Source organism: Agarivorans aestuarii, from assembly GCF_019670125.1.
Lineage (GTDB): Bacteria > Pseudomonadota > Gammaproteobacteria > Enterobacterales > Celerinatantimonadaceae > Agarivorans > Agarivorans aestuarii.
The window spans coordinates 1,781,571-1,896,913 of sequence record NZ_AP023033.1; the positions used below are offsets into that span (position 1 = coordinate 1,781,571).

The following is a 115,343-nucleotide window of genomic DNA, read 5'->3' on the forward strand; positions in this document are numbered from 1 at the left end:
TACGATGAAAATGAAGCCATAACGGTTTAAATAACGCTGATTAAGTTCGAGTAAAGCACTAAGAGTGGCTTGCTGAGCATGGTTGACTTGTGCTTGCTCTGCTTCGCTTAAATGCTTGGCTTGGTTGTATTTTTTTTGAAGGCTGGTTAAATCACCAATCATTGGATGACCCGCAAAAGCCTCCAGCCAATCGTTCTCTGTTAGCTGGCTAAAGGCTTGTTTCGCCATAGACATAAACTGCTCAACCGACTGAAAGGGGCGCAATGTTGCCATGGTGGTTTGCCATGTTTTGCTACTGCAAATACTGGCCATTTCGCTGACGAATTGACTGTGCGGCAGATTGTTTAGCTGCTTAAGATGTTTTTCGTCGTCATTCATTGAGCTGTTCTCCCGCAAGTTGTTTTCGCAGAGTATTGCTAGATTCCCATTGTTGTTTTTGCTGGTCCCTGTCACTGGTTTTAGCGTGTTTTTCTAGCAGCGTGATCAGCTGAGCGCTAATCGATACCGCGACTTGCATAGGTAATTTCCCACTTACATCGGCTAGGCCAATAGGGCAGGTGAGTTGATCACAGCGTGCCGGATCTTCAAGTTGTTCGGCTAAGCGATACTTAAATCGTTGGGCTTTAGTTTGAGAGCCAATCACGCCTACAAAGGCTAAATCTCCTCGGCGCAGCGCAGCTAAACTAAGCGCGAAATCTAAGCTATGGTCTTGGCTTAGAATGACAACATAAGAGTTGGCTTTTAGCTCTGCTACGCTATTTTCTGGCTGCGCGTGATAGTGGGTGTTTACACCAAATTGGCTAATTGAATCTAGCCATTGCTGGCGATTATCAATGACTTGCACTTGTACCGGCAGTTTTGCCAGTATTTCACATAAACAATGGCTTACATGTCCCGCCCCATAAATGGTGATAAGTGGCTGATCAACCAAGAAGTATTCGAACAATACTTGTACTGCGCCCCCACAACATTGGGCTAGATCCGCAGCTAAGGAAAAGCGTTCAATGTGATTAAACTTTGCTCCCTTTTCCAGTTGCTCGCGGGCATGCTTGATCACCGAAAACTCTAAATTTCCACCACCTAAGGTATCGAATTGCTGTTGCTGACTGATCACCATTTTAGCGCCTGTTGCTCGCGGTACAGAACCCGCTTCGGCCACAATGGTCGCAATACAAAATGGCTGCTGTTGCTGCTTAAGATAGCTGCAGGCATCCAACCAGTTATTAGGTAGAAAGCGAGATTGCCAATCACTCATCTTGCGTCTCCATAAACTCATATTGCTTTTGGCAAGCCATTAAAATGCGCTCGCTGGTGGCTGGAGAATCTAACTGCGCTGGCAGCTTATGTTGGCTGATTGACGTCACTGCATCGTAAATGGCACACCAAGCGCTAATGGCTAACATAAAGGGGGGCTCGCCCACTGCTTTAGAACGGTAGATGCTGTGCTCAGGGTTGGCTTGGTCGAACAAGGTAATGTTCATTTGTTCGGGGTAGTCGCCAATGGTGGGGATTTTGTAGTTTGCCGGGCTATTACTTAGTAACTTTCCTTTTTTGTCCCATACCAGTTCTTCGTTAGTAAGCCAGCCTAGGCCTTGAATAAAGGCGCCTTCTATTTGGCCAATGTCGATGGCCGGATTAAGGCTGGTGCCTACATCATGCAGAATGTCTACGCGGTCTACGCTCATTTCCCCAGTTAGCGTATCAATGCTCACTTCGCTTACGGAGGCACCCAATGCAAAGTAGAAAAATGGCCGCCCCTGAGCTTGTTCGCGGTCGTACCAAATTTTAGGTGTTTTGTAAAAGCCAGTCGCTGAGAGTGATACTCGCTGCATGTAAGCTTGTTGCACTAACTCCGCCCAGCTAATAGTTTGCTCGGCGAGTCTAACTTGGCCTTGGTTTATGGTGATTTGCTCTGCTTTAAGCTGGTAATGTTGCTGGGCAAATTCAAGCAGACGTTGTTTGATTTCTTTCGCCGCATTATGCGCAGCCATTCCGTTTAAATCACTGCCTGAAGAAGCCGCCGTGGGCGAGGTATTAGGCACTTTGTCGGTGCGGGTAGACGTAATAAGCACATAGCTAAATGGAATGCCCAAAGTTTGCGCCACAATCTGCTGAACCTTGGTATGCAGGCCTTGACCCATTTCGGTGCCGCCATGGTTTAGCTGAACACTGCCGTCGGTATACACATGCAGCAGCGCGCCTGCTTGGTTAAGGTGTTTGGCGGTAAATGAAATACCAAATTTTACAGGGCTTAAGGCAAGGCCTTTTTTGATTAGCGAATTAGAGTTGTTCCATTGATTTATTTGCTGACGGCGCGCGCGGTAGTCTGCGTTCACTTCTAATTGTTTTATTAAGTTAAGCTGGTCTTGATGTTGCTCTACTGGCATGCCGTAGTGGGTGGTGGCATATCCATCGCGATAGAGGTTTTTGTAACGCACATCTAAGGCATCTTGGCCGGTAGCAATTGCGATGTCTTGCATCGCCTGTTCAATTAACATCATGCCTTGCGGACCACCAAAGCCGCGGAAGGCAGTATGTGAAACGGTATCGGTTTTTAATCGATTACCTACGACTTCGGCTTCACCTAAGCTGTAGGCGTTGTCGCTATGAAACATCGCTCTATCCACAATCGCGTCGGATAAATCAGGCGAGTGGCCACACAAGCCGTTCACTTCTAACTTGGCACTTTCAATGATTCCCTCGGCGCTTAACCCTAGTTGGTATCGGTTGTAAAAAGGATGGCGCTTGCCGGTTAAGGCCATATCTATACTGCGTGGTAGACGTATTTTCACAGGTTTATTGCAATGCCAGGCTGCAAGGCTGGCTAAGCACGCCCATTGAGCGGCTTGGGTTTCTTTACCGCCAAAGCCGCCTCCCATGCGGCGCATGTCTACGGTAACTTGGTGAAACGCAATGCCTAATACTTCAGCTACTAGCTTTTGTACTTCGCTAGGGTGCTGTGAAGAGGTGTAAAGCATAATGCCGCCATCTTCGGTTGGCTGGGCGAGGCTTACTTGTCCTTCTAAATAAAAGTGTTCTTGCCCGCCAATATGTTGTTCACCACTTAGTTGCAGTTCACTTCGATCTAGCACGGCATCGGCTATTTGCTTACCCATGCAATGGCTTGGGCGCACCGTTGCATTGGGCTGGCTTAAATCGCTAATATCTTGCTTACTTAGCGCTAGCGTATCGGCGCTTTGGTATTGCACTAGCTCTTGATTAGCTTGGTCGGCAATTTGCCATGCGAGCTGGTGGCTATGGGCAAGAACTAGGGCTACAGGCTGCTGAAAGTAGCTAATCTCGTTCTCGCTTAACAGCGGGTCGCCTATAAATATCGGGCCAATATCTAGGTGTCCGGGGATATCCTGGCAGCGAATTACCGCAACTACATCGGGATGTTGTTGCAGCGAATCTAATTGCTGAGCAAGTACTTTACCTTTGGCTACTTGGCTAGTGATGACTGCAGCATGCAAGCAACCACTTGGCAGGTTATAGTCGTCGATGAACTGCGCTTCGCCAGCGACTTGTTTGGCTGCACTCTCATGGGGAATCGATTTACCCACTATTTGGCTTGGCGCAGTTTGCTCGAGGTGCTGAGTCGTTAATTTACGCATGGGCGGCTAACCTCGTGGGTAATTGTTGGCTATAGAGGTAGAAGCGTTTTAATAGATTCTGTACTAGCAATACCCTGTAAGCTGCGCTGGCTCGCACGTCATCAATGGGTTTTACATACTGCGGCACTAGGGCTTGTAGCTGCTTGAGTTTGTTGTTGTTGAAGACTTCACCCAACAAACAATTTTCAAGTTCAGTTAAGCGCACCGACTTAGCCGCCACGCCACCTGCTGAGATAACGCAGTGGCTTACTCTGCCTTGGTCATCACACTCCATGGCTACAGCCAATACCACGGTGGCGATGTCATCTTCATAACGTTTACTCACCTTGTAGATTTGATGTTTAAGTGTTGGAGACAAATCTGGCAGGTGAATGGCGCTAATCCATTGTTGCGGTTTTAAGCGCGTTTCGCGGTAGCCTGTGATGTAGTCTTCTGGTGCGTAAAGCTCGGTAGTGGCGCCATCATCTACTTCAATTTTGCCGTTTAGGCTAATTAGCAATGGAGCTATGTCACCAATGGGTGAGGCATTGCCTAAACTGCCACCAAGGGTAGCGCGGTGGCGAATGGTAATACTGCCCAAGCGAGCAAAGATTTCGTCGGTAGTGGGGTAGTGCTGCGCCATAAATGCGTGAACTTTATCTAAAGGCACTGCCGCCCCTATGCGCCAACCATTGTTGGTGCGCTCGATGCCTGTGAGCTCAGGAAGGGCGGTTAAGTCGATAATTTCATCAATGCGTTGATACTGTTGAGTAACTTCTAATGCTAAATCGGTACCGCCGCCTATCCATTTGGCGTGAGGGTGTTTTGCGCGAATGCTGGCTAACTCACTGCGACTAGTAGGTTGCCAGTAGTGGTCGCTTTCTAGCTTGTCACATTGCCCCATCCAGTATTGCACGGCGGACTCATTTTCTTGGATATGATCCTTGGCCGCTGGAGCTGTTGCTACTTGCTTAGCCGCTTCGATAAGTGGCCCATAGCCAGTGCAACGGCACAAGTTGCCAGCTAAAAATTCCTCGGGGTGTTCGGGTTTAGTTGTTTGACGAGATAAGGCATATAAAGACATTACAAAACCAGGCGTACAAAAACCGCATTGGCTGCCATGTTTATCTACTATGGCTTGTTGAACGGGATGTAGCTCTTGGCCTTGCTTTAGGTACTCAACGGTAATGATTTGTTTACCGTGCAAAGAATGCAGTGGCGTAATGCAGCTGTTAATTTGCTTGTAGCTTAGCTGCTGTTGATGATCTTGGCTCACCATTACTACTGTACATGCACCGCAATCACCGCTGGCGCAACCTTCTTTACTGCCCACTAGACCTTGTCGTTCGCGTAAAAAGCTAAGCAGCATGGTATCTGCCGCCTGTTGGCTTAAGGTGATAGCTTGGTCGTTAATCATAAGTTGTAACATGATTGCTCCGGAAATTGCGTGGTCATTAAGCTGACTATTTGGTCAGCTTTTTGGCCAAATTTTTTATTCTTGCTGATCGTTTCTATAAGCGTAAGTATCGGCAAAGCGCGATAATATCCATTCGCCAGCACTAATCTCGGGATACTGACTTTGTTCTCCAGGCGCTAAACAGCTCGCGAGAGTATTCACCGGAGTATCAAAGTCTGGCTCTACAAAAAATGGCATTGAAAAGCGAGTAGTTTGCTGTTTTGGACTAAGTACTCTGTGCGGCGTCGACTTGTATCGGCCGTTGGTCCAACGTTGCATTAAGTCGCCAATATTCACCACAAAACTATTCTCCACCGGTGGCGCATCTAACCACTGTTGATTGCGATCTTGTACCTGTAGTCCGCCGGTTTTATCCTGATACAACAAGGTAATGCAGCCATAGTCTGTGTGTGCGCCAGCGCCGTTATCATTTTGTTGCTGAGGCGGATAATGAATTAAGCGCAGCACACTAATCGGGCAGGTAAAATGCTTGCTAAAAAAGTCTTCGCTTTGGCCCAAGGCTAAAGCCATGGCCTTAAGTATTTTGAGGCCAACTTGTAAGGTGAGTTCGTAATGTTGCTGCAAAAGTTGGATGAAGCCGTCAAGATTTGGATACTGGTTCGGCCCATAAAGCTGAGGAAAACGGGCTACCTGTGGATGATAGGGGCTAAGGTCTAAAGCCATATCAAAGGTTTCTTTGCAGTCTTTAGGTCCGTTTGGGTCTAGCTGTTCAGCACTTACTTGTCCCCAACCGCGATGGTTGGCCGAGTGCTGAATATTGATCTTTTGTTTTTCTTGTTCACTAAGTGCAAAGAATTTAGCAGCCATGTCTTGCATTGCTGCAAATTGCTCAGCAGGAATGCCATGACCGGTCACATAAAAAAAGCCCTTGTCACGACAGGCAGAATCTATGGCTTGAATTGCTTCTTGCCAGTGCTGGCTATCGCTATGATCTAATGACGATATATCAATAATGGGTAGGGCTAAATTCATCTCATTCTCGCAGTAAAGGCCCAGCTTAGCTGGGCACTTATTTAGGACTTAGGGTCTAGGTTTATTTAGGAATCGTTGCGTCGATGCCTTCTACGTACCACATCACGCCAGCTAGCTCTTGGTCGTTAAGTGTTTTACCCGCTGGGATCACCTCTTTGCCGCTGTTATCTTTCATAGGGCCAGTAAAGGGATGAAATTCACCTGATTTAATCTTGGCTTCGGTTTCGCTAATGGCGGTTTTTACGTCGCCGGGTAAGGCTGGGTTAACTGAAACAATTTGTAGAATGTCTTCTGCAAAACCACCCCAGTAATCTTCTGGCTTCCACGAATCTGCTAATACTTCTTCTACGGTGCGAATGTAGTGGGGTGCCCATACATCACGAACCGAGAACATGTGGGCAGTAGGAGCAAATTGACTCATATCTGACGCTTGACCAATGCCCATTACGCCGCGCTTCTCGGCAGCAATAAGTGGGGCTGGGCTGTCGGTGTGTTGCAAAATAATGTCGACACCTTGGTCCATTAAGGCGTTGGCTGCGTCTGCTTCTTTACCTGGGTCGTACCACGTATTTACCCACACAATCTTAATTTGCACATCAGGGTTTACGCTTTTCGCGCCTAAGTACACCGAGTTAATATCGCGGATCACCTCCGGAATAGGGAACGAGGCAATGTAACCAATCACATTGGTTTTGGTCGTCATGCCAGCGGCTACGCCAGACACATAGCGGCCCTCGTAGGTACGCAATACATAAGTAGACACGTTTTTGCTGCGTTTGTAGCCGGTAGCGTGTTCAAAGGTAACTTTAGGAAAACGTTTAGCGGCTTTGATAGTTGGGTTCATAAAACCAAAGGATGTAGTGAAAATGACGTCGTGACCCGATTTAGCCAATTGGGTAATCACTCGCTCTGCATCGGCGCCCTCGGGAACATTCTCAACAAAGGTGGTACTTACTTTACCGCCAAAGTGCTGTTCCATTTCAATCCGGCCTTGGTCGTGCTCATAACTCCAACCGTGGTCACCCACTGGTCCTACATATACAAAGCCTACTTTTAGTGGCTCGTCGGCGGCCATGCTGGCTGGTGTTATCAAGGTGGTTACAGCAAAGGCTGCGGCACTTATCCATTTATTTAGTTTCATTAAGAACTCCGTTTCAATTGTTCGGTGTTTCGGGTTTTGATTAGTGGTAGCAAAAAGCTGGCCACTTGGTCATGTTTTTTGATTTAAGTCAAAGAACACAGTGAATACAAGTTTTGTTGTAAATAGATGTCTTAATTGTTAGCAGCCTTATGCTTATTTATGGCGTTTTTTGGTGCAACTTATCAACGCTGCGCACCAAAGCTAAGCGTGTGTAGTTAGCTTAGCCTATGAGTCTTAATGTAGATGTAAGGAATATGTGTATTGCATGTTACTTACTAAGTGGTGGTTAGCGGGCTTTGCCCAAGTTTTACTAGAGGAGGTGATGCTAGTTGGCAAGTTACTTGCGTTATTAAGCTGACCTAGTGGTCAAATATCTGGTTGCGATTTAGCTTAATAATAGGGAGCAAAGCATGAACGCTAATAAGGAAAAAGCGATACCAAAAGAGCTGTTGTACCACCTAGACGAGAGGCCTCCAGTAGCAGAAGCTTTTTTCGCTGGGCTACAACATGTATTGGCATGTTTTGTTGGTGTGATAACGCCAACTTTGATTATTGGCGGCGTATTAGGCTTAGGCTCGCACATTCCCTACCTGATTAGTATGGCGCTCATTGTATCTGGCGTTGGAACCTTCATTCAGGCCAAAAAATTGGGCCCTGTTGGCGCAGGCATGATTTGTGTGCAAGGTACCAGTTTCGCTTTCTTAGGCTCTATATTGGCGGCAGGCTTTATTGCTAAAAGCCAAGGGGGCGGTCCCGAAGAAATATTGTCGCTAATATTTGGTATTTGCTTTTTAGGCGCTTTTATTGAGATTTTCTTATCGCAAATGCTGGTTAAGATGAAGAAAATTATCACGCCATTGGTGACCGGAATAGTGATTACCATCATTGGTATTTCGCTGATAAAAGTAGGCATGACCGATTTGGCGGGGGGCTTTAAAGCTGCCGATTTTGGTAGCTTACAAAACCTAGGTTTAGGTTTCACTGTGTTGGCCATTATTATTGCTTTAAACCGTTCAGCAAATCCTTGGCTGCGCCTCTCATCAATTGTTATTGGCTTGCTCGCTGGTATGTTAATCGCGCTATTTATGGGGAAAGTAGACTTTTCTTCGCTAGGCTCGCAACCTTGGGTGAGTATTCCTGTTCCGTTTAAATATGGTTTTAGTTTTGATTGGGTAGCGTTTTTACCGGTTGCTCTAATTTACTTTATTACAGCAATTGAATCGGCTGGCGATATTACCGCTAACTGCGCTATTTCACAGCAAGACATTAAAGGCGATAGCTACCTAAAACGGGTGCGTGGCGGTGTGCTAGCCGACGGTGTTAACTCCTTAATTGCCGCTGTTTTTAACACTTTTCCAAACACCACCTTTAGCCAAAATAATGGAGTTATCCAATTAACCGGCGTAGCTAGTCGGTACATCGGTTATTACATTGCGTTAATACTAGTGGTGCTGGGATTGTTCCCTATTTTGGGCGCTGTTTTACAGCAAATTCCTAAACCAGTGTTAGGCGGAGCCACCTTGGTAATGTTTGGTACAGTGGCGGCAGCGGGAATTAAAATTATTGCTAGCGAAACACTTAATCGCCGCAAACTACTTATTATGGCAGTGTCTTTTGGAGTAGGTTTAGGCGTGACAATGGTACCCGACCTATTACAACACGCGCCTAAATTGGTTCAAAACATCTTTGGGTCAGCAGTTACTTCCGGTGGTTTAGTGGCTATCTTGCTTAGTTTGTTATTACCTGAGCAGCCATCTTCTGTTGCGGCTCAACTCAAACCGAGTACGCAACAATCATAGAATTAATGAGCCTTAGAGTTTACTTGTATAATTAACTTAGCTTTGGCAGAATGCGGGCAGGCGCTAAGGGGCGCCTGCCCGCCAAGAGGAACTCACCCTTAAGCACATGCTTAGTTACACATCATTACGACACTGTATGTCATTCTGAATATTGTTTTGCGGGGAACAACTTAAGTATTTAGGAGCATAGAGATGTTATCTGCCGTTGAAGAACTTAAAATTCGCAGTAAAATTTTGCTTAAACAGCGCCATACTGCCGATTCCCCATTAGCAAATTTAGCTAAAGACAAATCACCACAACTAAAACATGCCTTGTTGTATGTAGCGCGAGAAGCGGGCTTTAAAGACTGGCAACACGCCCAAAGTGTATTGTCGTGCCAGCAAAAGCAAACCTTGCAACAAGATAGTGGTAAATTTTGGTATTCGCCTGCTTGTATGGCCTTGCTTAACCATTGGTGTGCTAGCTACCACGAAGCCATGGCCTTGCAAGTTAAGCAGGGTGGGGTAATTCTTCCCTACAAAAGCCAATATGTGGTGGCCAATGCTAGCTATATAGAAGCCCTAGGTTTAGAACTCAAGGATCCGCTTTGGCAAGCGCTGGAATATAATTGGTGCGAAGGCTCGCCAGCCCTGCGTCAAGAGTTAGCATACAAGCGCTTGTTGGCAATGCAAACGCAGCGCTATAAAGCTTGTTAATAGCCAATTAGTTGCAGCGTTTGCCCGCACAAAGGCTTATTATTGATATTTTTAAGAATGGCGAGCTCAGCTCGCCGCTTTATTAAGGAAGCCTTATGTCTAAAAAGATCTATTGCATTGCCATGTTTAAACCTAAAGCTGGTAAGCAAAACGAGCTGTTTAAAGTATTGCAAGCGTTAGAGCCAAACACCTTGCGCGAAGATGGCTGTATTCAATACACGGTTACGCGCCAAATTGACAACCCTTTTGCTCAGGGCACTGGTTATCCCATCGCCTTTCAAGAGATTTGGGCGGATAAAGAAAGCTTTGAAGCGCACTGCCAACGTAAAGAAATTAGCGAGTTTTTTCAAACCCATTGTGTTGCAGAAACAGGCTTAGTAGAAGATTCAAATGTTTGTGTATACAGCGATGAAGCAGAAGATTTTGACGCGCCAGTATTTGCTTAGTTTTAAGTAGATAAGAGCGCCGATAGAGCGCTCTTATTGCTCAACGATAGGTTTCTTCATCAGCGAGAAGTGAAGCTATAAGTTAACTCGTGTTTGCACGTTTATGTGTTAGCTATAGAGTTAAAGCTTTCGCCTGCGGCGACGTCATTAAGCTTCAACGAGCAAAGCTTAGCTAAGCAAAAAGAAAACTCGCCCTGCATCTTCTTAGATCCTTCGTTGCGCATTCACAAAGGAGTTGAAGTAACTCGCTACGCTCAAACAGACTTCAACTCTGATCCCTTGTTCATTTGCACTACTCGGCGAAGATGATGGGATTGAAAAGCACAGTCTTGGGAGTCGAATGTAAGGAGTGGTTTTGCCCCATTGCATGTTACGGCACACTCAAAATTACTCTTAACAAACTTATGCACCCTTAGTATTTCTACTTATGTGGACAAAGCACTGTGCTTATATACATATAAACTGTGATTCCTTCTTTCCACAAAGGCTTGCATTCTTTCGTGCTGATGTTTTTGTTATTTTTCGAGCTAGGTGGCTGATATAGCTTAGGAAAGGTGATAACCTTGTTTTTATCAAATGTATGATAAGAGGAAAAATCCCTTGTTTAAACAAGGAATTTTTCCTCTTAATAAGCTGTTATAAATTTGGAGTTTTATATGACTGGTTTAAATACTATTTATAAAGAAAGAAGAAAATTCATTGTGATAGGTTTAACTGGACGTACAGGCTCAGGCTGCACAACATTATCAACTTTGTTGAATAAAAGTCTATTCTCTGAATTTAATCCCCCAAAGCCTAAATTAAGTGACTTTAAAAGCGATGAAGAAAGAAAATATAGAATTACGCATGATTACTTAAAACAACAATGGTGTAAGTTCCATCATATAAAAATGAGCGATGTAGTTTCAACTTTTTTATTGGACTTGACCTTTGAAAAATTTGACGATTTATATAAATCGATTCTACAAAATGAAGTGGGCAGAAATGACCAAGAATTAGATGATAGATTGAAGAAGTGTTATTTGGAGTATCATACAAAACGAAAATGTGCTCGTAAGCATGCAGAAAAAAATGAACATAACTTGTATGATGAGCCAACATTTGACTTCTATTTTAAATCACTGCCAGAGTTTTCGATTAAGTTAAATAAGTTGCTAAATAAAATTGAGGTGGGTTCATTTACAAGGTTGTATCAAACAGTTGGTAATAATATAAGAAAGTCGGGTTCTGCCGACTGTGATTCTTACGATAGTAGTAAGATATATTTGTTTTCCCAGCGAGTTAACAAGCTAATAAAAATTCTAAGGCACAAATCAAAAGAGACTGACGAGAATGTTTGCGTGGTTTTGGATGCTATAAGAAACCCGTATGAAGCATTTTTCTTTAGAGAAAGATATTCAGCATTTTATTTGATGTCAGTTTCTACTGAAAATGAAACTAGGGTTAATAGGCTCTTAGCACAACCTCGAATTTCAATTGATGATATAAATAAAATTGATGAACGAGAAAATCCTGACTCGTTAAAAGGTGAGGATAGATTCTGGTCATTAAATCTTCAGCGTTGTATTGAAATATCTGATATCCACTTATATAACCCTGATGAAAAAGGGAAATGTAAAAGTTTGAAATATCAATTGGTTAAGTATATTGCTCTCATCATGCACCCTGGAATTATTACACCCTCACAGGATGAAAGGTGTATGCAAATTGCATTTAATGCGAAATTAAACTCTGGTTGCTTATCAAGGCAAGTTGGCGCAGTTGTTACTGATTCTAACTATTCAATCAAATCAGTTGGGTGGAATAATGTTGCTCAAGGACAGACTCCGTGTAATTTAAGGAGAGTAGAGGACTTGTTGTCCAATGAAGATGATGATGCATTTAGTATCTATGAAAAAAGTGTTGATAAATTTAGAGATAGATTAGGAAGCATCTATTCATTCTCTGGTTGTTCAGCTAAAAAGTTCGATGGTAAGCCAGTGTCGTACTGTTTTAAGGATATAAAGAACTCAATAGATGGGGATAAAAATCAAGTTCATACGAGAGCACTGCATGCGGAAGAAAATGCATTTCTACAAATCTCAAAATACGGAGGTATGCCTGTAAATAATGGTAATTTATATACAACAGCAAGTCCTTGTGAGTTATGCGCCAAGAAAGCATATCAATTAAATATTAATACAGTTATTTTCATTGACCCGTACCCGGGAGTTGCTAATGACCATATCTTAAGTTGCGGTACTAGTACTCCTAACCTTAAATTATTTTCAGGCGCAATTGGTCGTGCATATCAACAATTATTTGAACCTATTATCCCCTATAAAGATGAGTTGGAAATTGGGATGGAGTTAGAAGTTCCAAACCAGAAGAAGTTACTTGTTAAGGAGAATAGTGAATATAAGTTGGAGAAAAAAGCTTTAGAGAAAAGAATAAAGGAATTGGAGCTGGAATTATCTAAGAAAAATTTATAACAAGGCATTTAAACGGAACAAAAACAGTGGGTTACGTTTCGCTTCGCTACACATTATAACCCACAGTTTTAGTCCGCTTAATGCGGCGTTAGGCAGAAAAACGAGTACAAAATGAAGAAAGCAGAACTTTTGAAAGAAACTCGTAAGAGACGCCGAAAAATGGCTAAGGTGCAAAACAGAAAGCGTTTTAAGACTAAATTTACGAATAAAACAGTAGGAACCGTGAGTCGAATATTAGAAGGGAAAAAATATGGTGTGGAGCATGCGTTGGATATGCATGCAAGCAGCTATATAATAATGCCTGCTGAAGCGATTTATGAGAAAGATCTGTTAAAAGAATATCAAAGTGTCATTGATACCTGCCACATATATATTATTGGCTACCTGCCAAAAATAGATTTTGTTGGTGCAGCACAGATTGGCAAAGATCTTGAACTGTCTTTTCTTATTGCAAATCAAAAGCGTGTTCTTCGGTTTGGCCCTATACCTGATGGTGTCACCTTTAAAGTGGATGATGGATACCATTTTATGGAGGACTCAAACGGTTCTCGGTTTTGGTGGGATGACGACAAGCTAATGCATATGCTAAATCAACAGCCACCAAATTTGCACTTTGAAGTTAAGTATGTCGGTCAGGCATATGGTCAAGACGGTTCGAGAAATGCCCTCGATAGGCTCATAAAACATGAAACGCTACAAAAAATCGCAGTCAAGGGAGTGCCTGAAGGCTACAAGTTGTCACTGCTTCTGTTGGAGGTTGAGCCTGATAACACGTTGATTACAGCTTTTACGCCAAATGCACAGTTGCAGGGAACTGAAGGTTCGCGAATTAAGTCAGGCTTAGAGAAACTTTATGGTACAACTGAGTCTGAGCGCATTTCGTTGTTCGAAGCTGCAATGATCAGATACTTTTCGCCAGAATATAATAAAGAATTTAAAAATAGTTTTCCTTCAACGAACCTTAAGATACTTCAAGACTGCTACGACAAAGACATATCTGCCGTATTCGCGGAAATTTGCATTGATGAAATCCCATTTATGCTTTTCTCGGATGCTGTAGAACCGAAGCAATACCATTTTTCTAAACACGATTTGCATCAAGAGCCTGATAGGAAGGTATTCTTCAGCGTATGAGCTGCCTAATAAACTGTTAGGCAGCACGAGTGCGATTAATTAAGCTAGAAATAAGAAGGAATTCAGATGGGTACATCGATAGAGCTTAGTGTAGGGAACGTTTCTCTGTCGTATTCCAAAAATCACATGGGCATAGATTATGGATTTATTTTTCAAGATGGTGACTTAACACGTCGAAAGTCGGAGTCAATAGACTACGAATATTATGAAGAAAATCCAGAATTAAAACATGAGCTCGAAGAGGCGGAGGAGACCTTTGCCAGGGCTCTATATCGAGTTATACCACGGCTAAACATACTTGGTTATACGCTTGATGCAGCACGTGCCGAATACAATTCGTTGATAGCAGAAGCGGAAGAGATCTCAAGCGAGATTGATGGAGCTGAATCAAAAAAGGAATATCTTACGTTTGAAGAGTTTTGCCATTTGGCATGTCGCTATTCTCTTACCAGCTTAACAAACGACTATATAGAATACGACACACCAGATCGAGATACTGTTTCTCAGGGTCGTCTTGCCGCTGATATTCAGTTGTTTGATCGAATTCCTTGGCCTGGAGGCTCAGATCTCTATTGGTCTGAAGCCAGTTATCTATCTTCGAGAGTTTGTATCCTTAGTGCTGAATCTATGCTTCAGGTATTTGCGCAAAATACAGAAAATTCTGATACTGAGGTTACTTGGGAGTTTGGCCCTATTGTTGATGCCGGGTGGGTTCAGCGAGAGGAATTTCGGGCTGGAGCGTTCCAAAAGCAAAAAGTTCTGATAGCAACCGAGGGAACATCAGACACACGCATTATACAGCGAGCACTACAGGTACTACGTCCGAATGTGACCGATTTTTTCAATTTTGTGGATGTAGATGAGCGTCATCCTTACTGGGGAACGGGCAATCTAGTAAAATTTGCAGAGGGGCTATTGCGAATAGAGGTTCTAAATCAGGTCTTGTTTGTTTTTGATAACGATGCAGAAGGCGTTGACGCTTTTCGCAAATTTGAAAAGTTGAATTCTCCTACCAATATGAGGGCAATGCTCCTGCCTGATCTTGATGAATTTAGGGAGTTTGTAACTCTCGGACCTGAAGGGGAGGGTACTTCTGATATCAATGGTAGAGCTGCTGCGATTGAGTGTTATCTTGATCTTCGCTTAGATCAATATCCTCCAGCACAGGTCACATGGAGTAATTTCAAAAAAGATATCGATGCATGGCATGGTGTTTTAGATTACAAAGAATCCTATTCAAAGCATTTTTACGAACAGTCCGACAACCAATTGCTTGATGGTACATATGATGTATCCAAGCTATTGAAATTGGTTGATACGCTAATCCAAGAAGCCGGATTTTTGACCCCGGTTATTTGAGGGGCGTCTTCATGTTGGACATTTTAGAGAACTTGAAAACTTTGCCTAACAAAGCGCTGCTGTCGGACAAATTTTCCGCTGCGCTCCAAATTTGCCGCAGAGCGCGGCGTTAGCCATCCATATTAGCAAGGAGGTATTTATGGATAATATTAAGTTGGCAGAGGCATATTATGAGTGTGCTAGAAATGAAATAATTCAAAGAATTAGGCTTCGAGACTATATACTTTTGGTTTTTCTAGGAGCTGTTAGTGCGATTTTTAGCTCGGTGTTTAGGTCATCTGCTGAAATAGAAATAGTGCTTGTAATTCCTTATTTAACTCTAGGAGCTGGTGTTTTAGTGTGCCAACACAACTCAAAAATTGGATCTTTGGCTGAGTACTGCTCTGTTGAACTGGAAAAGTTTTTCCATACGAATTTGGAAGGGAGTTTACCTCCACAATGGGATAACTCAAAATCCCTCAAGGAATATTCAAAGTACTCAATAACTCTTCGGTCTTGGGGGCACTTTATCATCTTACTAGCTCCTTGCGCTCCAGCATTAATGCTTACTGTCGAGCATGCTACGGGGAGTTTTCCATTGTGTGTTGTTTGGTGGGGGTGTTTAGTCTGTTGTGGATTTGTTGCATGGCTGAAGCGACATTCATTTCATGTCAGGAATGATATACATAGTAAAATATTTGCAGCCAACAATGGCTAACAATCTGTTTAAGAGGGATTCGCAACGCGTGGCATTTTCACTATGTGTTGGCTTTAGTGTTTAAGATGGCATGCGGCGGCTTTTGTATTGCGTTGCTCACCCCTTAACAGGGCGTTAGCTTTCTTTTGAGAATGTAGAATAATGGTTGGTTACAGATGGACTTGTCAGGCTTGTGAGTCTGGTAATGAGGCAAACTTGGATAAGTGTGCTTTTTGCGGCTGCCCAGCAAACGCAGGTAGTGAAGATATAGAAAAACACAATAACCCTGAGGGCTTTAAGAAAAAGAAAGCAAAAGAAGAGTATTCTCAGTCGTTGTTTATTTACTTTTTCATTCCATTTTTTGCTGCAATCCATGCTGTAAACGGGCGGTACGAAACCTTATTTCTTCTTTTGGGGGTAACTACTGCTGTTAGCTTTAAAAACATTAAATTACTTACTCATATTTGGCGTGATAATTGGGCAAGAACATGTCTAATCACAATATCCAGTTTATTCTTGGTATTAATACTGGTTAGGATATTTGTTATACCGGATAACAGCGACTTGGTGTGGTGGTCTGCTTTGTCTTATTTTCTGTTGGTACCGATCTCATTTTACTATTTTTTTAAAAGTAAGAATGGCAAAAGAGTTTTTAGTGAGTACTACTCGAAAGCTAACATGGTTGTAAACGCGGACAAATAACAGTTGGCTTTGTTCGTGCCTCACAAATTTTAGCTAACCATTATTAGCTGGTTGCAACCGCATTATGAGTAATAAATGAAGTTTACAATTTCTAAAGAATACATAGATAAAAGGCGACGTTCCCCCTTGTTCGTTGCTTGTATAATCGTTGTTATTACAACGAGTGCATATTTGTTGGGAGACTGGACATTCTCAGGTGTATTTACATTCACTATCCTAATGCTGGCTTTTACCGTTTTACCTAATTGGGTTGGGGCTAAGCGCCATATTGAAGGTGCTCGAAATCATTATATTGAAGTCTGCGACTCTTCAATATTGAGTTATGGTGAAGGATATAAGTCAGAAACTGAACTTGGCTTAGTAAATAGTATTGTACTGAACAAGAATAGGTCTGGAATAAAGTCGATTATCTTAAAAGCTGATAAAAGGCTTATTGCTAGATTAGAAAATTATGAAAATATTGATGAGTTAGCTAATTTAATTATGGAAACTATTCCTAATGCTAAAGTCACTGAAAAACGATGGATACACTCATAACAAACTAAGGTAGCGGATAAACCGCTGCCTTGGGCGTTAATACCGAGTATGCCTAGCTTAGGTTTACCCAAAAGATCACAGCTGAAGTTACTTTCCTAACACGTTTATGCCTAAAAACAAGCGGGCTCAGCTGTTAACTCTAGTTCCTTGGTATTCGCTGTATATCACTAATGACTCTTCTGGCAGGCACTGGCTAGCTGCTTGATTGAAAGCATTAATAAAGCCGGGATTTTCATTTAAGTAGGTGTTGCCAAAATAAACTGCGATGGGCTTGCTTACTACCACTTGGCGGTCGATATAGGCGCTGCGATTAGTTTTCTCGGTAAGTTTTAGCATCGCCGCCTCGTTAGCCAAAATGATGTCGGCTCGATCGCGTATTAATCCTTCTAGCAACATTTCTGGTTCAACGGGTCGATAGGCTACTTTCACGCCTTTTGCTTTTAGCCATTGCGCCATGTTTGATCCTAGGTAAGCCCCCACGCGTGCGTTCTTTAAGTATTCGTCATCAATCGGTTGGTTAATAACATCTGCTAAATAAAAATACGCCCAGTTTTGTTTGCCAATAAAGCGGCTGGCTGTAGCGTAACTGTCACGCTCAGCATTTTGGGAACCCGCATAAAAGCCATCTAATTGGCCTCGCTGGGTCATTGATTGGGCTCTCGCCCAAGGCAAAAAGTCGATGCTATATTCCACGCCCATGCTCTCTAATGCGCAAACCACCACATTATCGAAGGGGCCTGCGGGCTTTCCATCTTGTGGCCAGGTGTAAGGGGGACGATCTTGAGTGCCCAAGTGAATAGTTTGAAAAGCTAAACTGGGCAGGGATATAAAAACTAGGCTAAAGAGAAGGTTGCGTATCATGAGGAACCATTTGTATTAACTATTACCTCAAAAGCATAGTGCAGCTCGGTGAGCTTTTCATAAATTTTAAGCGGGTAGGAAGCGACTTAAATTTAAGTTCTTTAGACTGCTTTGTTATGGATATTAGCCACCAAGTTTCTCAGGGGTTAAAAAGCAAACGCCACTGTATTAGTGGCGTTTTAAAGGCGCTTAAGCTGCTTGAATTATTGGATGAGTGTTTCAATTAACTCAACAACTTGGCCAGACTTCTGGGCGTTTAGCGCATCGGGGTGGGGTGAGGCAAATTGGCCGATGTCGTTGTCAAAATATAGGCCAGCAGCATCATTAAATTCTTCCGACAAGCTGGCTCTTACGAGTATATCTGCACCAATGCTTAAATCGCCGCCAGCAATACCATAAGCGTCTTTCACCATTTTGCTGCCAAGTAGTGATTTAGGGTTAACCGATACGACGATTGGGCCACTGTCTTTGAGCGCTAAGCCCAATTCGCGAGACCACATGGTTAGTGCCAGCTTGCTTTGCGCATAAGCAGAGTTGTCACTAAGCTGGCGGTTACCTTTTAGCGCGTCTAAATCTACCGTGGCTTGGGCTGCAGACGATAGGTTCACAACACGGCCACTTTTACCCATTAAAGGTAGTAGCGCTTTGGTGAGCTTGTATGGGGCAAGGGTGTTTACTATAAAGCGTAAATCTTGCCCTTGAGCATTGCGCGGCTCGGGGATGTTAAATACTCCGGCATTGTTAATCACTACATCTAAACTGCTGTACTTGCTCGCTACTTGTTTGGCTAGCTCATCAACTTGCTCAAGCTTGGATAGGTCGGCTACAAAGGTATCTACTTGTGCAGCATTCACGCTTAGTTGATTTTTAACAGACTCAAGTTTGGCTGGGTTACGGCCATGAAGCAGCACCTTATGACCCTGCTCTAGTAATTGCTTGGCGGTAACTAAACCAATGCCGTCGGTTGCACCGGTAATTAGAATGGTTTTGCTCATGTGCTTGATACCTATCTTAAAATTGAAAGCCTAGAAGCGAATGCCTTAAGTTGCTTTGAATAGTAGATGTTGAATCCAGCTACTACAACGGCCGTTAGTGATAAACAGAATTTAGATTTTGTTAATAATCACTGACTTGAGCCTAGTGTTGAAGCGCTAGGTGAACATGAATAAAACTGTCTGACAAAGCCTGCAGCATGCTTAAGAATAGTAAAGCTTAGTCGCTTAGTTGTTTATGCATGATTAGGCTATCAACATAGCCAAGCTCGGGGTGAAGATAAGCTTTAGGAATAGTCCCAATAGTTGCAAAGCCAAGCTTGTGCCAAAGCGCAATAGCAACGGTGTTAGTGGCTACTACAGAGTTAAACTGCATGGCTTTAAAACCCAACTCTAAGGCAACATCTTGGGAATGTTCACACAACTTACGCGCAATGCCTTTGCCACGTGCCGCCTCGCTTACCATGTAGCCACAATTGCAAATATGTTTACTGGGGCCCATGGCATTGGGTTTGATGTAATAAGTCCCTAAAATTTGCTGGTTGTGTTCAAACACAAAGCTTTTGAGGGGCAACTCGCACCAAAGCTGATAGGCTTGTTGTTCGCTCATGTCTGGGTCAAAAGCGTAACTTTGCTGCGCCTGTATTACCGCCTTAAAGCTTGGCCAAAATGCACTAAAGTCGGCTTGGGTCATGGCTCTAATCACTGGCGCTATCCTTTTCACTTAATCAATTTTGCGTGTTATCTAGGCCTATTAGACCAAATATTGTTTGCTACTGGCAAAGGCAACAAAGCTGTCGCTCATGCTGAGTTCTAAATCGTGATGATCCCAGCTGTTTAACAATGCGTGGTAGCCTTCTTTTCCTGCCAAGGTGTAGGCAGAAGAAACGCCGCGATAAACCCGCTGGGGCTGCAACGCTTGCCAGCCTTCCTCTTCTTCAAGTTGTATTTGGCTAACGCGCTGCCCAAGAGGTTTGTGGGCTTGGTAGCTATAACGCAGTTTGTAAAAGTAGGGAAAGCTGCCATCTCCAGTACCCATTAAACCATTGTTAGTGGCATTGTTAATGGCACCTTCAATGGCCATGGCTAAATCTTCGCCCTTAATTAAATAACTCATTAAGGTTATTTCGAAGGGCAGTAAGCGTCCACAAATATCAGCCTTACTCAACGGGCCTGCTTTTAGCGATACGCGAACGCCGCCAGCATTGTGCATGGCAAAGTCGGTTGGATGCTTGGCAGCAGAGGCTTGGTAAAATCCTTGGCAAATCAGCGGCGCAATTTCACTGCCATTGGGTAGATCTTTATTAGGCATTCTACTATGGCGTAAAGGCTGGGTGAGCTTGGTCACTATTTGGCTTTTCATTTGTTCAACCGCTAGACGATATTGCTGATTGATGATCTTACTGATTTGCTGATCATCAGAGCACTTTAATAGCCCCGGTGCAGCAGCCAAGTAGTCGCTAATGAGACGGCGAGTTTCATTGCAAACTATCTGCCCGTTTTGTCTGGCTTGCCAGTTATCATCGATAAGAAACTGGGTCCCGCCTTCAAGCTCAATAACCTTGCCATTCTTATCAAAGTGTAAGCAGCTTAAACCTATGGATTCTGCATGTTTACCAGCTTGTAGTAACAAGCAGCCATTCTGCCATTGTCCGTTATTGCCGGTACTTGCTAGCCCCAAATGGCCAAACTCACCGGTTAATGTGTGTGAGTGGCCACCAACAATCACACTTATGCCAGTTACGGCTTTGGCTAAAGCAATGTCGCCGTCATAGCCCAAATGGCTAAGTATGACGATGTGATTTATACCCTGTTGCTTTAAGTGCTTAACCGTGGCTTGGGTGGTTTCGATGGCGTTCAAAAAATGGCAGTCGGCATCGGGGCAACCAATGTTGTGCATCTGGTCGTGGGTGATGCCTACTATGGCTAATTGCTGGTCGCCTAAGGGCTTAAGCAGATAGTTAGCAATAGCCAGCTCGTTGTTGTAGTAATACAGATTGTTATGGGGCGCTAAAGGTAAATGCTTTTGCTGATCTTCTTGGCTTAAATCCATGTTGCCGGCAAGACAGGGGAAGTTAACCTGATCAACAAATTTAGACACCGGAGCATTGCCAAGATCAAACTCATGATTGCCGATGGTCATAGCATCAACCGACATTAAATTGAGTAAGTGGGCGTTAGCTTCACCTTTAAATTGGCTGAAATACAAGCTGCCTTGAAAGCTATCGCCAGCGTGCAAAAATAAGCTTGCGCTGTTGTTTTCTTTTGCTAGCGCTTTGTGTTGCTGTACCGCAGTAGCTAATCGTGCATACCCGCCGCAGTATGCGTCTACTTGGTAAACCTCTTGGTTTATTGTCACTTCAAAATGAACCAAAGTAGGCTCAAAATGAGAGTGGGTATCGTTGATGTGAGCAAGGTACAGCGAATAAGTCATGACTACTCCAAACTAGCGGGCAAGCATAATACGTTAGTTTGCTGGCTAGCTTGAAGTATTTGCTTCAATAATTTGGCCTGCTTATTAATGACGGCGAGCGTCAAAGGGTTTCGCTAGGCTCATTGGGGCCGCTAATTTCTGGCGAATTGGGTTGGCACTAATCATAACCATTACCACAATAGTTGCCACGTAAGGCATCATCGCAAGCAAGTTAGGCGATATGGTAAAGCCTATGCCTTGCATCACTAAGTGCAAAATAGAGGCTGCTCCAAATAGGTAAGCGCCTACCATTAAATAACCTACACGCCATGAGGCAAACACCACTAACGATAGCGCAATCCAGCCGCGCCCGGCAGTCATGTTTTCCATCCACATTGGGGTATAAGAAAGCGACATATAAGCGCCAGCTAAACCGGCCATTGCGCCGCCAAAAAGCACCGCAATATAACGAACTTTTATTACCTTAATGCCAAGAGCATTAGCCGAATACGGGTTCTCGCCTACGGCGCGCAAGGTTAAACCTGCGCGGGTTTTATTCACAACCCACCAAGTAACAGCCACTAATACAAAGCTGCCATATACCAAAATGTCATGCTGAAATAGCAAGGCACCAAGCATTGGAATATCACTTAATAAAGGAATTGAAATTGCCTTAAAACCGTTAATGGTAGAGCCAACCAAACTGGCCCCTAAGAAGGCACTTAAACCGGTGCCAAAAATGGTTAGTGCTAAGCCAGTTGCCACTTGGTTAGTATTAAGGTTTAGCGAGAGTAGCCCAAATATGCCTGCCATTAACATACCTGCAATCACCGCTAGCAATAAACCTAAGGCTAAGTTGCCAGTAAAGTAGGCACCGGCAAAGCCTGCCATAGCGCCCATTAACATCATGCCTTCTTGGCCTAAGTTAAGTACGCCTGATTTTTCACATATTAGCTCGCCTAGCGCTACTAATAGCAAGGGTGTTCCGGTTTTAATTGCTGCTACCAATATTTGTTGCAGTAGTTCCATGTCCATTATGCAGCTCCTTGCTTAGCACTAGATGAAGAGGGTTGCGCTACGCCCGCGCTGGGCTGCCAGACTATTTTGTAATGAATGAGAAAGTCACAAGCGAGTAAGAAAAACAGCAGTACACCCTGGAATAAACCAGTGATGGCAGTGGGCATACCTAGTTCTATTTGGGCTAAATCGCTGCCCATGTATAAAGTACCCATGAAGAATGCGGCGAAAATAATGCCAAAGGGATTTAGCCTGCCAAGGTAGGCCACAATAATGGCGGCGTAACCATAGCCCGGAGACACTTGTGGGATGAGCTGACCAATTGGGCCAGTTACTTCTGCAACGCCAGCAAAACCTGCCAGTGCGCCTGCGCTTAGCATTACGCTCCACACAATAAACTTGCTGCTGTAACCTGCGTAACGCGCAGCGGGTTGGTCGGAGCCAAATACTCGCAGCTGAAACCCAGGTAAGGTGCGATACAAAATGATCCCTGAGCCAATAGCAAATACCACCGCCAAGAGAATACTAATGGAAGCGCGACCATCCTCCATTATGGTCGGCAGCAATACACTGTCGGCAAAAATGGCTGACTCTGGGAAACCAAATCCGTCTGGGTCAATTAAAGGACCATGCACGCCCCACAGCAGCAAATACAAGCCAATGTAGTTGAGCATGATAGTGGTAAGAATAAGGTTGGTATGAAATAGCTGATGCAGCAGAGTAGGGATGGCCGCCCAAAGCATGCCAGCTAATGCCCCTGCTGCGAGGGTGACAAATAACCACAGATAGCCACTTTGCTCATTGGCTTGCAGTGCAAAATAGCTGCCCACTAATGCGCCAACCAGCAATTGGCCTTCTGCACCAATATTCCAAATATTGGCTTTGTAGCACAAGGCTAAACCCGTAGCACAAAGCAGTAACGGAGTGGTTTTTACCATTAACTCGCCTAGGTTGTAGCTATCACTAAGCGGGTCGATGATAAACACTTTAAAGGCGGTGGCTGGGTTTATATCTAGAGCCCAAAACATCACACTAGACACCAACATTGTGAGAACAATAGCGATGAGTGGCGAGAGCCAAGACATTAACTTTGATGACTCTAAACGGGCTTGAGTTTTAAGCATACGCTTGGCCTCCTTGCTCGCTTTCATTGTGGACAAATCCACCTGCAATCCATTTGCCAATTTCTTCGATATTGGTTTGCTCGGTATGTACCGCCGCAGAAAGTTGCCCCTCATATAAGGCGGCAATGCGATCGGAGATCATAAACAGCTCATCGATATCCTCTGACACCACCAAAATAGCAGCACCTTTATCGCGAAGCTCAATCAGTTGGCGATGAATTGCGCTGGCTGCGCCAATGTCTACGCCCCAGGTGGGGTGAGCACAAATCAAAATTTCTGGATTTTGGTCTACTTCTCTACCAATAATAAACTTTTGTAGATTGCCGCCCGATAAGCTCTTAGCTTGGGCGTGGGCGTTATGACACTTAACGTCATTTCGATGAATAATGGTTTTGGCGAGCTCCACCACTTTGTGCGGTAAAATTAGCCCTTTGCTTACCAAACCTTTGCGCGCGCTGGTAAGCAAGGTATTGTCGGCCAAACTCATCTCTGGCACTGCGCCTTGGCCTAGGCGGTCGGTGGGTACATAACTCATACCTAGCAAGCGGCGCTCGCCAGCATGTAATTTACCCACTTTGCGTTTACCAATTAAAATGCTGTCGGCGGCAGCTCTAGTATCTTCGCCGCTAAGCGCTTCGAGTAAATCTTCTTGGCCATTACCAGCAACCCCGGCAATGCCCAAAATTTCACCGCGATGTAGACTTAAGTTCACCTTGTTTAGGCCTGTACCGAAGGGATTGGTGGGTGGCACGCTTAAATTACTCACTACCATTAACTCGTCTGAGCCAATGCGTTTTTGGTAGCGTTCCGATAGTTGGGTGTCGCTACCTACCATCATGCCAGCGATAGACTCTGGCGTTTCTTGTGAAGGAATACATTCTCCACTCACTTTACCGCCACGTAATATAACTGCGCGATCACACAGCTCGGTGACTTCTTTTAGTTTGTGGCTAATAAATAAAATACTGCAGCCCTGGCTTGCTAAGGTGCGTAATACTTTAAACAAACCGGCCACTTCCTGAGGAGTGAGTACCGAGGTGGGCTCATCTAAAATCAGTAGTTTTACGTCTTGTATTAAGCAGCGCAAAATCTCTAACCGTTGGCGTTCACCAATGCTTAGGTTATGTACGTAACGGTCGGGTTCAACCTTTAGCTCGTAGGCATTGCTTAGCTCAACGATCTTTGCTCGTAGCGCTGCGGCATCTTTAACTACACCAGCATCTAAGCTTAACGCTATGTTCTCTTGCACGGTGAGAGTTTCAAATACCGAGAAATGCTGAAATACCATGCCAATGCCCATGGCTCTGGCCATGTTAGGCGAGCGTATTAATTGCTCTTTCCCTTTCCATAATAGGCCGCCTTCATCGGGCTGAATAACTCCGTAGATCATTTTGACCAGGGTTGATTTCCCTGCGCCATTTTCACCTAGTAGCGCTAAGATTTCTCCTTCGGCTAAGTCTAGGCTTACTTTGTCGTTGGCAATTACGCCGGGGTAACGTTTTGTCACCCGCCACAACGACAACAAGCTTTGCTCTGGTTTCATTTTGCGTCCATTCATTTTTGCATTCTATCCGCTTGGCTGGTCTTATTGCATAAATCTGACCAACTGTTCAAGTTCAGTGCTGTAGCTAATAAGTTGCAATTGTTGGTTTTTTGTTGTGCTTTGATGGTGCGAAGTATGGCAAGTTTTGGCGCGTTATGGTGCGTTTATCGCTATTTTTAGTAAAGCAAACTTAGTGCTAGTGATTTATAAATTAATCATTAATAATACTTTGGTATAAAGTTTCGGCATTAAAGTTCAACAGGGAGAGTGGGTTAGCATGGCTAAAGCTACGGCAGGTCAAAGTGGCGCAATTAGAAAAAAGAATGAACGGCTTATTCTTAAAGCGGCAACCAATGAATTTGTGAAACACGGTTACCAAGGCACCTCCTTACAAGCCATTGCCGACAGAGCCGAGTTACCCAAGGCTAACATCCTGTATTACTTCAAATCCAAACAAGGGCTATACAAAATCTTGCTCGAAGATATTGTAGATATGTGGAACGATGCCTTTGAAAACACCACCGCTAACGATGACCCCGAGCAAGCAATTAGTGCTTATATTCGCTCTAAAATGCGTTACAGCCGTAGCCATCCTAAAAGTTCTCGGATCTTTGCTATGGAAATTATCCAAGGTGCTCCTAACCTAAAGGGCAACTTGCAATTTCCTGTTGTAGATTGGACTAAAAACAAGTGTAGCTTGATTCAAGCTTGGGTAGACCAAGGAAAAATTGCAGCTATAGAACCTTTATACCTGTTGTTTTTGATTTGGGGGGCTACTCAATTTTACGCCGACTTTGATACCGAAATTAGAATGATTAACGGTAAAACCTTAAATGCAGAAGAGTTTGCCAAAGCCGAACAAAACGTGATTGATATAGTTATTCGCGGGATTGGCTTAAAAAGCTAAAGCAAAAAGCTGAGTGCTTGGTCAGATTTTTGCTTATGCTTTAGCTACTATGCTAACAGGACAAGCTTTAAGTAATGTCGCCACTCTCTAATCAAGCTCTACAATCAAGCCAAACTCTTTGGATTAAAAATCCTTTAACCGTATTTAGCGGAGCTATCAGCGGCCCCGATGCCGAGCGTGATTTACGCGGTGGCATTGTGATTCAAGGAAGCCAAATTATTGAATGTATTGCAGCAGGGCAGCAGCCGGTTACGGCAGTAGACCAACAGCTCGACGCCAGTGATATGGTGTTGCTGCCTGGCTTAATTAATACCCATCACCACTTTTATCAAACCCTTACGCGCTGCTTGCCGGCTGCAATTAATCAGCCGTTATTTCCTTGGTTACAAACGCTTTACCCAGTATGGGCTGGCCTTACTGCTAAGCACATCGAGGTTGCTACAGAGATTGCTTGTTGGGAGCTAATGTTGAGCGGCGCGACAACGGTGGCCGATCATCACTATGTATTTAATCATGCCTTAAGCGAGGCGATAGATATTCAAGCCGAGGTAGTAGGGCGCTTGGGAGTGCGGGCAACCTTAACCCGCGGCAGTATGAGTTTGTCACAAAAAGACGGCGGCTTGCCGCCGGACTCAGTAGTGCAAACCGAGCAGCAAATTCTTGATGATAGCCTGCGTTTAATTAAGCGCTATCACAGTGCTGAAGAAGGCAGCATGCTTAACTTAGCGCTTGCGCCATGCTCACCTTTTTCGGTGACTGAATCGCTAATGTGCGACACCGCTACTTTAGCCAAAGAGCAAGGTGTACGACTGCATACTCACCTTGGTGAAACCATTGATGAAAACGACTTTTGTTTGAGAACGCTAGGCATGCGACCGGTAGATTATTTGGAGCATTGCGGGTGGCTAGGGCCACAAACGTGGTTAGCCCATGGCATTCATTTCGATCAAACTGAAATTCAACGTTTAGGTGCCGAACAAGTTGGAATAGCACATTGCCCAACCTCTAACATGGTATTGGCATCGGGCATTTGCCCTACCTTAGACTTAGCCAAAGCCGGTTGTAAGCTAGGCATGGCGGTAGATGGCTCAGCTTCTAACGACAGCTCTAACATGATTCAAGAGTTACGCCATTCATTAATGCAGCAGCGCTTGCGTTATCGCGCCGACCAAATCACTCACCACCAAGTGCTTAATTGGGCAACCCAAGGTAGTGCCGCGGTATTGGGGCGCGATGATATTGGCGTTTTAGCGCCAGGTAAGCAGGCAGACATTGGTTTGTATAAGCTTGATGGCCTTAATTTTTCGGGTGCTCACGACCCATTAGCCGCACTAATTTTATGTGGTGCAAGCCAAGTGAGCAAACTGATGGTAGCGGGTAAATGGATTATTGAAGACGCCGATGAAACCCGCGCCCAGCTAGAACAACTTAAATTGCAGCATCACCAATTAGCCATTCAATTGGTGAACTAAGGATAACTATGAGCAACAATAACTACCCTCGAGATCTAGTCGGCTACGGCCAAAACCCGCCTAAAGCCAACTGGCCAAACAAAGCCAAAGTTGCCCTGCAATTTGTGGTTAATTATGAAGAGGGGGGCGAAAACTGTGTATTACATGGTGATAGTCATTCCGAGAAGTTTTTATCGGAGATAGTTGGGGCAGAGGCGTACCCCGATCGCCATATGAGTATGGAATCCATATATGAGTATGGTAGCCGAGCGGGTTTTTGGCGCTTGCATCGTTTGTTTGTGAGCCAAGGGATTCCAGTAACCGTGTTTGCCGTTGCGATGGCTCTGCAGCGCAACCCGGAAGCGGTAAAAGCTATGTTAGATGCTAACTGGGAAATTGCCAGCCATGGTTTAAGGTGGATTCACTATCAAGATTTTAGCGAGCAGCAAGAGCGTGAACATATAGAGCAAGCCATAGAGATTCATCAACAAACTACTGGCACCAAACCTAAAGGCTGGTATACCGGCCGCACCAGCCCGCATACGTTAAAGTTAATTGCCGAGCGTGACGATATTCTCTATTGCGCTGATAGCTACGCCGATGATTTACCTTATTGGGATAACAACTACAGCAAACCCTTGTTAATGGTGCCCTATACCCTAGACACCAACGACATGCGCTTTGCTACCCCACAGGGCTTTAACAGCGGCGAGCAATTTTACCAATATTTAAAAGATTCTTTTGATGTGCTGTATTTTGAAGGAGAAACCACACCCAAAATGCTTAGCATTGGTTTGCACTGCCGCATAATAGGCCGCCCCGCAAGGTTTGCAGCCCTGCAGCGTTTTATTCAATATACCCAGCAATTTGAAGATGTGTGGTATGCCACCAGAGAGGAAATTGCAGAGCATTGGGTGAAGGAACAGGGCTGATAGTGAAGGTAAAGCTGATAACTGCTAGAAATAGTTATTAGCTTATTTTAACTAGATTAATGATTATGTTTGTAGCTTGTATACCGAGAAACGCTGATCGATTGAGTTTTCTTATTCGCTGTCTGCAACTATTTGAATAAACGCCGCTTTAAGCTCACTTTCAAAAAACTCTAAAGTCACCTTGCGGGCTACTTTCTCTAACTCATATACGGTTCTATTACCTACTTCTGAATTTCATCATGAACTTCATCAGTTAGTTCGATAAAGGATTCATAGGGTTTAACTGGACAAATAAGAATGTGCCCAAAGTTGATAGGGTCATGGTCAGCGAATGCTATTACGTTTTCAGATTCATGAATAATCACAGCCTCAACCTCACGGCGCACAATTCGTTCAACTAATGTCAACTGAGTTCCCTGATCTTTAGGCCTTGTTATACGCTTTCTTCTTTTTGAAAAACACCAAATAGATAAGTGCCAATACATCCGACTAAAAAAAGCATCCAACCAATATTTGTAGCACCTAATTCACCCAATGCATCAAAGCCGGTAAACATCTCAATTAGTAACGATAAAGATGAAGGTAAAGCTAAGACCATAAACCAAATGGCCTTTCCGCCTAGTTTTACGGCGCCCGCACAATAAGGGCACACTCGCACACTTCTAGAAAACTGATACCACTTTGGATCATTATGAATTGGTCTGCGGCCGAGTTGATTAAATGTAGGTTTTTCGCCACACCATGGGCATGTTTTCTTTAGCACGATGCTTCCTTTCCGTATAAAGAATTTGATAATGAGCAATTGCACTGTGTGCTAGGCTTCAGCACACCGAAATAGTCGCGCAATGTATTTATCCCTCTTGATTGATTTTTTAAGTACTACTGTTGTGCAGCAACAAAAAAACCTACATATAGCCAAATACAAAATCCTAAAGTATTTAGTGCCTTACCAAGCAATAAGTGCCGAAAGTACAACCCTACACAAAACAACATAGATGCTAAAAGCAACATTAAAGCATATGCAGTATCGAAAAGAACTCCAAATGGGCCTAACAACAATGAAAAAAACAGAAGGGCAAGGCTAGGCGAAGGCTCAATGATATAAAAACTAAAAATAGTAACGCTGGTTATATAAGCAAGCAGCCACTGTATAACTTGAGAGCGTAACAAATTGCTCAAATTCACAATCCCTGGTCTTTTAGACTACGTTTACTGCTTGTTTTCATGACACTCTCCATTTCATGCTGGATAGGTGTCAACCTTATTTGGGCGGTACACATAGGCATAAAAAAGCAGCACTTGGTGCTGCTTTACTGGTTAATTACTTTATTACTAACCGTCTAACAACTCGTGGTCTTTAGGTAGCTGGTTAGCTAGCCAAAGCACTAGCTTATGGCGCATTTCTGGGCCGGTGGTTTTATCTTTTGGAAGTGGCGTTAATCGTTTGTCTTCGGCTAACAACATGTATAAGGCTTCTACTTTGTCTTTCTCTGATATGCCTGGAGGAAACTTGGCAAAACCGCGTTGCAGTGCGTATACCTCACCAATTTGTAAGGCTTTTTTGAGTAACTGAGCTTCATGTTTATATTTTTTCACTAATCATCTCGCTGCGTAGCAATTTTTCTTCAACATACGGTAAAGCGTTGGCTATTAACAGTGTTTAGCTCACTAATTGTTAGTCATACCAAAAACAATAGTTCAGTTGCTTTAAAAATGGTCATTTAAGCGAGAAAGAAAGTAATTGTTGCGACCACCAATCAGCGTTTTTTCATCAATTCTTTTTCATCAGCTCAGCAAATCGAGTAGACGCAAAGTTAAGTCCGGCGCTGCCACCTCCCAAAAGACCTCCGGTAATGAGTACGTCGGCGATTCTTATTAGGTGGCCGTGTATGCCGCTTATATCTGTTAAGTTCAGCATTACATCACTAAGAATACTAAGCCCTAGTGATGCCAGCACGATGCCTGAGATAAACACAAAAAAGGTCACATCGCGGTTGCAGGTTGATTGATGCCTAGCCAGCGAAAACTCGTAGCTGTGTTTAATACACAATAGTGCGGCTCGATATTCATCGGCGGTATCTTCTGGTGGGATAAGCAAATCAACCATTTGTTTATCTAAGACTTTTTGGGCGACTTGGATTTCTCGCTCAAACACCATTTTTAGCACGTTTAGGTGTTGGCTTTCATCGGATAGGGTTTCTTTAATGCGGGATATTCTTAAGGTCCAATCGGCTACTTTTCGGTTTCGGTAATTACTCACAAACACTGCTGCAGCGCGCTCTACTGCAACCACAATAAATAGGTATTTTAGGAAAATGTCGCTGCCTTTATCTGATAGCTCGGGATTCACTATCAAAAAGTGAATGTCTTTGTAGCCCCAGTAGAACGCAGCTATCAGGCTGGTAACAAAGATGATAATTGCCACCACTACTTGCCAGGTGCCCGTGGATTTTTTGCTAGGGTGTGAGTTGGTATTAGCCATAAGCTTTAGTCCTGATTGTTCGAGCAATCGGTCATTTGCTATTAAGCACCCACCTTAAGCTGTGGGCTCTATCTATAGTTTAGTTGCTGCTTAGTGCTTTGTGGGGCGAATCGCCAAAGTAAGGCTGTGGCTAGTGGCAAGATGTATGGCCTAGAGTGACTAAAGGCGCTAGGTCCAATGACTAAGGCTGAGAGAAGTTAGTTAACTGTAGCAATAGTGTTCTGTTGCCGTTAAAATCCCGCGCAGTAAAAATAAGGCTGTTAGCCCAAGTAAAGTGAGTTTGAAACATGAGTAGAAAGATTGAATTACTTGCCCCTGGTGGTGATGTAGAAGCCATTAAAGCGGCGGTAATTGCCGGAGCCAATGCAGTGTATTGTGGTTTAGATACCTTTAATGCTCGCAACCGCGCTTCTAACCTTTCTTTTGATGATTTGAATGGCATTTTACGCTTGGCGCATAAGTATGACTGCGAGGTGTTTCTAACCCTTAACGTAGTGATTCTTGAGCAAGAAATTCCTGCCATGGTTAAGCTACTGAACAAGCTTGTGAATACCAGCTTAAACGGCATTATTGTGCAAGACTTGGGCATGTTTAACTTGGTTAAAAAGCATTTCCCAAGTTTAGATATTCATGCCTCTACTCAGCTTACTACCCATAACGAAGGGCAAGTGGAGTTTTTGGCTAAGCTTGGTGCTTCTCGGCTTAACTTGTCGCGCGAGCTTAATCTAACGGAAATTAAAACGCTAACGGCTTTAGCCCACAAGCACGATGTATTAACCGAAGTGTTTGTGCACGGCTCTTTGTGTATCGCCTTTTCTGGCCAGTGTTATTCAAGCTCGGTAAGTGTGGGTAACTCGGGTAACCGTGGCCGTTGCAGCCAAGCTTGTAGAGATGAATACGAGATTACCAATGCCGGCAATCGCTTCCCACTTAACCTAAAAGACAATTCTGCCTATTTTGATTTGCCAGAGCTGGTGGACGCGCAAGTTGACTCGCTAAAAATTGAAGGCCGTATTAAAGGTGCTCACTATGTTTACACGGTGGTAGATAGCTGGCGTAAACATATCGATAAGTTTGTTGAAACCGGAAAGCTATTGGCCGACGATTCAAACCTATACCGAGTATTTAACCGAGATTTCACCAACTCCTTTTTGAAGGGTAACCTTACCAAGGATATGTTTATTGATAACCCGCGCGACCACAGTGTGCAGCATGCGGTACAACAATATAACGCTATATCGGTGGTAGAAATTAAAGAAGCACGAAAAGGACTTCATGCAGAGCGCAACGAAATAGGTGAAGAGCTGGCCGAAAAAGTTAAGTATCTAAGCATTGCTAAGCAGCCTTTAAAGGTTCAGTTTTCTGGTGAGTTAAACCAACCCTTGCGTTTAATTCTCACTGTTGGTGATAACGATAAAGTGTATCAATTGGTGACTGAAGAGTTGCTTAGCCAAGCCGGTAAACAATCTTTAGACCAAGCACTGCTTGAGAAGCGTTTTAAAAATTTCGCTAACCGAGATTACGATTACGCTGAGTTTGATTGCTCAGGCTTAGCCGCTAACCTAAGTTTGCCGCTTAAGCAAATTAGTGAGCTGAAAAACCAAGCAATATTGGCTTTGAACAACTCTGTACCCCATGTGCCAGCGGTAGAGGTTCCAGCCTTAGCTAAACACCCTCGTAATACTGCTAAGCCAAGCATGTCGCTGCTCATTGCCGATGAGAAAGACTTACACCTGTGTGATTTAACCGAATCAGATGTGTACTTTAAACTGCCGGAGAGCTTTAAAACTGGCAACAACAAGTACATTGATATTTTCTTGCGTAATCCGCGTTTAATCCCATGGTTCCCAGCAGTGTTAATTGGCAAAGATTACCTAGAAGCTGTGCGCTTATTGGAAGAAGTGCGCCCAGCACGCATAGTGAGCAACAATACTGGTGTGGCCTTTAAGGCTTACCAAATGGGCATTGAGTGGATAGCGGGCCCATTCTTAAATACCACCAATTCACATGCTTTAGTGACCTTAAAAGAAGAGCTTAATTGTGCAGGAGCGTTCATTTCAAATGAAATCAATCGCATGCAAATTAGAAACATAACTAAGCCTGATAACTTCAAATTGCTCTACAGCATTTATCATCCTATTTTGATGATGACTAGCCGCCAGTGTTTCTTCCAGCAAACCGTAGGCTGTAATAAACCGGCGATTGAAGATGGCTGTATGCTTAAGTGTACTAAAGCCACCACCATCACTAATGTGAAAGGTGTGTCGTTTGCGGTAGACAAACAAAAGGGCGGTTACCCAAGCATTTACAACCACGAGCAGTTCTTGAACTTTGATATTGTGAATGATCTAGCAGGCCAGTTTGATGAGTTTTTTATCGACCTAACCAACATAGGCGCGGGCTCTAAAGCCGAGCTAGATAAAACCGTATTGGTGACGCAGTTTGAGGCATTTCTGCAAGGGGATGAGCAAGCGCAACAGCAGCTAAGCGACATGGTAACGGTGTCTACTAACGCCCAATACAGCCAAGGTTTGTAAGTTCATATTTAACACTGCTAGCGCCTTGTTAGCAGTGTTAACACTAAACTTGGTGAAGTATTCCAAAAGCAGCCAAAGGAGTGAATTGCCAAGATGACTGCATTACCTATCTTATATTCTCTGCAAAATTGCCCTTATGCGATGAGGGCAAGATTGGCGATTTTATTGGCAGAGCAAGCGGTGTATTTGCGGCCAATAGTGATGAAAAACAAACCAGAAGAAATGCTAGCCTTATCACCAAAAGGTACTGTGCCGGTATTAGTTTTAAGTGATTCAAATCATCCTGAATCAGCAAATAATCAAGTGATAGACGAGAGCTTAGATATTATGCTTTGGGCACTAAAGCGTAACGATCCGAAAGACTTGTTGTACTCAAAACAAGCGGGTGCCTTAGATGAAATGCTACAAGTTATTGAGCAAAATGATCGGCAATTTAAACCTGACTTAGAGCGATACAAAGACGCTAAGCGCTATCATCATGAAGATTTAGAAGCTTGTAGGTTGAAGTGTGAACCTTTTGCACAAAGCCTAGAGCAACGCTTAACTCAACATGCTTATTTAATGGGATCTACGCCTAGCCTACTAGATTATGCGTTGCTGCCATTTGTGCGACAGTTTTCTAAGGTTAATCGGCAGCTTTACCTAAATGGCCCATATACTCACTTGCAAGCGTGGTTAAACCAACATTTGCAAAGTCGTTTATTTTCCAAGGCCATGTTTAAGCACCCACTGTGGTTAGACACCCAGCAAAATGTCCTGTTTGGTAGCTAAGGGCTGTTTAATGCTCAAAAAATTCAGCAAAATCGAATAGGGCACTCATATTTCTTCTGTGGTTTACCCAGTAATTAGATGTTCATGTTGAAAATTTGCTATTGATCACGCGTTTTTGACCGAAACTGAGGCCTTAGGTTTTACCTTACTTCTTATTAATAATACAATACTATTAATATTTTTTAAGAATCCCCCTCTCCACTTTTATTGAATAAGAGAGTTAGTATGAGTAAGCAAAAATCTCTAGATGCCATTAGAAAGATGAAGTTAGAAAATGACACTTCAGCTGGCAACTTGGTAGACCTACTTCCTATTGAAGTACAAAAGCGTGATTTCGATTTATCTTTCTTAGATAACTTAAGCGAAGCGCGACCACGCCTTTTACTACAATCTGCTGACTTAGCGGAATTCCAAGCTAAAGTTAAAGCCGACCCTTCATTTTGCATGTACAACGACTTTATCAAGAACTCGACGGAGAAGTTCTTTGATACAGCGCCTTATGAAGAGCCACAAGCCTACCCAGAAGAAACCGTCGGTAAAGCGTCTCTTTGGCGTCCTTACTGGCGTCAAATGTACGTTGACTGCCAAATGGCCCTTAACGCAACCCGTAACCTTTCGATTGCCGGTATCGTAAGTGAAGAAGCCGATCTTATCGCAAAAGCGAAAGCCTGGACCTTAAAGCTAGCTACTTACGATCCTGAAGGTGTAACGTCTCGTGGATATAACGACGAAGCGGCATTCCGCGTAGTTGCAGCCATGGCTTGGGGTTACGATTGGCTAAACGCTCACTTCAGTGATGAAGAGCGTGAAATGGTGAAAGATGCCTTGATTGTTCGTTTAGACGAAATCATGCACCACCTTAAAGTGACCGTTGATCTACTTAACAACCCATTGAACAGCCACGGTGTTCGTTCAATTTCTTCGGCAATTATTCCTACCTGTATTGCGCTATACCACGATCACCCGAAAGCCGGTGAGTACATTGCTTATGCGCTAGAGTATTACGCAGTGCATTACCCACCATGGGGCGGTGAAGATGGCGGTTGGGCTGAAGGTCCAGATTACTGGAATACTCAAACAGCCTTCCTAGGCGAAGCATTTGATTTGCTAAAAGCTTACTGTGGCGTAGACATGTTTAATAAAACATTCTATGAAAACACCGGTGACTTCCCACTTTATTGCATGCCTGTTCACTCTAAGCGCGCGAGCTTCTGTGACCAGTCTTCAATTGGTGACTTCCCTGGTTTAAAACTGGCTTACAACATTAAGCACTACGCCGGGGTTAACCAAAAACCGGAGTACGTTTGGTACTACAACCAGCTTAAAGGCCGTGATACTGAAGCGCACACTAAATTCTACAACTTTGGTTGGTGGGACTTTGGTTACGACGATCTTCGCTTCAACATCCTTTGGGATGCGCCAGAAGAGCAAGCGCCATCGAACGAGCCATTACTGAAAGTATTTCCAATCACCGGTTGGGCTGCCTTCCACAACAAGATGTGTGAACGTGATGAGCACATTCACATGGTATATAAGTGTTCACCGTTTGGCTCTATTAGCCACTCACACGGTGACCAAAACGCTTTCACCTTGCATGCCTTTGGTGAAACATTGGCTTCTATTACCGGTTACTACGGTGGCTTTGGTGTAGATATGCACACCAAATGGCGTCGTCATACATTCTCTAAAAACTTGCCGCTATTTGGTGGTAAAGGGCAGTACGGCGAAAACAAAAACACCAAATTTGAAGGTCACCAAGACCGTTACTGTATTGAAGCGGGTGGTAACATCACTGATTACGATACTGAATCTGATGTTAAGTTTGTGGAAGGAGATGCGACGTCTTCATACAAATTCTTCACCCCAGAAATTGAGTCTTACAAGCGTAAAATTTGGTTTGTGAAAGGCAAAGTATTTGTTATGCAAGACAAAGCCAGCTTCACTGAAGAGAAAGACTTAACCTGGTTAATGCATACAACCTTTGCCACTGAAACAGCAGATAAGTCTTTTGTGATTCGTGGTGAAAACGCCAACTTAAGCGTTCAATTTATTAACGCTTCTGCAGACAATATCTTGTCGGTAAAAAACGTAGAAGGCTTTGGTGAGGTTGACCCTTACGAGTTCAAAGATCTTGAAGTGCATCGCCATGTTGAAACTGAGTTCAAAGCGGCAAAACAGCATAACGTTCTTACCTTGTTAGTGCCAAATAAAAACAATGGTGAAAGCGTCAATGTTTCTCATAACATCGTTGGTAATTCACTTGAGCTAACTGTAGACGGCGAAGTGGTTAGCATTGAGCTGTAATAGCTTAATGCATTTGCCCCGATAGCCTAGCTATCAAGCGCCTTAAAAAGCCATCCTCATTGAGAGGCTGGCTTTTTGCTTTTAAGGCTATTCAGAGCATTTTTGTACTGCTTACCGCTCAACTATAACTAGGTTGAATTGGTGGCGAAAAATAGCGCTGAGGGTTGTTTGACAATAATCTATCTATCTGAAACAAAAAAGCTCAAGCCAAGGCTTGAGCTTTTCTGCTGTAATTTTCGGCAAACTTAGCCGTTAGCTACTTTTTGAAGTTGCTCTTGGCTTGCTAGGTACTCTTCATAAGTGCCTTGGAAATCAACCACCTGTTGGTCTTTAATTTCAACTATTCGGGTGGCTAATGATGAAACAAACTCACGGTCGTGGCTGACAAAAATAAGCGTGCCGTCGTAAAGTTCTAAGGCGCTGTTTAAGGCTTCAATCGCTTCCATATCCAAGTGGTTGGTTGGCTCGTCCATCACTAATACATTGCGGTTTTGCAGCATTAACTTACCAAACAACAAACGGTTCTTTTCACCACCTGAACATACCTTGGCCTTTTTATTAAAGTCGTCGGCAGTAAACAGCAAACGGCCTAATAAACCACGCACCATTAAGTCATCGTGTTTGGCATTGCGCCATTGCGACATCCAATCAAACAAACTCAAGTCGTTATCAAAATCACTGGTGCTGTCTTGCGGGCAGTAACCAATTTCGGCATTTTCTGACCATTTTACCGTGCCGCTATTGGCTTGGAGTTGCTCGATTAAACAGCGTAAAAAGGTAGTTTTACCCGCGCCATTTTCACCAATTACTGCTAATTTTGCACCCGCCTCCAAAATTATGTTGCCTTGACTAAACAGTGGGCCGTCATCAAATCCGTGGCCTAAGTCTTCTGTTACTAGAGCTTGGCGGTGCAGCTTTTTGTCTTGCTGCAGGCTAATTGACGGGCTGCGGCGGCTAGAGGCTTTAACTTCATCAAGGGTGATTTTCTCCATGCGCTTAGCACGAGAGGTAGCTTGCTTAGCTTTAGAGGCGTTGGCCGAGAAGCGGTTTACAAAGGCTTGTAGCTCGTCGATCTCAGCGCTCTTTTTGGCATTTTCGGTATGCAGCTGCTCTCTAATCAACGACGAGGCTTCAATAAACTTCTCGTAGTTACCTGGGTAAATCCGCAGCTCGCCATAGTCGATATCAGCCATATGAGTACATACCGAGTTTAAAAAGTGGCGGTCGTGCGAGATGATAATCATGGTGCACTTACGCTGATTAAGCACGGTGCCTAACCACTCAATGGTATGAATATCCAAGTTGTTGGTTGGTTCGTCGAGTAGCAAAATGTCTGGGTTAGCAAATAGCGCTTGAGCTAACAGCACACGTAGCTTCCAACCGGGAGCGACTTGCGCCATTAAACCGTAATGGAACTCTTCCGCAATACCAGCCTCTAGTAAGATTTCGCCAGCACGACTTTCGGCGCTGTAGCCGTCCATTTCGGCAAACTCGGTTTCTAAGTTGGCCACTTTCATGCCATCTTCTTCAGACATCTCAGGTAGAGCATAAATGCGGTCACGCTCTTGTTTTACTTTCCAAAGCGCAGTATCACCCATGATTACCGTATCAACCACGGTATGCTCTTCAAAAGCAAACTGGTCTTGGCTTAGCGTACCTACAGTTTCACCCGGAGTGATAGATACGTTGCCTGAGCTTGGTGCTAACTCACCGCTAAGGATCTTCATAAAGGTTGATTTGCCGCAACCGTTAGCGCCAATTAAGCCGTAACGATTTCCGTTACCAAACTTAGCTGAAATGTTTTCGAACAAAGGCGTAGCGCCAAACTGCATGGTGATGTTTGCGGTAGAAATCAAAAGATAATCCTGAGGTGAGCAATGATGCTGTAAAGCAAGCACGCAAAGGTATGCGTATAAGGTGGCGGACTATAAAGAAAAGTGTGAGCTATGTCGAGTTAAGTTGTACGTTGTTTGAGCATTGTTTTGCGTTAGCTTCGCTAGTTTAAACCTAAAATGGAGGGGACATTGTTTAGAGTTTTGCTAGTCGGAACGAGTTTTTAGCAGGTAAATCAGCCTTAAGGCTGTTTTAAATAAGTGTGCCAGCTTTGATTAGTTTGCTGGTACTGTTGAATACAAAACTCTTGGCGCTCTACCAAGTAGCTGGTGTCAATCTCGTTTAGCAATTTTGGGTAGCGTTTAGGGTTAGAGCCATAGACTAAACACAGGGTTGAAAAATAGCGTTGTAAATCAAAACTGTGTTCATTTATATACTCACTTAACTCGTAAAAATTGGGCTTGTCTTCCGATTCAAAAGCAAACATGTCGGCGGCACTTATCGCCACTTCATCGCCCAGTTCAACGTAGTTGAGCAATACAATGGTGGCTAAATTGTCTGCCGCATCTTCCTCTTTGCCAAGGATTGGTATTTGCTGGTCGGTAATGTAAGCGTGGCCTAACTCATGTAGCAGGGTGTGCAATAGGGTGTCTATGGCCGCATCTTCTGCGCTTATGCCATAGCGTTTTTGGTAGTTGTTATTAGCGAAAAACTCTAGGGTCTCGGCAACAAAGGCATAAGGAATGTAAATGCCATGAGCGTTAGGGTCATATAGGGGGCCGTCATTAATGCCATATTCTAAAGTGACGGCTTGTCTAAAGTTGAACAGTTGTGCGACTAACTGGCTAAAGTGCTGGTTTACATTACTGCGTTTTATAAGCGCACGGCTTTCTTTATCGGCTTGGCTTACCGCTGGTTGCATTACTATTTGAATGTGTGTTGCGTGTTGGTTTGCTAATGTCGGATAAGCAATAAGCCCCAATAAAATGGCAAGTATCTTAATAAGCTTCAATAGCAGGCCTCTAGGTATTTAGCGACTGGTGCTTTTAGCTTAGCTGTTATTTGGCTTGCTAGCCTTAGCTCGTGATGGCCTTATGTGAAGTTAAGTAAACCCAGAAATGAGCCAGCAAATCTGGGTTTAAAATTGAAGCTTGGGTAAGGCTAAAGCTTACTCAGGTACCGCGTAAGTACTAATGTTCATAAACACCGCTTGTTCCCTAAGTGGCAAAAGCGCTTGGTAATTAGGGCTGTCGTACCAGCTTTGCAAATTGCTCATACTGGGAAACTTAATTACTCCCACAGCATCATGCTCATTTGCACCACTAAGGTTGCCAGAAAATTTCCCCTTTATTACCAGCTCACCGCCAAATTCGCCCAGTGTAGAGGCTGCTTGTTGGCCATATTGCGCAAATTTTTCTGGGTCTTTTACTTGGCTTGTTGCAACAAAAAATGCAGTCATGTCTCGGTCTTCCTTTTAGTTGGCTTGCATAAAATCAAGATGTAACAGGGCATGTTAACTGCGCCCAACAAGGTACAATACTTATTGTACATATGTGTACAATTTAGTTTCGAAAGTTGATTTTGTCCATAGGTGTACAAAAATAAATCACAACATAGTTGTTTCATCTGAAGAGCAAGCTTAGATGGCCAACTTCTGGAGCAGGGAATTAGGCAGCTAAGTACAATTATGCTAATTTGTACACATGTGAACATATTGAGCCGTATCAGAAGACCATGGGTAGAGCAGCGAAGTTTGATCGTTCAGCAGCAATAGAAGATTGCATGAATGAGTTTTGGTTACATGGCTACGAGGCCTGTTCGGTTAAAGCCTTATCCGAAAAACTTGGCATAACGCGTTCCAGTTTTTATAACGCATTTGGTAGTCGCCAAGCGCTGTTTTTAGAAACCCTAGATCTATACGCCACCATTACCCCTGATCAAGTTTTAAACCAGCCAGAGCAACATACTAGTGTACTCGCGCTAATTAACGCATTTTTCGCAGATGTATGCCGTTTTAGAGCTGGCGATCCCGAAGCGCGCGGATGTTTGGTGATTAACTCGATCTCTGAGTTAGTGGCTGTAGACGAAGAGTTGGGCGAAAACCTAAGCAATATGGTGCACGCTAACATCGCCCGCTTCGAGAATTTACTGCAATTAGCGGTGGCTAATAAGGAGCTTGAAGACTTGCAAATAAGAGAAACCGCCTTGGCCTTACAAAGCCTGTTAATGGGGGTGAGCGTATTGTCGAAAGTGCTCACTAGCGAAGCAGAATTATTGGCGATAGTTAATCAAACCTTAACTGGGCTTGGTTTATCTAAATAAGCGAGTCAGCTCAGTAATACAAGGAAGTGTTATGGATAATTTGTTTGCTAATTTACCCAAAGATACCAGCCTAGAACACTTTAAAGACTTATTAGTTGCCGATGGCGTAAGAGTGGAACGTATTGTTTCTTATGGGCAGTCTTCACCCGAGAGCGGTTGGTACGACCAAGCTGAAAACGAATGGGTAAGTTTATTAGAGGGCTCGGCAGTTATAGAGTTTGAAGATGGAGAAGTAATTGCCTTAGCTAAGGGGGATTGCTTAAACATTCCCGCTCATAAAAAGCACCGAGTGGCCGAAACTACTGCAAACACTGCAACTATTTGGCTGGCCATTTTTTACAGCTAGTAAGCTCTTACAAAAGCGATCTAACGCAATATTTGTGCATTGTGTTTAGCATAAAGTGACCTTATCAATATCAATTTCGCTTTGGAGTACCACTATGTTTAAGGTAACAAAAGTTGCTGATAACCGTTTAGATATTGAATTTGGCGGCAAATTAGATGCTGAGGAAATGAAGCTAGCTTTGGATGAGCTTAGTAGCAAAGCTCAGGGCATTGAAAAGGGCCAAATGCTGTATCGAATCGAAGATTTTGCATTACCTACATTAAGTGCCATGGCAGTTGAGTTTGCCCGCATTCCTGAGATGTTCAAGTTGATCCGCCAGTTTGAGCGAGCAGCTGTGCTGTGTGATAAACAATGGGTACAAACCATTAGCGAATTGGAAGGTAAGCTTATTCCTGGCTTAAGCATTAAAGCTTTTGATATGAATCAGCTTGAACAAGCCGAACAATGGCTTAACCACTAGCTCGCCTCTTACAAAACTCTGCTACTCAATATTCGCCTTAGCTGCTAGTGTCTAAGTATTACGCTCTGCAGCCAAAGGCACTCTTATGCAACGCTCATTTCTTAAGTTTTCTCGGCTTGTTCAAGCTGGTTTTTTGTCTGTAAGTCTAATCACTGCATCAGCTTTAGCTAATGACGTTACCATTGTGGCGGCAGAGTTTACCCAAGACGGACAACGCAGCTGGAAGGTTGACGTGTCGTTATTACACGGAGATACAGGTTGGGATCACTATGCCAATATGTGGCGAGTTGTGGATGTGAATGGCCTTGTGTTGGGAGAGCGCGAACTGTTGCATCCTCATGTTAACGAGCAGCCTTTTACCCGCAGCTTAAGCAATGTGCCTCACCCAGCAGTGGGCTCAATGGTTTATATTGAGGCGCGCGATAAAGTACATGGCTGGTCACCGCAGCGCTTTGAAGTGGACTTAAGCCAAGCGCAGCAAGGGCATTTACTGGTAGAAATGCCCAAGTAAGGGATTTTGCTCGGGGGCTTAGCTGGGGGCAACTGGCAGAGTTGTTAGCAAGTGGCTTTTAGGTCAGCTTGGTCTTTTGAGTATTTCAGCATTAGCTTTAACTTGCTGTAAATTAAAAAATAATGAATTTTACTGACTTTTCGCTCTGTTATTGGCGACGTTTGCTGCTTTGGCTTTATCTCAGAAAATGTGAATTTGAAATAATTTGTTACGAATTTGTATGTTAGTCTGTATTTGGAAAGGGAAGTTTCAGATAAAATATGCAAATTAAAACACTTATAAATTTAGGGGCCGACGGGCACTCTTTTGCGGCGCTTAGTCGCATTAAACTCACCAACATTATCGCCTTGATAACCACTGTTATCTCTGGCTTGTACTCTCTCAATTATTGGTTGCTGCTCGATAACACTGTTGTTGCTTCGATCAACTTTGGTTTTACTTTGGCTTATTTTGCTACTTTAGCATTTATGCTTAAGGGTCATATATCTGGCGCTAAAACGTGGTTTTTCTCGGTGTTAATGGTGCACCTGCTCATTTGCACCAATGTTTATGTGACCAATCAAAGTGGTTTTCACCTTTACTATTTCTTAGTACCAACTGGTGCATTTTTGCTGTTTGAGTTACATCAACGACGAGAGATGCTGGCATTAAGCACTGCCTCGGTAGGTTTGTTCCTTTACTGCGAGAACACGCTTAATTTAAACCCGCTCATAGAGCTAGATGCTGCCACCAATCACTTGCTTTATCAGTCGGTGGTGTTGGTGAATATGATTGAAGTGGTGTTTGTACTCACCATTTTTGCGCGACAAATTGAAACCAATGAAAAACAACTTACCTTACAAGCGTCGACTGATTCGCTAACCGGTTTGGCTAATCGCCATTGCTTCTTTGCTAAGGGTAACGAAATGCTCGAGCATGCCAACAAGTTGCACCAAACAATGAGCTTGGTCTTACTCGATTTTGATTATTTTAAAAGCATTAATGATCGTTATGGTCATGTGGTTGGTGACTTGTGCTTAGTTGAAATAAGCAAAGAAATTAATGCGATTTGTCGCGAGCAAGACTTGTTTGCCCGTATTGGTGGCGAGGAATTTGTTATCGCCATGCCTAAAACCAACTTAGAGCAAGCGCAACAAGTAGCCGAGCGAATGCGCGAGCGGGTCTCTAAACACATTATTCCAATCGTGGGTGAAGCTAATTTTACCTGCACCGCCAGCTTTGGAGTGGCAAGTAGTAATGATGTGAAGTTATTAAAGACCTTGCTGCAACAAGCAGACAAAGCCTTGTATATGGCTAAGGAACAGGGGCGAAATTGCGTTCAGCTGTATAGTGCTTAAGCATATCGTTATTGTTTGATTCGTCGTTTTAGACAAGCTAAATCCGCTTGTTTATAACGGTGATTTAACTTGCCTAGCCTCTGGGCATGTTTACCTGCTGTTCTTTACTTAATACCTGAATCATAAGCTGTTAGTTGACCTTAAAGGTGCTGGTTAATTAGTTTAGTTTCGTCATGTTTTAATTGTCATCACTCGAACCGGAAAGCACTTTTATTTGTGCTTTTTTGTTCACTATTCGCCAAGGAATGGGCAATTAATAACGAGAGAATGACTATGAAAAAATCGATGATTGCTTTAACCATTGCTGCGGTAACGTTTGGCGCTGTACAAACTGCTAATGCATGTTCTCGCATTACCTTAGATACTCCACACGGCGTTTCGCAAGTACGTACGTTAGATTGGGGTGTACAGCTTGGAACGGTTGCTATTCTTCATCCAGTAGGCACAGAAGTAACAACTAAAGATGTACCTTCTTATAAAACTGCCGCAACTTGGACAGTAAAGTACCCAACGCTCGCTTTAGAAGAGCGTGAAGTATTTGTTGATACAGTAGGAGAGGCTATTAATGCCGCAGGCTTATCAGCGTCAACCTTGTATTTATATGACTCGGCAGAGTTTATTAAAGACTATAAAGATAACGGCGCACCGGCGGTAAACTGGGGTGATGCTGCAAGCTTTATGGCTGAAAACTTCGCTACAGTAGAAGAAGCTGTGAAAGCGTTTGAAGCCAAGCAATTCCAGTTTGCTTGGGTAGATGGTATTCATGGCGATCAGCATGGTTTACATATTTCGGTTCAAGACAAAAGCGGCGATATTGCGTTATTTGAGCTAAATAAAGGCGGGGAAATGCGGGTACACCGCGGTAGTGTGAATGATCAAATGCGGGTAATGGCTAATGCGCCACTTCAGCAATATCATGAAGCAAACGCACAAGCTGCAGGCGATATGAGCCTTACTGAAACTGGCCATAAAATTGGTTCTAGCATTTCATCGGCAGATCGTATGCTGCGTGGTTTGTACCATTCAGCAAACGTTGAATTTAAGCAAGATGCAAACTGGGCACAAACCGAAGGTAAGCTGCAGTCTACCTTTGACGCAGGCAACCTAGTACCCCAAGACATTATTGATCCCGCTAACGGCGAAACTTACGCTACTTGGATTCAATATACTTACAACTTTGACAATGGCTCATTCAAAATGCGTAATTTAGATACCTACGCAGAAATTCGCATCGATTTAGCAGAAGCCTTTAGCGCAAAAGAGGTTTCGTGTGCAAACTTGGTTGAGCAAGCAGAAACGCAATCTACAGCTGTATTTGGTAGCTGTGGTTAGCGATTAACCCGAACAATGAAGGCGGCTTTTAGTCGCCTTTTTTGTTGGCCGTGTCCAGAGTCCAGTATCCAGTGGAGAAACTTAAAGCATATGCGATTTTTTATGAAACGAATGTTGGAATGAAAGTAGACAGTTAATACAACACCGCTTAGGACAATGATGACTTAGGGTAAGCGTGATAATCTACTAGGGTCTGTTGATCTTTGCTGATGGTTTTTGCAGCAATTTCAACACCAAAGATCAACAGACCCTAATCATTAGCTTGAAAATAAGAGTTCGCATATGCAAGCCAAACATGAATGGAGAAAAAAGGAGAAGAGTTTCTATCTCCCGAAAAACAAACCAGAAACCCTTACCGTTCCTGAGTTTTCCTTTATAAGTATTCAAGGTGAGGGGAGCCCTGCAAGCAGTGCTTTTACCAAAAAGGTAGAGGCCTTATATGCGCTCGCTTACACCATTAAAATGATGCCTAAAAAAATGGATAAGCCACCGCAAGGTTATTTTGATTTTACCGTTTATCCTTTAGAAGGTGTTTGGGATATTAACGAAAAAGCAAAAGCCAACTTCGATGGCACCATTAATAAAGATGAGCTGGTATATCGTTTAATGATCCGCCAGCCAGACTTTGTCGACCAGGCGTTTTACCGTGATATGCTTGAGCTAGCAAAACAGAAAAAAGCTAACCCCTTTTTTGAAGAACTTAGTTTTGAGCAAATAGAAGAAGGGAAAACGGTACAAATGCTTCATGTAGGCCCGTTCGATAATGAGCCGCAAAGCTTTGAAAAGATGGAAGCCTTTGCCGTCGCCGAAGGCCTTGCGCGACTATCTAAAGTTCATCGAGAAATTTACCTGTCAGATCCTCGAAAAGTAACACCAGACAAGCTTAAAACCGTACTCAGGTTCCAAGTAAAATAACCAGCAACAAACAATAGATTTACCCCTGTTTGAAGCAGCTAAAATTTGAGCATAGTTTGCCAAACTATGTTTTACTTTTATTGGTGTAAATAGCCTTTTCTGCTTAGGGCTTTGTACAAGCTCCATGCTAATCTGAGAGCTTTCGCGCACAAAGCAAAACACTAATGGAGTAGTAGCAATGTTAGGTATTAACGAGTTCTGGCTATTTGTCGTTTCGGGTATTTTGCTGAATTTGATCCCAGGGCCAGACTCTTTGTATGTAATGGCGCGCAGTGCTAGCCAAGGTTTTAAAGCTGGCTCGGTGGCCGCGTTAGGCATTGGTGCGGGTACCTTTGTACATATAGCTGCGGCGGCGTTTGGTCTTTCTGCTATTTTAGCAAGTTCGGCTGCGGCTTTTGCCGTGATAAAAGTTATTGGCTGTATCTATTTGTTGTATATGGGCTTTTCGATGGCTCTTACAAAAAACACCCCCAATGCTATCTTGCACTTAAGCAACAATAAGGGCGCTGGAGCCAGCTATTCCAAAATATTTAGCCAGGGCTTTCTTACCAATAGCTTAAACCCTAAAGTGGCGTTGTTTTTTTTAGCATTTGTTCCCCAGTTTATCGACGTAGCCGAGCCAAACAAAGCCTTAGCATTTGTGGTGTTGGGTTTGGTGTTTAATCTTAACGCTATGATTTGGGGGCATATTTTAGCTTGGTTAAGTGCTTCTATTTCTCATCGCGTACAGGCAAGTGACAAAATTAAGTGTTGGTTAAATCGTGGTTTAGGCGGCTTATTTACTGCCTTTGGTATTCGCTTAGCTTTTTCTGAACTGAGCTAAAGACCGGTTACTTTCATCAAGGATTATGATGCAGCGTTCTAAGAAACAACTTCTGTTAATGATGGCCTTTTTAATGCCGTTTAGCTTTTCTATTTGGATGGTATTGCTCAACAATTTTGCCATTGAAGTCGCCCAGTTTACTGGCCGTGAAATTGGCATTTTGCAAAGCTTGCGTGAGATCCCTGGCTTTTTAGCCTTTACTGCAATTTTTGTACTGTTAGTGCTCAAAGAGCAAACTTTCGCTTTGCTCAGCCTATTAGTGTTGGCGATTGGTATTACCCTTACCGGGTTCTTCCCCAGTATTTACGGTTTGTACTTTACTACGGTACTTATGTCGGTGGGCTTTCACTATTTCGAAACGGTGAATCAATCTTTAACTCTACAGTGGATCCCAAAAGACGAAACGCCGGCCTTTATGGGCAAAGCTCTAGCAGTAAAAGGTGCAGCAGCGGTTCTAGCCTATAGCTCTTTGTGGGCCTTGCTTGAGTACACCGAGTTTGAATATGTCTCGCTTTACGCCATGTTTGGTGGAGCAACCATAATCGCGGTGTTGTTTATAGCCTTAAGGTTTCCGCATTACACCGCAGAACACGAACAACACAAACGGCTAATACTGCGCCAGCGTTATTGGCTGTTTTATACCTTGGTTTTTTTAAGTGGAGCACGTAGGCAAATCTTCGTGGTGTTTGCCGGCTTTTTAATGGTAGAGAAGTTCGGCTATTCAGTATCAGACATCGCCTTACTCTATCTCGCCAACCAAGTGCTAAACATTTTGTTTGCTGGAAAAATTGGCCAATTGATTGGGCGTATTGGTGAACGTAGAGCGTTAATTATTGAGTACACAGGGCTAATTTTTGTATTTGCTGGATATGCTTTGGTGGACACCGCAGAGTGGGCAGCGGGCTTATATATTATCGATCATCTGTTTTTTGCTATGGCGATAGCGATAAAAAGTTACTTCCAAAAAATTGCCGATCCTGCCGACATTGCCAGCTCGGCGGGGGTTAGCTTTACCATTAACCATATTGCCGCGGTGGTATTGCCCGCGTTGTTGGGGTTTGTTTGGCTGTATTCTTCATCCTTAGTATTTTGGATAGGGGCGGGCATTGCAGTGGCTTCATTGGCCTTTTCGTTTTTGGTGCCACGTCATCCCGATCTGCATCAAGAAACGACTTGGACAGTTAACGCTCGTTAGTTCACACCATAATGGTGATGCGTTTGTAATATAACCAATATGTCTTAAGTTTTTTATATTAGAACGACATTTGTTGATGGCTAAAGGGGAATCAAATGCTTAAAGTTCTACTCTTAGTATTTTCAATTTTACTCATGCAATCTGGCAAGGTTTATGCTGAAAAAATTGTTCTTGCAGCTGCTGCTGGCAGTATCCCTACCTCATATATAGAAAATGGTGAGCAAACCGGTATTTTAGTTGATGTTATAAATCAAGTATTTATGAGAGCAGGCTACACCGTTGAAATCAAGCTAATGCCATGGGCAAGGTGCTTAAGGTCGGTTGAAGAAGGAACTGTAGATGGAATATTTTCAGTATATATGACGGCTGAACGGCAAACATTTTTGAGTTACACCAGTGAGGCTCTTATTACTCAGGTACAAGCTTTTTTTGTTCCCATTGATTCGCCCATTGTCTTTGACGGTGACTTTCAACAATTGGCAGAGAAATCAATTGGTATTATCAATGGTACCAGTTATGGCCCAAAGGTTGATGCAGCTATAGAACAGGGCTTATTCAAGGCAGTTGATGAAGCTCAAAACTCTAAAAGTAATGTTAGAAAACTACTGGCTGGCCGCGTGGATTTGATACCTTCCTATCGGCATGTAGTCTTTAGTACTGCAAAAACATTAGGGGCCGCGCATCACATAAAGCAGTTATCACCTCCTATAGAAGCTATACCTAGTTACTTGGCGTTCACAAATAAACGTGACTTCTCCATTGTTATAGGTGAATACGACAAGGCACTTTCAGAAATGAAGAGCGACGGCACCTACGATAGGATTTTTGAGAAATACTTTCAATAATCCACGTCGCCAGTATTTTTACAGCCGTATTCGAACAATTGTGCTTGATCCTTATGTAAACCCTCAATCTTTCTATGCCGATTGTTATGATCACTTGCCTTGCAAAATGCAATCAGGTCTAAGAGTTTGCTTTGTAATGCCACTAACTAATTGATTAATAAGTTAAAAAAATATTGGTACGGAATTCGCTATTCAACACTTGAATCAAGTGGAGAATGCAATGGGCGAGTTACTACCAAGAATTTATTTAATCGTTGATGCGCTATGGCGTCGACGTTACTTAATTGTCTTGCCAATATTATTGATGCCAGTGGCGGGTGCCTTGGTGTCTATGCTAACCGACAAGCAGTATGCCTCGCATACCAGTATGTTGGTGCAAGAAACCGCCAGTTTAAATCCATTCTTAGAAGATTTAGCTGTCTCGGCAAACCTTGAAGGGCGCTTGGAAGCACTAACCACTTTGCTACATAGCCGCCATGTATTAAGCGAAGTAGCGATTGAGCAAGGTTTGATGTTCGAAACCGATAGCCCTAGTAAAAAAGAGCAGGTTATTAGTCAGCTTTCGGCATCTTTAAGTGTTCGCCAAGTGGGTAAAGATCTAATTCGCATTGACTATAAGTCACCAAATCCACAGGGCATGAGCCTGCTATTAGAAACCGTATCTAAGCACTTTGTAGAACAATTGCTAGCACCAGAACGCTCTTCGATTAAAGAGTCAGAGCGTTTTTTGCGCGAGCACCTAAGCCTTAGCAGCATGGAGCTAGAAGAAGCTGAAGAAGCCTTGGCTAATTACCGCACACAACACGCCGATGCCTTACCAGAGCAGCATTCATCGAACATTGAGCGTTTATCGCAGGTTCGCCAACGCCTTATTGAGCGAGAAGCAGAGCTAGCGGGGGCGAAGCAAAGCCTAGGCAGTATCGACCAACAGCTATCACGCACCAACCCAGTGTTAACCCGCTTAGAAGAACAAATTGTGTTAAACCGCGCCGAGCTTGCCACTTTAATGTCACGCTACACCGAAGGTCACTCAAAAGTACTTGCGGTGAAACGGGTATTGCGCCATTTAGAAGAAGAGCGCGCTCAAGTACTGGCTCAACCAGAATCAGGAGTAAGCAATAGCGACAGCTCAGCTTTATTGCAGCAGCAAATATCGATAACCGAATCTAACGGTGAAATGCTAATCGTGCAGGTGGAAGCCTTAATGATTGCCCGCCAGCGGGTAGACGCTTTAGCCGAAGAAGTCTCGCAGCTACGCAGCTTAGCGGCTTCCTTGCAGCGACAAGTGGGCTCGGTAGGTGAGCAAGAGAAGCAATTACGCATTCTTAACCGTAATTTGCGAGTAAAGCGTAGCCTTTATGAAAACCTGCTCACCCGCTACGAAATGGCGCAAGTTACTGGTGCGCTTGGTGTTTTTGAGCAATCAGACCGAATTAAAATCATCGACCGACCTTACACTCCCAGCGGCCCATCAACCCTTCCTTTGTGGATGTTTGTGGTAGCGGGCTTTGTTGGCGGCATCGCAGTAGGGATTAGCTTAGCGGTAATTGCCGAGCTAACAGATTCTAGCTTACGCACTATTAAAGACATAGAAAACATCGCCGGCGTATCGGTATTAAGCCGTATTCCACCGCTAAAAGAATCGCATTAAAGAGGATGACCCAATGAGTATTTGGATCCAAGTAGTACAGCACTTACAACCGGGCGGCATCGAAACCATGGCGCTAGATTTACAACGCATGGAAGAGGCGCATGAGCAAGGTGTCATCATTTCTTTAGAGGGCACCAAAGAGCAAGCGCTGGCAGCATGGCCACGTCTGCGCCCCTATACAGACCGCCTAATGTTCTTAAATAAACCCCCCGGCTTTAGTTGGAAAACACTCTGGAAGCTCACCAACTTGTTTCGCCAATGGGCGGTGCCGGTGGTGCACACCCACCATATTGGGCCACTTATTTATGGCGGCATAGCAGCGCGTTTAGCCAGAGTAAAAGTAGTGATTCATACCGAGCACGATGCATGGCATTTACGCCAGCAGCGTCGTCGCATATTGCAAAGCGCCATTCTTAAGTGGGTGAAACCGATGTTGGTGGCCGACGCAAACTTAGTGGCTGGCGAGCTTAAAGCCGCCTTAGGTGTGGCCGATGAGAATGTTCAAGTGATTAAAAACGGCGTGGATACACATAACTTTACACCGGGCAATCAGCAAGAAGCACGCAAAGCATTAGGCTTACCGAGTGATTGCCAAATCATTGGTTGTGCAGGGCGCTTAGAAGTAGAAAAAGGCCAAGCGGTGTTAATTGAAGCCCTGCCATTTTTGCCAGCCGATGTGCATTTAGCCTTAGCGGGGGATGGCTCTCAGCGGAAATGTCTTGAGCAACAGGTAGCCTCTTTACAGCTTAGTCATCGGGTGCACTTTTTAGGCGCTTTAGATTGCATGCCGCGCTTTTATCAAAGCTTAGATCTGTTTTGTTTGCCCTCTTATTTTGAAGGTTTGTCCTTGGTTATTTTAGAGGCACAAGCCTGTGAAGTGCCAGCGGTGGTCACCAATGTAGGCGCTTCTACCGAGGCATTGTGTCCGCGAACAGGCACAGTAGTAGAGCCGGGTTCGGCCTTTGCTATGGCCCAAGCCTTAGAGAAAAAGCTGGAAAAACCGAGCAGTGGTAACCCGCGCCAATTTGTAAAACAGTCGGGCGATTTACGTACCACCGCGCGCAATTATGCAGCTTTACGCCACCGTTTTTTATAAGGGGATGCTCATGAATACCTTAATCTACATAACCTTAATCGCGATGTTTTTGGTGGTTTATCATCATGCTTTATATCCGCTGCTATTAAAGCTGCTGAGCAAAGACAAACCGCAAATGAGCGAGCAAGAACAGCAAGATTTAGCGCGTAAATATCACCAGCGCGAGCAAGACCAGCAATTGCCAAGCATAGAGTTACTTATTCCTGCTTATAACGAGCAAGACTACATTGCTGCCAAGCTGATTAACCTCGCCACCTTAGATTACCCCGACGATCGCTTAAGCATTAAAATAATCTGCGATGGCTGCAGCGACGATACCGCCAGCGTGGCAAGAGCCTGCTTAGCAGACTTAATGTTTTGCAGCTTTTCAATTGAAGTTTGCGAGCAGTTACAAAACCAAGGCAAGGTGGCGGTGCTTAACCAGCATATTTCACAAAGCAAAGCCGACATTGTGGCCTTATCCGATGTCTCGGCGCTCATTTCGGTAGACGCCATGTTAATTGCCGCAAAACATTTTAGCCAAAGCCAAGTAGGGGTTGTGTGTGGCTATTATCACTTGCTCAGCCCTGGCTCGGTAGGCGAGCAAGCTTATTGGAATTACCAACGCGAAGTAAAACGCTGCGAAGCCAATATGGGCGCGCCCTTGGGAGCTCACGGTGCGTTTTACTTAATTAGAAAGTCACTGTTTAGAGTGATGCCAGACGACACCATTAATGACGATTTTGTGATCCCCATGGACATAGTCGCCCAAGGTTACAAAGCGGTTTACGAGCCTAATATTCGCGCTTTAGAGCTTGAACATGCTGCCGACAGCCAAGATCGCAGTCGCAGAAAGCGCATTGGCGCGGGCAACCTACAGCAACTTATTCGCCTTCGTCATATGTTGCTACCGCGTTTTAAAGGGGTGGCGTTTACCTTTTTCTCGGGTAAAGCCTTGCGCGTCACTATTCCTATTTTTATGTTAACCAGCTTTTTGGGCGCAATGGTGTTAAGTGCGCAATCTAGTTTGTTTACGGTGTTATTTAGCTTGCAGTTGTTAGGCTACTGCTTGGCAATGTTGCCGCGCTTATTGCCTAAGATCAAGTTGCCCGGTGCAATTGCTAGTTTGAATTATTTAGTTGAAGGGCATTTCTCTAGCATGATGGGCTGTGTAGATTACCTGCAAAAAAAGCTGAAACGCCGCTACTTTAGTCATTTTGTCAGCCCCTTAGTGGCTGTGGGTAAACGGATTTTCGATGTGTTTGGTGCAGCGCTATTGCTGCTTGTATTTAGCCCTTTATTCCCATTGGTGGCACTTGCCATAAAGCTCGATAGCAAAGGCCCGGTTTTCTACAAACAAACTCGGGTTGGCTTGGTGTCTAACAACGTAGTGCAGCTATTCGATATTCTAAAATTTAGAAGCATGCGAACCGATGCCGAGTTGGGCATTGGCGCGGTTTGGGCGACAAAACAAGACAAGCGTATTACTCGAGTAGGGCGGTTTTTACGTAAAACCCGTATCGACGAGCTACCGCAATTGATTAATGTACTAAGGGGAGAGATGTCGTTAGTAGGCCCACGACCAGAGCGCCCAGTTTTCTACCAAACCCTAGAAAACTCCATCCCTTTTTATAGCGAACGCACGGTTGGCGTTAAACCCGGCATTACCGGTTTAGCGCAGGTAAACCTAGCTTATGATTGTTCCATCGAAGATGTAAAGCAAAAGCTCGCTTACGACCATTGCTACGCATTAAGCCTTAGCCAATGCAGCTCTTGGCTCTATCAAGACATAAGTGTATTGATTAAAACAGTATGGGTTGTGTTAACAGGAAAAGGGCAATAGCCGTTGGCGTTCGGTAACAATGTTGTTGTAGTGCTGAAAGGTAAGGTTTTAACAGGCTCTAAGAAGTGAATATCGACCAAGTGCCGCTTGTAGGCTTCATTCCAGCCTTGCCGGCCAAAATCCGCAGGGCCCTGCTTCATAAACCACACAAAGAAGAGTAGCCAAGCCTTTGTATTTTTTGATAAGTTTGTTGATAGAACGAATATTGGTGGGGATGGTGCCATGAAATACAGGCTCATCTCTCGAATTATCAACTCAATAAGCGACATCTGTGGTCTCTTTGTGAACATCTAGTCCAATGAAAAACGTGCTAGATTTAGACATGTCGATCTCCTGTTCTGTTAAGACTTTGCATCTAACAGTGTGGCTCTAGTTTGACTAACCCACGATAAACGCAGGAGGTCGGCACCTTCACCGAGGATCATTATGTCTAATTGTCACAATTATTTATAGCTTGAAAGATATTAAAGGAAGATCCGAATCAGAGGATGAGCTAGTTGTCGGCTATACCGATGCAATAAAGCTGCTAGATATTTTCGAGCAACGTAATGCGCCGGTGCATGGCTGGGAAGGCTGGCTTAAATCTGAAGATGGTAAACTTAGCCACTCTCAAAAATATCAGGGAATCAGTGATCTCTCAGCTTTGCCAAACACATCAGCAATATCTCTTATAAGAAGCACTATCATGTGGGCTCATGCAGAGTGGCAAGAAAAGCCGGAAGTAAGCAATGCCTGTTTGTTGTTTTGCATTACTATTAATACCTATTAAAATAATTGTTGTTGCCTCATAGCTGATCTGCAGCGCGTTGACCGTAGCTGCCGCATAGCTGCATTGGTGTGGCTTGTCCCACTTTTTCATTTTTCCATTTTGCTACAATGGACAGCCGATAATAGCTATTGGAAGTGCAATGAGCGAGTTTGAGAATATGTGCTTAGGGAAGGAGTATGATGTTGATAGTCATGAACTTGCACAAATTAGAAATAAAGCATTTGAGTTACTCCAACAGATCAATCAACGACAGTTTGAAGCTGCCAAACCTTATGTTGCTGAGCTATTAGCGCATCTAGGTAAGGGCAGTATTATTTGCCCGCCTTTTTTATGTGAATACGGCAAGACCATTTCTGTGGGTGATAATACCTATATTAATATGGGGGTTACGATGTTAGACAACGCCCCTATTAAAATTGGTAGCAATGTACTTATTGGCCCAAATTCGCAGTTTTATACTCCAACTCACCCCTTAGACTATCAGCGTCGCAGGACATGGGAGGTTAAGTCTTTGCCAATTACGGTGGAAGATGATGTGTGGATTGGTGGAAATGTTGTTGTTTGCCAAGGCGTAACTATTGGGGCTCGCTCTGTTGTGGCAGCTGGTTCGGTTGTTACAAAAAATGTAGACCCAGATTCACTTGTTGGAGGCATGCCTGCAAAACGCATTAGAGCTCTAGTTTAGTCTCGAACAAGCAATTAACTGTTTAAGAGTTCTAAGGGTTCGTTGAGTTTTCGCAATGCGATTGTTGCTTATTGCACGCGCTTAAATGTTAAAATAAAACCTTTAAATGCTTGCTCAATGTAGTCGGTATGTACCGGTTTGGAATGGGTAGATGTGTAACCAAACTCGACCATTTTTGCACTCAGTTTGCTTTTTCTTCCACGCCCTGGGTCAACAATAATGACTTCACTAGAAGGTTTTGCATGCTCATTGATGAAGTTGGCCAGTTGCTCTATGTGTTCATCTTCATAGAGTAAATCGCTACCAATGATCATGTCGAACTGCCCTAGGGTGTCGTTCGTATCGGACCAGTCAACTCTTTCATAGTTAATGCTTTTATCACCATTTAACTTGGTATTTCTATTAAGAAATGTTTCAACTTCTGGGTGATAGTCGGTAGCGGTTATGTCGGCAAGCTGTTTGTTTAGCAGTAAACTGCTGAGCGCTATACCACAGCCCACTTCTAATATTCTTTTTGAACCTGTGTCATAGTCGGCAATATAGTGGGCGAGAACCAAGCTGGAGGGCCAAACCACACCAAATATTGGCCAAGAAGCAGAGCTTATACCGAGTTTTTCGGCAATGCCTTCCGGGTCGTGAAACTCTTGGTTATCGCGCAAAGTGCACAGGTGTATATCGGTTTTACCAAACTCAAGCGTTTGGTAGCATAGGCGTAATTCTGTCATTTGGCTGTCTCAACAAATAAATGAGCGCTCAGCCAGGTATCGACGATAAATGACAAAACGAGATGTTTCCTCTAGGGTATAGCAGTTGACTAGAATGACAATCTATTTAACATAATAATCAATGTTGTCGTGTTGCTGCGCAAAAACTGTTCCTCAGTCATTATCACTAGCTCGCACTCGCTAAGATCAATAAGTATCATGCCGAGTAAACTAATTTGAAGAAGTTGTAAAAGATGTCATTTCCTCCTTGTCCTAATTGCCAGTCTGAATATGTTTATCAAGATCAAAGCCAGCTTGTATGTCCTGAATGTGCCTTTGAGTGGAACCCTGAGGAAGTAGCAGAAGCCGAAAAGGTGATTGTGAAAGATGCTAATGGCACCTTATTGGCTGAAGGCGACAAAGTAACCTTGGCTAAAGATCTTAAAGTAAAGGGCAGCTCTTTGGTGTTAAAAATTGGTACCAAGGCAGTGATTAAGCGCATGGCCAATGGAAAAGACCATCAGTTAGATTGCAAAGTAGATGGTGCCGATGAAATGATGATAACCGCTCAGTTTGTTAAAAAATACTAGCATTTACAGTTGCTTAAACTCTTTACCGGCAAGCTCATTGAACTAGCTTGGGCAGCGGCTGAGTGAATAAATGGCCTCTTATGGGCATTCCCTGTTAGCTAATGACACTAAATTTAAATTTGTTGAAGCATATAACATTATAGTTTGACCATTTGTAATACATTAGTATGTAAATATTACAAAAGGTGAATAGGATGAATCGCTTTGGCTTTAAATCAAGTTTGTTGTCGGCAATGGCATCTATGCTTGTTTTATCTCTACTTGTAACAAGTTACCTCTCATACACGCTAATAAAAGATCAAATTACCGATAGTTTGCTACGTGACATTCATCATACTATTGACCAGAAAACACAAGAAATCGAAACCTCTTTTCAACGCACTACCGATGCGGTTAATCAGCTCGCTAAGCTGTATAAGGAAAAAGGCATTACCGATAACCACGTTGCCATGACCGAATACACTGCCCGTTTAGGCGGCGTATATAAGGTGATTATTGGTTTTGATGATGGTTCGTCGTTTGTGTCTAAGGCTTCTGAGTCTTTCCCCAATGGCGTAGGTCGCTCAGATAAATACGACCCACGCACTCGCCCTTGGTACAAAGCGGCTAAGCGCAGCAGCAGCCTATCGCTAAGTGATGTGTTTTTTACCCGTAGTGACGGCGTGCCAATGGTGGGGGTAATGCACCCCATCAACAATGGCATCATCATGGCCGATTTACGTTTTGACCACCTACAAAAAGAATTGAGTTCTTTAGGTGAAATAGCCGGAGCCAGTGGCTTGGTGCTGGATAAAAGTGGATTGGTGCTAGCTTCTACCAATGAGCAGGTAAAGCAGAAAGATAACATTGCAGATGTAGATGTGTTTGCTGGGGTTTATCAAGGCATTGTTGGCCAAGACGAAGCGATACAAACCGTTGAAGTGAATGGTCAAGCTACCTTGTTTGTTAGCCAGCGGGTTAAGTTGCTGGATGACAATGAATGGTACGTAATGATTGCCGTTGACGAGGCAATTGCCTTCGCACCTCTTAAAGCCACCAGTTACAAAATGGCCAGCATTATTACCGCCGCGACGTTGGTGTCGGTGATTATTTTGCTGTTGGTATTAAACCAACTGTATCAACCAATTATTAAACTGCGTAACTTGGTGACTGAACTTGGCGAGGGCAGTGGAGATTTAACCCAGCGCTTGGAAGTAAAAACCGACGACGACATTGGCATTATTGCCAAGGGCATTAACGGCTTTATTGCCCAATTACAAGCTATGTTGTTAGAGATTAACACTGCTCGTTCTAAACTATCTTCAGGTATCGACACCTTAGACAAACACAGTAAAAGCAGCAGCGATATTCTGCAGCAACATACTAACGAAACCACCCAAATTGTTGCCGCGATTGAGGAACTGTCGAACACCGCAGAGCTAGTGGCGGGCAATACTTCGGCGGCGGCTAAATACACCACCGAGGCGAATCAAAGCGGTGAAGACTCGGTGAAAACCATTAAGTCTACTCAACAAAAAATTGAAGCCTTAGCCAGTGAAATTCATGAAACCTCTAGCAATGTAGAGAACATGAATAACGAAACTTCGAGTATTCAAAACATTGTAGAGGTGATTGGTAGCATTGCTGAGCAAACCAACTTGCTTGCACTAAATGCTTCTATTGAAGCGGCAAGGGCAGGGGATCAAGGGCGCGGTTTTGCGGTAGTGGCCGACGAGGTGAGAGCCTTAGCAAGCCGTACTCAAAGTAGTACCAGCGAAATAGAACAGGCCTTAGCCAAACTTAAGCAAGAGGCAAGTTTAGTGGTCTCGTCGATTGGCAGTACCGAGCATACTTGTTCAGATACAGTAGACGAAGCCGATAAAACCTCGACCAGTTTGCAAAAGCTAGGCGATTTTATTCATCAAATTAATGAGTTAAATAGTCAGGTCTCTACTTCTGCCAGCGAGCAAAACATTGTGATTCAAGAGATTAATAAGAGCATGCATCAAATTCACGACATGGTTGAAAAGCTAAATAGTGAAGGGCAAAGCCAACGTAGTGAAACTCAAAGCATTGCCGCGATTAACCATGAGCTAGGCGCAATGATAAGCCAGTTTAAACTCTAGCTTGTTTATGCCATTAAACGCCCAAGCCAAGTGCTTGGGCGTTTAACTATTAGGCTGGCAGTCACCTGCAAATTGCAATTTGCGAAATCAGAATACTTCTTAATTCTAAAACCCTCCTTACCACTCTTTTTTATCTATATCCTTTTGTATTTATTGGGTATTTTTAGTTTGGCATAAAACTCGCTTTATCTGTCTTGAAATCAAGAATTGTGGAGCGAATTATGAAAATGCAACTAACTACTTCAAGCCAAGGAAACCTTACCGCTTCTATTGTTGGCGCATTTGATGCTGAGTCTTGCGCTGAGCATAAAGCGACCTTTGAAGGTATTTGTAGCGATGCGGCTAGCAAATTGGTGGTTGTGAACATGAGCCAAGTAGAGTTTTTAGACGCCTCTGGCATTGGCGCCTTGGTATTTATGTTTAAACGCATTAATGCGGCAGGCGGTCAACTTGTGTTACTTGGCGCTCAACAACAGCCTCGAGATTTGCTGGTTATGCTTCGTGTAGATCACATCATTACCATGATTGACACCTTAGCTAGCCAAGCGGATAGCGCTGAAACTTTACCTTCAATCGCCGCTTAAGCTGAGCCCCAGGAGCCTATTATGCGTAGCATTATCATCCCCGTATTGTTAACCATGACCACAGCTTGTACCGCCTGGCCAGAACAAGGACGCGGTGGTTTTGCCGAGCATCAACACGCTATATTGGCTTGGATGGACGGTGACACTGGTACCACCGATCTTCGCGAGCTGGGCCCAGAACATGGCCTGCAATTTGAAGCCGTATTAGTAAAACACCAGTTAGATTTATTGGTGCTTGAAGGCGCAGAGTTATGTTTTCCTGCATCGGTGACTCAAGCACGTATGCAGCAACAACGCATTTTGCGAGAGCTAGAAGGCGGCTTAACCTTTGATGCCGCTAATGACCTTGAAATTCAACAGCACTTTTTAAATATGTTGGAAAAGCGTTTAGACCGCGTAACCGAAAGTGGCGCCTGCCAAACCGACCGCTTAGGCCACATTCAATCTTCACAGTTAATGGTAAGCATTAGTGATGCACTCAATAGCAATAACCAATTTGCTTTTGACTCTAGCGAGCTTACGCCGGCTTACCGCGATCAGCTTCGCAACCTAACCCCGATTATTGCCGCCAGCAAGGTTTCGCTAATTGTTACTGGCCATAGCGATAGCAAGGGCGATAGCGACTACAAACAGCGTTTATCTTTAGCTCGCGCCAATGCCGTTGCAGAGTTTATGACCGAACTCGGCATGAACGAGCAGTTAATCGAAGTGGCTGCAGTGGCCGATTCACAACCTTATTTAGAAGGTAGCAGCGATGCTGTTCGCCATTCTAACCGCCGCGTCACCATCAGTGTTATTGATGCTGACAGCAACATCCTCGCTCAGCACGCCGCGCGTGCACATTAAGGAGCTTGTCATGAAATTCTTTAAATTATGTAAGTACATAGTGGCAGCATGGATGTTGTTTGGTTTTGTAATGAGCATTGTATTTAGCGCCCAAGCACAGGCCGCGAAGCCACAGGTTCAGGCGGGGGATGTAGTAAGAATTATTCTGCCGGGCGAAGCTTCACTTGATAAGAGTTTTGAAGTGGGACGAAAAGGCCGCTTAATTTTGCCAGAGGTTGGCCCAATCATGGTGTCGGGTTTTACCGAAGCACAAATGCAAGAAAAGATTAAGCGCGAATTGTCTAAGGCTTACCGCGATTTAGCTGGCTTAAAAGTATTGCTAGAAGAGCGCCGCATTCGCATTAGTGTGTTGGGCTTTGTTGGCCAGCCAGGTGAAGTAGTACTAGCTCAAGGGGCTGGCGTGCAAATGGCGATTCAAGCCGCTGGTGGTTTACGCTCTGGTGCGCAATTAGACCGGATGCAACTGCGCCGTGACAGCTTAGATGAAACTCAAGTATTTAACTACAAACGCTACTTAGATTCTGGTGATTTAAGTGTATTGCCAGAGCTAGAGTCGCTAGACGTTCTGTTTGTTCCTGCCTCACCAAAAATTGGTAATGTAGCGGTAGATTTTGACCCTAAAGCGCTAAACGATAAAGGCGATGCGGCGGAAGACCGTACCGCAGTAAAAGTGTTTGGCGAAGTATATAACCCCGGTAGCTTTTCCTTTAAAGAGTCAGCTTCACTAGTAGATATGCTAATGCGCGCGGGTGGGGTAACTCGTTACGCCAGCGTTGAGCAAATACGCGTGATTATTGATAGCGAGCCGCAACTGTTTAATCTAAAACGTTATTTGGATACCGGTGACAGCAATCTTCTACCTAGCTTAAGCGCTGGCACCACCATTTTTGTGCCAAAACAAGAAGAAGAAATTAAAGCCGGGGCTAATACCGTTTACGTAATGGGTGAAGTATTTAAGCCCGGTGCTTATGAAGGTAACAAATCAGCCGGCTTTTTAGATGTGCTAGCCAACTCTGGCGGCCCAACCCGTTTTGCAGAAACCCGCCAAATTCGGGTCATTCGCAGCAACGGCTTGGTAGAGCGTTTTGACTTGCAATCATTTACCGAAGGTCGAATTGCTCAGCTACCTGAAATTTCAGCCGGTGACGCCATATTCATCCCTGAAAAAACTGACTTAAATGAGAAGTCGTGGACCAAGGTTTCGCCTAACCGCGCGGTAAAAGTTATGGGTGAAGTAAACCGCCCTGGCCGTTTTGAGTGGGCCAACGAAATGAACCTAATGGACTTGTTAGCCCATGCTGGCGGCCCTAAACCTAATGCCGACATGGCAAAAATCACCGTATTGTTTAGCGATGCTAACGGTAATACTCGCTCGGTTAACTTTGACCTTAACGCCTACCTAAACGGCGAAATCAGCAATAACAGCATGCCGCGCATTGTTGCTGGAACCACTATTATGGTGCCGCAACTACCTGATGACCCAAGTGACAACAAATCACAGTGGGTGCGTCAGCGCTCAGAAGATTCAATATATGTGTTTGGTCAAGTGGTTGCGCCAGGTCGCTACCGTTTTGACCCAAGCATGCACTTCCTAGACATTTTGGCAGCAGCCGATGGCCCAGCCGAGCAAGCCGACATTAGCAATGTGCGAATTAGCCATCGCAACGGTAAACACTCTCGCGTTTCTAAACTGGATTTGGCGATGTATTTTGAAACCGGTGACGAGTCTTTACTGCCACAAGTGGTGCCTGGTGATTCAATCTATATTCCTGAAAAAGATCGCAACTGGTTGTCGGAGAAAAAAGAGAGCACCGTGCGTGTTCTTGGCTCGGTAAACAAGCCTGGTCGCTACCGCTTTAACGACGACATGACCTTATTAGACCTGCTAGCCGAAGCCGGTGGGGTTGATAGCGATGGCTTCCCCGAGAAAATCACCGTGGTAAACCTGTCTTGCTGTAAAGACCAAGCCCGCACCTTCAACTTACTTGAGTTCTCTAAAACCGGTGATTTTGGCATGTTGCCTGTGATTCGTGCTGGCGACACCGTGTACATTCCATCACGTGAAGAGAGCGGCTGGCATAAGGCTCGTCAAGGCATGGAAGATGTGTTCCGCATTGTCACCATTAGCGCATTGTTAGGCTTTTTATAAGCCTTGGTTTACACCCATTGTTAGTTTAGAGCTGGAGATAATTATGATTAGCTTACCGTCAACTTATCAAGAACTAGAGCGAGTGTATCAACGATTACCGGTGAAACAGCATTCTTGCATTGGTGTAAGTGCCAGCCAGCCAGAAGAGGGGGTGTCTACCTTGGTTGATGCCATTGCACGCCGCGCCGCTGGGGCTGGTCGAAGCGTACTTGTGGTGGATTTTAACCTCCATCACCCCCGCCATTTTGATGTGCCAGTGTTCGATTTAGGCTGGGATCGCGGCAAAGTGCTTGGGGTGATTAAAGACCAACAGTCTGGCGTAGATTATCTGCCAGTGCCAATGGACAAAGTGAGCTTGGTGCAGCTAAGAGAACCAGGTGCTATTGAGCAGTGGGTAGAGCAATGGAAGGAAAGTTATCAGCTGGTGTTGTTTGATACTTCTGCGATCAATCAAACTAATAGCGGCAATCTTCATGCCGCTCGTGCTTTATCGGCGTGTGACGCCAGTATTATCACCATGATGGCAGGTGTTACTTCTCGGCCTGCTTTTGAAACGGCCATTAACGATCTTAGCCATGAAGATATTCGCCTACTTGGGGTTGTGATGAACGATCGCTTTAATCCAAGTTTAAAAAATGAGTTATTGAGAGAAACTTCACGAATTACCGACATGTTTCCTCGTTTCAAGAGGTATCTGCAAAGAATTCTCGTTAACTCTCAACTACTTTCAATAAGGATATGATATGTTTTTCATAATACAATCGGCAAAAGGACATCGAATACCATTGAGTAAAAAGCAACAAGAATTGTTCGAGTTGAAGGATAAGCATTATAAGGCCAAGCGCCGTATGCAAATTAAAGCCACGGTACTATTAGTGTGTTTATTGCTGGTGATTTTATTCGCCTTGGTGTCTAAAGCCGAAGCAAAAACCTACACCTTTGGTATTGTACCGCAGCAATCTGCGACTCGTTTAGCCTTGCAGTGGAGTCCGCTTTTGGAGGCTGTTAGCCAACATAGTGGTCATCTCTTAGAGTTTAAAACTGCACCAAGTATTGCCGAGTTTGAAAAGCGCCTAGCCCAAGGGCAATACGATTTTGCCTATATGAACCCTTATCATTATCAGGTGTATTCAGAGCAACCTGGTTACCAAGCTTTCGCAAAATCAAAAGATAAAAAACTTAGTGGTATTATTGTGGTAAGTAAAGAATCTGATACTACTATCAATAATGTGCGAGACTTGGATTCTCAATCAATGGCTTTTCCTGCACCCAATGCGTTTGCCGCTAGTGTGGTGCTTAGAGGTTACTTAGCTCAACAAGAAATTGATTTTAATCCGTTTTATGTTGGGTCGCATGACTCGGTTTATCGGGCTGTGGCTGCGGGTTTATACCCTGCTGGTGGTGGTATTCCGCGCACTTTTCAAAGCAGCACGGTTAAAGACCAATTACGCATACTGTGGGAGTCGCCAGGCTTTACCCCTCATGCCATCGCAGCACACCCCAATGTGGAAGCGCCAGTGTTAGCCGCTGTGCAGCAAGCGTTTCTTAGTATGGGGCAAGATGAAGCGCAACAAAGCTTACTTAAAGCCTTAAATATGAAAGGTTTTGTTGCCGCAAATGATGCCGAGTGGGATGATGTGAGAGAGCTTGGGATAGGCGATACTCACCACTAATAGACCTTAGCAACAAGGATGAAACGACGCGATGACATTTAGCTTTAAGGCAAAAACAGTTCTGGGCGTCGCTTTAATTGAAGCCGTGCTGTTAGGCGTGTTGGTATATAGCAGCATTGGCTGGCTGTATGATTCAAATGAACTGCAAGTTGAGCAGCACAGTAGAATGATGTCCTCTCTGTTTGCCTCTACCACTAAAAACGCCATTATCACTACCGATTTAGCTACCCTCGATAGCCTTACCAGCGAATTCTCCGCACAAAAAGACATTGCCTACGTCATCATCAAAGACCAAAGCGATCGTTTGTTATCAAAGGCAGGCGTAGATCCCTTATCTAACCCTAGAGAAAACCCCGACTTAGGAGACCATGAACACAGCGTATTTGTTACCGAAAATGTCGTTGAGATTGGTGGGCGAATATACGGAAACATAGAAATTGGCATTTATGATCATGGCCTGCATGGGCTTATTTCTGAAGCGAGCTCTTTTGGAGTAAGTATCGCTTTATTGGAAATAGCTCTAGTGGCGCTGTTTTCGTTTTTATTGGGCTCTTACCTTACTCGCCAGCTGGGCGACTTAAGAGATGCCGCCAAAACTATTACTCAAGTTGGGCCAGGTATTCAACTTAAAGTGAAAGGCAAGGATGAGATATCCGAGGTATCTAATGCGTTTAACACCATGTCGGCTGCGCTGGAAAAGTCCCATATTGAGTTTAAGCAAGCCATTGAAACACAAGAAAAGCTAGCTTTAGAGCTTAAGCAAAACCAATCAATTTTAAAGGCAACTATCGCTTCGGCCATGGATGCGGTTATTACCACCGATAGACACGGCCATGTATTAGAGTTTAGCCAAAGTGCCGAAAGAATGTTTGGCTTTACTCGCGAAGAAATTGTTGGAAAAGATCTGGCAAGTTTTGTGGTACCAGAAGCGTTTCGTGAAGCGCACCGTCAAGGCCTTAAGCATTTTAGAAAAACCGGTGAAGCACCAGTATTAGGCCAGCGCTTAGAGTTACCCGCGTTGCATAAAGAAGGTCATGAGTTTCTTTCGGAGTTAACGATTAGTTCTGTAGAAGTGGGTGACGATACTGTATTTACCGCGTTTATGCGTGATATCTCAGACAAAAAACGCACTGAACAAGAGCTGCAATTGGCCGCCGAAGCCTTTGATGCTAACGAAGCCATTTTTATTACTAATCAACACGCCGAGATTGTGCGGGTTAACCAAGCTTTTACCCGTATTACGGGTTATAGCGCTGAGGAAGCCTTAGGCCAAACCCCTTCAATATTAAGTTCTGGCGAGCACGATAAAGCGTTTTTCGACAATATGTGGCAATACCTAAAACAAGATGGTGTGTGGTCGGGTGAAATCGTTAATCTTCGAAAAAATGGCGAACGTTTACCAGAGTGGTTAAGTATCTCGTCGGTTAAAAATCCAGAAGGTGAAATTACTCATTATGTGGCTCACTTTACTGATTTAAGTGAACAAAAAGCAGTGGAGCAATCACTAGAGCGAGCCAAGCATGATGCAGAAGCCGCAAGCTTAGCTAAAAGCCGTTTTTTAGCTAGCATGAGCCACGAGATCCGCACCCCGCTAAATGCCATTATCAACATGTATCAAATACTTAAAGAAACCGATTTGAGCTTGGAGCAACAGGGTTTTGTAGATACTGGAAATGAGGCCGGACATACACTAATGGCCTTGGTGAATAATGTATTAGATTTTTCTAAAATTGAGGCTGGTCAGTTAGAGTTTAACAACGAATGGTTCTCGGCCACCGATACCTTAGAAAGCATCGTTAAGTTATTTAATACCACGGCTCAGCAAAAGGCCCTGAAGTTTGAGTTAGATGTGGCGGATGAAATACTGCCTGAGTATTTTGGTGAACCACTGCGCTTTAGGCAAATTGTATTCAACCTAATGGGGAACGCAGTTAAATTTACCTCCAAGGGCGGAGTGAGCCTGGGGTTAAAAGCAACTCAACCTTATGGTGTAGAGCTTACTGTTAGTGACACTGGTATTGGCATTAGTAAAGAAGATAAAGAGCGCTTATTTGAAGAGTTTTATCAAGTGGACAGTGGTGCTACCAAACGTTATTCCGGTACCGGATTAGGCTTAGCAATTACCCGCCAATTAGTTGAGAAGATGGGCGGTGAGGTGAGCGTAGAAAGTGAAGTAGGGCGGGGCACTACATTTACGGTGAATCTGCCCTTTAGAGGTCGCCATGCCCCTGTTATCCAATTAGACGAGATGGCGGAACAAACAGAGCCTGAGCAATCTGTAGTAGAAGATGCCAGAGTACTGTTGGTTGAAGACAGCGCAATGAACCGTGCGGTAGTGACCCAAGTACTTAAAGATTTTGTTAAAGAGTTAAGCTGTGCTGAAAATGGTCAAGTTGCTGTTGAGCTTTGCGAGCACAATGAGTACGACGTGATCCTTATGGACATGGCAATGCCCGTAATGGACGGCTTAGCTGCAACTCGTGCCATTCGAGCAGCCAGTGGGCCTAATCAAGAAACCCCGATTTTGGCGATGACTGCCAATGCCTTTGCTGAAGATAAACAAGCCTGTTTTTCTGCAGGTATGAACGATTTTATCACTAAGCCTATCGACATCCCCTTGTTAAGGGCTAAACTGGTTCAGTGGTATAGCGAAGCACCAATTCGCTCGCAGCTCAGTGAACCACTTATATCAACGATACCAGAGCAGACAACAGTTAGTAATAACGCTGATAAACCTAAGGCGAACTTGCAGGTTGCTTCAGAGACAAAAACAGCAGCGGTGCTAGAACAAGACTTAAGTGTGTTGGTTGATAAAAAAGTGCTCGAGCAGTTGGTAAAAGATGCCGGAACAGAAGCGCTACCGTTGATGCTTTCTTTGTTGTATCAAGAAACTGAGCAGCAGAGGATAACCATAAAACAAGCTTTTGAAGAGCAGCTTTTTGACGACGTAGCATTAGCCGCTCATACCCTAAAGGGCAATGTAGCCACTTTTGGTGGCGAGCGTTTGAGGCAACTAGCATTAGCGATTGAAATAGCCGGTAAAGCATCGGACGCAGAAGCATTAGCCAATACTGTGCCGCAATTAGACAATGCCGTAGAGCAAACAATTAACGCCATTAAACAGTTTGAAAAAACAGTGTGCGCTTAAGGAGAAGCCATGGGAAGTGAGTTAACAGCCTCCGTATTATTGGTCGAAGACAGCGAAACGCTTGCCGCCACCTATCAGGCTTATTTAAGCAAAGAAAACCTAAAATTAGCGCGCGTTGCCACCGGTGGTGCCGCGATTGAGTTCTTGTCTAAGCAATCTCCGCAAGTGATGTTATTAGATTTAAACCTGCCAGATATGGGCGGGATGCAAGTATTAGAGTGGATGGTAGAACGTAGCTTGCCCACCTCGGTAATTATTATTACTGCTTATGGCTCGGTAGATATTGCTGTTGACTCGATGCGTTTGGGGGTGGTGGATTTTATTGAAAAACCTTTTGATGCCAGTCGTTTAAAAGTGACTGTGAATAATGCACTTAACCTTCATAAGCTAAAATCTTTAGTCGAAAACTACCAAGCGGATGCTGGGCGCGATAGCTTCCATGGCTTTATTGGCAGTAGCCTTGCCATGCAAAATGTATATCGCATGATTGAAGCGGTGGCGCCAAGTAAAGCCACTGTATTTATCACCGGTGAAAGTGGTACCGGCAAGGAAGTATGTGCCGAAGCCATTCATAAGCAAGGTACCCGTGCCGACAAACCGTTTGTGGCAATTAACTGTGGCGCTATTCCTAAAGACCTCATGGAGAGCGAGATTTTTGGTCACGTTAAAGGCGCATTTACCGGTGCCTCGTCGATGCGTGCAGGCGCAGCTTCACAAGCTCATGGTGGAACCTTATTTCTTGATGAAATAGGCGAAATGGACATGGAGTTACAAACTAAGCTACTGCGCTTTGTGCAAACAGGCCGTTTTCAAAAAGTGGGTGGCAGCCAAGAAGAACAAGTGGATGTTAGGTTTTTGTGTGCCACCAACCGCGATCCATGGGAAGAGGTGCAAGCTGGCCGATTTAGAGAAGATCTTTATTATCGCTTGTATGTAGTGCCAATTCATTTACCGCCATTACGTGAAAGGGGATTAGATGTTCCCGGTATTGCGCAAAAGTTTCTGCGTCGTTACGCCAAGGAAGAGGGTAAGCAATTTCGCCGTTTCTCAAGTTTAACCGCTACGGTAATGAGTAATTATGATTGGCCGGGAAATGTACGTCAGTTGCAAAACGTTATTCGCAATATTTGTGTATTACACGATGGCAAAGAAGTGCTCGCTAGCCAGTTACCACCTCCGATAAACCAATTGGTTCCAGAAGGTGCGATTGGCAAAGATGGTCGACACCCAGAAGAAGTAGTTACTGAGGAACAAAGTGATACTGGCTTAAACGGCGCTAGCCAATATCAAATTCAACCGCTGTGGATTACTGAGAAAGAAGCCATCGAACATGCGATAGACCATTGCGATGGTAATATTCCTAAAGCTGCAGAATTGTTGGACGTAAGTCCTTCTACTATCTATCGCAAAAAGCAATCATGGGAAGAAGCCGAAGCAAGCTAGGTTTGCTTTTACCAAGATGCAAAAAGGCCCTGTTTAGCAGGGCTTTTTACTTTAGGCTTGTTTGAGTTTGTTATTAGGTTTACTCGATTTTTTACTGGCGATGTTAAGTAAACGGCGAAAGGTAGGGCATTCGAAATGATTGGCTGCTTTGCATTTTGCACTGTGTCTTAAGCCATCACGCATAGTAGTGAGCGCTTTGATCGTTTTGTCTAATTCATCGGCTTTGGCATTTAGCTTGGCTCGGTCTACTTGCGCTCCAGTTGATGTGAGCATCGGTTTTATTTCAAGTAGCGAAAATCCAGCTTGGCTGGCTAAGCTAATAAAGGCCAGCTGTTCCACTACCTTGCTATTAAACTGACGTCGCAATCCTTTTCTTGAACTAGATTTAATCAAGCCTTGTTGTTCATAGTAGCGCAGTGTTGAAGCGCTAAGCCCCGAGGCCTTTACTACTTCTGCAATATCCATCTTTTTTACTCTTGACTTAAAGTCGACTTTAACTTGTAAACTAGTGGATAAGCTTACTTAGCGCAACGCTTTTTGCAGATTAGAAAGATTTTAGGGGGGTAAACGTGCACGAACAATTTTGGCATCAAAAATGGGAAAAAGACGAAATCGGTTTCCATGAAGGAGAGGTGAACCTCTTTTTATATGAGTACTTTAAGGTTCTTAAACTAGCGGCAGGTGCGCGAGTGTTTGTCCCTTTGTGTGGGAAAACGCGAGACATAGCCTGGTTGTTAGACAATGGGATGAAAGTAGTTGGTGTAGAGCTTAGTGAGCATGCCATAAAGCAGCTTTTTGCAGAGTTAAACTTAGAGCCAAAAGTAGAGAGCTTAGCTGACTGCCTACATTACACCAGCGCTAATATAGATATTTTTGTTGCCAATATCTTTAGTCTAAACAGTGAGTTATTAGGCGAAGTGGACGCAATTTATGATCGTGGTGCTTTAGTGGCCTTACCCGAAGGCATTCGCACGCGCTACGCTCAAATGCTACCAATTATCACCAACAATGCACCGCAACTAGTGGTTACCTACAACTACGAACAAAGCCAATATTCCGGTCCTCCTTTTGCGTTACCAGAGTCTGAAATAGAGCGTTTATATGGATCCATTTATGCTTTAAAGAAACTCGCTAGCAGACAGGAAACAGAAGGGTTTGCCAAGGGAATAGATGTTGAAAACGCGGTTTGGTTGCTAGGGAGTTAGATTGCTTTAGTTCTTCAGCTATTCTAACTGATTTGCAAGATGCAAAAGTGTCATTCTATTCAATGGGAGTGAGTGCTTAAATTCATATAAATCATATCGTTAAAAATCTGGCTTGGCTCTTGCTGATAAGCAATTAATAGCCTCACAAAGTAAACGATAGGATTGAATATGAAACCTTGGAAACCTCTCGCTTTCGCCATGCTTTGCTCGCCATTGAGCTCTTATGGTGCTGCGTTCTCAAGTTGCCCTACACAAGCTTTTTTGGTCCAGCAAAATGTGGCGCAACTGTTCGGTGTTAATTTGGCCACAGGCTTTTACCAAACCTTGGCCGATGATATGGGCACTACTGGTAAACTCAACGCTTTGGGTTTTAACCTCCACGACGATTACCTTTATGCTTGGAGTTACCAGCATGGCACCCTAGCCAGAATTGGTGATGACTACCAAATTGAGCCACTCATCCTAGATTGGAATGGCATTGATAGTAATGTGAGTTTTTATGTGGGCGATGTGGCTGTTAGCCACAACGCACACTACCTCTATCGCAGCGGTTCATCGCGTGGTTTATACCGTGTATCGCTAGATGAAACTGATAGTGACTACCTACAAATGCAGCGAGTAATTGATGGCAGTGCCTTAAACTTGCGCATTTTTGATATGGCCTTCCATCCTGATAACAACATGCTTTACAGCGTTGATAACAACGGTAACTTATGGAGCATTGACGCTAGCAACGGCAATAGCCAAAACCTCGCAAATGTTGGTCAAACTGGCACCTTTGGCGCGGTTTACTTTGATGTTGATGGCAACCTATATATTAGCCGCAACAGCGATGGCTCAGTATTCAAAATTGATGTCTCAGAAAGTAACCCACAAGCACAGTTTTACGCTCAAGGACCGGCATCGGGTAATAACGATGGCGCCCGATGCGCAATCGCCCCGATTGTTGCCGAAGATGAAGCCAATATCGATTTTGGTGACGCACCAGATAGCTTTGGTACTTCTTTAGCAAATAATGGCGCTCGCCACCAGCTAGTGGAGGGTGGAATTCACTTAGGCACCTACGTAGACGGCGAAGCCGATGCATATGTGTATCCGAAGAGTGATGACAGTTCTCGTTTATTAGACGATGAAGATGGCATCGCCTTTGTGACCGATGTGCAAGTAGGTCTAGATTTTGTGGTGCAGGTAGACAGCTCTGCTAATGGCTACTTAAGTGCTTGGATCGATTTAAACGGCAACGACGTATTCGATTCACAAGAGCAAGTGCTAACCGACCAAGCCGTTGTTAGTGGGGTGCAATCACTACTAGTGAGTGTGCCAGAGGGCTACGAAAGTGGTGACCGATGGGCGCGTTTTCGGATTAGCTCGGCAGGTGGTAACGCCGCCACGGGTGGCGCACCAGATGGTGAAGTTGAAGACATGCAAATCTACGTGGGTGACTCGGCCACTCAGGTTAGTTATTACCCAAGTGCTGATGGCTACGCCACAGTAGCCTTTGAAGATAACTGGCCTGCAGAAGGGGACTACGACCTTAACGACCTAGTGGTTAACCTGCAAACTAAGGTATTAAGTTTTGCTGATGGTGATGTTGCAAGGGTAGAGCTGCAAGGTGAAGTAAGAGCGGTTGGCGCAAGTTTTCATAATGGCTTTGCGATCCGTATTCCAGGTATTGATAAATCGTTGGTGGATGTTGCTGCTATTCGATATGAAATAAATGGGCAGTTATTGGATAGCCCGGTACTGGATGCAAGCACTAGCGATATTACCGCGATTATTGCCAGTAACGTGCGCGATTATATTAATAATCAAAACCAGTGTGACTTTTACAAAACACAAAGCGATTGCCGTGGCGAAGGTCAACTTCACTTCAAAGTATTGTTGCCAATGCTTGAAGGGGTTGCGGCCAGTAGTTTACCTAGCGCACCGTTTGACCCATTTATCTACGCAACCGACCATGCGCGTAACCCCTATTTTGCAAACTCACCAGGCCGTGGCTTAGAGATCCACGCTAAAAATCAAAGCCCAAGCTCGCAAGCCGACGATACCTTGTGGGGAAGCATGGATGATGTGTCCAACCCAGCGGCTAATTCCTACTACCAAACTGGCAATGGCCTGCCTTGGGCAATCATTGTGCCTTACAACTGGCAGTATCCATTTGAGCGAATCAAAGTAAGCGATGCCTACCCAAACTTTATTGAATACGCCCAAAGTGAAGGCCAACAAGCCAGTGACTGGTACTTGCTGGAAAATGCCCGCAGCGAACTTATTTATCAAGATCAGGAGTAAGACCATGAACAAGTTAATCAAAGTAAACCGTATCTTAAGTAGTGGGCTATTGGTGTTAAGCAGCAGCTTGTTAGTGGCTTGTGGCGGGGGCGGCGGTGGAGGTGGCCAAACCGAAGTTGTTGAAACTGTAGAAACTGAACCGAGTCCAGAGCCAACAACACCGGTGGAAACAGTGCCAGAGCCAAGCCCTGAACCAACACCTATTGCAACCAGCTTAGAAGAGGTACAGGTTGCAGAGAGTTTTATTTTTAGTAATCAGCAAGATATAGAGTTGCAGGTATCTTATCCAATGCTGGGAGACGAACGAGCTTACTTAAACATTTGCACCCAATGGAAAGACATGGAGCAGCAAAGCATAGAGTACAGTTCTTGTGTATGGCGTGGTCAAATTAGCCAATCACAAATGGCGCTAGATATAACCTTACCAGCTCATGCCAGCACTTTAGTTGCCGAGGTTTGGCAGCTATCGTCTGGCAACGTGACTCGAGTTCATCAAGAGTTAAGTTTGGCAGAGTTAGGTGTTACCTCACCGAGCTTTTCGTTTTAAGAGGTCAATGCGATGCAGGCATATCATCATGGTGAGGTGGTTCCTCAAGCGTATTCTGTTTGGTTGTTTATCGACAGCCAAACAGTGGGCGGTATAGAGAGCCACGTGTTCAATTTGGCCTTAGCGCTTCATCAACGAGGTCATGCTGTATGTGTTGTGTTTTGGAAGGCTTATATCAAGCCTCATCCTATGCTCAGTCAGTTAGAGCAAGCTCAAGTACCTTGGTTAATACTCGACGGCGCGATAGCTAGTTTGTTGCATGCGGTGAATGACTTCTCTCCAAGGCTAGTTCACAGCCATGGTTACAAAGCGAGTTTAGTTGGGCGCGTGTTACGCTGTATTAAACCTATCAAGTTGGTGTCTAGCTATCATGCGGGTGAAATTAGCCAAGGGCGTTTAGCCTGCTACGACTGGTTAGATCGTTACACTGCGTTTTTGTCGCAGGCCAGAATTGCTATTAGTAGAGATATAGCCAAGCGTGTTGCAGCATCTAGCAAGATAGTGAACAACTTCGTGCAAGTTCCCCCGTTTGTATCAACTTTAAAGTCTCGGCGACATAAGCGCCGTCTAACCATTGGCTTTGTTGGTCGGCTAACAGAAGTAAAGGGGCCTGATCGTTTTTACCAATTGTCTAAGGCCATGCCTGAGCTCAACTTTGTGGTGTTTGGTGAGGGGACTTTATTGCCAAGTGATGAGCACAAAAACTTAAGTAATCTAAGACTACGCGGCAAACAAGACAGCATGGATAGTTGCTGGCAAGAGCTAGATTTACTGTGTATGCCTTCACGAAATGAGGGCTTGCCGCTGGCTGCTTTAGAGGCCATGAGCAGAGGGATCCCGGTTATCGCCAGTAATGTTGGGGCGCTTAGTGAACTCATCAAACACCAGCAAAATGGTTTTATACTAGAAGGCTTTGAAGTGGAGCAGTGGCGTAAAGTCATTAAACGCTGGCAACAAAATGCTGATTTTCAGTATCAGCTTGCTAAGCAGGCCAGGCAAACCATTATCGAGCGTTATTCCCCAGAAGCGATTATCCCGCAGTTTGAAAAGGTGTATAGCCAGCTGGCTTAACGTGAGCTTGATTGTGCTTGTTTCCTGTTGCAATTTGCATTAATTCAAAATGCTTATCTGATGGATCTTAGGAAGGATAAGTATTTGCCGTTCTAAAAAACTAGCTGCATTCTCAGCTGAAAATGCAGCTCTAAAAGACCTGAAGTTAACGATTGTGGAATTACTTTTTCGTCTTCATTTTGCAATCATCTATAACTGCTTTGGTTATAGGGCCGCGAGACTGCTCGGTTTTCAATACCTTTGAACAGTCAAAATTATCGTTAAAAACATAAATGCCCATGGCTTGAACAGAGCTTGCTGCAAAGCTAAGAGCTAAAGCTAAACTTAAAACTTTCATAGTGATTCCTTTTACAAAAAAGTTTTTATTACTGTAATGAGTGCAATGGCTGTCGACTTATTAACAGAGTTACGGAAGAGATTTGGCATTAACGATGACTAGTCATATTGTTAACTGCGTCACAAATCAACTTCTAGGTAAAGGTTAGGTCAATGTTATAAAAATGTGAAGTTAAATAAAGGTCATTTTTTAATCAGATGTTGGTTCTAAAGTGTTTTTATTTTTTTGTTTTTATAATCAACGCCTTATTGTATTTGGTTTTTATTTATTTGCTTTTAGATTGACTTTATTGAAACGAAATATCATAAAGGCTTGCGTGACTTGACTGCGCGAAGAAACCTTTAGCGGCTGGTTTTGTTCAATTTTTATTGGCTTGCTTACATTTGGCATGAGCTCTGTTTTAGAAAACTTCTTTGTTGCGTGCTTAGGCCCTATATCGTTTTATTTGTTAATTACTATCTTGGCTGTGATTTGCAATTGAAATGATATAACATCACATTTATTCGTATCCCACTGTTGCTACTGTGTTTTATTTCAGCCGCTTTCAATTTAATAAATTGCTAATACTGGCGATGCTCATTATCCCTGTGGGGTTGAGTAGCCTTTCGCTCGTTCATGCGATGGAGGTGGAGCAGCATGTTCATGAAGAGCACCAGTGTGAAATGTATGATGCGATACTTAATGCAATAAGCTATCCAGTTAGTTCAGTCACTTTAGTCGCTCTTACTAAGTGCTCTCTTAGCTTTAGTACATTAGAAGAAACCGCCTGTTTTACTGCACTTCCAAGAACGCGCTCTCCGCCTCTGCGATTCTAAATTTTCTACCGAGTATCTTTTCAAAATCTCTTTTTTATAGCGTTAAATGGAATACGTTAGGAACCCTTATGACTGAAATATCTTATAAACCCAAGAACAAACTTAAGCGTGGTACATTGCTTGTTGTGTTCGCACTAGCGGTTGTTGTTACCGCTGTAATGTTCAAAGACTCCAAAAAATCTGAATCTTTAATGCCAAGCAAAGCCAATACTTTATCTATTAGTGGTCCTTGGGAAATGACCAGTTTAGATCCCTCAAAACAGGGCTACATATTAACCCGTATGCAAGTGATAGAGACGCTGTTAAACGTGGATGAACGTGGTGCTATTACAGCAGGATTAGCAACGCAGTGGCAGGTGAGTGAAGATGGGCTGAACTGGCAATTTACTTTGAGAGATGGAGTAACCTTCCACGATGGTTCAAAGCTTGACGCTAATGTAGCTGTTCACGCTCTTAAGGTTGCTCAAAGTAAGCACGGTACTTTAAGCAAAGCGGAAGTAGTGAACATTTCTGCACTTAGCGACAATGAAATTAGTATCGAGTTAGCTAAACCGTATGTGGCGTTTGCGGCGCTGCTAACCAACTATTCAAATGCCATTTTGGCAGAAAAATCCTACCAAGAAGATGGTGCGGTACTAGAGCTATATGGCAGTGGCCCATACCAAATGGAAAGCTTTTCGCCGCCTCATAAATTAACCGTGAGAAAGTTTGATGAGTACTGGGGAGAAAAGGCTCAAATCAGCTTTGCAACATACTTAACTGGTCACCGAGCCGAAAGCCGTATTTTGCAGGCTAAATCTGGCGAAGCTGACATAGTGTTTACCCTAGACCCAGCGATGCTTATCCAACTTGAATCAAGCACAGAGTTAGATGTTCACAGCAATCTAATCCCACGAACAATGTTTGTGAAGTTAAATGCTGGTCACCCCTTCCTTAGTGATGTTAAAGCTCGCCAAGCCTTGAGTATGGCTTTAGATAGAGCCTCCATTAGCAAAAATGTACTGGGCGCTGAAGGTTCTGAAACTGCACAACTTATGCCTAGCTCTATGTCGCAATGGTTTATTGAAGGAGTTGATAATAACCCTTACAACTTAGAACAGGCGCAGCAAATACTAAGCGGTTTAGGTTGGCAAAAAGGTACGTCGGGATTGTTAGAGCGCGATGGTAAGCCATTTAAAATTACGATGATGACATACGCAGACCGTCCTGAACTGGCTACAGTAGCAACGGCCATTCAAGCGCAGTGGGCCAAACTTGGCGTAGATCTAAAAGTAGATGTAACTAACTCAAGTATGATCCCAGCAGGCCATACCGATGGTTCTTTAGAAATGGCGCTTATTGCCCGCAACTTTGGCTTTAGTGCCGACCCTTTACCCATTATTAGTAGTGATTTTGCCAACGGTGGTGGCGACTGGGGAACCATGAACTGGGTAAATCCGCAGGTAGATACTGCCATTGCTGAGTTGCTAAATTCCAGCCAAGCTGAGCAGTCTTTTGCCTTAAGCCAAGAGGTGGCGCAAGAGATCTATCAAGATACGCCAGTGCTACCTATTTCTAGCTATAGCCAACATACGTCGGTTAATGCACGAGTGAAGAACTTTAAGTTCGACCCATTTGAGCGTGATTACTTCATCAATCAGATGTATTTCGAACAGTAGGAACGTAAACGATGTTGTGGGATCTAGCTAAAAAGCGCTTATACCAACTTATTTTGGTTGCTTGGGGAGTGGGTACGCTGACCTTTGTATTGATGCGTAGCCTACCAGGAGACATGGCTTATAGAATTGCGGCCAGTCGCTACGGGCAGGATAACGTTGATTCAGCAGCGGCAGAACTTGTTCGCCAAGAATTAAACTTAGACCAAGGTTGGTTGAGTAGCTACGTTAGTTGGTTGTTAGACCTACTGCAGCTTAACTTAGGTAATTCACTGGTAAGTGGATTACCGGTTAGTGAAATGGTTTTACATCAACTTGGACATTCATTGCTGCTAGCAGGGGTTGGCATTGCCTTATCGATATTGATTGCGCTGCCTTTAGGTACCTTAACGGCTAAAGAAGTATTGAAGAAAAAAGGCGGCGTGATTAATTCGCTGGTGGTGTGGTTTTCTACCTTCACCCGGGCAATGCCAGTATTTGTATTGGGTTTGATACTAATTTTGCTGTTCGCCATTGAGTGGCAATGGTTCCCGGTAGCAGGTTACGGTACTTGGCAGCATCTTGTTTTGCCAAGTGTAACCTTAGCGATTAGTTTAGCAGCGGTATCAAATCGGGTGGTTCACAATAGCGTAGGTCGGGTGCTTCGCTCACCCTTTTATCTATTCTCCCGAGTAAAAGGCTTAACCGAGAATCAAACCTTTTTTCGCCATGGTGTGAGAAATATGGCTGTGCCCGTTGTTGCTTTTATTGGTATTCAACTGGTGAGCGTGATTGAGGGGATAGTGATGATTGAGTCTCTCTTCTCTTGGCCTGGTGTTGGCCACGGGCTTGCGCACGCAATTTTTGCCCGCGATATTCCGGTTATTCAAGGCTGTGCCCTTACCATGGGGGTGTTGTTTGTATTGCTAAATAGCCTGATAGATGTGTTGTGTTACTGGATTGATCCAAGAGGTCAGCTAGAGAAATGATGAAGCAATTAAATTTAAATCAAAAGCTTGGCTTAACTATTCTGCTTGGGCTGCTGGCATTTTCGCTATTAGTGGCTTGCTTGTCTCCACATAGTATTGATGAGCAAAACTTAGCACAGCGTTTATTACTGCCAAGTGCCAACAATTGGCTGGGTACCGATCATTTTGGTCGAGATATGATGACCCGTTTAGCCAGTGCTATCGGCTTGTCATTTAGCTTAGGCGTGCTTTGTGTTGTTAGCGCATCTGTATTAGGTGTAACGCTTGGCGTTTGTTCTGCTTGGGCGGGAGGCAGAGTTGAGCAAGCTCTAGATGTGGTGGTGAATATACTACTCGCGCTACCTGGTTTGGTGTTGGTGTTATTACTTTCTGCACTGGCGCCGGGTTCATTTTTGGTGATGTACCTCGCTATCTCATTGGTGCAATGGGTTGAGTACTATCGCGTAACCCGCGCAATTACGCGAACCATTGTCGATAGCCCCGAGCGGCAAGTTTCCGCCATGATGGGTTTTGGTAAGTGGTATCAGTTTAAGCGCCACATTTGGCCAGCAGTTGCTCCGTCGGTATTTACCATGGCAGCCTTTGGCGCTGCGAATGCCATTTTAATGATGGCTTCACTTGGTTTTATTGCAGTAGGTATTCAACCACCATTGGCCGAACTGGGCTTAATGAGTGTGGAGCTATTTCCGTTTTACATTGAAGCACCCTGGGTACTCGCTCAACCCTTACTCGTGGTTGCTCTATTGGTACTAGGTTTTCATTTATTAGCAGGAGCGAGCCGTGAATCTCTTAATTCAGCTGACTGATCTTTCGATTAATGCCAAAGAGCTTGAGTTGCTTCAACCCTTATCGCTTCAGTTATACCAAGACAAACCTTTAACTATTCTTGGCCAAACAGGCTCGGGTAAAAGCTTGTTGGCTCAAGCCATTGTGGGTTTGTTACCTAGCGAATTATCGCAACAAGGTAAGGTAGAAGTATTTGGTAAAGTTCATGAGCAAAAGTCACTCACTAGCCTTTGGGGAAAACAGGTGATAATGCTACCTCAAGAGCCTTGGCGCGCACTTGACCCGTTAATGCCAGCTTATCAGCAAGTGTCTGAAGTTTACGAGTGTTTGCACAATCTCGACGAAGAAACTGCATTCAATCGCGCGATAGAGGACTTAGACCGAGTCGGCTTGAAAAGTAGCGCCTTAAAACGCCCTGGGCAGCTATCCGGTGGCATGGCGCAGCGTTTAGCGGTATCTGCGGCAACAGCTGGTGGAGCAAAGTTGGTGCTAGCCGATGAGCCAACCAAAGGGCTTGATGTAAGCCGCAGAGACGACATCATTCAATTGCTAATCAACAGTGCCAAGGGTGGTGGTTTGCTTACCATTACTCATGACATAGAAGTTGCACGCCAAATTGGCGGTGAGATTATTGTGATGAAAGAGGGGGAAGTGGTTGAACGGGGTAGTGCTGAGCAAGTATTGGAAAATCCTCAACACGCTTACACCCAATTGCTGATTGCCGCGGATCCACGCCACTGGCAACAGCGTGAGAAAAGCCAAATTGCTAAAACTCCAGTGCTCGAAACTAAGCGTTTAGCGATAGGTCGCAATGGTACAGCGCTGTCGAAGAACATCGATTTCACTATTCACACTGGCGAAGTAGTGGGGGTGGTAGGAGATAGTGGTTGTGGCAAAAGCACCTTAGGCGATACTTTACTGGGTTTACTTAAGCCGGTTGATGGCCAGGTAAACAAGTTAAAGAACGACGCCAAACCTTATCAATGGTTGAAGCTTTACCAAGACCCTCCTGCGGCAATTACGTCTAGTGTTTCACTTGGAGTATTGTTGGAAGACTTGCTCAAGCTGTATAAGCTAGAGCGCCAGCGTGTGCCGGATTTAATGAACAAACTCAACTTGGCACCAGAGCTTCTCGCGCGCAGAAGCACCGAAGTGTCAGGGGGAGAATTGCAGCGCTTTGCAATTTTGCGCGCTTTGTTACTGGATCCGGTATTTTTGTTTGCTGATGAACCCACCTCTCGCTTAGATCCGATCATTGCAAAAGAGGTGACCGACCTACTGGTGGATTTGGCGAAACAGCAAGGTTGTGCGCTGTTATTAGTAAGCCACGATCCCTACATGATTGAGAAGCGCTGCGATACTGTAGTGCGCTTGTAAGGTGAGTTAATTTACAGGTAAGCGTATAAAGGCGGCTTAGCTAAGCTGGGCCGCTTTTATGCGTTTTAGCGCTTCTTGATTAAGTTACCCAGTTTTATTGGCCTAGAAGTGAGAGAGCTAATCACCTGATCGGCTAATGAAAGAGGCTAAGTTTGCAGAAGATACTCGATGTGTTTTAAGTGTTGAACGTAGTTTCTTTAGGCTAGTATTTAGCTGATAGTATGTAGCAATAACAAGGGATAAGCATGAAAGTACATTACCTTGAGAACGTAACTCTAGAGGTTGCATCTGAGTGTAATGCTTACGCGCTTTGCAATTTATATACTTGGCTCAATTGAACACGGTTTTTGGCAACTATAAGTAATTGGCTGATTAGCTGTTTTGCACTTAACAAGCTAGTTTAAATTTTGCCTCTTTGATCTTATATTCCTCTCATAGAATAGATAAAAAAGGATGTTGAAAATGGCTAGGCTAATTATAGTTTGCGGCGCAACAGCTGCAGGTAAGACAACCTATTCTCTCTCTATTTGTGAAGATATTGGCGCAGTTAAATTCTCGATAGATCCTTGGATGCAGACCCTGTTTGCTAAGGATATGGTGGAACTCGATTTCTCGTGGATGATGGAGCGGGTAGAGCGTTGCTACCAGCAAATATGGGAAGTGAGTGAGCAAATTTTGGCACTAGACGGAAACGTTGTTCTCGATTTAGGTTTTACTACCAAAGCGCTACGAGACATTTTTGTAAATAATGCTAAGGCTTTGAAGATAAATGCTGAAGTTCACTATATAGAAGCAACATCGGAAACACGTAAGCAGCGAGTCGCTAAACGCAATATGGAAAAAGACCCTAAAGTATATTCCTTTGAAGTGACCGACATGATGTTTGACTTTATGGAAGGCAAGTTCGAGGTGCCTGATGACATGGAGTTAGAGCATGGCTGCAAGGTGAGCTTATAACTAGGTTTTTTGGTTTTGCCGCGCGGTGAAGCTTCCCCTAAAACGGCATTAGCTTAGTCGGAGGATATTAATGAAATCTGCAGTATTGGTTATTGATGTTCAGTCGATTTTATTCGACCCAGAACCTCAACCATATGAGTCTCAAGTGGTACTTAACAAGATAAATCAAGTTACCAGTTTGGCGCGCGCAAAGTCTGTCCCGGTAATCTTTATTCAGCACGAACATGCCAATTCTGTCATTGAGTATGGAACCGAGGGCTGGGCATTGCAGTCTAGCCTAGTAACTCAAACGGGTGACCATTTTGTTCGTAAAAACACTCCCGATTCGTTTCTAAATACCAACCTTGAAGAGTTATTGATAGAGCTTGCCGTTGATAGCCTAATTGTGTGTGGCTATGCCTCTGAGTTTTGTGTGGATACCACTGTTCGCAGAGCGGCTGGTTTGGGTTATCCGGTAGTGTTGGTCTCTGATGCCCACACAACTCATGATAAAGAGCACGCAAGTGGCGCTCAGATTCGAGCCCACCATAACGCTACCTTAGCTAATATCTCTAGTTTTGGTGTAAAGATAGAAGCAATAGAGACAGCTAAGCTTTGGCCGTAACCGCAAGGTTTACGCTTTAAAACTGTTTTTAATTTAAATGCCTTAATAACAATAAAACCCTAGGTTATCTCAGCATTAACAAATTACGGGTGTCCGCTAGGGTTTCTATAACGCGTCGGCGATTTGGGGAATAGTAAAGAGCCTGAACTCTTGAGAATATTGCTGATAGTCGCAGGCTTTGTTCATTGTATAGCTCCGCTTCTGCGGTGGCGATGCGAGCTTTGGCTTGGGCTAAAGCTTTTGGTGATTGCTGTTTTACCGCTTGCGCATAGCGCTGATAGATAATGTGCATGGCTTTAATGCGTAGCTGACTTTTACTGCTTTCAGAACCATCGCGCATTAGGTATTCACAATCAACATGGTTGCTAATGCCAACAGGGCCTAGTAATGCCAACTTTAGCCACAAGTCCCAATCTTCTGCCGAGGGCAGTTGCTCATCAAAGGCGAAGCATTTTAGTAAGGCTGTCCGTGATGCCATTACCGTTGAGGTGCCAACCACGTTTTCTGCAAACAAACTTGCTGCGGCATCGGGTTTAAGTTGGTAGCCCTTTTGTTGTTGGCTTAAGCCTTGGTAGTTTGGCCAAAACTCGAAGCAAGTGCCTCGGTCTTCGCCATTTTCTCCCACATGACGGTAATCGGTAAAACTAAAGCTTAACTCAGGTTTTGCTTGATGAAATTCGATTTGGCGTTGTAGTTTGCCTGCCAACCAAACGTCATCGGCATCTAAAAAAGCAATAAGTGGCGCTTTAGCTTGTTGAATGGCGATATTACGAGCCACTGCTGGGCCTTTGCCGCTGAGTTTAATGCTGCGTAGATACGGTGTTTTTTGTTGTTGGTTTTGCAGCCATTGCCAGGTGCCATCGCTAGAGTTGTCGTCTACGACAATAACTTCCAGCTTATCTACGTTTTGTTGTTCAACGCTTGCTAAGGCTTGTTTTAAGTAGCTTAAACAATTGTAAGTAGGGATCACTACACTGCATACGGGTTGGCTATTCATTAAGTTAGGCATATCAATCTCCTGGATAGTAGCTGGCATTCAGCTTGCTTATACAGCTACATAAGCAAGCTGAATGCCAGAGAGTAATGTAGATGAAAGCAGCCTTAAAAAATCAAGACCATAGCGGAATGCGACTCAAGCCTTTAGCTTGGTCATTATTGGTTGTGGCGTTGGTAGCTCTAATTTGGTTAAAGCTATCTAATCCCTTGATTCCAATAGCCTTAGGCGTTCTTCCTTTGCTTGTCGTAATGGTAATGAAACAACCGTTCTGGGTAGTGCTTGGCTTTGTTTGTTTCTCATTTTTTCGTTTACACGAAGCTTTTCCTGCCTTGTATGTTTTACGCATTCCGCAATTATTGGCCCTTGCATCTTTAGCTTGTTTGGCTTGGCATTTATTCATTTCTCGCAAAATGCAAATCTATTGGAGTAAAGAATTAAGCTGCTTAATGTTGTTTGTGGCTTTGTGTGCGGTGGGGGTGATATTTGCCAGTAGTAGACCGACAGCAATGGCATATTTAAATGGGGTATTTAGCAAGATTGCATTAATGACTGTGGCGATTGCTTGGTTAATGCGTCGCCCCGAAGATTTTGAGAGAGCAGCCGTTGCCTTTTTTGTTTGTGGCTTAATGATTGCGACAGTTGCCTTACAAAATGCCGCCGCCGGTATAGAGATGGTAGAGGGCACCCGAGTAACCATTGGCCGTTCGATGGGCTCGGTATTAGGAGACCCAAACGACCTCGCCTTAACCTTGCAGTTTCCCTTAGGTTTTGCCTTGGCCTTTAGCTTAAAGCGAGGTTTTTCGTTTACTCGCTTGCTGGCCATTGTATGTGCTGGAGCGATTATCTTGGCCATTTTGGCAACTCAAAGCCGAGGTGGATTGTTAGGCATTGCCACCATTTGTGCAGTGCTAGCATGGCGAAGAGTAGAAAATAAAGCGCTGCTAATTAGCGCCGGCGCCTTGGCTTTGCCGATATTATTTATTCTGGCGGGGGTGTCGGAGCGTAGCTCTGGTGGGGCGGCCGAGTCGGGAATTGATGAGTCTTCAATGGGCAGAATTTATGCGTGGCAGGCTGCCTTTAAGATGGCTTTATATAATCCCATTACCGGGGTTGGTATTGATAACTTTTATGCTAACTACTATTTTTTCTCATCTCACTGGGATGGTAAAAACCATGCTGTTCATAGCACTTGGTTTGGGGTGTTAGCAGAAACAGGTTTTGTGGGGTTTATTGTATTTTGCGTGCTGCTATTTAAAGTTTGTCGGCTTGCCCATCAGAATCTACAGACCCTTGCACAACATGCCACAAGCAAGCATGCTGGCTTGTTCTCCTGCGCTGAAGGGGTGTTTGCGGGTTTGTTAGGCACCATTGTTTCGGGCACCTTCCTTACTCAAGGCTTTACTTGGCCTATCTATATTTTTACTGCCTTAGTAGTGGCGATTGCTCAACTACTTCGCCAACCTATTGCAGAATGCAAAAGCCGCTAAATAGGCGTTTGTTGTTACAACCCATCCGCTTTTATCTTATTGAATTTAAATAACTAATAATGAGTGGCCTAGCTTTTGCTCTAGTGTTGCTATGACCTGAATTCGAAATCGAAATAACGGGTCGAAGAATAGCAAAAGAGGGCATTGCCATGTTTAACGTATCTATTATTGTTCCTGTCTATAAATCTGAGCAGTACCTAGCAAGTTGTTTGAGCTCACTGGCCAAGCAAACGCTGGAACATGTTGAGGTAATAGTGGTTATTGATGCCTCTCCAGACAACTGCGCAGCGATTGCTGGCGAGTTTTGTATTCAGTATCCAGAGCGCTTTCGCAAAATTGTATTGGAAAAAAATGTGGGGGTGTCGATGGCTCGCAACATTGCCATGCAGTCGGCTCAGGGTGAATACATTGGCTTTGTAGACAGTGATGATTATGCAGAGCCAAATATGTTTGAACTGATGTTTTGCAAAGCGCTCACTTCCAATGCCGACGTAGTGAGTTGTCAAATGCGCTCTTTTGAAACGCATGCCTCAAGTGTGGAATACCACAACATTCCTACCAAAGAGTATTACGACGATACCTTTGTGACAAACAAGCTGTTTCGTCGTGTTTACCTGCTTTCCAAGCAAATTAATTTTTATAGCAATGTGATTTTTGAAGATGAACCTTTTGCGTATACCGCACGCTTTGCCACCGAGAATGTCGCAGAGGTTAATCAAGTGCTTTACAACTACCGAATGAGCCCAGAAGGCTTGTGCCGTGGAGATAACCACGGTCGATTCAACCTCTATGATAAGCAGTTGATGCTGGCCAGGTTTTTAGCCGATATGGAGCGCAGGGGCGCTATTGAAGGTCATGCGGCGGAGCTACTGCAGTGTTTAGCTAATCACGCTTTAAGCGCACTTTATTATCATATTTCGGCTGTTGATTTGTTGGGCTTCTTTAGTTTTATCGACCATCTAGTGGGCAAGTACCGTTTGCTTGAGCGCTGCGAAGTTGTTCCTCAAGACTACAAAGTAAGCCGTTATTTAAAATTTAGGGGCTCGGCAACACAAATAGTATTACTGAGTTATTGGGTAAAGGCACGCCAATTCAAACAACAGTTTTCTGCAGGGCTGTTATTGCCCAGCTTGAGCAGTGAAGGAGCTAAATAATGAAAAGGGTATTTGCTTCTCAGGTCAGTGTGTCGGTGGTGGTTCCGGTGTTTAATACCGAGCAATATTTGTGGGAATGTTTAACTAGCCTAGAAAACCAGCAACTAAGTTCACTGGAAGTTATTGTGGTAATTGATGCTTCACCGGATAAGGCTTATCAATTAGCGACGCGTTTTGCTCAGCAATCCAGGTTGGCAATTCGCATTGTTAAGCTAGATAAAAATGTAGGTTTAGCTCAAGCGCGAAACATTGGAATGAGCCACGCTAAGGGTCAGTATCTAGGGTTTCTAGACAGTGATGATTACGTAGATGAAAACATGTATCAGCATTTGTTTAATGAGGCCTGCCAGCAGCAAGCAGATTGGGTAAGTTGTGGTTTTAGTAAGTTTTCTGCCCACGGGGTAGAGTGCTACGCCCATCAAAATATTAGCGAAAATACTTCGGTATGTAACAAGCTATTTCGTCGAGAGTTTATTTTTGAGCATCAAATCGTATTTCCACAAGGGGAGTTATTTGAAGATGAAATTTTCTCTTACATGGCCGAATTGTTCGCAGATACCGTGGTGCATATTGAGCAAGCTTACTACTTTTATCGGCATAATTCGCAGGGCATTTGTCGACGCGCTGGTGCCGACAAACATCGCTTGTATGCGCGTATGTCATCTATTGGCGATTTTATGCAGCGCATGGAGCAAAGTAAGTTGTTGCCTAAAGCTGCGCCGCTGTGTTTGGAAATGCTTTGTCGGCATGCTTATTTGCAGTTAAGAACTCAAGTGAGTTGGTTCGATTTACTCTGTTACTGGCGCTTTACCCAGCACCTCATCGAAAAATATCAGCTAAACAACAGTGACTCGCAAACCCTAGATAATTATTTTGTAAGCAGCTTTAGTAAATGGCAAAGCCGAGAGTGGGCACTTTGGTTAATTCGCATTCGAGCGGGGAGAGCCAATTATGCTGTGGAATAAGCTTAAGCAAGCTCGCCAGTCGCTGCAGGAAATGGGTATATACGGCGTACTCATGGTTCTGCAAAAAGGCATTGGCTTAATGATGCTGCCAGTCACCACGCGCTATTTGAGTTTGCAAGAATACGGCGTGTTAGAAAGTCTTGTAGTGATTTTTTCTCTGTGTTCGCTGCTAGAAATAAGTGCAGGGGCTTTGCCACGCTTTTACCCAGAGTGTAAAGATGCTGTGGCTAAAGCGAACCTTATTTCGTCTTCTGTTTTATTAAGTTTGAGTTACGGACTGGTGCTAGCCGTATCGGCAGGAACAGCACTAGCCCTAGTGCCGCTAGAGGTATTCTCTCAGTTAAGTCTTATTCAGTTAGCTGGCGTTTCTGCGGTTATTGCTTTATCCATTTCTTTGCAGCCTATTATGATGTGGCTGCGTATTGAGCGCCGCGCTGACAGTTATTTTTATTTAGTTGTGGCGCAAGCGAGTTGCCAAGTAGTGATGACTTTATTTGGTTTGCAGCAAGGCTGGGGAATGGATTCGGTGATTGTTGCTAGCGTTTGTGCCAATGCTTTAGGTTTAAGTATTGGTTTGTGGTTTTGCCGAAAGCAGCTCAAGTTAACGCTAGATCTCACCTTGGCCAAGTTAACCTTAAGCTATCAGCGCTGTTTAATTGGAGCCTCACTTGCGCTATTCATTATGCATGGTTTAGATCGGTTGCTACTGGCCGAGTGGTTAGGCGCAGAAACATTAGCCCAGTACGCCATTATGATTAAAGTGGTAGAGGCCACCGCCATGGCTTTTGGTGTGCTAGAAAGTTGGTGGTTACCGCGCCGGTTTACGGTGTTGCAGCAAAGCAATGGGGCGAATGAAGTGAGTGTGATTCATCAGCGTTTGCTGTTGGCGGTGATGTTATTGATTTTGTCTGCCGCTTTGTTTGCACCCATAGTGCTTAAGTGGGTGCTGCCAATAGAATACTTAGTTGGCATTGAATGGTTGCCGTTAATGTTGCTGGCTTTAGGTTTTAAGTTAGCTACAGCGGTAACCGACATAGGCTGCTATTTACCTAATAGCCCAGTTTGGCTTCCCCGAATAAACGCCTTGTCTGCGTTATTGGCTGTTGGACTGTATTACTTACTCATTCCAAGCTGGGGCGTTTGGGGGCTGATTGTGGCCACTAACAGTGTATTTGCCCTGCGCTTTATACTATTCACCGCACTGAGCTTACGCCTACAGGCCTTGCCTTATAAAGTAGCTGTGCTGCTCAGCGCTTTACTCCCTCCTTTAGGTTTGCTTCTAATCGTTCCGTTTATGGCATCTTCTATCTGGACCTCTTTATTACCGGCCATTGGCTTAAGCTGGTTGTTGCTGTGGGCAATGCCATTGGTAAAGCCCAAAATGCATTTTAAGAAGGCTTATGCTTGAGCCTCAAAGAGCGAATTGCAAACTGCAATTCGCTCTTTGTTTTTCTTTGTAAGTTATTGAATAAATTGACTTTAGTTTATTGGCATAAATGCTGCTACCTACAGCTTAAGACAACATATCTACCAGTTATAGGGGAATTATATGAGCAGCATGTTTTTTCATCATACTAAGCATTGGCTAAAAAGTAGTGACTCTGCCGTAGCAAAAAAACTATTTAGGTTTTTAAAGGCGCTAAGGTTATGTCAGCTACCTAAAGTGCCATTGTTGTTCTCGGTGCTTTATCGCCTTCAAACCAGTTTATCTAATGCCTTAAGCAGTGTGCTGCGCATATTGTGGTGGACGCCTTTGTTTAGAAGTAAAACCAGCGGCCCTTCTCAGGCCTTGTATCTATACGGTGGAATGCCACTTATTAGTGAAGGCCTAAATATTGAATTAGGCAATCGCTGCCGAATTTCTGGGGTGACCACCTTTAGTGGACGAAGCAGTGCAGCTGAGCCCGCGTTATTAAAGATTGGCGATAACGTGGATGTAGGCTGGCAAACCACCATCGCGGTAGGCCGCACCGTAAAACTTGGTAACAACGTGCGTATTGCTGGGCGTTGTTTCATGGCTGGCTATCCAGGCCACCCTCTAAATGCAGAGCAGCGCGCAGCTGGGCTGCCCGAACTTGATGAGCAAGTGGGCGACATAGTTCTTGAAGATGATGTGTGGCTAGCTACGGGCGTGTCGGTAATGGCCGGGGTAACTATTGGTAAAGGCACCGTTGTTGCTGCCGGCAGCATTGTGACTAAAAGCTTACCCGCAGGTGTATTGGCTGCGGGTGTACCTGCCAAAGTCATTAAATCGATTGAGGAGAAATAGTATGAAACACGATCTCATAGTATTTGGTGAAGATTGGCAACGCCACCCAAGTAGCAGCCAACACGTGATAACCGAATTGGCTAAAAACCACCGCATTCTTTGGATTAATTCTATTGGTTTACGTAGGCCACGCTTGAGCCTGCGAGATGCTAAAAGAGTACTAGAAAAAATGAAGTCGATGTTTGGAGCGACCAAAGCTAACGCGATTGCTCAAGACTTTGCAGAAAAAGTATCAGCTAAAAAGCCGGCCAATATTCATGTATTGTCGCCCATAGCCTTGCCTGCGCCACGCAGTCGTTTGTTTCGCTGGCTTAACCGCTGCTTGTTAAAAGCTCAGGTAAATAAACAGGTTAAGCGCCTTAAGTTAGTAAACCCTGATCTTTGGATTGCCTTGCCTACAGCAGTAGATATGTTGGGCCACCTAAACGAGCGGCAGGTCATTTATTACTGTGGCGATGATTTTAATGCACTAGCTGGCGTAGACCACCAACATGTTACTGAGTGTGAAAAGCAGTTAGTTGAAAAGGCTGACCACGTGCTAGTGGCTAGTGACATGCTGTTACGTAAGTTCTCTAAGCACCCGCATCTAGCTTTGAAAACCCGAATTTTACCACACGGGGTAGACTATAACTTGTTTGTTCGCCCTTCGAGTCCAGCACCATCTATTTTACAAGGCGGTCCGGTGGCTGGTTTTTATGGCTCTATAGCAGCTTGGTTAGATATCCCTTTAATCGTTAAAGTCGCTAAGGCTTTACCCGAATGGCGGTTTGTATTTATTGGCCAAGTGCAAACCGATATTTCTGCTTTTAAACAAGTAGACAATATAGAAGTGTACCCGGCAGTTGCACATAGTGAGCTACCCCGTTATGTACAGCATTGGCAGGTATCTTGGTTACCGTTTAAAAGCTGTAAGCAAATAGCTTCTTGTGACCCACTTAAGTTACGTGAGTATTTGGCCGCGGGGCGCCCCATTGTAAGCACGCCTTTCCCTGCGCTTAAACCTTACGCAGGCATGGTTACGCAAGTTGAAGAGCCGTTTCAAATGGTTCAAGCGCTGCAAGACAGCTTAGATACACCTTCGGCATTGCAACAGCGCAGAACTTCTTTTCAACGAATGAGTGTGCGTTCAGAAAGCTGGGGCGAGCGAGCTAAGCAGGTGCATCAATTGTTGTCTTGTTAAGAGATAAAGTGTTGCCTTAGGCAACACTTTGATGATTTTGCTCGGGCTTGTTGTTATCTAGTAGTTCTTCTGGGGAAGTTTTGCTGATACTTTCCGGTTTCTCTTTTAAGTAGTGGCGGGCAATAAATTCGCCACCACACTGTGGATGGGTTAATCCCGTAGCAACTTCACTATCTTTATTATGCTGCCAAAACTGACCAATGATGTTTAATGAGGAGTTGATAACAGCGACATCTAAGGAACCACAGCAAACACATTTGGCTTGGTTAGCCCGTTGTCTGGCAACATCAAGTTCTGCGCCTAGGGTTAGTAAGTTTTCTACAGAGCGACGGCGCACTCTGCGAAGCTTGCGATTAAGTAGCCGTTGCCAGTAGTTAGTTTTTAGGGTTTTCTCTAAGGCTGATACCTGCCTAACCAGTTCGCCCATTTCTTTGATTATGAGGTTTATATCTCTAAACTCTTCGGCAGTTACTAGCGCTTCACATTGTTTGCACCAACCCAAGGTTCTGCGCAGTGGCAGCTCCAAACCGTTATACAAAAATACCCGCCACCCGTTTACTTTGTCGGTGGTGGTGCTGTATTCACAACGATTACAGTGTACTTGAGTTAACGGTTTTTCCATGGCTGTTACCTTAGCGCAACTAAGCTTAGTGTGGATTATTTTCGAGAAATTTAAAAGCGCTTACCCAAGTTTCTATATATTAGCGAATCAATGCCGTTGAGTTACGTGTTTATTGGTGCTGATGTTATAGTGTTCGGCAAAAATAGCTGGAGAAGAGAATGGCTAATATTCCAAATAACTATGCAAGCCTTGAACAAGGCTACCGAGAGAAAGCACTAAAACTGTTTCCCTGGGTATGTGGGCGTTGTGCTCGAGAGTTCCCTTATTCTAATTTGCGAGAGCTAACGGTGCACCATATCGACCATGATCATACTAATAACCCAAATGATGGCTCAAATTGGGAGTTATTGTGCTTGTATTGCCATGATCATGAGCATTCTAAATATACTGAGGCCGCTCAGTATGGCTCAACGGTAGAGGCTGGCAGTGACTTAAAGCAAGATTTAGCAACTTCCAACCCATTTGCCGACCTTAAGGCTATGATGGACAAAAAGAAATAATTCTAGCTTTGTTGCCGCTATTCAAACTGGCGGTAATATCTACAATAATGCAGTTGCGCTAACGTTTAAGCCAACTATGCTGATTATTGGGTAGGGGAGTTATACTTTTTTTATTGACTGACAAGAAGATACGAATTTAAGTGAAAACCCGAGACTAACTGGCTTGCGGCTATTTGTTGACACTAATTTAAGACACTTTTTTAAAGAAATTTCGCAATAAATCGCTCAAATACAGTTCACCCTCTCGCCTTGTGCGACAGTAGTGGTATACTCCCCGCGAATTTGAAAAACAATTGAATTAGAGTTGAACAATGGCTGATTTATCAAAATATAGAAATATTGGTATTTTTGCTCACGTTGATGCAGGTAAAACTACCACAACTGAGCGTATCCTAAAACTTACTGGTCAGATCCACAAAACTGGTGAAGTACATGACGGTGAGTCTACTACTGACTTCATGGAACAGGAAGCTGAGCGTGGTATTACTATTCAGTCTGCAGCAGTAAGCTGTTTCTGGGATGACCACCGCTTCAACGTTATTGATACTCCTGGACACGTTGACTTCACCGTTGAAGTTTACCGTTCACTTAAAGTACTTGATGGCGGTATCGGTGTATTCTGTGGTTCTGGTGGTGTTGAACCTCAGTCAGAAACTAACTGGCGTTACGCTAACGAATCAGAAGTTGCACGTATCATCTTCGTAAACAAACTAGACCGTATGGGTGCTGACTTCTACCGTGTTGTTAAGCAAACTCAAGACGTACTAGCTGCTAACCCTCTAGTAATGGTTCTACCTATCGGTATCGAAGATGACTTCGTTGGTGTTGTAGACCTGTTAACTGAAAAAGCGTACATCTGGGATGACACTGGTCTTCCTGAGAACTACGAAGTTACAGATATCCCTGCGGATATGGTAGAAAAAGCAGCTGAATACCGCGAAATGCTAGTTGAGTCTGCTGTTGAGCAAGACGAAGACCTAATGATGGCTTACATGGAAGGTGAAGAACCTACTATTGAGCAATTAAAAGCGTGTATCCGTAAAGGTACTCGTGACATGTCTTTCTTCCCAACTTACTGTGGTTCGGCATTCAAAAACAAAGGTATTCAATTAGTACTTGATGCTGTTGTTGATTATCTACCTAGCCCTACAGAAGTTGATCCTCAACCTCTTATGGATGACGAAGGCGAAGAAACTGGCGAAAAAGCTATCGTTTCTGCTGATGAAACCTTTAAAGCATTGGCATTCAAAATTATGGATGACCGCTTTGGTGCATTAACCTTCGTACGTATCTACTCTGGTACATTGAACAAGGGTGACACCATCCTTAACTCATTTACTGGTAAAACAGAGCGTATTGGCCGTATGGTTGAAATGCAAGCTGATGACCGTAATGAATTAACTAGCGCACAAGCTGGTGACATTATTGCGATTGTAGGTATGAAGAACGTACAAACTGGTCACACATTATGTGATCCTAAAGACCCATGTACTCTAGAGCCTATGGTATTCCCAACTCCAGTAATCTCGATTGCTGTAGCACCTAAAGATAAAGGTGGTTCTGAGAAAATGGGTATCGCTATCGGCAAAATGGTTGCAGAAGATCCATCTTTCCAAGTTGAAACTGATGAAGATTCAGGCGAAACCATTCTTAAAGGTATGGGCGAGCTTCACTTAGATATTAAAGTAGATATCTTGAAGCGTACTTACGGCGTAGACCTAGTTGTTGGTCAACCTCAGGTTGCTTACCGTGAAACTATTACTCAAGAAATTGAAGATAGCTACACGCACAAGAAACAGTCTGGTGGTTCTGGTCAATTCGGTAAAATTGATTACCGTATTAAGCCTGGTGAAGTGGGTTCTGGTTTCACTTTCACCTCTTCGGTTGTTGGTGGTAACGTACCTAAAGAATTCTGGCCTGCAGTACAAAAAGGTTTCCAAGTAATGATGGAAACTGGTCCGCTAGCTGGCTTCCCACTTCTAGATATGGAAGTAGAGCTATATGATGGTGCTTTCCACGCAGTGGATTCATCAGCAATTGCTTTTGAAATTGCAGCTAAAGGCGCTTACCGCCAATCTGTACCAAAAGCGGGTCCACAACTTCTTGAGCCAATCATGAAAGTTGACGTATTCTCTCCAGAAGATCACGTTGGTGATGTTATTGGTGACTTGAACCGTCGTCGCGGCATGATTAAAGACCAAGAAGCTGGCGTAACTGGCGTACGTATTAAAGCAGACGTACCGCTAGCAGAAATGTTTGGTTACATCGGTTCTCTACGTACTATGACTTCTGGTCGTGGTCAGTTCTCTATGGAATTCTCGCACTACGCTGCTACTCCACAAAATGTGGCTGAAGCGGTAATCGCAGAAGAAAAAGAACGTCAAGCTAAGAAGTAAGCTTACTGCTTAGTAAAAAAGCCGCTCATTGAGCGGCTTTTTTTATGTTTGTGTTTATTAAAAAGCAGCCTTTGGCTGCCTTTTAATTTCTAGGCACTTAGCTACTAGAACTTGATTGAGTGGCGACCTGTTTTGGCATTTCGTTGAGCTTGCTTTTCGTTAGGCTGCTTGGCAGCTGTTAGTTTTTGGCTAGGTTTGCTTGCTTTATTTCCCTTGTTTTTCTGCATGTTTGAACCTTTCTTCGCTACGCTTTTAGGCTCTGGCTCAGTAATTGGCTGATCACAAACAACATATAAAAACTGACCGTTAAACTCGATGATGTCATCAGCATACACCTTCTTGCGTTTACGCTGCTCGAGTTCACCGTTAAGCCCAACATAACCTTCTGCTATAGCCATTTTTGCTTCGCCGCCGCCATTCACCAAATTGCCTATCTTTAATACTTTGTAAAGCTCGATAGGCTGTTCATCCACATATACTTCGGTGGCTTCTACTTCAATTTCTTCTGGGTTAGTCATTTTTAATGCCATGGGGAGGAAGAGCCCAGATTATGGCGATGTGCTGGGAATGGGTCAAGTTTGAGCTAGTGTAATCGAATGTGAAATTTACTTGGTGGTTTCACTTTCTAGTGTTTTAGTGACTGTTTATTGCTTTGGTGTTGCCTGATTATGGATTTTAGCTTCTTAATGAAAAGAGTGGTGTTGTGTTTGTGTCTATTGACAGGGCTCTGCACATTGCTAGCCTGTAGCCCAATGCCTAGTGCGATAAAGCAACAACAGCAGTTTATTCAAAGTGATTTGTTAACTAATCCCGATATCGAACACTATCAACTTACTGCGGATAATTTTACTTTGAACGTACATGCTAATGGGCGTGCAGATCAAGCAGTGATGGTGTGGATCCACGGTACGCCTGGCTCTTGGCAAGACAGTGCTTATTTAATTACTGAGCCTTCTTTAACTAGTAAAATACGTGTGGTTAGTTTTGATAGACCTGGCTGGGGATTGTCGCAATATCAAGACCAAGCTAAATCCGTTGCTAACATGCTGACTCAAGCGAAGCTGATTTCACCTCTCATTCAACACTTAAAGCAAAAGTACCCTGAGCTGCCGCTAATTCTTGTAGGGCATTCTTGGGGCGCGTCCTTAGCGCCTATTATTGCCGAGCATAACCCCCAGCAAGTTGATGGTTTGTTATTGTTGGCTGGTGGAATGAGTAAACAGCTTACTCAAGCGCGTTGGTATAACAAGTTTGCTAGAAGTGGTGTAGGGCACTTTTTATTGTCTTTATCTGATTTGGGGAAACAACTAAACCAAGCTAATTTGGATATGTTTGCCCTGCAAGATGGCTTAGCTGATTCGGCCGAGCGTTTAGCTTCGCTTAAAATACCTGTGGTGTTGGTACAAGGTGGCAAAGACCATTTGGTTGATCCCAAAAATGCTGATTTTGCTGAGCAATATTTACCAACTCAGCACTCCAAAGTTATTCGCCTAGTTGAACAGGGGCACTTTATGCAAGTTGAGCAAGTTGCATTAATTAGCCGCTGTACTTTTGCCTTGGTAAATAACAAGCTAAATGACTGTGGTTAAGCCCGCTAGTTTGCAGCAAATTGCTTGATGCTAAAGTTAGCAAAGTCTGCATGTACACTTGGTTTAAGTTTGTTTGCTTCAACAAGTGAGCGATAGATTCCCCATTTAGGGCGAACAAAATGTTGTTCGCTCACACCTCGCCACATGTCTAGCTTGTCATCGCGAAAGTTAAATATTTCTGCTCCATCGCTTAAGCGAACGAGTGTTAAGCTGAACCAACCTAGTTCGCTGTATTTGGCTTGAACCTTGGCTTCTAGCCACTCTCCTTGAATCATGTCTCAATCTGCTCTTGCTAGAATACGAGTTTGGCGTAATGGACTATGTCTTACTTCTATGCCTGCTTTACCGTTACGAGTATTTCCGGTTAGCGTAATAATTGGCATTGAATCTTCACCGCCTACGGCTTTTAGTTGAAACAAATGGGTGAACTTGTTGGTAACCTGCATGTCATTGCTAACGCGAAACTTCCAACTGTATGAGAAATGACGGCCTTGGTAGCCTTTTAGCGCGTCTGCTGAGCCGCCATAGACTTTAATTTCATTGCGTTGCCTATCGATATACTTTCCTTTATTGCCATCTAAATCTCGGTGCAAAATAAAGCGAAAAAAAGGGCCGTATAGCTTGTCTGTGTACTCTTGTAAATGGAGTTCACCTTGGTGGTCGTTTTTAAAGCGATCTGGTGATTCTATGGCGTTCTTGCCAAACTGCTGACGAATTAGCTGGTAAGCGGATTGTCCGTAGTCTGGGCCATCTGCATCCAAGTTAGCGCTTGCTAAAATCTGTTTGTTTTCTGGATGCAGCGCTTGGCTCTGCAAATCATCGTTAAGTTTGCTGGAGCTACAGGCAGTTAAGACAACCAACATCGCCGCAGATAGCCCGGTTTTTGTTAGCGTATTTACTTTTAGTTTCATCACAATATGCTACTGGGTCGCAATTTGATTGCTTGCAGGCAAGTATTCTTTGAGCTTGAAAATGGCCAGTTGCCCGAGTTGTTGCTCAGATTTGGCTTTTAATGATTCGCTCGCTTGTTCATTGTGCTCTGCATCTTTGTGGGCTGAGTGGCCTAACTCTGCAATCTTGTGCCACTTGCTAGGTTGCGCACTTCGTCGGCGACTACTGCAAAACCTCGGTCTTGTTCGTCCGCTCTTGCTGCCTCAATGGCGGCATATTTGACCAATCAGCGCTACCGCAATCAGTAAAATAAATAGAATTGCAAAACCGGCTAGTGTTCTCATCACTACAGAAATTTGCATGGGCCATCCTTAGCGTTTAGTAGAATTAAATCTCGTTCATTACGCAATATATTTTTGTTGCTATGGTAATACAATATAGCCGTGCCATGGATGTGATTGGACTAACACTTATGTTGAGGGTGTGAACCGTAATAAGAGCTTGAGTAGTTATTATAGAAGCGGGTTACGGTTAGTCGTTCTGAAGTAATAGCAGCAGAATTCATAAGTAGTGAATCAGCTAGGCAATTATCCTTTCGATTCTTTCAGCATTAGATTTAGTTGCTATTCATTTTGTAAATTGATGTGAGTCAAATTTACTTGTAAGTGGTCAGAGTAGTCTATAGCTTCAGCTATAACTCAAATTTCGTTTAGCTTAATAATTCTAATAATAATTGTTTGTAGTTTGTGTAACTAAACCTTGTCGTTTCTGTTTTACAGTTAGTTAAGGCTTATTATATGCATTTATCCACTCCACAACTGTTGGAGATTGTTGCTGCTTTTCCCGATTCCACTTTGGTGTTTACTGAAGACGGCTATTGTATTGCGCATTTGGGCGACCAAGAAACCCATGATTTCTCAAGCAGCCGCTTATTAACCGGTCGCTTTGTATCTGATGTATTTAGCGAAGAAAAAGCTAAATGGTTCTTACAACAAATCCGCAATAGTATTTTTGAGCAGCGCTTGCGTGTTTCGGAGTACGCCATTTCACCAGACGATATTCGTTTACCCAACTGTGAAAGCGCCAAACTAGAAAGAGAGCATTGGTTTGAAGCTCGCATTCTACCCTTAAACTCTTTTATTGATGGTCAGCGAGCAGTGGTCTGGGCGGCGCGTAATATTAATGAACGCTACAAGCTGGAGCAACAACTGCGGAGACTTAGTGAAACCGATGAGTTAACCGGTGCGTTTAACCGCCGTCGTTTCTTTGAAAGTTTAGCGAATCATTACCAAACCTTTCACCGTCACTTTCTTGATTGCAGCTTAATCATGTTAGACATTGATAACTTTAAGAGAATCAACGATCAATATGGTCATCCATGTGGTGACAGAGTGCTTAAGCAAGTGTATCAGCAGATTTGTACCCAACTCCGTGAGGTGGATATTTGCGCGCGAATGGGCGGTGAAGAGTTTGCCATTTTACTTCCCAATACTAAAACATCAGAAGCTCTACGCAGCGCCGAGCGGATAAGAATAGCGATTGAAGAATACACCTTCACCACACTAAATCATCAGGTTGATGTTACGGTTAGTTTAGGAGTGAGTAGCATAGAAGTGACCGACAGCAATTGCGATAGTGTATTACAGCGCGCCGACGATGCTTTATATCACGCCAAGAAAACTGGACGAAATCAAGCTGTTCAGTTCCTAGAAGAATTTAGTATTTAAGCTATAAATCAGAGATTTAGTTAATCCTAAGACGAATACCTAAGATCAGTTTGTAGTTTACCTCGCCTGTTTTCTATGAGATAAATGTCACTAATTTTTGCTGAAGAATTGCTCAGAGTTTTATTCTGTTCTCACGCCCAATTTCGTGTCGAGCTTTTTGTTTCAGTTATCAAGGATAGATTAAAAGCCCAAGGAGTGGTGTAGTTGAAGTATTCAGCTGGTGTTTTGTGGTCGCTATGTTTGGCTAATTACAGCTTTGCAGCAGCTGAGCCCTTGCCTAATTTGGATTTAGAATCGTTAATGGCTACAGATGTGCAGGCAACATCTGCGATGAAACGTGCCCAATCAGCGTTCACCACCGCGGCGTCATTATATGTACTAAGCAAGGAAGACATTCGCGCATCGGGTGCGGTATCGGTGGCAGAAACATTAAAGTTGGTACCGGGTTTAGAAGTGCGGCAGCTAGACAGTAATCAGTGGGCTATCACTGCGCGTGGTGTTGCTGGGCGTTATACCAGTAAACTGTTGGTAATGGTGGATGGGCAAAGCGTTTATAACCCATCTTTTGCTGGGGTTTATTGGGAAACCTTAGATGTACCTCTCTATGACATTGAGCGTATTGAAGTTATTCGAGGTCAAGGTGGTTTATTGTGGGGCAGCAATGCCACCAATGGGGTGATTAACATTATCACCAAAAATAGTTTAGACACACGCGAAACCTTGGTGCAAGTAAGCAGTGGTGACCAACTAAATTATGATGTAGGGCTGCGCCACGGTGGAAATATCGGCTCCAACGGTAGTTACCGCATCTATGGTAGCGTGCGAGATTCTGACGCGGCCAAAACGGGTAAGTCGCTACCTGCTAATGATGAAGCCAAACAACAGAGTATTGGTGCACGTTTTGATTTTGCGCCTAATGATGATTTGTCTATTCTTACCCAGCTCAGTTATACCCATACAGATATGGGGCAAAATCTTAAAGCTCTATCTCTAGCCACAAACCAAAACACCCTATATGCCGAGCGCTTTGAGCGTGATGACGGGCGTATTATGGCGCGGGCAGAGCACCGGGTATCTGGCTCTTCTAATCAAATGTTGCAAGCTTCGTGGGCTGTTCAAAATGGTAAACAGCTATATTTGGAAGAACGATTTCAAACATTGGATATTGATTATCAAATGAATAGCTTGTGGGGGGCTACCCAACTTGATTGGGGTTTAAACTACCGTAATAGCTATTTACCTTTTGAAGAAAACTACATTATTAGTAGTGACGAAGATATCGACCGTTTAGAGCAATATGGCGCTTTTTTACAGCTGCAATTTGCGCTTATTCCTGAGCAGTTAGATTTAAGTTTTGGTAACAAGTCTGAACACAACAGTTTTACCGGTTGGGAGCATCAGCCGGTTGCACGTATAACTTGGCAGCCCAATATCGAGCATGTACTTTGGAGTGCTATATCGCAAGGCGTGCGGATCCCATCGTTGGCAGAGTTTGATTACGATTCTGCTATTAATGGCACGCGTGTTGGCGAGTATTTTCAAACCGGTATCGACGCTATTGATAGCTATCACGTGCGCACGGTGTTAAACGGCAATCAACATGTTGAGCCAGAAAAGTCTCTTTCTTACGAACTGGGTTACCGTTTTAGCAAACAAGATTGGTCATTCGACCTAGCCTTATTTCATACGCAATCTAAAGATGTTTTTGCAGTGCAGCCTAATCCAGACAGTGCCAACTTGGATCAAATCGCAGCTTTGTTAGCACAGGGTAAAATCATCGAGGCGCAGCAAGCTTTACGAAGCACAGTGCTTGAATTTGACGTTGCATCTAATGCTGATTTAAATGTGAAAGGTGGTGAAGCGCTAGTTGCTTGGCGACCAAGTGCCAATTTTCGCGCCGAATTAGGATACAGCCAAATGGCTTATCGTTATCGCTTACAAGAAAATACTCAGCCTGCTATAGGATATGACTCTGACAGCAAACAGATTTTTGCCAAGACTGGCTGGCAACCTTTTAAGAAGCACTCCTTTTTTGCCTTGTTCCGCTCCATTAACAGCGATGCTTATTCAGTAGATGATTATAACGCGCTAGATCTAAGTTGGGCTTGGCAGCTTATGCCGCATAGTTCGCTGTCATTAACAGGCAAAAATTTATTAGCCGGTAGCCACCTAGAATACAACAACACCTCAGAAACCTTTACTGTTCCAAACTATATTGAGCAAAGTGTCGTGCTACGATTTATGGCGGAGTTTTAACCAGTGTTGGCAATAAGGCGCTTTGTTAAGCTAGTCATTACCTTGGCTATATTGGGCCTTGCTAGTGAGGTGAGTGCTGCTGATAAAGAAGCAGCCTTAAAGGCTGGGTTTATGTTTAATTTTGCGCGTTATAGTGAATGGCAAGGTTTAGCTAAACCATTGGGTTATTTTAAGCTGTGTAGCCCAGACATTGAGTTTGTCGATACTGCTAGTTGGGTGCTCCATAAGCAGCGTATTCATGAATTAGAAATACGGGTGAGCCTAGTTGAGTTGGATTCGTTATCGATAAATCAATGTAACTTACTGTTTGTCCCCGCTGCCTATAGAAAAACCTGGCTAACTGTAGACAGAGCTTTATTGCCTCACACCATGTTGGTTGGGGAGACCCCAGATTTTATTCATCAAGGAGGGCACATTCGCTTCTTCTTACTAGCTGGAAAAATCCGTTTCGAAGTTGCCCCCGAAGAACTTAAAAAGGCCGATATAACCATGAGCTCAAAGGTATTGAGATTGAGTCGCGTTGTTAAGGAGGAGCAGTAGAGATGTCTTTTCTTAGCATAAATACCATGAGTAAAAAGCTGCTAGTCATTTTGATGAGTATGGCGATTTTTTCTGCTGCTATGGTGACGGTAGTGTTAAGTGCCTACGAATTTGTAAGTGCCAAGCGAGAACAAACTCAAAGCTTACAAAGCATAGCCGATACCTTGTCGCCCAACATCACAGCGGCTTTGTTGTTTGATGACCGAGATGCCATGCAGGAGATGATTTCTTCATTGTTATTACGTGAAGGCGTAATCAGAGCAGCCATTACCGATACCGAACAGCAAAACTTGGCAGTGGTAGAAAGTGATAACTACCAAGAAGAGTTAGCAGAAGAGGCCGATGAACTGATAGAGGTAAGCAGTTTGTTGATTCTTGATGAGCAAGTTTATGGTGCGCTTACAGTACTGGCAAATGACAGTTACATAGACCAACGAATTGGATTTTACGGTCAGTTTCTCGCAGTGCTATTGGTGATTACTTTTGGCTTAAGTTTGTCTTTTTCTTTGTTCTTAAAACGAGGTTTCTTACGTCCCTTATTGCACCTTTCTGATGTTGCCGAGCGGGTGACTGCGTCAAATGATTATAGCCTGCGCGCTCAGCAGTCCAGTGATGATGAGGTGGCTAATCTCACCGAATGCTTTAACGGCATGCTGGAGACCATAGAGCTGCGCGAACGGATGCTGGAGAAGCAGGTTAGGCTGCGAACCCAAGAGCTGGAAGGGGCTAATCAGCAACTATTACAATATGCCTATACTGATGGGCTTACTGGCCTGCCTAACCGCCATTTTTTCTATGAAAAGTTACAAGCTCTGGTAAAAGAGAAAACCGAGTTTGCACTAATCTTCATTGATTTAGATGGTTTTAAAGAGATTAATGACACCCTTGGTCATGACTACGGTGATATTCTGCTTAGCCAAGCAGGGCAACGGATCCTGCGCTGCGTGCGTGAACAAGATACGGTTGCTCGTTTGGGGGGAGACGAATTTACCATTGTGATTGAAGGTGTTAACGAGCAAGCGCGGGTATCTAATATTGCAGAAACAGTATTACAAGGCTTGGCAAAGCGTTTCACCATTAAAACAGAAGCAGCTCATGTGAGTGGCAGTATCGGCATCGCCTTTTCTCCACTGGATGGGGACAGTGTCGAAGCGGTGGTAAAACATGCTGACCAAGCTATGTATGTATCAAAAAGCCGCGGTCGTAATTGCTATCAATTCTTTTCTTCTGATATGCAAGTGGAAGCTCAGCAGAAACGGCGTTTGTTAGAAGAGCTACGTACCGCTTTAGAAGAAGAACAGTTCGAACTCTATTATCAGCCGATCACCTCGCTAAAGTTTGCGGCGCAAGAAGCTAGAGTTAACAAGGCTGAAGCGTTGTTGCGTTGGAACCACCCACTGCGCGGTGTGGTAGGGCCCGATGAGTTTATTCATGTGGCGGAAGAGGCCGGGCTGATTCGCGAGATTAGCCAATGGGTAATGCAGCAAACAGTTGCTACGGTTTCTCAATGGTATAAGCAAGGGCTTGATGATATTCAGATTAGTGTGAATACCTCGCCGTCGCAGTTTAATGATGGCGGTAAGTGGATCGACGACTGGATCCATGCCATTGCCTTACATGAATTGCCAGCTCACAGCATTATGATTGAGATCACCGAGAATGTATTGATGACCACCGATGACTCGATTAAAGATCAGCTCACTCGCCTACAACAGCGCGGCTTTGATGTAGCCATTGATGACTTTGGAGTAGGTTATTCTTCGTTGTCTTATTTGCAGCAGTTGGATATTGATTTACTGAAAATAGACCGCTCGTTTATTCAGCATTTGACCACTGACAATGACAGTGTTGCCTTGGTTAAAGCTATTGTGACAATGGCTCACCATTTAGGCTTAAAGGTAGTGGCTGAGGGGGTGGAAACAGAGCAACAACGACAGCATGTTTTGAACGTAGCGTGCGACTACTTACAGGGCTACATATTTGCCAAGCCCGTTCCCAAAGATGAGTTTTATCAGCGTTATTTATTGGGCAATGCTGAAATAACATAAACGATGAGGCCCATTTGTTTTATATAGAGGGCCTCAATTTTTAAGTTTGCTTTAGCGCTCCCAATAGGCTTCTTCTAAGCTTTCTTCTCGCTCCGGTAAACCGCGAGAAAGGCGAGGGCTATGTTGGGCTAGTACTTCGTAACTTACTCGGTTGGCGTATTTACAGATTTGCGCAAACGAGGAGTAACTGAGCGCTTCAAAGCGATGCTTACTGGATTGTTCAACATTACTGCGGTGAAATACGTTTGCTGCCATGTCGTGGAGCAGCGCCGATAAAGCGCCATCTCCGGCGCCGTTAGTGTTGGTGATTTTTTCTGGACCACCCATGAATGGCGCAATGTGCGAGTACACCTTAAGTGCTTGTTGGCAATCTGCTTTTAACATTGGGCGAGAGAATTCATATTGGTTGAATTCTGGAATAGCGCCAGGCAGTAGAGTATGGCTAGTGGTTCGTTTAAAAGACTCATCGGTGTAGCCCGCCATAAATAAGCCGCGAGAACCAGCGGTACACAAAATAAGATCGCACCACTCTAAGGCTGCTTCACAAGCCAGTAAAACATCACTCTCACCAGTTAGGGCTTCTGCCTCTTCTTCGTTCATGGCAAGCACAGTGACATGTTCACGAATGAATTGCTGCCACCACTGTGGGTCATCTTCGATTAAGAAGCGGGTGCCTAAAGTCAGCACCACTGGCACTTTGGCTTGATGAGCATACTCTATGGCCTGCATCGCTGCTTGTGTTATTGGATCGTCACCTGCGCGCATAAGGTAGGCGGTTAATGCTAGCGCTGCACCGGTTTTTACCAATTTTTCATCAATAAACTCTGGAGTAAGTTTATCCATGTGGCCCTTAGAAATAGCAAAGGTGCGCTCACCGCAATCACTAATTAGAGTAAAGCATCGGCCAACCGGACCATCGACGGCTTGTAGGTGATTAAGGTCAACCCGTGAAGAGGTATTACATAAATAGCGGTAGGCATAATCACCAATGGTAATGTTTTGGCTCATTACGCCAAACATCACTGAGCGACCATCGGCTAGGGTGGAGTAGTTGTGCAAGGTATTGCCGATAGTACCGCCAGCAAACTCGGCAGTAATTAGCTGTTTATCTTGTAGCTCTTGGTAAAGCGCTTGAGCTGCACTGTCATCAATGAGCAGTGAATTGCCTTTAACTAGTTTATGACGATCGATAAATGCTTGGTCAACGTGAGCTTCGATATCCACTAGGGTTTGGTCAATACCGGTAATATGCGTGTGCTTGGGGCTAATAACCGGATTGAGTTCGTTGGTTAAAGGATCGCGAGATTCAACCGGGAAATAGTGTTTGGATTTACGTTGGCCAGGAAATTTCATGCAATGATCGCTTGTTCTATTTAAGGCTTACTGTAGCAGTGAACGTGTGGCACTGCTCAAAAGCGAGCGATTCTAGCATAGACCAATCAAAATATTGCTTTGAAGATCAATATTAGATTTAAATATTTTATTTTTATTAAATAGCGTGTTGATTTAGCTGTTATCGGGCGCTTATGCATTTTGCAAAGCTTCGTAAGCTAATTGAGCCGGGTGGGTATTGTTTCCGCTCATTCGGCGATAATGTGCAATGGTTTTTGCAAGGTATGCTTGGTGCTTGGGATTAGATAGTTGCCACATAGCTTCACCCACCTTGCTTATTGGTGAATGCTTAGCAGTAGATAGATGGAGTATTTCATAATGGCGTTGGTTTTCTTCTACCAGTTGTTCGTGGATTAAACCAATTTCTTGGCTATGTAGGAATTGACGAAGCTCATATTGGTAATGCACAGGGCAAAGGATTAACTCAAAGTTAAATTTAGGGTTATTACTTAGAATTCCCTTGAGTAAATCAATACATAACTCTCCGCCAACCCCTGCAATAATCACCAGCTGCGTGCCGTTGCCTTTTAGTTCGAGCTTGGCTACGTCTTCACAATGTACTTGCCATTGGCTTGTTGAGCCATTTGACGTATAGGGAAGGTGGTGGCTCAAGTTTTGTTCTAAGTGCTGACAAATTTGCGGCACGCTATCAACAAAGTGCACGCAGTTAGCACTATTGCGTTTGACTAAATCTGCACCGAGCAAACCATGGTCGCAGCAACAATCCCATATATCGTGATATTGCTTGGTAACGCGTTGGCTAATTGCAGCTAAGCGGCGACTTGTTTTCACTTGTTTCTCCTAAGTAAGGCCATGAATACTAATTAATTGTTATTAAGTGGCAAGAAATTTTTCCAGTATTTTCAGGGCTTAATATGGTTATTTGGCTTAAGGCTATTAGCAAATACTGTTATTTGACAAATATGTGACTTTAGCGGCTGCTGCAGCTGTAAAACATCAAGCTGCATTATTTTATCCTTACTTTGTGTTGATTGGCTATTTTTTGGTTTGTTACTACGCTGAATTTTGGGGGGTTTATCTGTTAGCACATTTTTCTTCCCCAATTGTTAAGAGTTAATGAAAAAACTCAAACCAAGGAGTGAACAATGAAGAAGGTAATTGCAGGCTTAGCACTTAGTGCTATGGCAGGTAGCGTTTCGGCCGCTACCATTTACGAAAACGGCAAAACCAATGTGAGCATTGGTGGCTACTTAGGTATAGAGGCATTTTATCAAGCTGGCTATGGTGACGGGGCAAACAAAGATAGCTCGTTTGAATTACAAGACAGAGCTTCACGTATCCGTTTTGCTTTTGAACATGAAATGGTACAAAACTGGATTGCTGGGGCGCAGCTAGAGTGGGGCTTTAATCCCGTTGAAAAAGCAGAACCACTATTCACCAATCGTTTAGGTAACATCTACTTCAATAACGATAGCTTTGGTTCAATTCGAGTAGGTAAGCAATGGTCTGCTTATTATGACATTGCGGTGTGGACCGATCAGTTTTGGAAGTTTGGTGGTGATGCGTCGGGTACGTATGATGGTCGAAATGGTGGTGATGAGTCAGGTATGGGGCGCGCTGATGATGCATTAACCTACCGAAAGTCTTTTGGTGGATTTGGCTTAGCAGCTCAGTACCAATTTGAAAACGATAACTCAGCCAGAGACTATGGCTACCAGTTAAGTGGTAAATATGATTTTGACTTTGGATTATCGATTGGCGTCGCTTATGCCGCTAATGGTTATGACAACGCTAAGGCTGGTTATGTAGGAGCCGTAGATCAAGATAAAGCTACATCTTGGTTAGCGGGTGCGGTGTATGAGTCTGATATGTTCTATGTTGCAGGTACTTACGGTGAGTATGAAAACTTGAGCAAGATGTTTAGCACCCTAGCAGATAAGGCTAATGGTGTTGAACTGATAGGCTTCTATAAAATAGACGACGGCCTTTACCACGTTTACGCTGGTTATAACGGCTTGGAAGATAAAACCAGTGGCAGCCAAGGCGAGTTAAGTTACGCAGTAGGCGGGGTGGGGTGGAAACCTGGCCAAGTATTGTTAGCCCTTGAATATAAGTTTGGTTTAGAAAACAAGGACGCATTGGGCGCAGACAAAAAACAAGACGAAATGTCGATACAAGCCCGATACTACTTCTAGCCTAGTAACTCTAGCTAGCGGCTTAAGCTATTCGCAGTTTTATGCTGTTTGAAGAACTTGACTGTTTTTATTAAACAAAGGTCGCTTGTTATAGCCAACAAAAGGCATTGCACAATTTTTAGCAATGCCTTTTTTCTTCTCAAATACCAGTAATTATTCTTGGTCAACTCGCCACAGCGCCAAGACCTGCTACAATCCTTTCTTTTTTGCACGAGATTTAAGATGAAGTGGGTAACCGTATCTTTCTTGGTAATTATTGCCTTAGTTAATTTTGGCCCTAGGGTTAATGCCATGTTCTATTCAAAACCAGATACCACGGTATTGTTTAATAGCGGATGCTTTCTGCATGGTGAATTACGGGTTGACCCAGTGAGTCTTTCATACTTTATTGTGTTGGATGATGGCCAAGAGTTGTCGTTTGCCGATGATAGCTACGCGGAGATATCTTCTGACGAAAATCTGCTTGATGTTTCTGAGCTGGATTTTTGTGTGTAGTTAACAAATTGTTAACTCAAACTGCGCTAGCCTGATTCTTCAGGCTTTTTTGTACTTAGCTTTGTTTTCTTGAGCCCCTCTCTATTGTTCAATGCAATCTTTTATTGCTTCCTTAAGTGCTGATTTCCTGCGTCTAGATCTCAATTTTCACTTGTATTCAGGGACTTTAGACTAAAGATTAATACCTAGTCTGTTAATCGTTTGTTAACTTTTTCTTCGATAGGCTTGAATTGAGTTTATATGTGTATCTATTCCACTAGCCGCAGATAAAAACTTAATGATGTGTTCGGCCGTTAACATGTTGTTTACATACTTATTGGCACAAAATCGCAAGCTGTTTCAGCTTGCTTGGAGAAATATCATGGAAGAACAGACTACATATTGGCAAGAAAACTTGCGCCTAATATTTACCTGTCTCGTCATATGGTTTGTGGTTTCATTTGGCTTTGGCTTACTACTGGTCGAGCCGCTAAATGAAATTCGCTTAGGCGGATATAAACTGGGTTTTTGGTTTGCACAACAGGGCTCTATTTATACCTTTGTGGCTTTGATTTTTTGGTATACCGCCAAAATGAATAAGCTCGACAAAAAATACCATGTTGAGGAGTCATAAATGGACGAGTTAAAACTCTATACTTATATCGCTGTATTTGGCTCCTTTGGCCTGTACTTTGCCATTGCTTGGTGGGCTAGAGCAGGCTCTACCAGTGACTTTTATGTTGCGGGTGGTGGTGTTACGCCAATCCAAAATGGTATGGCAATTGGTGCTGACTGGATGAGTGCAGCTTCGTTCATTTCTATGGCGGGTTTAATTGCCTTCCTAGGATATGGTGGTTCTGTTTTTCTAATGGGCTGGACCGGCGGCTATGTGCTGCTAGCTATGTTACTAGCTCCTTATATGCGTAAGCATGGTAAGTTTACGGTGCCTGAGTTTATCTCCGATAGATACTATTCAAAAAGTGCGCGTATTGTTGCTGTAGTGTGTTTGATCATCGCATCGCTTACTTACATTATCGGCCAAATGAAAGGTGTTGGCGTTGCCTTCTCTCGCTTCTTAGAAGTTGAGTACGATATGGGCTTATACATTGGCATGTTTGTAGTTTGGGTTTACGCGGTATTGGGCGGCATGAAGGGGATTACTTACACCCAGATTGCACAATATTGTGTACTTATTTTTGCTTACACTATTCCAGCCGTGTTCATTTCACTGCAGTTAACTGGTAATCCTATCCCACAGATTGGCTTAGGTAGTACCTTAGCCGATGGTAGTGGTGTGTATCTGCTTGATAAGTTAGACATGGTGGTTACCGATCTTGGCTTTAAAGAGTATACCACCGACAACTTAGGCGGCACCTTAAACATGTTTGCCTACACCTTGTCACTAATGATTGGTACTGCAGGCTTACCTCATGTAATCATGCGCTTCTTCACTGTACCAACAGTTCAAGCTGCCCGCTCGTCTGCAGGTTATGCTTTAGTGTTCATTGCCTTGCTCTACACTGTTGCCCCTGCGGTAGGTGCTATGGCTCGCTTTAACCTTATGAATACGATTGTTCCATCAGCGGGTGACAACTTGGTGTATAACGAACGTCCTCAGTGGTTTAAAGATTGGGAAAAAACCGGTCTGTTGAAGTTTGAAGACAAAAACGGTGATGGCAAAATCCAATATGTTGCTGATAAAGAAAGCAACGAGATGGTGAAAGTAGACCGCGATATTATGGTTCTTGCGAACCCAGCTATTGCTAACCTACCTAACTGGGTAATTGCATTGGTTGCTGCTGGTGGCTTAGCGGCTGCGCTCTCTACAGCTGCAGGTTTGTTGTTGGCTATTTCATCCTCGATATCCCACGACTTAATGAAAGGGGTACTCACGCCTAACCTCTCAGATAAGAATGAGTTACTGGCAGGGCGAATAGTGATGACACTTGCCATCTTGGTGTCCGGTTACCTTGGTTTAAATCCGCCTGGATTTGCCGCAGGTACCGTAGCACTGGCCTTTGGTTTAGCCGCTTCGTCTATCTTCCCGGCGTTGATGATGGGTATCTTTGCTAAGAAAATGAGTGGTACCGCTGCGGTAGCCGGCATGTGTTCAGGTATTGGTGTAACTATGCTTTACGTGTTCCAGCATAAAGGCATTATGTTTATACCAGGTACTTCTTTCTTAGGTGATATGGGGCCAAACTGGTTCTTAGGTATTTCGCCAAATGCCTTTGGTGTAGTGGGTGCATTGGTTAACTTTGGTGTTGCCTTCGCAGTATGTAAAGCAACCGGTCCTGCACCACAGCATATTCAAGATATGGTTGATAACTTCCGTGTACCACATGGTGCAGGCGCAGCTCACGATCATTAAGCTTGAATTGAATTAATCCCTAGTAAGCAAAAGGCTCCCTAGAGGGAGCCTTTTTTTGCGGCGGAACTTGGTAAAAATAATTAATTTTCAATATGATAGTGTTAAAGAGTGAACTTGGTTAGCATCACTCAATAAGGTTGATTACAGGAAGTAACAATGAACAGACACACTAAGTTGGCTATGTTGGTGATGCCGTTTTTGGCAATTGGCGGGTATATCGCATCGGATATTTATTTAGAACATGATGCGGAAAAAGATCGTATCTTCCAGCTGAGTACCTATGGTCACTGCGACATTATTAACCAAAAGTGTATTCTTGAATCAGGTGATTTTCAGCTCAATATTAGTGATGAAGCAGGAACAACTACGGTTAATTCTACCTTCCCTTTAGATAGTGCAACCTTCTTTATTGTAAGTAGCTCAAATGTAGTGACCGCTTACCCACTAGGCATGAGTGATAGCCCTTATTACTGGAAAAGCCCCACCGAGCTTCGCGAACTGATCCCTAATCAGGGTGATAGCTATAAGCTACGCATTATTGCCAATATTAAAGGCGGAAAATACATTAGTGAGTTTTATAGCCAAACTGTTAAGTAGCTGCGCGCTAGGAAAAGCAAACAGCTGGTGCTAACATTTAACTAATAAAAACAAAGCATTGTTCCTAGGTACTGCATGCATATTACTCCCGAACGTTTAGTTTATTTGGTGACAGTAGCAGAGACGCGTTCTTTCTCAGCGGCTGCGCGTAAACTAGGGGTTAGCCCTTCAGCAGTGAGCCAATTGATTCAAAATATGGAGTTGGATTTAAATATTCGACTTTTTGATCGTGTTTCTGGCCAAGCGCCAACCTTAACCGACGTTGGACGCACGCTTTATGTTCAGGCTTTGGAGATTGTTCCACGCTTACAAGCTATGGAGAAAAAAGCCCAATCTTACCATGAGGGGATTGAAGACAAATTAACCATTGGCGTATCGGGTTATAGCTTTTTTCCAGAGTATGGAGAGGCGATAAAGAGCTTGTTAGCTAAGTTTCCGCAATTAAATGTGAAGATCATTGATGTAGATGAGTTCGACTCCCATAATTTTGGTGAAGACGGCGAGGTAGACATTCTTATTACTCCTGCTGAGCTTATCCCACGTCGTGGAGTAGAGAGTGTTATGATTGGCCGAATTAAATGGTTGTGTGTTTGCGCGCCAAGCCATCCGCTTGCCAAGATAAAACATGCTTTATCTATTCAAGATCTCCTTTCGCAAATTCAAATAACTCCTGCAGTGTCTAACTTTATTACTGAAGATTTAGCTGAGTCAGTGCGCCTTAGTTCTCAGGTGGTTAATTGTTCAAGAATGTATCAATTTAAGCAGCTGTTGCTTAATGGCGTTGGCTTTGGTTTGTTCCCCGAGCCTTTAGCTAGAACCTACATCGCCAATAACCAACTGGTTGAGTTAGAGCGAGATTTTATTGTGGATGACTTTGAGTGGCCAATTGAAGTGGTTTGGAGTCAAGCTCTTGGGCCTGCTGGGGAATGGTTTATTGAGCATCTGACGGAGTAAAACAGCGAATAAACTAGCGATAAATCTAAGTAAATAGCTAACCGGATCATTAAATGTTTAATTTGTTGTGATTAATTGCAGATGATCAAATACACTTAAGCAATAAACTAAATTTCCCATAGAAAGAAATAGGAACCAGTAGTGAGCTCTAATCAAAAATGTCCATCTTGCGGTGGCCATAAACCAGCATTAATGGCCTGTCGTGATTGTGGATTTACCTATAGCGTAACCAGCCGTCCACCGGCAGCTACCAAACCTGCGCCTCAAACTAAGCCTGTGCCAAGAAGCGAATATAGAGCGGTGGTCGAAGAAGGTGGTGCTAAATCAAAAGTTGTGATTAAAACTAAAAAACGCCGCACTTATACCATTCCTAGCGAAGAGTAGCCGTTTAGCTTAACGTTGCTATTTTCTGCAATATCGCCGTTATTCCGTTGTTTCTCGATTCACTTAAATGATGCGCCAAGCCAAGCTTTTCTAAAGTTTGGCTAAATATTGTTTGAGTGCTTTCAGTTTGCTGGACGAAGCTGGCTAACACAATCACCAGTAAACCCTTTATGATTTTGGCATTGCTATTTATGAACAGCTGTTCATTTGCATAATACAGCCACACATCACTTTCGCAGCCTTGCACTAAGTTTTCTTCTGTTTGGTATTGAGAATCCATCGGGCTCAGAGCCTTACTTAACAGCAGTAGTTGACGGTAGCGCTCTTCCCACGAACTACAATTAGCAAAGCGCTGTTCTATTTGCTCTATGCTTAAATCCACTTGTGGCGCTTTATTCATCAAACAACTCCATTATTTTATCAATTACCTCAATCGCTTGGTCAATATCTTGCTGATTGTTATATAGACCAATAGACAAGCGAATACTGCCTTCTGGAGACAAACGACTGCTTAAGGGCATTGCGCAATGATGGCCACAACGCAAAGCAACATTGTATTGGTCAAATAGGGTGGCAGCATCTTGCGGGTGAACTCCACGCAAATTGAAGGCAATTAATCCTACTCTCATCATAGGTTCACCAACTAATTCAACCTTAGGGTGCTGTTTAAGCTGCTGCAGTGCATAAGCTAATAATTGGCGTTCATGACTAAGACGCTCTTTTATAGGGAATTGCGCTAAAAATTTGATGGCAGAGGCCAAACCTATTGCCCCGGCTATATTAGGCGTTCCCGCTTCTAGGCGATAGGGAAGGCTGTTCCAGGTGCTTGTTTCAAAAGACACCTTACTTATCATCTCTCCACCAAATACGCTGGGCTCGAGCAGTTCCAGTGCTTCTTCGCTACCATATAGCACGCCAATGCCCGTTGGGCCGTATAACTTGTGCCCAGAAAACAAGTAATAATCACAAGCTAAACGATTAACGTCGATGTCTAAGTGGGCTACTGCTTGTGCGCCATCTACAACTATTTTTGCGCAGTGTTGGTGGGCAAGCCTAGATAATTCAGGAATGGGCTGCATAGCACCAATACTGTTTGATACATGGGCAACGGCAATAATTTTACATTTGTCGCTAAGTTGCTGGCGAAGGTAAGCTAAATCTATATCGCCATTATCGAGTACAGGAATTACTTTTAGCTTCGCCTTACGCTTAAAGGCTAATTGTTGCCAAGGTACTAAGTTTGAGTGATGTTCGAGCTCGCTAACCCAAATTTCGTCGCCTTCATCAACTAGATGGGCGAGGCCGTCTGCCAATAGGTTCGCTGCCTGGGTGGTTCCGCTGGTCCAAATAATGTTTTGCGCCTTAGCACCAATAAATTCTGCAAGTGTTTTCCTTGCTAATTCAAAGGCATTGGTGGCATGTCGAGCAAAGCTATGACTTGCTCTATGTACATTGGCATGACCTTGGCGGTAATATTGTTCAATGTCTTTTAAGACAACTTCAGGGACTTGAGTTGAAGCTGCGCTATCAAGGTATGCAAATGGCTGATTAGTACCGTTTAATGACGGGAAAAACTGTCGATAGCGAGTATGCTTAAGTGAAGTCACAATGATTCTTTGTTTGGCAATTAAAGCCGATATTGTAGCCCTAGGCGCAAATCTAAACTAGTTTATATCGGTGTTCTCTTTGATTTAACAACAGGAGTTAAAGGAAAGATGCAACAGCCACAAGTTATGCTAGCGTGGAAAAGCGTATTTATGGGCTTTTCTTCCTCAAGCCAAGAGCGGCAATTTGCTAACTGGCAGTGGCAACAACAGCGCCAACATCTCTTTTGGGTTCAATCGCTCTATTGCTTGTGTATTATCTCTTATCTTTTTCAATCGGGTGTACTTGCTGCTTGGTGGCAACAAGCCAATATAGGCGCATCTTTAGCATTAAGTGTTTGGTTTTGTTGTCAAATAGTGGTCACTTGGCTTGGTTTGAAATTGGTCACAGCCCGCTCAGCCCATGTTTTATTAGCTGCCCATGCAATAATACATTTCGCGTTAGTCTTTGCTTTAATGCATGGCGGAGGGGCGCTGCAGTTTAATGGCGTTCCAAACTGGTTAGTATACAGCCTACCGGTATTGTTTATTTGTTTCTATTTGCCCATCTTACTCGCTGTCAGCTTGATAGTTGTTGCTACTTTGCTCACCTTGAGTGTGGTTGAGCCCTTAAACACAAATCAAGTACAAAATTGGCCTTATGTTGAGCTGCCAAATGCCTTAGTTCACAGTTTGCTAGTATCTATTATTGTTTGTCTTTGTCATGCTTTGTGGCGTCATCGCTATACCCACGAACAAGGCTTAGACTTGTTCCAAGAGAAAGAACAGCCAAGCAGTGAAAACTTACCTTTGTTTAAGCAATCGATAGATACCGATGAACTTACTGGCTATGCAAATTTTGCTCGCTTTAAACAGTTTTCTGAGATAGAAATTGAACGTACCTCTCGTTATCAGAATGCCTATTCTATTGTTTTGATTAACGTCAATCATTTTAGCCGATACCGTGATAAATTAGGCGCTGATGAAGCGGATAAGCTATTGGTTAAACTAGCGAATTTTTTGCAATCTAAAATACGCAAAGTAGACTTGTTGGCCCGTTGCGAAAAAGATCAGTTTGTTATTGGGTTACCCGAGTCTAGCCTATATCAAGCTTTGGATACTGCTGAGCGGATCCACGATGCATTAGGCAGCGAGTTTTGGCTCAGTTATCTTGATGAGTTAGAGCTTGGCTCTCGTTTGGGGGTAGCTTGCGTAGATGGCGCTGCCAACAATATTGAGACACTAATGAACAAAGCTGAAAACGCAATGAACAATCATCGAAGTGCCAGCGCCCTAAGCTACGGACGCTAGAACGAAATCTTAATCAATCTAAAACAAATGAGCATTCGCCTAAGGAGTGGGACTTAATGCGTATATTGTTGCCTCTGCTATTGTTGTTATTTTCTTCTGCTAGTTATGCCGCTGATGGCTTTAATTTAACCTCGTCGTGGGTGGGCTATAGTGCGCTGGTTATTTTTGCTATCGCTTATTTATTGGTGATGAGCGAAGAAGTTATCCATTTACGAAAATCGAAACCAGTGCTGGTAGCCGCCGGCTTAATTTGGTTTTTGATTGCGATTTATTACCGCGGCTCTGGGCACGAAGAGCTGGTAACCGATGCTTTTCGCCATAACTTACTCGAGTTTTCAGAATTAATGTTGTTCTTGCTGGTGGCGATGACGTATATCAACGCCATGGAAGAGCGCCGCTTATTTGATGCTTTGCGGGCCTGGCTGGTCAGTAAGAAGCTGAGTTATCGCAAGCTGTTTTGGTTAACCGGCTGCTTAGCCTTTGTTATTTCGCCAGTGGCCGATAACCTCACTACCGCACTACTGATGTGCGCGGTGGTAACTAAAGTAGCGCAAGGCAACAGCCGATTTATTAACTTAGCCTGTATTAACATTGTAGTGGGAGCTAACGCTGGAGGGGCATTCAGTCCCTTTGGTGATATTACAACCCTGATGGTTTGGCAAAAAGGCTTAGTCACTTTTGGTCAGTTTTTCGATTTGTTAATTCCATCTTTTGTTAACTTCGTTATTCCTGCTTTTATCATGTCGATGTTTGTCTCCGCAGATGCGGTAGAAGCGGAACATGAGGAGGTCGAGCTTAAGCGCGGCGCAAGACGAATTGTCGGTTTATTTCTAATCACTATTGCCACTGCCGTAATGGGACATAGCCTGTTCCATATGCCTCCGGTTATGGGCATGATGATGGGCTTAGGTTATTTACAATTCTTTGGCTTCTTCTTACGCAGAACCTTAGCCACAAGCCTACATAGAAAGGCCGTTGATGCTATTTCTCATCGAGATGATGCCCGACTAAAAGCCTTGGGCAGTGTGGTTCCCTTTGACATTTTTAACCGGGTAGCACGGGCGGAGTGGGACACCTTATTGTTCTTCTACGGCGTGGTCGTGTGTGTTGGTGGCCTTGGCTTTATTGGTTATTTAGAAATGGCATCCAACACCATGTATCTAAATTGGGACCCAACTTACGCCAACATCGCTGTTGGGGTATTAAGTGCCATTGTAGATAATATTCCGGTGATGTTTGCAGTGCTTACCATGGAGCCTACGATGTCTTTAGGCCAATGGCTATTGGTGACGCTAACCGCAGGGGTTGGTGGTAGCATGTTATCAATTGGTTCTGCAGCTGGTGTTGCCCTAATGGGCCAAGCCAGAGGCCACTATACCTTCATTAGCCACCTTCGTTGGGCACCAGTAATTGCACTGGGTTACGCGGCATCTATTGTTTGTCACTTGGTGTTGAACAAAGCCTTGTTTTAATTTGAACAGAAATAAAAAAGCCACCTAAGGGTGGCTTTTTTGTCGCTAATCTATCTAGTCTTGGGCTGGGCAGCGGGCTATTTCTTGTACCCCGCCATTATCGTCACTTTGTTCGAGAATCACGTCAAAGCCCCATAAGCGATGTAGGTGTTTAATCACTTCATCTTTGCTTTTCCCAAGAGGAATGCCTTGATGAGGAACGTAACGCAAGGTGAGCGACCGATCACCGCGTAAGTTAACATTGTATACCTGAATGTTAGGTTCAATATTGCTTAGGTTGTATTGGGCACTGAGCGCTTCTCTTACTTGCTGATAACCATGGTCGTCATGAATGGCTTTAACCTTTAGGTAGGGCTTGTTTTCGTCATCATCTAGGGTAAATAATTTTAAGTCACGTATTACCTTGGGTGATAAGTATTGGCTAATAAAGCTTTCATCCTTAAAGTTCCGCATGGCAAAATGTAGGGTTTTAAGCCAATCGCTGCCGGCGATATCAGGGAACCACTTGCGATCCTCATCGGTGGGTGATTCACATATCCTACGAATGTCGGTCATCATGGCAAAACCCAAAGCATAGGGGTTTATCCCATTAAAATAAGGGCTGTTATAAGCGGGTTGCATCACTACGCTGGTGTGGCTGTGCAAAATCTCTAGAATAAAGCGCTCGCTCACTTGTCCGTGGTCGAACATATGATTGGTGATGGTGTAATGCCAGAAGGTGGCCCATCCTTCATTCATCACTTGAGTTTGTTTTTGTGGATAAAAGTACTGACTGATTTTTCTTACAATGCGAACAATTTCTCGCTGCCAAGTTTCCAATAAGGGGGCATGTTTCTCGATGAAATAGAGCATGTTCTCTTCAGGGGAGGCGGGAAAACGCTGACGTTTTTCTACGTTTGGATCTTCTTTTGTAGGAATGGTTTTCCACAACTCATTGATTTGGCTCTGTAAGTATTCGGCTCGAGCGTCTTGACGAGACTTTTCCTCTTCCATTGAAATTGGGCTGGGTCGTTTGTAACGATCGACGCCGTAGTTCATTAAGGCGTGGCAAGAGTCGAGCAAATCTTCAACCGCCTGAACGCCATGGCGAGCTTCACATTTGCTAATGTAGTTTTTGGCAAATACCAAATAATCAATGATTGAGCTGGCGTCGGTCCAAGTTTTAAACAGGTAGTTATTTTTGAAGAAACTATTATGGCCAAAGCAGGCATGGGCGATAACCAAAGCCTGCATTGGCATGGTGTTTTCTTCCATCAAGTAAGCAATACAAGGGTCTGAATTAATAACAATTTCGTAGGCCAGACCCATTTGACCACGTTTGTAGGTTTGTTCGGTTTGGATAAATTTTTTACCGTAAGACCAATGATGATAGCCAATGGGCATACCTACGCTGGAATAAGCATCCATCATCTGTTCGGCGGTAATCACTTCAATTTGATTTGGATAAGTATCTAATTGATAGTGTTGTGCAACCTTTTCAATCTCTTGATGATAAAGCTCAAGCATTTCAAAGGTCCAATCTGGTCCATCGGGCAACATCTTAGTTTTGCTCATGAGGGCCTCACACAGTGGTTTTTTTGAAGAGATCTCTAAATGTCGGCAATATTTCTTCGGCATTTTTCACATGACGAATAGAGAAGTTAGGGAAGATTTCACTGAGCTGTTCGTATTCGTGCCACAAGCTTTGGTGGGCACGGCTGGTTATTTCTATGTATGCGTAATGGCGGCTTAGAGGGAGCAGTGTTTTCTCGAGTAATGCGCGACATTTTGGGGAGTCATCGGCCCAGTTATCGCCGTCTGAAGCCTGGGCTGCGTATATGTTCCATTGGTTTTTCGGGTAGCGTTCTTCAATAATTTTATCCATTAAGTTAAGCGCGCTAGAAACAATGGTGCCAC

At 43.9% G+C, this 115,343-nt stretch carries 106 protein-coding genes and 1 pseudogene (2 of these 107 cut by a window edge); 71 read left to right on the forward strand and 36 right to left on the reverse strand.

Going from position 1 to position 115,343, the window contains the following annotated elements; genetic code table 11:
- The 6 genes from uraD to K5609_RS08355 form a co-directional block, all read right to left on the reverse strand.
- A protein-coding gene (gene uraD, locus K5609_RS08330) for a 2-oxo-4-hydroxy-4-carboxy-5-ureidoimidazoline decarboxylase (protein WP_221076751.1) crosses the window boundary here: on the reverse strand, positions 1-378 show its 5' portion. The gene continues 138 nt to the left of window position 1, outside the view; only the first 378 of its 516 coding nucleotides appear in the window; its start codon is at positions 376-378; its stop codon lies off the left edge, out of view.
- The gene (xdhC, locus tag K5609_RS08335) at positions 371-1,255 is read right to left on the reverse strand and encodes a xanthine dehydrogenase accessory protein XdhC (protein ID WP_221076752.1); all 885 of its coding nucleotides are present in this window, start codon (positions 1,253-1,255) and stop codon (positions 371-373) included. The genes uraD and xdhC overlap by 8 nt, the downstream gene beginning before the upstream one ends.
- Complete coding sequence (xdhB, locus tag K5609_RS08340) at positions 1,248-3,614, reverse strand: xanthine dehydrogenase molybdopterin binding subunit (protein ID WP_221076753.1); 2,367 nt, start codon at positions 3,612-3,614, stop codon at positions 1,248-1,250. Before xdhB ends, xdhC begins: the two co-directional genes overlap by 8 nt.
- Positions 3,607-5,022, reverse strand: a complete 1,416-nt coding sequence (gene xdhA, locus K5609_RS08345) for a xanthine dehydrogenase small subunit (RefSeq protein WP_221076754.1) — start codon at positions 5,020-5,022, stop codon at positions 3,607-3,609. Before xdhA ends, xdhB begins: the two co-directional genes overlap by 8 nt.
- 63 nt (positions 5,023-5,085) lie before the next feature.
- Positions 5,086-6,042: an isopenicillin N synthase family dioxygenase gene (locus tag K5609_RS08350; RefSeq protein WP_221076755.1), complete on the reverse strand. Its 957-nt coding sequence runs from the start codon at positions 6,040-6,042 to the stop codon at positions 5,086-5,088.
- A gap of 61 nt (positions 6,043-6,103) precedes the next feature.
- On the reverse strand, positions 6,104-7,183 hold the full coding sequence (locus K5609_RS08355) for a BMP family ABC transporter substrate-binding protein (protein WP_221076756.1): 1,080 nt from the start codon (positions 7,181-7,183) through the stop codon (positions 6,104-6,106).
- 410 nt (positions 7,184-7,593) lie between these two features.
- On the opposite strand from K5609_RS08355, the gene K5609_RS08360 reads away from it, so the two are divergent.
- The 9 genes from K5609_RS08360 to K5609_RS08405 all read left to right on the forward strand — a co-directional run bounded on the left by K5609_RS08360 (position 7,594) and on the right by K5609_RS08405 (position 17,003).
- The gene (locus K5609_RS08360) at positions 7,594-8,982 is read left to right on the forward strand and encodes a nucleobase:cation symporter-2 family protein (protein WP_221076757.1); all 1,389 of its coding nucleotides are present in this window, start codon (positions 7,594-7,596) and stop codon (positions 8,980-8,982) included.
- Between the two features lie 192 nt (positions 8,983-9,174).
- Positions 9,175-9,678: a hypothetical protein gene (locus K5609_RS08365; protein ID WP_221076758.1), complete on the forward strand. Its 504-nt coding sequence runs from the start codon at positions 9,175-9,177 to the stop codon at positions 9,676-9,678.
- A 95-nt stretch (positions 9,679-9,773) separates the two neighbouring features.
- Entirely contained in the window at positions 9,774-10,124 is a 351-nt protein-coding gene (locus K5609_RS08370) for a putative quinol monooxygenase (protein WP_016400621.1), read from the forward strand.
- A 656-nt stretch (positions 10,125-10,780) separates the two neighbouring features.
- Positions 10,781-12,595, forward strand: a complete 1,815-nt coding sequence (locus K5609_RS08375; RefSeq protein ID WP_221076759.1) for a deoxycytidylate deaminase — start codon at positions 10,781-10,783, stop codon at positions 12,593-12,595.
- Positions 12,596-12,706: 111 nt separating this feature from the next.
- Complete coding sequence (locus tag K5609_RS08380) at positions 12,707-13,729, forward strand: hypothetical protein (RefSeq protein ID WP_221076760.1); 1,023 nt, start codon at positions 12,707-12,709, stop codon at positions 13,727-13,729.
- A gap of 66 nt (positions 13,730-13,795) precedes the next feature.
- Positions 13,796-15,088 (forward strand): HEPN/Toprim-associated domain-containing protein, encoded by a 1,293-nt coding sequence (locus K5609_RS08385; protein ID WP_221076761.1) that lies wholly within the window; start codon positions 13,796-13,798, stop codon positions 15,086-15,088.
- A gap of 139 nt (positions 15,089-15,227) precedes the next feature.
- Positions 15,228-15,785, forward strand: a complete 558-nt coding sequence (locus tag K5609_RS08390) for a hypothetical protein (RefSeq protein WP_221076762.1) — start codon at positions 15,228-15,230, stop codon at positions 15,783-15,785.
- Positions 15,786-15,926: 141 nt separating this feature from the next.
- Positions 15,927-16,466, forward strand: a complete 540-nt coding sequence (locus tag K5609_RS08400) for a hypothetical protein (protein WP_221076763.1) — start codon at positions 15,927-15,929, stop codon at positions 16,464-16,466.
- A gap of 75 nt (positions 16,467-16,541) precedes the next feature.
- Positions 16,542-17,003: a hypothetical protein gene (locus tag K5609_RS08405; RefSeq protein ID WP_221076764.1), complete on the forward strand. Its 462-nt coding sequence runs from the start codon at positions 16,542-16,544 to the stop codon at positions 17,001-17,003.
- 126 nt (positions 17,004-17,129) lie between these two features.
- On the opposite strand, the gene K5609_RS08410 is transcribed toward K5609_RS08405, so the two are convergent.
- The 7 genes from K5609_RS08410 to K5609_RS08440 all read right to left on the reverse strand — a co-directional run bounded on the left by K5609_RS08410 (position 17,130) and on the right by K5609_RS08440 (position 24,953).
- Positions 17,130-17,864 carry a substrate-binding periplasmic protein gene (locus tag K5609_RS08410; RefSeq protein ID WP_221076765.1) on the reverse strand — a complete coding sequence of 245 codons (735 nt, stop codon included), beginning with the start codon at positions 17,862-17,864 and terminating at the stop codon, positions 17,130-17,132.
- A 203-nt stretch (positions 17,865-18,067) separates the two neighbouring features.
- Positions 18,068-18,859 (reverse strand): SDR family NAD(P)-dependent oxidoreductase, encoded by a 792-nt coding sequence (locus K5609_RS08415; protein ID WP_221076766.1) that lies wholly within the window; start codon positions 18,857-18,859, stop codon positions 18,068-18,070.
- 217 nt (positions 18,860-19,076) lie between these two features.
- Positions 19,077-19,562 (reverse strand): GNAT family N-acetyltransferase, encoded by a 486-nt coding sequence (locus tag K5609_RS08420; protein WP_221076767.1) that lies wholly within the window; start codon positions 19,560-19,562, stop codon positions 19,077-19,079.
- Positions 19,563-19,610: 48 nt separating this feature from the next.
- Complete coding sequence (locus K5609_RS08425; protein WP_221076768.1) at positions 19,611-21,290, reverse strand: bifunctional metallophosphatase/5'-nucleotidase; 1,680 nt, start codon at positions 21,288-21,290, stop codon at positions 19,611-19,613.
- An 84-nt stretch (positions 21,291-21,374) separates the two neighbouring features.
- A complete protein-coding gene (locus K5609_RS08430; protein ID WP_221076769.1) occupies positions 21,375-22,304 on the reverse strand; it encodes an ABC transporter permease in 930 nt (309 codons plus the stop codon).
- A complete protein-coding gene (locus tag K5609_RS08435) occupies positions 22,304-23,410 on the reverse strand; it encodes an ABC transporter permease (protein ID WP_221076770.1) in 1,107 nt (368 codons plus the stop codon). Before K5609_RS08435 ends, K5609_RS08430 begins: the two co-directional genes overlap by 1 nt.
- Complete coding sequence (locus K5609_RS08440) at positions 23,403-24,953, reverse strand: ABC transporter ATP-binding protein (protein ID WP_221076771.1); 1,551 nt, start codon at positions 24,951-24,953, stop codon at positions 23,403-23,405. Before K5609_RS08440 ends, K5609_RS08435 begins: the two co-directional genes overlap by 8 nt.
- Before the next feature lie 277 nt (positions 24,954-25,230).
- Between K5609_RS08440 and K5609_RS08445 the strand changes: the two genes are divergently transcribed.
- From K5609_RS08445 to puuE, 3 genes are all read left to right on the forward strand, one after another.
- A complete protein-coding gene (locus tag K5609_RS08445) occupies positions 25,231-25,860 on the forward strand; it encodes a TetR/AcrR family transcriptional regulator (protein WP_221076772.1) in 630 nt (209 codons plus the stop codon).
- Between the two features lie 74 nt (positions 25,861-25,934).
- On the forward strand, positions 25,935-27,332 hold the full coding sequence (locus K5609_RS08450) for an 8-oxoguanine deaminase (RefSeq protein WP_221076773.1): 1,398 nt from the start codon (positions 25,935-25,937) through the stop codon (positions 27,330-27,332).
- Between the two features lie 8 nt (positions 27,333-27,340).
- Positions 27,341-28,243 carry an allantoinase PuuE gene (gene puuE / locus K5609_RS08455; RefSeq protein ID WP_221076774.1) on the forward strand — a complete coding sequence of 301 codons (903 nt, stop codon included), beginning with the start codon at positions 27,341-27,343 and terminating at the stop codon, positions 28,241-28,243.
- 221 nt (positions 28,244-28,464) lie between these two features.
- Here the strand turns inward: puuE and K5609_RS08460 are convergent, their stop codons facing one another.
- From K5609_RS08460 to K5609_RS08480, 5 genes are all read right to left on the reverse strand, one after another.
- Positions 28,465-28,650, reverse strand: a complete 186-nt coding sequence (locus tag K5609_RS08460) for an HIT family protein (protein ID WP_221076775.1) — start codon at positions 28,648-28,650, stop codon at positions 28,465-28,467.
- 26 nt (positions 28,651-28,676) lie between these two features.
- Positions 28,677-29,006 carry a hypothetical protein gene (locus K5609_RS08465; protein ID WP_221076776.1) on the reverse strand — a complete coding sequence of 110 codons (330 nt, stop codon included), beginning with the start codon at positions 29,004-29,006 and terminating at the stop codon, positions 28,677-28,679.
- Between the two features lie 116 nt (positions 29,007-29,122).
- A complete protein-coding gene (locus K5609_RS08470; RefSeq protein WP_221076777.1) occupies positions 29,123-29,422 on the reverse strand; it encodes a hypothetical protein in 300 nt (99 codons plus the stop codon).
- 153 nt (positions 29,423-29,575) lie between these two features.
- Positions 29,576-29,839 (reverse strand): DUF5062 family protein, encoded by a 264-nt coding sequence (locus K5609_RS08475; RefSeq protein WP_163132895.1) that lies wholly within the window; start codon positions 29,837-29,839, stop codon positions 29,576-29,578.
- A 175-nt stretch (positions 29,840-30,014) separates the two neighbouring features.
- Positions 30,015-30,725, reverse strand: a complete 711-nt coding sequence (locus K5609_RS08480) for a hypothetical protein (RefSeq protein ID WP_221076778.1) — start codon at positions 30,723-30,725, stop codon at positions 30,015-30,017.
- A gap of 287 nt (positions 30,726-31,012) precedes the next feature.
- Here K5609_RS08480 and K5609_RS08485 point away from each other — a divergent pair, with 287 nt between their 5' ends.
- The 3 genes from K5609_RS08485 (at position 31,013) to K5609_RS08495 (ending at position 36,337) form a co-directional block, all read left to right on the forward strand.
- Positions 31,013-33,262 carry a peptidase U32 family protein gene (locus K5609_RS08485; protein ID WP_221076779.1) on the forward strand — a complete coding sequence of 750 codons (2,250 nt, stop codon included), beginning with the start codon at positions 31,013-31,015 and terminating at the stop codon, positions 33,260-33,262.
- 93 nt (positions 33,263-33,355) lie between these two features.
- The gene (locus K5609_RS08490; protein ID WP_221076780.1) at positions 33,356-34,033 is read left to right on the forward strand and encodes a glutathione S-transferase; all 678 of its coding nucleotides are present in this window, start codon (positions 33,356-33,358) and stop codon (positions 34,031-34,033) included.
- Between the two features lie 225 nt (positions 34,034-34,258).
- Positions 34,259-36,337, forward strand: coding sequence for a DUF4962 domain-containing protein (locus K5609_RS08495; protein ID WP_221076781.1), 2,079 nt, complete (start codon positions 34,259-34,261; stop codon positions 36,335-36,337).
- Positions 36,338-36,582: 245 nt separating this feature from the next.
- On the opposite strand, the gene K5609_RS08500 is transcribed toward K5609_RS08495, so the two are convergent.
- The 3 genes from K5609_RS08500 to K5609_RS08510 all read right to left on the reverse strand — a co-directional run bounded on the left by K5609_RS08500 (position 36,583) and on the right by K5609_RS08510 (position 39,629).
- Positions 36,583-38,193: an ABC-F family ATPase gene (locus tag K5609_RS08500; RefSeq protein WP_221076782.1), complete on the reverse strand. Its 1,611-nt coding sequence runs from the start codon at positions 38,191-38,193 to the stop codon at positions 36,583-36,585.
- A 218-nt stretch (positions 38,194-38,411) separates the two neighbouring features.
- Complete coding sequence (locus tag K5609_RS08505) at positions 38,412-39,182, reverse strand: DUF4344 domain-containing metallopeptidase (protein ID WP_246611962.1); 771 nt, start codon at positions 39,180-39,182, stop codon at positions 38,412-38,414.
- Between the two features lie 156 nt (positions 39,183-39,338).
- The gene (locus K5609_RS08510) at positions 39,339-39,629 is read right to left on the reverse strand and encodes a DUF1330 domain-containing protein (RefSeq protein ID WP_221076783.1); all 291 of its coding nucleotides are present in this window, start codon (positions 39,627-39,629) and stop codon (positions 39,339-39,341) included.
- A 275-nt stretch (positions 39,630-39,904) separates the two neighbouring features.
- Between K5609_RS08510 and K5609_RS08515 the strand changes: the two genes are divergently transcribed.
- The 15 genes from K5609_RS08515 (at position 39,905) to K5609_RS08590 (ending at position 54,279) form a co-directional block, all read left to right on the forward strand.
- A complete protein-coding gene (locus K5609_RS08515) occupies positions 39,905-40,492 on the forward strand; it encodes a TetR/AcrR family transcriptional regulator (protein ID WP_221076784.1) in 588 nt (195 codons plus the stop codon).
- Between the two features lie 31 nt (positions 40,493-40,523).
- A complete protein-coding gene (locus tag K5609_RS08520; RefSeq protein WP_221076785.1) occupies positions 40,524-40,838 on the forward strand; it encodes a cupin domain-containing protein in 315 nt (104 codons plus the stop codon).
- 94 nt (positions 40,839-40,932) lie between these two features.
- Positions 40,933-41,298, forward strand: coding sequence for a SpoIIAA family protein (locus K5609_RS08525; RefSeq protein WP_221076786.1), 366 nt, complete (start codon positions 40,933-40,935; stop codon positions 41,296-41,298).
- 85 nt (positions 41,299-41,383) lie between these two features.
- Positions 41,384-41,809 (forward strand): hypothetical protein, encoded by a 426-nt coding sequence (locus K5609_RS08530; RefSeq protein WP_221076787.1) that lies wholly within the window; start codon positions 41,384-41,386, stop codon positions 41,807-41,809.
- 260 nt (positions 41,810-42,069) lie between these two features.
- Positions 42,070-43,146, forward strand: a complete 1,077-nt coding sequence (locus K5609_RS08535; RefSeq protein WP_221076788.1) for a GGDEF domain-containing protein — start codon at positions 42,070-42,072, stop codon at positions 43,144-43,146.
- 273 nt (positions 43,147-43,419) lie between these two features.
- A complete protein-coding gene (locus K5609_RS08540) occupies positions 43,420-44,478 on the forward strand; it encodes a linear amide C-N hydrolase (RefSeq protein WP_221076789.1) in 1,059 nt (352 codons plus the stop codon).
- A gap of 282 nt (positions 44,479-44,760) precedes the next feature.
- A complete protein-coding gene (locus tag K5609_RS08545; protein WP_221076790.1) occupies positions 44,761-45,393 on the forward strand; it encodes a GyrI-like domain-containing protein in 633 nt (210 codons plus the stop codon).
- Positions 45,394-45,571: 178 nt separating this feature from the next.
- On the forward strand, positions 45,572-46,216 hold the full coding sequence (locus K5609_RS08550) for a LysE family translocator (protein ID WP_221076791.1): 645 nt from the start codon (positions 45,572-45,574) through the stop codon (positions 46,214-46,216).
- Positions 46,217-46,244: 28 nt separating this feature from the next.
- Positions 46,245-47,411: an MFS transporter gene (locus tag K5609_RS08555; RefSeq protein WP_221077230.1), complete on the forward strand. Its 1,167-nt coding sequence runs from the start codon at positions 46,245-46,247 to the stop codon at positions 47,409-47,411.
- Between the two features lie 95 nt (positions 47,412-47,506).
- Positions 47,507-48,256 carry a substrate-binding periplasmic protein gene (locus K5609_RS08560; RefSeq protein WP_221076792.1) on the forward strand — a complete coding sequence of 250 codons (750 nt, stop codon included), beginning with the start codon at positions 47,507-47,509 and terminating at the stop codon, positions 48,254-48,256.
- Positions 48,257-48,476: 220 nt separating this feature from the next.
- Complete coding sequence (locus K5609_RS08565; RefSeq protein WP_221076793.1) at positions 48,477-49,907, forward strand: Wzz/FepE/Etk N-terminal domain-containing protein; 1,431 nt, start codon at positions 48,477-48,479, stop codon at positions 49,905-49,907.
- Positions 49,908-49,920: 13 nt separating this feature from the next.
- Positions 49,921-51,003 (forward strand): glycosyltransferase, encoded by a 1,083-nt coding sequence (locus K5609_RS08570; RefSeq protein WP_221076794.1) that lies wholly within the window; start codon positions 49,921-49,923, stop codon positions 51,001-51,003.
- A gap of 10 nt (positions 51,004-51,013) precedes the next feature.
- Positions 51,014-52,825 carry a sugar transferase gene (locus K5609_RS21825; RefSeq protein ID WP_281423341.1) on the forward strand — a complete coding sequence of 604 codons (1,812 nt, stop codon included), beginning with the start codon at positions 51,014-51,016 and terminating at the stop codon, positions 52,823-52,825.
- A 454-nt stretch (positions 52,826-53,279) separates the two neighbouring features.
- The gene (locus K5609_RS08585) at positions 53,280-53,594 is read left to right on the forward strand and encodes a hypothetical protein (RefSeq protein WP_246611963.1); all 315 of its coding nucleotides are present in this window, start codon (positions 53,280-53,282) and stop codon (positions 53,592-53,594) included.
- Positions 53,595-53,733: 139 nt separating this feature from the next.
- A complete protein-coding gene (locus K5609_RS08590; RefSeq protein WP_221076795.1) occupies positions 53,734-54,279 on the forward strand; it encodes a sugar O-acetyltransferase in 546 nt (181 codons plus the stop codon).
- Between the two features lie 68 nt (positions 54,280-54,347).
- Here the strand turns inward: K5609_RS08590 and K5609_RS08595 are convergent, their stop codons facing one another.
- The gene (locus K5609_RS08595) at positions 54,348-55,004 is read right to left on the reverse strand and encodes a class I SAM-dependent methyltransferase (RefSeq protein ID WP_221076796.1); all 657 of its coding nucleotides are present in this window, start codon (positions 55,002-55,004) and stop codon (positions 54,348-54,350) included.
- Between the two features lie 233 nt (positions 55,005-55,237).
- On the opposite strand from K5609_RS08595, the gene K5609_RS08600 reads away from it, so the two are divergent.
- The 9 genes from K5609_RS08600 to K5609_RS08640 all read left to right on the forward strand — a co-directional run bounded on the left by K5609_RS08600 (position 55,238) and on the right by K5609_RS08640 (position 67,521).
- The gene (locus K5609_RS08600) at positions 55,238-55,573 is read left to right on the forward strand and encodes a zinc ribbon domain-containing protein YjdM (RefSeq protein ID WP_221076797.1); all 336 of its coding nucleotides are present in this window, start codon (positions 55,238-55,240) and stop codon (positions 55,571-55,573) included.
- Positions 55,574-55,767: 194 nt separating this feature from the next.
- Positions 55,768-57,678, forward strand: coding sequence for a methyl-accepting chemotaxis protein (locus tag K5609_RS08605; protein ID WP_221076798.1), 1,911 nt, complete (start codon positions 55,768-55,770; stop codon positions 57,676-57,678).
- A gap of 221 nt (positions 57,679-57,899) precedes the next feature.
- Entirely contained in the window at positions 57,900-58,262 is a 363-nt protein-coding gene (locus K5609_RS08610; protein WP_221076799.1) for an STAS domain-containing protein, read from the forward strand.
- Positions 58,263-58,283: 21 nt separating this feature from the next.
- The gene (locus K5609_RS08615) at positions 58,284-59,108 is read left to right on the forward strand and encodes an OmpA family protein (protein WP_221076800.1); all 825 of its coding nucleotides are present in this window, start codon (positions 58,284-58,286) and stop codon (positions 59,106-59,108) included.
- Between the two features lie 10 nt (positions 59,109-59,118).
- Positions 59,119-61,257, forward strand: a complete 2,139-nt coding sequence (locus tag K5609_RS08620) for a polysaccharide biosynthesis/export family protein (RefSeq protein ID WP_221076801.1) — start codon at positions 59,119-59,121, stop codon at positions 61,255-61,257.
- A 43-nt stretch (positions 61,258-61,300) separates the two neighbouring features.
- Positions 61,301-61,999: a P-loop NTPase family protein gene (locus K5609_RS08625; protein ID WP_221076802.1), complete on the forward strand. Its 699-nt coding sequence runs from the start codon at positions 61,301-61,303 to the stop codon at positions 61,997-61,999.
- Position 62,000: 1 nt separating this feature from the next.
- Entirely contained in the window at positions 62,001-62,930 is a 930-nt protein-coding gene (locus K5609_RS08630) for a phosphate/phosphite/phosphonate ABC transporter substrate-binding protein (protein ID WP_246611964.1), read from the forward strand.
- Between the two features lie 31 nt (positions 62,931-62,961).
- Positions 62,962-66,078, forward strand: a complete 3,117-nt coding sequence (locus K5609_RS08635; protein ID WP_221076803.1) for a PAS domain S-box protein — start codon at positions 62,962-62,964, stop codon at positions 66,076-66,078.
- A 9-nt stretch (positions 66,079-66,087) separates the two neighbouring features.
- Positions 66,088-67,521 (forward strand): sigma-54-dependent transcriptional regulator, encoded by a 1,434-nt coding sequence (locus tag K5609_RS08640; protein WP_152782278.1) that lies wholly within the window; start codon positions 66,088-66,090, stop codon positions 67,519-67,521.
- A 51-nt stretch (positions 67,522-67,572) separates the two neighbouring features.
- On the opposite strand, the gene K5609_RS08645 is transcribed toward K5609_RS08640, so the two are convergent.
- Positions 67,573-67,986, reverse strand: coding sequence for a helix-turn-helix domain-containing protein (locus K5609_RS08645; protein WP_221076804.1), 414 nt, complete (start codon positions 67,984-67,986; stop codon positions 67,573-67,575).
- Positions 67,987-68,090: 104 nt separating this feature from the next.
- Here K5609_RS08645 and tmpT point away from each other — a divergent pair, with 104 nt between their 5' ends.
- The 4 genes from tmpT (at position 68,091) to K5609_RS08665 (ending at position 72,633) form a co-directional block, all read left to right on the forward strand.
- Positions 68,091-68,726, forward strand: a complete 636-nt coding sequence (gene tmpT, locus K5609_RS08650; RefSeq protein WP_221076805.1) for a thiopurine S-methyltransferase — start codon at positions 68,091-68,093, stop codon at positions 68,724-68,726.
- Between the two features lie 168 nt (positions 68,727-68,894).
- Positions 68,895-71,015, forward strand: coding sequence for an LruC domain-containing protein (locus tag K5609_RS08655; RefSeq protein ID WP_221076806.1), 2,121 nt, complete (start codon positions 68,895-68,897; stop codon positions 71,013-71,015).
- A gap of 4 nt (positions 71,016-71,019) precedes the next feature.
- Entirely contained in the window at positions 71,020-71,562 is a 543-nt protein-coding gene (locus K5609_RS08660) for a procyclic acidic repetitive family protein (protein WP_221076807.1), read from the forward strand.
- Between the two features lie 12 nt (positions 71,563-71,574).
- Positions 71,575-72,633 (forward strand): glycosyltransferase family 4 protein, encoded by a 1,059-nt coding sequence (locus tag K5609_RS08665; protein ID WP_221076808.1) that lies wholly within the window; start codon positions 71,575-71,577, stop codon positions 72,631-72,633.
- A gap of 160 nt (positions 72,634-72,793) precedes the next feature.
- On the opposite strand, the gene K5609_RS08670 is transcribed toward K5609_RS08665, so the two are convergent.
- A complete protein-coding gene (locus K5609_RS08670; RefSeq protein WP_016400551.1) occupies positions 72,794-72,970 on the reverse strand; it encodes a hypothetical protein in 177 nt (58 codons plus the stop codon).
- A gap of 883 nt (positions 72,971-73,853) precedes the next feature.
- Between K5609_RS08670 and K5609_RS08675 the strand changes: the two genes are divergently transcribed.
- The 6 genes from K5609_RS08675 to K5609_RS08700 all read left to right on the forward strand — a co-directional run bounded on the left by K5609_RS08675 (position 73,854) and on the right by K5609_RS08700 (position 80,132).
- Positions 73,854-75,443, forward strand: coding sequence for an ABC transporter substrate-binding protein (locus K5609_RS08675; protein ID WP_221076809.1), 1,590 nt, complete (start codon positions 73,854-73,856; stop codon positions 75,441-75,443).
- Between the two features lie 11 nt (positions 75,444-75,454).
- A complete protein-coding gene (locus K5609_RS08680; protein WP_016400548.1) occupies positions 75,455-76,408 on the forward strand; it encodes an ABC transporter permease in 954 nt (317 codons plus the stop codon).
- Positions 76,405-77,214: an ABC transporter permease gene (locus K5609_RS08685; protein WP_221076810.1), complete on the forward strand. Its 810-nt coding sequence runs from the start codon at positions 76,405-76,407 to the stop codon at positions 77,212-77,214. The genes K5609_RS08680 and K5609_RS08685 overlap by 4 nt, the downstream gene beginning before the upstream one ends.
- Positions 77,189-78,571: an ABC transporter ATP-binding protein gene (locus tag K5609_RS08690; protein WP_221076811.1), complete on the forward strand. Its 1,383-nt coding sequence runs from the start codon at positions 77,189-77,191 to the stop codon at positions 78,569-78,571. Before K5609_RS08685 ends, K5609_RS08690 begins: the two co-directional genes overlap by 26 nt.
- Positions 78,572-79,033: 462 nt before the next feature.
- Positions 79,034-79,528, forward strand: coding sequence for a P-loop nucleotide/nucleoside kinase family protein (locus K5609_RS08695; protein WP_221076812.1), 495 nt, complete (start codon positions 79,034-79,036; stop codon positions 79,526-79,528).
- Positions 79,529-79,598: 70 nt separating this feature from the next.
- Complete coding sequence (locus tag K5609_RS08700; RefSeq protein WP_221076813.1) at positions 79,599-80,132, forward strand: cysteine hydrolase family protein; 534 nt, start codon at positions 79,599-79,601, stop codon at positions 80,130-80,132.
- 64 nt (positions 80,133-80,196) lie between these two features.
- Here K5609_RS08700 and K5609_RS08705 read toward each other — a convergent pair whose 3' ends face one another.
- Entirely contained in the window at positions 80,197-81,168 is a 972-nt protein-coding gene (locus K5609_RS08705; RefSeq protein ID WP_221076814.1) for a glycosyltransferase family 2 protein, read from the reverse strand.
- A gap of 53 nt (positions 81,169-81,221) precedes the next feature.
- On the opposite strand from K5609_RS08705, the gene K5609_RS08710 reads away from it, so the two are divergent.
- The 6 genes from K5609_RS08710 to K5609_RS08735 all read left to right on the forward strand — a co-directional run bounded on the left by K5609_RS08710 (position 81,222) and on the right by K5609_RS08735 (position 88,184).
- Positions 81,222-82,616: an O-antigen ligase family protein gene (locus K5609_RS08710; protein ID WP_221076815.1), complete on the forward strand. Its 1,395-nt coding sequence runs from the start codon at positions 81,222-81,224 to the stop codon at positions 82,614-82,616.
- Positions 82,617-82,765: 149 nt separating this feature from the next.
- Positions 82,766-83,770, forward strand: a complete 1,005-nt coding sequence (locus K5609_RS08715; protein ID WP_221076816.1) for a glycosyltransferase family 2 protein — start codon at positions 82,766-82,768, stop codon at positions 83,768-83,770.
- The gene (locus K5609_RS08720) at positions 83,770-84,735 is read left to right on the forward strand and encodes a glycosyltransferase family 2 protein (protein ID WP_221076817.1); all 966 of its coding nucleotides are present in this window, start codon (positions 83,770-83,772) and stop codon (positions 84,733-84,735) included. The genes K5609_RS08715 and K5609_RS08720 overlap by 1 nt, the downstream gene beginning before the upstream one ends.
- Positions 84,722-86,143, forward strand: coding sequence for a lipopolysaccharide biosynthesis protein (locus K5609_RS08725; RefSeq protein WP_221076818.1), 1,422 nt, complete (start codon positions 84,722-84,724; stop codon positions 86,141-86,143). Before K5609_RS08720 ends, K5609_RS08725 begins: the two co-directional genes overlap by 14 nt.
- A gap of 141 nt (positions 86,144-86,284) precedes the next feature.
- Positions 86,285-87,004, forward strand: coding sequence for an acyltransferase (locus K5609_RS08730; RefSeq protein WP_221076819.1), 720 nt, complete (start codon positions 86,285-86,287; stop codon positions 87,002-87,004).
- A 1-nt stretch (position 87,005) separates the two neighbouring features.
- Complete coding sequence (locus K5609_RS08735) at positions 87,006-88,184, forward strand: glycosyltransferase (protein ID WP_221076820.1); 1,179 nt, start codon at positions 87,006-87,008, stop codon at positions 88,182-88,184.
- Positions 88,185-88,200: 16 nt separating this feature from the next.
- Here K5609_RS08735 and K5609_RS08740 read toward each other — a convergent pair whose 3' ends face one another.
- Positions 88,201-88,806 (reverse strand): hypothetical protein, encoded by a 606-nt coding sequence (locus tag K5609_RS08740; RefSeq protein ID WP_221076821.1) that lies wholly within the window; start codon positions 88,804-88,806, stop codon positions 88,201-88,203.
- A gap of 158 nt (positions 88,807-88,964) precedes the next feature.
- Between K5609_RS08740 and K5609_RS08745 the strand changes: the two genes are divergently transcribed.
- Together K5609_RS08745 and fusA are read left to right on the forward strand one after the other, a co-directional pair.
- Positions 88,965-89,306 carry a YajD family HNH nuclease gene (locus K5609_RS08745; RefSeq protein ID WP_163132844.1) on the forward strand — a complete coding sequence of 114 codons (342 nt, stop codon included), beginning with the start codon at positions 88,965-88,967 and terminating at the stop codon, positions 89,304-89,306.
- Positions 89,307-89,617: 311 nt separating this feature from the next.
- Positions 89,618-91,702, forward strand: coding sequence for an elongation factor G (fusA, locus tag K5609_RS08750; RefSeq protein ID WP_221076822.1), 2,085 nt, complete (start codon positions 89,618-89,620; stop codon positions 91,700-91,702).
- Between the two features lie 104 nt (positions 91,703-91,806).
- On the opposite strand, the gene K5609_RS08755 is transcribed toward fusA, so the two are convergent.
- On the reverse strand, positions 91,807-92,220 hold the full coding sequence (locus tag K5609_RS08755; RefSeq protein ID WP_246611965.1) for an RNA-binding S4 domain-containing protein: 414 nt from the start codon (positions 92,218-92,220) through the stop codon (positions 91,807-91,809).
- Between the two features lie 234 nt (positions 92,221-92,454).
- Between K5609_RS08755 and K5609_RS08760 the strand changes: the two genes are divergently transcribed.
- On the forward strand, positions 92,455-93,291 hold the full coding sequence (locus K5609_RS08760) for an alpha/beta fold hydrolase (protein ID WP_221076824.1): 837 nt from the start codon (positions 92,455-92,457) through the stop codon (positions 93,289-93,291).
- Between the two features lie 5 nt (positions 93,292-93,296).
- Here K5609_RS08760 and K5609_RS08765 read toward each other — a convergent pair whose 3' ends face one another.
- The 3 genes and pseudogenes from K5609_RS08765 to K5609_RS08775 form a co-directional block, all read right to left on the reverse strand.
- On the reverse strand, positions 93,297-93,566 hold the full coding sequence (locus K5609_RS08765; protein WP_221076825.1) for a hypothetical protein: 270 nt from the start codon (positions 93,564-93,566) through the stop codon (positions 93,297-93,299).
- Positions 93,567-93,569: 3 nt separating this feature from the next.
- Positions 93,570-94,202, reverse strand: coding sequence for a hypothetical protein (locus tag K5609_RS08770; RefSeq protein WP_221076826.1), 633 nt, complete (start codon positions 94,200-94,202; stop codon positions 93,570-93,572).
- Between the two features lie 164 nt (positions 94,203-94,366).
- A pseudogene (locus K5609_RS08775) lies at positions 94,367-94,456 on the reverse strand (methyl-accepting chemotaxis protein); the annotation flags it as partial.
- Between the two features lie 523 nt (positions 94,457-94,979).
- On the opposite strand from K5609_RS08775, the gene K5609_RS08780 reads away from it, so the two are divergent.
- The 4 genes from K5609_RS08780 to K5609_RS08795 all read left to right on the forward strand — a co-directional run bounded on the left by K5609_RS08780 (position 94,980) and on the right by K5609_RS08795 (position 100,753).
- Positions 94,980-95,909, forward strand: a complete 930-nt coding sequence (locus K5609_RS08780) for a sensor domain-containing diguanylate cyclase (RefSeq protein WP_221076827.1) — start codon at positions 94,980-94,982, stop codon at positions 95,907-95,909.
- A 204-nt stretch (positions 95,910-96,113) separates the two neighbouring features.
- Entirely contained in the window at positions 96,114-98,165 is a 2,052-nt protein-coding gene (locus K5609_RS08785; RefSeq protein ID WP_221076828.1) for a TonB-dependent receptor plug domain-containing protein, read from the forward strand.
- A 3-nt stretch (positions 98,166-98,168) separates the two neighbouring features.
- Positions 98,169-98,705 (forward strand): YfiR family protein, encoded by a 537-nt coding sequence (locus K5609_RS08790; RefSeq protein WP_221076829.1) that lies wholly within the window; start codon positions 98,169-98,171, stop codon positions 98,703-98,705.
- Positions 98,706-98,707: 2 nt separating this feature from the next.
- Positions 98,708-100,753, forward strand: a complete 2,046-nt coding sequence (locus K5609_RS08795; RefSeq protein ID WP_221076830.1) for a putative bifunctional diguanylate cyclase/phosphodiesterase — start codon at positions 98,708-98,710, stop codon at positions 100,751-100,753.
- A gap of 51 nt (positions 100,754-100,804) precedes the next feature.
- On the opposite strand, the gene K5609_RS08800 is transcribed toward K5609_RS08795, so the two are convergent.
- Complete coding sequence (locus K5609_RS08800) at positions 100,805-102,106, reverse strand: inosine/guanosine kinase (RefSeq protein WP_221076831.1); 1,302 nt, start codon at positions 102,104-102,106, stop codon at positions 100,805-100,807.
- 171 nt (positions 102,107-102,277) lie between these two features.
- Positions 102,278-102,937, reverse strand: coding sequence for a tRNA (adenine(22)-N(1))-methyltransferase (locus K5609_RS08805; protein ID WP_221076832.1), 660 nt, complete (start codon positions 102,935-102,937; stop codon positions 102,278-102,280).
- Positions 102,938-103,251: 314 nt separating this feature from the next.
- Between K5609_RS08805 and K5609_RS08810 the strand changes: the two genes are divergently transcribed.
- The 7 genes from K5609_RS08810 to K5609_RS08840 all read left to right on the forward strand — a co-directional run bounded on the left by K5609_RS08810 (position 103,252) and on the right by K5609_RS08840 (position 109,081).
- Positions 103,252-104,301 (forward strand): porin, encoded by a 1,050-nt coding sequence (locus tag K5609_RS08810; RefSeq protein WP_221076833.1) that lies wholly within the window; start codon positions 103,252-103,254, stop codon positions 104,299-104,301.
- A 222-nt stretch (positions 104,302-104,523) separates the two neighbouring features.
- Entirely contained in the window at positions 104,524-104,796 is a 273-nt protein-coding gene (locus K5609_RS08815) for a hypothetical protein (protein WP_221076834.1), read from the forward strand.
- A gap of 361 nt (positions 104,797-105,157) precedes the next feature.
- Complete coding sequence (locus K5609_RS08820; protein ID WP_040306877.1) at positions 105,158-105,409, forward strand: DUF4212 domain-containing protein; 252 nt, start codon at positions 105,158-105,160, stop codon at positions 105,407-105,409.
- Entirely contained in the window at positions 105,410-107,146 is a 1,737-nt protein-coding gene (locus tag K5609_RS08825) for a sodium:solute symporter family protein (protein ID WP_221076835.1), read from the forward strand.
- Positions 107,147-107,302: 156 nt separating this feature from the next.
- Positions 107,303-107,743 (forward strand): hypothetical protein, encoded by a 441-nt coding sequence (locus tag K5609_RS08830; protein WP_221076836.1) that lies wholly within the window; start codon positions 107,303-107,305, stop codon positions 107,741-107,743.
- Between the two features lie 75 nt (positions 107,744-107,818).
- The gene (locus K5609_RS08835; protein ID WP_221076837.1) at positions 107,819-108,697 is read left to right on the forward strand and encodes a LysR family transcriptional regulator; all 879 of its coding nucleotides are present in this window, start codon (positions 107,819-107,821) and stop codon (positions 108,695-108,697) included.
- A gap of 141 nt (positions 108,698-108,838) precedes the next feature.
- On the forward strand, positions 108,839-109,081 hold the full coding sequence (locus K5609_RS08840) for a hypothetical protein (protein WP_221076838.1): 243 nt from the start codon (positions 108,839-108,841) through the stop codon (positions 109,079-109,081).
- Between the two features lie 4 nt (positions 109,082-109,085).
- Here K5609_RS08840 and K5609_RS08845 read toward each other — a convergent pair whose 3' ends face one another.
- Positions 109,086-109,481: a SufE family protein gene (locus tag K5609_RS08845; RefSeq protein WP_221076839.1), complete on the reverse strand. Its 396-nt coding sequence runs from the start codon at positions 109,479-109,481 to the stop codon at positions 109,086-109,088.
- Positions 109,474-110,688: an aminotransferase class V-fold PLP-dependent enzyme gene (locus tag K5609_RS08850; RefSeq protein ID WP_221076840.1), complete on the reverse strand. Its 1,215-nt coding sequence runs from the start codon at positions 110,686-110,688 to the stop codon at positions 109,474-109,476. Before K5609_RS08850 ends, K5609_RS08845 begins: the two co-directional genes overlap by 8 nt.
- A 108-nt stretch (positions 110,689-110,796) precedes the next feature.
- Here K5609_RS08850 and K5609_RS08855 point away from each other — a divergent pair, with 108 nt between their 5' ends.
- Positions 110,797-111,975: a GGDEF domain-containing protein gene (locus tag K5609_RS08855; protein ID WP_221076841.1), complete on the forward strand. Its 1,179-nt coding sequence runs from the start codon at positions 110,797-110,799 to the stop codon at positions 111,973-111,975.
- A 56-nt stretch (positions 111,976-112,031) separates the two neighbouring features.
- Complete coding sequence (gene nhaD / locus K5609_RS08860) at positions 112,032-113,447, forward strand: sodium:proton antiporter NhaD (protein WP_221076842.1); 1,416 nt, start codon at positions 112,032-112,034, stop codon at positions 113,445-113,447.
- Between the two features lie 54 nt (positions 113,448-113,501).
- Here the strand turns inward: nhaD and K5609_RS08865 are convergent, their stop codons facing one another.
- Positions 113,502-115,001 (reverse strand): SpoVR family protein, encoded by a 1,500-nt coding sequence (locus tag K5609_RS08865; protein ID WP_221076843.1) that lies wholly within the window; start codon positions 114,999-115,001, stop codon positions 113,502-113,504.
- Positions 115,002-115,008: 7 nt separating this feature from the next.
- Positions 115,009-115,343 carry the end of a YeaH/YhbH family protein gene (locus K5609_RS08870; RefSeq protein ID WP_221076844.1) on the reverse strand. 937 nt of this gene lie beyond the right edge of the window, so 335 of the gene's 1,272 nt are visible here — the last part of the coding sequence; its start codon lies off the right edge, out of view; it ends in the stop codon at positions 115,009-115,011.

Bases quoted from the DNA above. Each gene is read 5' to 3' on its own strand.
- xdhC (WP_221076752.1), bottom strand. From the start codon at position 1,255: ATGAGTGATTGGCAATCTCGCTTTCTACCTAATAACTGGTTGGATGCC.
- xdhB (WP_221076753.1), bottom strand. From the start codon at position 3,614: ATGCGTAAATTAACGACTCAGCACCTCGAGCAAACTGCGCCAAGCCAA.
- xdhA (WP_221076754.1), bottom strand. From the start codon at position 5,022: ATGTTACAACTTATGATTAACGACCAAGCTATCACCTTAAGCCAACAG.
- K5609_RS08350 (WP_221076755.1), bottom strand. From the start codon at position 6,042: ATGAATTTAGCCCTACCCATTATTGATATATCGTCATTAGATCATAGC.
- K5609_RS08355 (WP_221076756.1), bottom strand. From the start codon at position 7,183: ATGAAACTAAATAAATGGATAAGTGCCGCAGCCTTTGCTGTAACCACC.
- K5609_RS08360 (WP_221076757.1), top strand. From the start codon at position 7,594: ATGAACGCTAATAAGGAAAAAGCGATACCAAAAGAGCTGTTGTACCAC.
- K5609_RS08365 (WP_221076758.1), top strand. From the start codon at position 9,175: ATGTTATCTGCCGTTGAAGAACTTAAAATTCGCAGTAAAATTTTGCTT.
- K5609_RS08370 (WP_016400621.1), top strand. From the start codon at position 9,774: ATGTCTAAAAAGATCTATTGCATTGCCATGTTTAAACCTAAAGCTGGT.
- K5609_RS08375 (WP_221076759.1), top strand. From the start codon at position 10,781: ATGACTGGTTTAAATACTATTTATAAAGAAAGAAGAAAATTCATTGTG.
- K5609_RS08380 (WP_221076760.1), top strand. From the start codon at position 12,707: ATGAAGAAAGCAGAACTTTTGAAAGAAACTCGTAAGAGACGCCGAAAA.
- K5609_RS08385 (WP_221076761.1), top strand. From the start codon at position 13,796: ATGGGTACATCGATAGAGCTTAGTGTAGGGAACGTTTCTCTGTCGTAT.
- K5609_RS08390 (WP_221076762.1), top strand. From the start codon at position 15,228: ATGGATAATATTAAGTTGGCAGAGGCATATTATGAGTGTGCTAGAAAT.
- K5609_RS08400 (WP_221076763.1), top strand. From the start codon at position 15,927: ATGGTTGGTTACAGATGGACTTGTCAGGCTTGTGAGTCTGGTAATGAG.
- K5609_RS08405 (WP_221076764.1), top strand. From the start codon at position 16,542: ATGAAGTTTACAATTTCTAAAGAATACATAGATAAAAGGCGACGTTCC.
- K5609_RS08410 (WP_221076765.1), bottom strand. From the start codon at position 17,864: ATGATACGCAACCTTCTCTTTAGCCTAGTTTTTATATCCCTGCCCAGT.
- K5609_RS08415 (WP_221076766.1), bottom strand. From the start codon at position 18,859: ATGAGCAAAACCATTCTAATTACCGGTGCAACCGACGGCATTGGTTTA.
- K5609_RS08425 (WP_221076768.1), bottom strand. From the start codon at position 21,290: ATGACTTATTCGCTGTACCTTGCTCACATCAACGATACCCACTCTCAT.
- K5609_RS08430 (WP_221076769.1), bottom strand. From the start codon at position 22,304: ATGGACATGGAACTACTGCAACAAATATTGGTAGCAGCAATTAAAACC.
- K5609_RS08435 (WP_221076770.1), bottom strand. From the start codon at position 23,410: ATGCTTAAAACTCAAGCCCGTTTAGAGTCATCAAAGTTAATGTCTTGG.
- K5609_RS08440 (WP_221076771.1), bottom strand. From the start codon at position 24,953: ATGAAACCAGAGCAAAGCTTGTTGTCGTTGTGGCGGGTGACAAAACGT.
- K5609_RS08445 (WP_221076772.1), top strand. From the start codon at position 25,231: ATGGCTAAAGCTACGGCAGGTCAAAGTGGCGCAATTAGAAAAAAGAAT.
- K5609_RS08450 (WP_221076773.1), top strand. From the start codon at position 25,935: ATGTCGCCACTCTCTAATCAAGCTCTACAATCAAGCCAAACTCTTTGG.
- puuE (WP_221076774.1), top strand. From the start codon at position 27,341: ATGAGCAACAATAACTACCCTCGAGATCTAGTCGGCTACGGCCAAAAC.
- K5609_RS08480 (WP_221076778.1), bottom strand. From the start codon at position 30,725: ATGGCTAATACCAACTCACACCCTAGCAAAAAATCCACGGGCACCTGG.
- K5609_RS08485 (WP_221076779.1), top strand. From the start codon at position 31,013: ATGAGTAGAAAGATTGAATTACTTGCCCCTGGTGGTGATGTAGAAGCC.
- K5609_RS08490 (WP_221076780.1), top strand. From the start codon at position 33,356: ATGACTGCATTACCTATCTTATATTCTCTGCAAAATTGCCCTTATGCG.
- K5609_RS08495 (WP_221076781.1), top strand. From the start codon at position 34,259: ATGAGTAAGCAAAAATCTCTAGATGCCATTAGAAAGATGAAGTTAGAA.
- K5609_RS08510 (WP_221076783.1), bottom strand. From the start codon at position 39,629: ATGACTGCATTTTTTGTTGCAACAAGCCAAGTAAAAGACCCAGAAAAA.
- K5609_RS08515 (WP_221076784.1), top strand. From the start codon at position 39,905: ATGGGTAGAGCAGCGAAGTTTGATCGTTCAGCAGCAATAGAAGATTGC.
- K5609_RS08520 (WP_221076785.1), top strand. From the start codon at position 40,524: ATGGATAATTTGTTTGCTAATTTACCCAAAGATACCAGCCTAGAACAC.
- K5609_RS08525 (WP_221076786.1), top strand. From the start codon at position 40,933: ATGTTTAAGGTAACAAAAGTTGCTGATAACCGTTTAGATATTGAATTT.
- K5609_RS08530 (WP_221076787.1), top strand. From the start codon at position 41,384: ATGCAACGCTCATTTCTTAAGTTTTCTCGGCTTGTTCAAGCTGGTTTT.
- K5609_RS08535 (WP_221076788.1), top strand. From the start codon at position 42,070: ATGCAAATTAAAACACTTATAAATTTAGGGGCCGACGGGCACTCTTTT.
- K5609_RS08540 (WP_221076789.1), top strand. From the start codon at position 43,420: ATGAAAAAATCGATGATTGCTTTAACCATTGCTGCGGTAACGTTTGGC.
- K5609_RS08545 (WP_221076790.1), top strand. From the start codon at position 44,761: ATGCAAGCCAAACATGAATGGAGAAAAAAGGAGAAGAGTTTCTATCTC.
- K5609_RS08550 (WP_221076791.1), top strand. From the start codon at position 45,572: ATGTTAGGTATTAACGAGTTCTGGCTATTTGTCGTTTCGGGTATTTTG.
- K5609_RS08555 (WP_221077230.1), top strand. From the start codon at position 46,245: ATGCAGCGTTCTAAGAAACAACTTCTGTTAATGATGGCCTTTTTAATG.
- K5609_RS08560 (WP_221076792.1), top strand. From the start codon at position 47,507: ATGCTTAAAGTTCTACTCTTAGTATTTTCAATTTTACTCATGCAATCT.
- K5609_RS08565 (WP_221076793.1), top strand. From the start codon at position 48,477: ATGGGCGAGTTACTACCAAGAATTTATTTAATCGTTGATGCGCTATGG.
- K5609_RS08570 (WP_221076794.1), top strand. From the start codon at position 49,921: ATGAGTATTTGGATCCAAGTAGTACAGCACTTACAACCGGGCGGCATC.
- K5609_RS21825 (WP_281423341.1), top strand. From the start codon at position 51,014: ATGAATACCTTAATCTACATAACCTTAATCGCGATGTTTTTGGTGGTT.
- K5609_RS08590 (WP_221076795.1), top strand. From the start codon at position 53,734: ATGAGCGAGTTTGAGAATATGTGCTTAGGGAAGGAGTATGATGTTGAT.
- K5609_RS08595 (WP_221076796.1), bottom strand. From the start codon at position 55,004: ATGACAGAATTACGCCTATGCTACCAAACGCTTGAGTTTGGTAAAACC.
- K5609_RS08600 (WP_221076797.1), top strand. From the start codon at position 55,238: ATGTCATTTCCTCCTTGTCCTAATTGCCAGTCTGAATATGTTTATCAA.
- K5609_RS08605 (WP_221076798.1), top strand. From the start codon at position 55,768: ATGAATCGCTTTGGCTTTAAATCAAGTTTGTTGTCGGCAATGGCATCT.
- K5609_RS08610 (WP_221076799.1), top strand. From the start codon at position 57,900: ATGAAAATGCAACTAACTACTTCAAGCCAAGGAAACCTTACCGCTTCT.
- K5609_RS08615 (WP_221076800.1), top strand. From the start codon at position 58,284: ATGCGTAGCATTATCATCCCCGTATTGTTAACCATGACCACAGCTTGT.
- K5609_RS08620 (WP_221076801.1), top strand. From the start codon at position 59,119: ATGAAATTCTTTAAATTATGTAAGTACATAGTGGCAGCATGGATGTTG.
- K5609_RS08625 (WP_221076802.1), top strand. From the start codon at position 61,301: ATGATTAGCTTACCGTCAACTTATCAAGAACTAGAGCGAGTGTATCAA.
- K5609_RS08630 (WP_246611964.1), top strand. From the start codon at position 62,001: ATGTTTTTCATAATACAATCGGCAAAAGGACATCGAATACCATTGAGT.
- K5609_RS08635 (WP_221076803.1), top strand. From the start codon at position 62,962: ATGACATTTAGCTTTAAGGCAAAAACAGTTCTGGGCGTCGCTTTAATT.
- K5609_RS08640 (WP_152782278.1), top strand. From the start codon at position 66,088: ATGGGAAGTGAGTTAACAGCCTCCGTATTATTGGTCGAAGACAGCGAA.
- K5609_RS08645 (WP_221076804.1), bottom strand. From the start codon at position 67,986: ATGGATATTGCAGAAGTAGTAAAGGCCTCGGGGCTTAGCGCTTCAACA.
- K5609_RS08655 (WP_221076806.1), top strand. From the start codon at position 68,895: ATGAAACCTTGGAAACCTCTCGCTTTCGCCATGCTTTGCTCGCCATTG.
- K5609_RS08660 (WP_221076807.1), top strand. From the start codon at position 71,020: ATGAACAAGTTAATCAAAGTAAACCGTATCTTAAGTAGTGGGCTATTG.
- K5609_RS08665 (WP_221076808.1), top strand. From the start codon at position 71,575: ATGCAGGCATATCATCATGGTGAGGTGGTTCCTCAAGCGTATTCTGTT.
- K5609_RS08670 (WP_016400551.1), bottom strand. From the start codon at position 72,970: ATGAAAGTTTTAAGTTTAGCTTTAGCTCTTAGCTTTGCAGCAAGCTCT.
- K5609_RS08675 (WP_221076809.1), top strand. From the start codon at position 73,854: ATGACTGAAATATCTTATAAACCCAAGAACAAACTTAAGCGTGGTACA.
- K5609_RS08680 (WP_016400548.1), top strand. From the start codon at position 75,455: ATGTTGTGGGATCTAGCTAAAAAGCGCTTATACCAACTTATTTTGGTT.
- K5609_RS08685 (WP_221076810.1), top strand. From the start codon at position 76,405: ATGATGAAGCAATTAAATTTAAATCAAAAGCTTGGCTTAACTATTCTG.
- K5609_RS08695 (WP_221076812.1), top strand. From the start codon at position 79,034: ATGGCTAGGCTAATTATAGTTTGCGGCGCAACAGCTGCAGGTAAGACA.
- K5609_RS08700 (WP_221076813.1), top strand. From the start codon at position 79,599: ATGAAATCTGCAGTATTGGTTATTGATGTTCAGTCGATTTTATTCGAC.
- K5609_RS08705 (WP_221076814.1), bottom strand. From the start codon at position 81,168: ATGCCAGCTACTATCCAGGAGATTGATATGCCTAACTTAATGAATAGC.
- K5609_RS08710 (WP_221076815.1), top strand. From the start codon at position 81,222: ATGAAAGCAGCCTTAAAAAATCAAGACCATAGCGGAATGCGACTCAAG.
- K5609_RS08715 (WP_221076816.1), top strand. From the start codon at position 82,766: ATGTTTAACGTATCTATTATTGTTCCTGTCTATAAATCTGAGCAGTAC.
- K5609_RS08720 (WP_221076817.1), top strand. From the start codon at position 83,770: ATGAAAAGGGTATTTGCTTCTCAGGTCAGTGTGTCGGTGGTGGTTCCG.
- K5609_RS08725 (WP_221076818.1), top strand. From the start codon at position 84,722: ATGCTGTGGAATAAGCTTAAGCAAGCTCGCCAGTCGCTGCAGGAAATG.
- K5609_RS08730 (WP_221076819.1), top strand. From the start codon at position 86,285: ATGAGCAGCATGTTTTTTCATCATACTAAGCATTGGCTAAAAAGTAGT.
- K5609_RS08735 (WP_221076820.1), top strand. From the start codon at position 87,006: ATGAAACACGATCTCATAGTATTTGGTGAAGATTGGCAACGCCACCCA.
- K5609_RS08740 (WP_221076821.1), bottom strand. From the start codon at position 88,806: ATGGAAAAACCGTTAACTCAAGTACACTGTAATCGTTGTGAATACAGC.
- K5609_RS08745 (WP_163132844.1), top strand. From the start codon at position 88,965: ATGGCTAATATTCCAAATAACTATGCAAGCCTTGAACAAGGCTACCGA.
- fusA (WP_221076822.1), top strand. From the start codon at position 89,618: ATGGCTGATTTATCAAAATATAGAAATATTGGTATTTTTGCTCACGTT.
- K5609_RS08755 (WP_246611965.1), bottom strand. From the start codon at position 92,220: ATGACTAACCCAGAAGAAATTGAAGTAGAAGCCACCGAAGTATATGTG.
- K5609_RS08760 (WP_221076824.1), top strand. From the start codon at position 92,455: ATGCCTAGTGCGATAAAGCAACAACAGCAGTTTATTCAAAGTGATTTG.
- K5609_RS08765 (WP_221076825.1), bottom strand. From the start codon at position 93,566: ATGATTCAAGGAGAGTGGCTAGAAGCCAAGGTTCAAGCCAAATACAGC.
- K5609_RS08770 (WP_221076826.1), bottom strand. From the start codon at position 94,202: ATGAAACTAAAAGTAAATACGCTAACAAAAACCGGGCTATCTGCGGCG.
- K5609_RS08780 (WP_221076827.1), top strand. From the start codon at position 94,980: ATGCATTTATCCACTCCACAACTGTTGGAGATTGTTGCTGCTTTTCCC.
- K5609_RS08795 (WP_221076830.1), top strand. From the start codon at position 98,708: ATGTCTTTTCTTAGCATAAATACCATGAGTAAAAAGCTGCTAGTCATT.
- K5609_RS08800 (WP_221076831.1), bottom strand. From the start codon at position 102,106: ATGAAATTTCCTGGCCAACGTAAATCCAAACACTATTTCCCGGTTGAA.
- K5609_RS08810 (WP_221076833.1), top strand. From the start codon at position 103,252: ATGAAGAAGGTAATTGCAGGCTTAGCACTTAGTGCTATGGCAGGTAGC.
- K5609_RS08815 (WP_221076834.1), top strand. From the start codon at position 104,524: ATGAAGTGGGTAACCGTATCTTTCTTGGTAATTATTGCCTTAGTTAAT.
- K5609_RS08820 (WP_040306877.1), top strand. From the start codon at position 105,158: ATGGAAGAACAGACTACATATTGGCAAGAAAACTTGCGCCTAATATTT.
- K5609_RS08825 (WP_221076835.1), top strand. From the start codon at position 105,410: ATGGACGAGTTAAAACTCTATACTTATATCGCTGTATTTGGCTCCTTT.
- K5609_RS08830 (WP_221076836.1), top strand. From the start codon at position 107,303: ATGAACAGACACACTAAGTTGGCTATGTTGGTGATGCCGTTTTTGGCA.
- K5609_RS08835 (WP_221076837.1), top strand. From the start codon at position 107,819: ATGCATATTACTCCCGAACGTTTAGTTTATTTGGTGACAGTAGCAGAG.
- K5609_RS08845 (WP_221076839.1), bottom strand. From the start codon at position 109,481: ATGAATAAAGCGCCACAAGTGGATTTAAGCATAGAGCAAATAGAACAG.
- K5609_RS08855 (WP_221076841.1), top strand. From the start codon at position 110,797: ATGCAACAGCCACAAGTTATGCTAGCGTGGAAAAGCGTATTTATGGGC.
- nhaD (WP_221076842.1), top strand. From the start codon at position 112,032: ATGCGTATATTGTTGCCTCTGCTATTGTTGTTATTTTCTTCTGCTAGT.
- K5609_RS08865 (WP_221076843.1), bottom strand. From the start codon at position 115,001: ATGAGCAAAACTAAGATGTTGCCCGATGGACCAGATTGGACCTTTGAA.